Raw genomic sequence first — 115,343 nt, 5'->3', positions numbered from 1 at the left:
TTCTGGTGGTTCAGAAGATGGTAAACTTTCGGGAGCCACTTTGTTTGAGCCTAAATATAATTTATCTTTACTTTCGGCTCCCTTGTTTTGAGGTAACTCTTGACTAGTGTGGGCTAAAAGCCTAGTCCGCCGGGGATTGTTATATTTGCGCTTGAGCGATCGCAAGTCTTTTTTCAGTCTTTTGAGTAGTTCTTGGCGATCGCTAAGTAATCTTTGCAATACAGCGATTTCTCCGCTGAGTTCCTCAAACTCTTGCTGCAAATTAGAGCGTTCTAAACTCGTGAGGCGGCGTAATGGCATAGACAGAATAGCATCTCCTTGCTCCTCACTCAAATCCAGACGGCTACAAAGGTTGATTTTAGCAGTACTACCATCAGCAGCTTGGCGTAAAATTTCAATTAATTGATCCAGTTGAGATAGTGCTTTGAGCAACCCTGACACCAGATGCAGCCTACTTTGTGCCTTACCCAACTCATAACTATAGCGACGGTTGAGGGTTTGTTCCCGGAATTTCAAAAACTCCTGCAAAATCTGGCGTAAACTTAACTGGCGCGGTTGTCCATCCACCAATGCTAAGAGAATCGCCCCAAAATTACTTTGCAAGGCGGTTTGGTGATACAAGTTTTGCAGGACTTCTTGGGGGTTGATATCACGTTTGAGTTCAATCACTACCCGCATCCCTTCGCGATCGCTTTCGTCCCGCAGATCAGAAATTCCTTGTAGGCGACCGTGATTAACTAAATCTGCTACTTTCTCAATCCAGCCAGCCTTATTCACTTGATAAGGTAATTCGGTAATAATAATTGCTGTGCGGCGCTTACTACCCCTAGTCGGTGCAATTTCCTCCGTCTTGGCCACTCCTCGCAGTACAATTCCACCCTTACCAGTAGAATATGCGTCTCGAATCCCTGAGTTACCGACTATTTCGCCACCGGTGGGGAAGTCCGGACCAGGAATCACCTCCCATAGTTTTTCATCTGACAAATCCGGCTGGTCAATTAAGGCAATCAAGCCATCAACTAATTCTCCCAAGTTGTGGGGAGGAATATTTGTGGCCATACCCACAGCAATACCAGAACAGCCATTGAGCAACAGAAAAGGCAATTGAGCCGGGAGTACCGTAGGTTCCTGTTGGGAATTATCAAAGTTGCCGATAAATTCCACAGTTTCATCACCAATTTCTGCCAACATCCCCTCATGGCTGATGGGTGCAAGACGCGTTTCTGTGTAGCGCATGGCTGCTGGGGGGTCATTATCGACGCTGCCAAAGTTACCATGTCCTGACAATAGGGGATAGCGGCTGGAAAATTCCTGAACTAACCTGACTAAGGCATCATAAACTGCTTGGTCACCGTGGGGATGGTATTTACCCAGCACATCTCCCACCACACGGGCGCACTTACGATAGGGTCTATCTGGGGTTAGACCTAGTTCATGCATGGCATATAAAATCCGCCTGTGCACTGGTTTTAAGCCATCACGCACGTCCGGTAAAGCCCGCCCTACAATCACACTCATGGCATATTCTAGGTAAGACCGCTGCATCTCTGTATGCAGGGCTGTTGTGATTACCTGTCCCTTTGGGAGAAGGTTTAACTGTTTTGCCATGAGTTTTTTCCCTGAAATTTAATTACACAAACGTCGCTTGGATTCAACACTGCACGCAATAAGCAGCATAACGGATGACATGGGGTTCATAACACAATTTTGATGGTAGTTTATCATAGCGATTAAAATCCTCAGTGCCTTGCTCCCATGTCTCAAGCCAGTGGTGCTCACAAGATAAATCGCAGCAGTATTATCCTTGATGTTGGGGTGGCAATTTGATCAGTCATATCCGTTGATAGTAACTTTTTAGATTGGGGATTTTGGTTCACTTCTGCTGCTTATCGGCAGAATAAATCTCACATCTCCCGTATGCCAAGGTTACACTTAATCTCAAATCCTTTGGCTACTTTCAGCACAATTGTCTAAAATTCTCATGAAAACCGTTTTAATTGTTGAAGACGACCTGATTAATGCTCGCGTTTTTTCCAAAATTTTGACTAAGCGGGGTGGCTTGAATGTCAAACATACAGAAAATGTGGAAGAAGTCATCAAAATTGCCCACTCAGGAGAAGCAGACCTGATTTTAATGGATGTCTCCCTCTCGAGAAGCGTTTATCAAGGTCAGTCTGTTGATGGGATCAAAATTACCCAAATCTTGAAATCTCACCCAAAAACCGCCAACTTACCGGTAATTTTGGTAACAGCCCATGCCATGGAAGGCGATCGCGAAAATTTTCTGCACCAGAGCGGTGCTGATGGCTACATCTCTAAGCCAGTTGTGGATCATCAACAGTTTGTTGAACAAATTATGGCACTTCTCCCTACGGATATCCACTAATAAATGTTGATTCTATCAAAACATAGTGGGAACGTGAGAACCCCTACGCTTTAGCGTAGGGATGAAACGCAACTCAACAGGATTTATCCTGTGGTATCCTTAACAAAAAGGTTTTAACAGGTATTAACAAAGTATTTTTGTGCAGTTAAAATAAAAAAAGCATCCACAAACATGGTGAAAAACCCGTTCATATGCTCCCATTAAGTAGCCACACAGCTAAGTATGACATTAGACCCAGGTGAGTAGGGGAGCTTTGACACTTCCAAGACGAGTTGATTTATTTAAGTGATTAAGTAAATCATATCGTAAACTTTGGGTAGTAAGGCTTGGGCTGGGGTAGGAACATCAGTTTAGAATCCCCTGTGTTTCAACCAGGGGAGATGTCAATCTTAATCACGAATCAGCTACTAGGTAGTTAGTTTTCTTGTGGCTGTAGAGCGGTTTGAATGGGTGGTAATGCTAAGAATTTTTCAGCATCAGATAGTAATCTCTCACCCCAGAGATTTTTCTTGAGGAAATCTAAATCACCATAGCGCTGATCGATGCGGAGTGCTGCTTCTCCCATGGACAGGGCTGGTTCGCGTTGTCCTTGATTATACAGCGCCACTGCTAATGCTAATTGGGGTTCTGCCGCTTGTTTGTCTATTTTAACTGAAGCTCGCCATTGCTGTATCGCAGTTTCAATCTCCCCCTGTTCGTATTTGATTAAGCCAATATTATTAATCGCCGGCCAGAATTTTTGATTTTTAGATAGGGATTTATTGTACTGGTCGATCGCTTCTGGTAATCGACCTAACATATAGTAAGCATTCCCCAAATCAAACCATCCTTCTGCGCTTTCGGGTTTCAACTGCAAACCCTTTTGGTAATGTGTCGCTGCTGCTTGGTAATTTTGCTGTTGGAAATTAACCGAACCCAAAGCAAACAGAATGTCAGGATTTCGGGGATTAAGAGATTGGGCTTTTTCCAATGCTGCGATGGCCGGTTCAAAATTTCTCGATTGTAAATGTAAACTACCTAACAGAACCCAAACCTTATCATTATTAGCAGCCAGTTGAGTAGCCAATCTCGCCCGTGGTAAAGCCAAGTCAAACTGCCCAAACTGTCCGAGTTGAACTGCTTCTTGTGCTAAAGCCAACCCTTGTTGTTCTAATTTTTCCGCATCTAGCTGCAATGCATGAGGTATCAGTGCCTGTGCGTGAGCTGCCCTAGGCATACTCCACAAACTACAGATCACCAGAAGGGAAATTAACCGAATATGTTTAGGCACACTAACGCCTCCTAGCCGTAAATCAAGGAATCTTTCAGCTAGCTTAAACGATCTATGCTTGATCAGAAAGACAAACCGGACTTTCACAAGATATTATAGCGGATTTCAGTTAACATTCCCCGGCAGCGGGAGTGTTAATAGACCAGATCATCAACAGCCACAAAATTACTTACTTCAGCCGAAGACATAAACAAAGACTAAAATGTAATATAAAGAAAGATTAAGCAAATATCAGGGTAAATCCTAGTTGGGTTGTTTACCTGAGGGATAAATGTTGACAATTGTCTCAAGATATGATTGGAATTTTGGCAATTAATCAGGTGATTAAGACTAAGTGATATTAGTAGGCTATTCTTATTTATGGTTACGCAAGTAGAAGTTCCCTTCCTGGGCAAAAAAGTTAAACATCCATTCCGCTGGGCAATTGGGTTAATAGCAGTGGGTTCTTTAGCAGTGGGTACAACTATTACCTATAATCTGATCAATCGAACTACTGAACAAGACATTACTCAATTAACTGTCCCTGTAGAAGCACAAAATGTGACTTTGCGAATTGCAGCCAGTGGTAAGGTAGTGCCAGTTCAAACTGTGAATATTAGTCCCAAAAACCCCGGTGTGCTGGCGCAATTATATGTAGAACAAGGCGATCGCGTGGAACAAGGGCAAATTCTGGCGCGGATGGATGTGGGTGATATCCCGGCGCAAATCCTGCAATACCGCGCTAATTTAGCCCAAGCACAGGCACAGTTAGATCAAGCCCGTGCGGGGAGTCGTTCTCAGGAAATTGCCCAAGCCCAAGCCCGTTTAGCCCAAGCCCAGGCGCAGTTAAATCAAGCCCGTGCGGGGAATCGTTCTCAGGAAATTGCCCAAGCTCAAGCCCAGGTAGATTCCGCCCAAGCTCTGGTAAATCTTACACAATCACGGGTAACCAGATACGGCGAATTACTGAAGCAAGGGGCAATTGCTCAAGACCAATTAGAACAATATGTTACTGACCACCAAAGGGCAAAAGCAGCTTTAGCAGAAGCACAAAAACGCTTGTCACTCTTAGAAAGTGGTAGCCGCAATGAAGAAATTGCGGTCAGGGAAGCCGCAGTCACCGAGGCCAAAGCCGCATTGGTTCTACTAGAAAAGGGTAGTCGTCCGGAGGAAATTGCTCAACGTCAAGCCGCAGTCAAAGCAGCTGAAGCTCAAGTTAAGGCGGGAGAAGTGCGCTTACAAGATAGTGTGATCCGTGCGCCGTTCTCCGGTATTGTCACTCAGAAATACGCCAACGTCGGCGCTTTTGTTACTCCCACAACTTCGGCTTCTACTAGTGCATCGGCGACTTCTAGTTCTATTGTGGCGGTTGCACGGGGTTTAGAAGTACTCGCTCAAATCCCAGAGGTGGATCTTGGCAGAATTGAACAGGGACAGCAAGTAGAAATTGTGGCTGATGCTTATCCAGATAAAGTTTTCCAAGGTCATGTGCGCTTAATCGCTCCCGAAGCTGTGGTAGAACAAGGTGTAACATCTTTTCAGGTGCGGGTGGCGCTGGATACGGGTACAGAAAAACTGCGCTCTGGTTTAAATGTCGATTTGACTTTCTTGGGCGATCGCATTAGTGATGCTTTAGTCTTACCAACAGTAGCAATTGTTACCGAAAATGGTCAAACAGGGGTATTAGTAGCAGATGAGAAAAATCAACCCAGTTTCACCGAAGTGACCATCGGGGCGCAAATCGCTGACCAAACTCAAATTTTACAGGGAGTAAAACAAGGCGATCGCGTGTTTGTCAACCCACCACCAGACTACAACAAGAGGGGGAATAACCGATGAATTTCCTAGAAAGTATCCAAATGGCGGGTAAAACCCTACTGTCTAATAAGTTGCGTAGCGCCCTAACTATGCTGGGGATTGTCATCGGGAATGCTTCGGTAATTACCATGATGGGAATCGGGGAAGGTGGACAAAGGTTTATTAACCAAGGATTAGAATCTTTAGGACCTAATGTATTATTTGTAATTCCAGGTAATCGCGCCACTCAGCGCATATCTAGGGATGTCCCCAAAACTTTAGTTTATGAAGATGCAAAGGCGATCGCCAATCAAGTACCAACAGTAGCAGCAGTTACTGGGGAGTTGAATAGTCGGGAGGTAGTCACATACCGTAACCAAAACACTAACGTCAATATCATTGGTACAACTCCCTCGTTTTTGACGGTTCGTGACTTTGAAACTGCGATGGGGCGATTTTTTACAGACCTAGATATGAGACGCAATAACCAAGTTGTGGTTCTAGGTGCGGAGTTAGCAGAAAGACTATTTGGGAATAGGAACCCCGTTGGTGAGCAGTTGCGGATTAAAAATGCCAGTTTTCAAGTCATTGGGGTACTGGAAGGTAAAGGCTCAAATCTAGGTGTGAATTACGACGAAGCCGCGGTAATCCCACTGATGACCATGGCTAACAGAATTGTGGGGCGCACTTCTCCCTATGGATTAGAGTTAACTTATCTTGTGGTTTCGGCTAAAAATGCCGAGAGTGTGGATGCAGCTAAGTTTCAAATTACTAATTTACTGCGTTTGCGGCACAAAATTACTGGGGAGGATGATTTCACTATCAATACCCAAAAGGATGCTTTACAAATTGTCGGTCAAATTACCGGCGCATTAACTATTATGCTGGCTGCGATCGCTAGTATATCTTTATTTGTGGGTGGTATTGGCATTATGAATATTATGCTAGTTTCCGTCACCGAACGCACCCAAGAAATCGGACTGAGAAAGGCTATCGGTGCTACCCAACAAGATATTTTAGTTCAGTTTATGATTGAGTCTGTAATTGTTTCGGTTATGGGTGGTGTGGTTGGGACTGCAATCGGTGTCAGCGGTATTCTACTAGTAGCAGCAGTCACCCCCTTAGAAGCAGCAATTTCTCCGGGTGCAATTGCGACGGTTGTTCTTGTCTCCGGTGGTGTTGGTTTATTTTTTGGTGTAGTTCCGGCCCGTCGTGCGGCTCAACTTGACCCCATTGTGGCTTTAAGAAGTGCTTAATGTCTGTGATACCTTCCCTATTCCCTTCCTATACCCTGTTCCCTTCCTATAACCTATAACCTATTCCCTTCCTATACCCTATTCCCTTCCTATAACCTATTCCCTTCCTATACCCTATTCCCTTCCTATAACCTATTCCCTGTTCCCTATTCCCTTCCTATAACCTATACCCTATAACCTATAACCTATACCCTGTTCCCTGTTCCCTGTTCCCTGTTCCCTGTTCCCTTCCTATGAAAAATACCATCGCAATTATTCGCCTAGAAAATATCTTTAAAATTTACGGGAGTGGAGAAACGGAAGTTAGAGCACTCAATCATGTGAATTTGACCATCAATGAGGGGGAATATTGCTCAATTATGGGTCCGTCTGGTTCTGGTAAATCCACAGCTATGAATATTATTGGCTGTTTGGATCGCCCTACTACGGGACATTATTATTTAGATGGCCTGGATGTAGCAACCATGAATGATGGTGAGTTGGCAAAAATTCGGAATATCAAACTGGGGTTTGTGTTCCAACAGTTCCATTTATTACCCCAACTCACAGCATTAGAAAACGTCATGTTACCAATGGCATATGCTGGTGTCAACCCCAGGGAAAGAGGCGATCGCGCTAGGGAAGCATTAATCAAGGTTGGTTTAGAAAAACGCTTGAATAACAAACCCACTCAATTATCAGGGGGACAGCAGCAACGGGTGGCGATCGCCCGTGCTATTGTCAATCGTCCCGTTGTCTTGCTAGCTGATGAACCCACCGGTGCGCTGGATTCTCAAACTACCCAGGAAGTTTTAGATATTTTCACCGAATTGAATCGTAGTGGAATCACGGTGATTATGGTCACCCATGAGTCTGAGGTGGCGCGTCAAACCCAGCGGATTATTTGGTTTCGTGATGGCGCTGTGGTTCATAACCATTTGACCCCAGAGGATTTAACCGCAGTAACTATGTCTTAGAGGCTGTTTGTCAAGTCATGATTTTTGATTGTTTTTTTTGTGTTCACCGTCAACCGTCAACCTTATCCATTAAGTCTGCTGCTTCTGCTAAAAGTTGTTGTTGTTCTGCTTGAATGACTTCTAAACGTTTAGAGATTTGAGCTAATCGCTGATGTTTATGGTTATCGAGAGTTTCAGAGTTTATAGGTAAATTTTTTACCGTATTATCTAATTTAGAATCTCTCACTGATTGAAGAGCAAAACCTGTAAATTTAGTCAAAGAAACAAAGCTAACTTTAATCACAGACAAAATTAATTTAACTGGAATTTGCAGTAAAGACCAACTAGCTGTTTCAATCAGGCGGACAATGACTTTAACAATGCTCCCAATCAAGGCGATCGCAAACAGCAAAATCACTATAGTGACAATCGGGTGACTACCAACCCAGCCCAACACATGAAGGAACCGCAAAAATCCAGGGTGTTGAGTCAGCCAATTATTTACAGAATCAGTCACAACAGTTTGCAATGCTGATGATGTAGTATTTTTGATTTGTTCAGCACTTTGCAAAGTTTCGTCTACAGAGTCCTTAACCTTTTGGAAAGTATTAATAACTGTATCAACTACTTCACCTGTCTGTTTACTTGCTGTTGCTTTTAAAGACTCACTGAACTGCTGTTTTGAGTTAGCTATTGAGTCAACACCTTGGTTAAGCACATTTTTAGTTGCTTTCCAACGTTCTGTAATTTCTGGAGATAAATTTATTAGGTATTGGCGCGATCGCACCCGGACGATTTCCCCCGCTGCAAGGTCAGTCACTGGCTTTCCGTAGCCTCCACGTGCTGTTATACAAAAAAAGCGAGAAAATTCTCGCTATAACCAACAGAAGAATATTATACCTCTTTTGGTAAGTCTTATGTTCTCCCCGACTAAGTATTTTATACAGACACTAAAAGAGACGGGAATATAACCTTAGATGGTCAATGCGATCGCGCCATAGATTCACAATCAGGTCAACTACATCAAGGAATAAACTCACCATCAAGTCAACCAGTCCGGGGAATGAATTCCCCGTCTGAAAGCGAAAATCCTCTGAAGAGGATTAATGAAGATGTTGAGACAATTTCTCATCGGTTTCAACCGATTTCCGCTATTAGCCCGGAAATTGATTTCCGGGCCGTGGGGATGCATTGATCAAAAAGGTTGAAGTAATCCAGGATTGTTTAGTATTTTCTGAATCCACAAATACAGCCATTTTGATTGAACCGTCAACAGTCAACAGTCAACGGTATGGCTAACGCCACGCTATCGCTATCGACTCCGCTCACCGACCACCGTCAACCGTCAACCCTTCAAAGTAAATCTGAGAAAAACTCAGTTCCCAACCCTTCCAGAGTAGATACCACCAGAGCGCGATCTAAAAAGTGATTACCACGCTCACAGGATGTTTCCGCAATCAGCAAGCAACCATGACAAGCGGAACCATGTAAAAAACGCTCCTCTTGTTCATCATCAGGACGATGTTGGGCGCATACTGGGTCATTAGAACATAATCGCCCTTGCTCTAGTGCAACTTCTAAATGGTGTTCAATGCGTTTACCAACTTCTACCAGTCCCCCTAAAGTTCCTTCGGAGCCGGAGGAACCAGTATATAAAAGAATACCATAACCCCCTTCATTAGCATAGATGCGTTCACGGATAGAACTAGCAGCATAACCGCATTCTAGGGAGACAGACATAATTAATAGATGTGATAATGAATGCAGCATAATATAGGGTAAACCCGGAAACTTCACCTTGTCTTTTTCCTGGTCTATACCTTTGTTAGCGCACCAGATGTCAAACCCCCTAGACAGTTCACGTCCCCGTTTTTTCACTGATTCCCGTTGTAACCAAGCTTCTATAGCTTCTGTCCGCAAGGCAATAAATACACCCTCCCCTTTGTTCTCAATGGCTGGAACCCAACTAGGTTCAGTATCCAAGGCCGCACGCCTAACATTAATATCTAGTTCACCATCAATATCTGGCATTTCAGCCTCAAACCGTGTAAACCCTACCTGGGCGATTACTTCCCGTAAGCGATGTACTAAAACAATTTGTGCAATCAGGGGAGAAAAAGCAGGTGTTAAATCATCCAAACTGCGCGCAGTTGCATAAAAATTACCATCTGGTTTATCTTCCCCCACAACAGGACTAGAAAGTAGGGTTTCAATTTCTGCTTGTTTAATACTTTTATAGAGTTTTTCCACTCCACTTTGTCGCCTCTGGACCTCTTCCCATACGGCTTCATCGCTAAATTGTTCGATCGCCGTCTTTACTTTTTTCTTTTTGCGTTCCCTCTGAATATCGTTGAGACTTTCTGCAGATTCTAAAAAATCTTCATAAACTTTGTTAACAGCGTTTTGTAAAGGTGCGTCCCGCTCAGGAAGGGAAATCACGCTTAGGACTTGGGAGAAATAGGCATTACTCGCCGACCTGACTAATAAACGATTGTATTCTGGTTGACCCGTAGATTCACGAATACAAGAAAGTTCTTGAGCAGAGGGGCCAATCCAGGGGCGGTGTCCCTGACATTTCCCCAATACTTTGCCATTGGGAATAGTAGCATTAGCCAGGGGGCGGCGTTTTTTACAAGCTTCGCAGCGTACATAAATTTCGGCAAAGTCGTTACCAGAACCGGCTTCATCTAACCATAGTTGACCGCGACATTTTTTATCAGAGCCATCATGGACAAAACCAGACCAATCAATATCACTGATATGTCCTTTAACGCAAGCTTGTACAAAGCGAACGGGGACAACTGGTACTTTCTTTTTTTGAGCATCGAGATATTTACCACCGGTTAAATCAGTCCAACGTAATAAAGGGCGGGTACGATAAATTTTTTTACCCTTGGTGTTATTTCTGGGGTCTTCCCAAGTTTCCTTAACTTGAGCTAAACACCAAGCAGGGAAAATAAAAGCCTTAACTCCTGTACGGATATCCCAGGGGTTTTGTGCGTCTATTGGTGGTGCATAGAGTTGAATACTATTGACACCCAAAATTTCAGCAACTCTACTTGCTAATCGCGGCTCATAGATCAGTTTTTTGTCACCACGCCAATGATTTAACCCAGCGATGATTACAGAATGGTTGGGTAAATCTACCATGGAACCGGGGCCAAAGCTGGAAAGCATTTGACTTTGGCGTATTTCTCCTTCTGGGGGTCTTTTGTTGTCAGATTTACTCATGATTTTTATTCCTCTATTTTTTCAGGATTGATTACCCAGATGTTGACTGTTGGTTCAACATCGCGCAAACTCCGCTGGGCTTTAAATTTCTGAGCTGCTGAACTTTGTTTGTCTAGTTCGGGGTCGAGGGTGTCAAACAGCAGGGGGGGTGCTGCGCCTACTTCCCGTTGATATTGCAAGGTGGTTTTGTTATTGGCGATGGTTTCCCAACTATCGAGTAGGTCTTTAACTCGGCTTTCGACTTTTTCACCTTGTGCTTGTGCTTGACTAGGTTCGGTCTCTTGCATTTGTGCGCGTTGGGCTATGGTGTCAATGACGAACTGTAATTGATCACGATGTTGAGCAATGTCAAAAGCGCCCATGGGTGGGGTCATTTTGGGATGTCCCAAACGTGCTAAAGCGACGGTAATGGCTGCAATCCCTCGGTCAATGGCGCGGGGGGAAAAGGGGGTAACGCTGGTGGCTTCTACGGCTCGGTAAAATGTAGAATGCCAAGCACCAAAACGTTCATAATGGGAGCGATCGCGGGGACGATGAATATTGAGTAAAGTTACTACTAACCCTGGTCGCTCCTCATCCCTTCCCACTCGACTGGTAGCTTGGATATATTCCGCAGCGGTTTTGGGTTGACCCAGAACTACCATTAAACCTAAGCGCGTAATATCTAACCCTACGGAAATCATATTAGTAGCTAAGACAACATCAACTTTATCTGCTTGGGTAAAGGTTGATTCCAGGTGTCGTTTAGTCTCTGCAACTTGGCTAGTATTGACGCGAGAAGTTAATTCTTCAATTTCATCAGCAATTTTACGGTCAGCAAATAAGCCAGTAGTTTCATTAATTCTCAACCGTTGACTGTAAGTCAACAGACGAGATTTAACTTCATCTTCGATAATCCGGCGACTTCCTCCCAACTCCCGCACAGAATTAAAGTAACCTAACAGGGTCATGTAGGGGTCGGCGGGGTTATGGGGGTTTTTCTTCCCTCCCAAGGCTAACCAGTGCTTCTGGGCTGCGCCTAATAATGCTAGGTAGGTACGTAATAATACTACCTTTAAACTGCGTCCTTGGGCTGCAATACCTACATATATCCGGGGGTTTTTTACAGTTGGTGAAACAGTTTTAGCAAAAAATGAATCTCGTCTGTCTGGGCCTGGAGGGGGGAAGATATCAACCTCACTGCGACCAAATAAAGCTTGAATTTGTTGATGTGCGCGGCGGACTGTAGCGGTGGAAGCGACAATTTTAGGGCGAATCTTTTTACCGTTGATTTCTTGGGTACACAAAGCATCAATAGCGGTTTCATATAGTCCTACCATTGTTCCCAAAGGACCGGAAATTAAATGTAATTCGTCTTGGATAATTAAATCTGGGGGTGGTAAATTACCACCTAGGGTTTTACCGCCCTTTGGTTGTGTCGGTCCATAAAATCCATCATCATCATAGCGGTCTACTTTCCCAAATAACGCTCCTGTTTCTCCCACCCAAGGTAAACTGGCGAATTTATCCACAGTGGAAATGATAAAACAAGGTAAGCGGCGATAGATTGGTTCATCCACAGCGACTATTGGTAAAGCTTGATTTCTGGAAAAGTGACAGCGCCGATTGGCACAAGATACGCGCAGATTTGTAGGATGATCAGGGTTGGGGTATAATTGAAAGGAATTGCGGTTAAATTTAGTCCCACACCAAGGACAACTTTCTAAGGGAATTGGTGATGGTTTGGCATCGTCTTTTTGGAAATCAAGGGTTCTTTTTCTGGCACTATAATCATCAGTCTCGCCTTTTTTACCCATGCGGTTAGGGGTAGACCCCTGTCCTACCCAAAGTCCGATTTCAAAAGGCCAGGTTCCTAACTGTTGGGGGTTGTTTTGACGTTCTATTTCTAGGGCGCAAATCATCGCCGCAGCGCGTCCCAGTTGGTCAAGGGTTAAAAGCCGCAGGGTGTAACGCATGAGGACACTTAACCCAGCGGATTTGATACCGGGGTAACGTAGTCGCCTAAGAACGAGGGTAAAAGCTGCAAGTCCTAAGTAAGCTTCGGTTTTACCGCCACCGGTGGGGAAGAATAATAAATCAACTAATTCCCGATCGCCTGTTTCCGGGTCAGCTATTCCTGTTAGGTTCATCAATAAAAACCCTAGCTGGAAAGGTCGCCACTTAGGGGCTTCTACGGACTCCGGTGTAATATCTTTGCCGTGGGTGACCCGTTGACGGATGTATCTGGCAATGGTACGATTAGCAATAGAAAAAGCGGTAAATATTTCCGGGTCTTGTAAAGCTGTGATTCCAGCTTTAATGCGTTGATTAGCGACTTCTGCCCGGTCAAGTAATTTCTGGGCGACAGTTAAACGTTTTAGTTGAGTGGGACATTGATGGCGTTGGTTTTCAATCCACCCAGCGTAAGCATCGCTCATGGGAGTGAGCATATTTTGCAGTGCTTCCGGTGTAGATGCCTTAGCTAAGGCTTCCATCCCCAATTCTACCTTGGCCACAGGGCTGGCTATCACCTTTTCTACATCTGCGGTGGGTATCCAAGCGGTTTGAATATTATGACAATCCCCATCAGAATTAGTCAAGGAAATGGCAGAAACGTTATGACCCACAGCATACTCATAATCATCACGGTATTGCAAGTCTGCCACATTTTCATCCCAATCGTTGTCATCTCTTCCCCGTAAATTGGGACGGGGTACTAATGGCTCTGGGGTATTTATAATTAAGGTTGTTTGAAAGGTATAACTAATATCCCGTTGTTTATCTACAGTCACCAGACGATTATTGACTAAAAATACTGAGACTGAATAGGTTCCCTCTGGTATTAATTCTTGGTAACCTACATTGCGGATAGAAATAACCAGCTTTAAACCGTCACTGTCAGGTACGGAGTAAGTTATTTTGTCTTGGTCTTGGGGATGGTCTGGGAGTGGAACAGTCAGATGGGTTTGTTTGGGTATACGTTTCCAGCATCCCGATAAATTTTGAGTAGATTTGTCTGGGGGGGTCTGATCTATCTTATCTGGGGGTGAGAGAATATCTAGCTGGGTATATGAAGTTTCAACCTCTGGGTGATGGTGATCTTTAATGGGGAAGTAATCACCCCATTGTACTGTAATATTCAGTTGGCTGGCATTTTGAGGAACTAAGAAACTTAAACCCATGGATGATGGGAAAAAAGCTTTTTGAGCAAAGGGTTTTTCTGGTACGTTTTCATCTTCAGCGGTGCTACCACCTTCCATGAGGTCTAAATTCTCATTTACTGTATCATCTATCCGTTGTTCTAAGGGCGCACCACTGGGAACTAAAAAACCTGAAAGATACCATTTTGATGGTGCTTGATCAAGAATTTCTTCCTGGTGGTCTATATCTTCAGGAGTCGGACCAATAAGGTCAAGTTGTAAAGCGGTGATCAGCTGTGATCTAACTTGGTGAGATGTTGTATTATTTTCCATGTATTTTGTTTAATATTTGGTATCAATCCGACTATGGGTGAATCCCCATTTTTGGTTTTAATCAACCAGGGATTATAAACCAATAAACCAGGGGTTATAAACCCCTGTCTAATAGCTGAAGTTTTCATCAACCAGGGGTTATAAACCCCTGTCTAATAGCTGAAGTCGGATGAATCCGACTATTGGTGAATCCACATTTTTAGTCCTCTTTGAGAGGACTTGAGCTATCAGACGGGGAATTTTATTCCCCGGATGAATCCGACTATGGGTGAATCCCCATTTTTGTTTCTTTAGTCCTCTTTCAGAGGACTTTGGCTATCAGACGGGGAATTTTATTCCCCGGATAAACCCCTGTCTAATAGCTGAATCCGACTATGGGTAAATCCCCATTTTTGTTTCTTTAGTCCTCTTTGAGAGGACTTGAGCTATTAGACGGGTAATTTCATTTCCCGGATGAATCTATGGATGAATCCCGATTTTTGGTTTTAATCAACCAGGGATTATAAACCAATAAACCAGGGGTTATAAACCCCTGTCTAATAGCTGAAGTCGGATGAATCCGACTATGGGTGAATCCCCATTTTTATTCCTCTTTGAGAGGACTTGAGCTATCAGACGGGGAATTTTATTCCCCGGATGAATCTTTATTAATTGATATCTACTTTTTCTAAATAAGGATTAGTCGTTTTTTCTAAATGGTGTATTTTTTGATTTTTGACATAATTAACAGCTTGTTCAATTTGCTTACTCCCTAGTGAAAAAATACCATATCCTTCTTGCCAATAAAATTTGTTTGATGTCAGAGAATAATGGTTGTTTAGGTAATAAGAGCTACTACCCTTGATTTTTTTCATAAAATCAGCAATTGCTATTGTAGGAGGAATAGAAACAACTACATGAATATGATCTTCCATGCCGCCTATACCATGCACTATACAATTAAGAGAATCGGATTTACCAATAATATAATTATACAGTTCAGCTTCTTGATTGGGGAGAATTAGAGGTAAGCGTTCTTTGGTTGCCCACACGATATGATAATACAGTTTCCATAAAGACATATTTTATCAAATTACCATTTACATAATTTTACTAATAAATGGTTTTTTTGACAAGAATTAAGATATTCTATGCTATTTTTTATTTGTCCGTAACCAGGGGTTATAAACCCCTGTCTAATAGCTGAAGTTTTCATCAACCAGGGGTTATAAACCCCTGTCTAATAGCTGAAGTTTTCATCAACCAGGGGTTATAAACCCCTGTCTAATAGCTGAAGTCGGATGAATCCGACTATTGGTGAATCCACATTTTTAGTCCTCTTCTAGAGGACTTGAGCTATCAGACGGGGAATTTCATTCCCCGGATAAATCCTTGAGCTATCAGACGGGGAATTCCATTCCCCGGATGAATCCGACTATTGGTGAATCCACATTTTTAGTCCTCTTCTAGAGGAATTGAGCTATCAGACGGGGAATTTCATTCCCCGGATAAATCCTTGAGCTATCAGACGGGGAATTCCATTCCCCGGATGAATCCGACTATTGGTGAATCCACATTTTTAGTCCTCTTCTAGAGGACTTGAGCTATCAGACGGGGAATTTCATTCCCCGGATAAATCCTTGAGCTATCAGACGGGGAATTCCATTCCCCGGATAAATCCTTGAGCTATCAGACGGGGAATTTTATTCCCCGGATGAACTATGGGTAAATGCGAATATGGGTGAATCCCCATTTTTGGGTTTTTAGGATGAATCTATGAGATGGGGAGTTTTATTCCCCGGATAAATTATTTTCATCAGGGAACAAGCTTAATGTTTCTGCAACGGGTTGGGTTTTTTTTTAGCAGTCTTTTTAGTCTTTCCTTGGGGTTTGGGTTTATCTACACCTTTACCCCCTAAGATTTCTAACTCATATTGATCGCCATTCAACCGTATTAACCTGACCAATACCTCATCCCGCAAGTCATCAGGATAACGATAACGCCACGGCTTTTTACGCTTACTAGAATCCTCCTCATCCTCATAGTCTAGAATAAACTCATACTGGGGCTTTAATTCAAACCACCCATAAGCTGCTATAACCGCCTTATCCATCGCCATGTGTAACTCCCTAAGCTTAATAATCTCAGGGTCAAAATTATTCGGGTCATGGAACCGGTTGTAAGTCTTAGTTAACCCCTCGTTGTTGCGTACCATTAAATCAGCACGATACTGGTAATATTCAGCCCCTACAGATTCTAAGTTGGGGTCATGTTCCCAGTTCTCAGGGAAAGGAAATGTTTCAAAACAATCGGAGGGATTATAGCGTAAATCATTCTTCATTGATGAACTAAAAAATCTCGCCCATATCTCATGGATGTGAGATTGGAGGACGGTAAAAGTTGAATATGTTTCATAGGGAAAGACATTTAAACTATTTGCAAAAACAACTTTAGTTTGGTAAAAAATAAATAATAGATGATTTGATGCTTGAGCGTTAGTTACTAACACGCGGTTAAGAGGTGCGATCGCATCATTTAAACCAGGTCTTTTTTCTGCATATTGCCACCATCTTATACGTAGAGCATCCCTATTTTGTTTCTCCCGATCAGGCTTAACCTTGGTCTCCACGATCGCCATTAAATCAGGATAACCTCTAGCTTCTTCTTCACTCATATCACCAAAATTAATGACATAACGGTGATAAGCATGGGTAGGACTAGAATTAACCTCTTCACCTCCAATATAAGGGAAAATACACTCTTGATTTTTAGGGTTAGACTCAATTAACCGGTGCATCTCATCAATAGGTGTTGCACTGGGGTTGGGTTCGTCAAAGGTAAAACCCATACCCAGAACAATAGACCCCTGAAAACTTTTACCCGCATTAGCTAACAGCGTCTTAGGGCTATTATTACCCGGTGCTTTAAACAGGAAAGCTGAGATATGGTTAACGGGTTGACCATCTAAATTCTGCTCACACCCAGCCCCATATTTACCCTTAATCACATGAACAATGCTAACAACCACCGCCGCAACACCAGGCCATTTTAACCGCTTAGTAGCATTGTAAATCGTCCCGGCGTTTTCACAGATGTATCTTAAACCTGTATAGCGGGTGTCACCTTGGGAGATGGTGTTAGTGGCGATTAATCCAAATGTGCCGTTTTTTCTCAGGAGGGTAAAAGCACGTCGGAAAAAGTGAGCAGCTAGATCTGAGTTTCCGTGGGATTCCGGGTGAACTACTTTTAACCAATCTAAGTACCCTTCTGGATTAGCATTAATCGTTGTATTTTTACCCGAAAAGGGAGGATTACCCACGATCGCATCAAAACCAGGGTTAGGACGGTTGAATACTTCTGGGAACTCTAGCTCCCAGTTGAAGGGGATTACAGGTTTCTCTTGAGAGCGTAAACTTTGGCTAATTTCCATTACTTCCATATTGTTTTCCGGGTTTTGTCGCCACCGGAAATACTTTTGGAATAACTCATCTGTTTTTTCCTTCCTAGCTTTAGGTTTATTAGCACCAAAGAAAGCCGCGATCGCCATATCAGCTTTAATCCGACTATCGGTCAATAACTCCTCTGATGCTTGGTAACATTGCTGTTTAGACTGGTAATCCTCATCTCTTAGTCTGTGTATCTCATCTCGGTTAAACCTGGACTTGGATAATTGTTGACTTAACAGCGACAAATCCGGGTCATCATAGGTGCGATCGCTCTCCCAAGTAAACCGTTTAATCTGGTCTTGAGTTAAACCAACCAAAGAATCACCGGACTTAAGGCAGTGGTCTAAAAAAGTTAGGGGATAATTATCGGCAAAGGTCACCAACCATATAGATATTTTGCCCAAAGTTACCGCAAAAGGATTTTTATCAACCCCATACAAACACCGTTCTGCAATTAATCGTCGAGCGCAAACTAAAGGTTCTTCATTAGAAGATACTGTGGTTGAACCAGGGTTTTTGTCCCAAGCTTCCACTAGCTTTTCTGCTAATTGGCGACAAGCTTCTACCAAAAAAGCACCGGAACCCATAGCAGGGTCACATACCTTTAAGTCCAATATTTGCTCAGGAGTGGGGTTAGCTCCCATGGATTCTAAAACCGGTCTAAGAGTTTCTTTAACTATTGATTCTGTGAGCGATCGCGGTGTGTAGTGGGAACCACTATTCCGCCGTTCTTCCCCCGGTTGCAAATATAGGGAACCAGGAGGTAATAAGCTAGGGGTTTGGGGAGATATTTTTTGACCTAGAGATGTAATTACATCTTCTGGTGTTTGAGCTTGTGTTAACTCAGTTAATGATTTACCGGAAACCTCACACCCAGCAACCTCCTGTAAATACTTTTTCCGGTTGTTAGCTGGGGTGTGTAAAATCTCTTCAACGCTCACCACCACGGTTACAGAATGTTTTGCGCCGTTGGGTTTACTCCACACACCAATTGAACGGGAGGTTGCTTGTTCAACTTCATAACCCATGACCCCTTCATAAACTGAGCCGATTTGTTCCACATCCAGAGCGCGATAGGATAGGCGATCGCCATCTAGTACTAGTAACTTATCTAGGATTCGATACACTACCCCATCAGACACCCGCGGCGGTTCAATCTGCGATGGTAAGTTAGAATTTAATAAGTGAGAATTTAATAAACTGCGACCTTCCAGGAATGGGTACTCATCGGGGTCAAACAGTTGTCCCGCTCGTGGTGGTAAATATAAATCCCCATGACTACCCCCATTGTGAACCAGGCGAAATAAACTCAGTAACCACGCCCAAGCACCATAACGCTGATCCATTGTATCAGGGTAATTACCCGCATCTGTGCGCAAGCGTTCATATAGTCCTGTAACTGAATAATTGCTGATATAAATCCTATCTTGGGGCATTAATCCCTCATCTTCTGCATATAACAGAAACACCAACCGCAGCAAGACTGTAATTATTCCTCCGTAAATATGCTGAGAATTATTTTTAGCAATGTCATCAAATAACCTGCCATTAGCAGCTACATTCGCAGATTGGAACCCCCGCAACAAATCCCATAGAGCATCAAGTACCTGTGCCGATAACTTAGTAGAAACCTCATTTTGATACTTGCGGCTATTTTCCAACAAGGCTAGTAACCGGCGTTCGGTCGGTCCATTGAACACTCGCTGTTCTTCTAATAACATATGCATCGCACCTAAGATCAACCGTCCCGACACTTCGCACATAGCCTGTACAGGAAAGGTCAGGTATCCCGAAGATTCTCCCCTAGGCGCATAGACCAAGCGTAAATGACTACCATTACATAATATACCCGCAGGTATCTCTTTTTCTCGTAACAGTCGCTCAAACTTAGCTTGGGGGGTGGCTCGCCACCCTGTAGATGTGGTATCTTCCCTCACTGCATCTACATCTATACCAGGGGAAATTACCTGTACTAACATCAGCCAACCCCCATGATCCGGGTCAGGGACACCATAGGTAGGTTTTAAAATTTCCCCATATTCCGGGAGGGATACCACCAAATCATCAGGACTGGGAACTAAATCTGTAGGTTGCCAACCTAAAATTTCTTGGGTAAAGTTAGGAAAGTCAGCAATAAGCGGTGTAACTATGCTATTTAAACGCTGCTGTAACTCCACAACATTACGATTTACCGAAACTTGTAAATTATTTAATGCGATGGGGGAGACCACTAACCCCACTGGTTGTAAAAAGCCCAACCATTCTTTATGTTGTTGAATTTCTCTATCTTTCATCAAAGTTTACACCCCTCAACCGGAAACCGGCCATAAATAAATTAATCCCACCGGTTCAATGCGCATCGCTTTGACTTGGTAAGAAGCTTCAATACGTCCGGGTTCAGAATTAATTTCTTCAGCAAGTCCCTGGAGTCGTTTTTCCCAGTAGCGAAGGTCTGCTTCTAATTGCTGTTTTTCCTGCGCGGGAAATTCTGCATAGGGAATACTTAACTGAATAGCTTTTTTCTCTGCGATTTCTTGTTGATGTTCTTGAATGCGCTGCTGTTGTGCTTCTAAAATTTTCTTCATTTGCGCTGCTTCTGCTTGACCCCGTGCGGTTAACTTCTTCTGCGCTCTTTGGGCTAAATCTTCCCCCCGTCGTTCTAAATGGGGAATTAATTCGGCGATGTCTTGGGCGGCATTTTTTTGTAATATCTGTTTAACTGTTTCTGGTACTTTTTGCAAATGCGGCGCTACTAAGGAGGTTTCTAATAACCCCAATACGTTATCTTTTTCTGCTAGTTTGATGGGTTGTAATTTCTTCCTTCCCCTGGTTACCGGGTCAGACCATTCGGCCGCGACTGTAATTACTTCATCATGTAACCGTGATGCTCCCTCTCCATAAATTGATAAGCGTCCCAGAGCGATGATTTTAGTCATGGGGTCATCTGTGAGACACACACAAGCACGAGTTAATTCATCATGTAAAAATCCTTGGGATAAAAATCTACCTAACAATCGCTGAACTAGGCGATGTTCTAGGTGGAGGTGTACAACTTCCCCATCTAAAGAACCAGGGTCGCGAAATACTACGGGACGGATGGGGGACTCCTTTCGCCATTCCCATGGTTTCTGTGCTTTTTGGCGTGGGGTTCTTAAGGTGTCTAAGGTATTAACCCATGTGGGGTCAGTGCTTTGGTCAAGTTCTAGGAGCTTCCAGCGTGCGGTTGCGGAGTCTTGAATTACTTCTGCTGGGTCTACAGCTGTGAGAGCTGTTGTACCTAGCATTTCTAATGAAGCAGAAATCGCCTGGCGGAAATGTTCGTCACTTAGTCCTAACCAATCCCGGGATTTTTTCAGCATCTGTTGTAGTTGGGATAATTGCTGGGTTAACTGTTCCCTACGCTGTCGATTTGCTTCTAGTTCGGTGTTAGTTATTTGTAGGTTAGGTAAATCAGCTTTTTCTATAGCAGCAGTAATATTATTGAGTTGATGGTGGCGAATACCAGTTTCTAGTAACTGGGATAGGTTTTTCTGTAGTACCGGTGAAAGGGTTCCTAGTTCTTGGTGAATGGTTTGGGTTTTTTTCACCAATACTTTTAATACTTGGTCTTCTGGGCGTTGAGCTAACACAAAGTAGTAACAGTTAACTACAGGCGCTCTCTGTAATTTTCTGTCAATGCGTCCGTTGCGCTGTTCCATTCTCGAAGGGTTCCAAGGTATATCAAAATGGAACAGATCCGCACAGTTGTTTTGCAAGTTTACCCCTTCCCGCGCTGCGTCGGTAGCAATGAGAATCCGCAGGGGATGATGGGCGGGGTCGGCGTTGAAGGCATTTTTGATTACATCCCGGCGATCTTCCCCAATAATCCCACCATGAAATACATCTAGCCGTTGTGTGTCTCTATGGGAGCCAAGAATGGCTGCTTCTAGTTGTTGTTTTAGGTAGTTTTTGGTGTCTATATATTCAGTAAATATAATGACTCTTCTATTTAGCCAAGGGGCGTTAGGTTGACCTAAGTTGGGGCACAGATGTTCTTTAATCCAAGCCTCTAATTTTTTTACCCGTGGGTCTGGTTCATATCTGGCTTGGTTGGCGATGTCGGTCATCTGCTCTAAAATTTCCCATTCCCGACTGCTTAACCCTATATTCACAGCGTTGGCGGTAGCTAATGTTACTTGGCTATCTTCCTCTGCTTGAATTTCTTCCTCTGGTAATTCCGCCCGTTCATCGTCTGCGCCGGGGGTTTCCCGCAGCAAGGGTAAGTTATCTATTTGACTTACATGGTGAGTAATTTTCTTTTCCATGGTTGGTGAGCGGAGTCGAACCACAGCCGCCCGATGGACTTTTAAAGTCCGTGCAAATGCTTCTATGGAAGATAGCAACCGCTTTTGTAGGGAAGTAATTACCAGCATGGCGGCATTTTGACTAGATTTAGATGCTGTTTTTAGTCTTTCTTCCCGCAGGTGGCGATATTCTTGCAGTAAGCGTGAGAGTTGCAATTCTGGGGCGTTTTCTGGGAGGTGATCAATAATAATAGGTATTACTCGCCGTTCGGGAAATTCTTCGCCAATTTCTCGCAGGTCTTGTTTTAATCTTCTGACCATGACTGTATCTAACAGTTGGCGATCGCGCACTGGTACACCGCGACAAAATCTTTGAGGGTCAAGAATTTCTAACAATGCTGCAAAGCTGTTAGAATGTCCATTGTGGGGTGTAGCTGAGAGAAACAGTTTATGTTCAAATCTGGGGGCGATATCCCGGAGGGTTCTGGTTAGTTGGGAGTCTACAGCATATCTCGACCCACTCGCAGGGGCGGCGTTATGGGCTTCATCCAGAATCAACATTGACCCACCGCTGAAATCTCCTAACCAATCTCGCAAAGGTGCAGCATAGGTTTCATCTCGTAATAAAGCATGGGAAATAATAAAGCGGTTGTGAGTTGTCCAAGGGTTAATCCCATAGCCGCGTTCTTGACGACGACTAGCCATAAATTCCCGATCAAAAATTATCAAGGTTAACCCAAAGCGGCTTTCCATTTCTTGTTGCCATTGTCGCACCACTGAGGGCGGACAGGAAATCACCACCCGGCGGACTTTTTGCCGCATCAACATTTCCCGCAGAATTAACCCGGCTTCTATGGTTTTACCTAAACCCACATCATCCGCAATAAATAAACCCACTCTCGGCATTAATAAGGCTTTGCGCAGGGGTTCGAGTTGGTAGGCTTTGACTTCAATACCCGCTCTATATGGTGCTTGAAAGAGTTTTGGATCTGTGGAGGTGACGCAATTCCAGCGCAGAGTATGGAGATAGGCAGAAAATCGCCCGGGACTATCAAAGCCCCGATGGGCTATAATTTCCCAGGAGGTTTTACCTATGAGTTTGGCATCAATTTCTTTCTCCCACAGTACCTCTAGTTTTTCCCCTAGTGCATCATCTTCTAAACATGACAGGGAAACTAAGGTATTTTCTGTGGGTGTGGATGGAAATACAACATCCTCAATTAGGTATTGGCGCGATCGCACCCGGACGATTTCCCCCGCTGCAAGTTCAGTCACTGGCTTTCCGTAGCCTCCACGTACTGTTATACAAAAAAAGCGAGAAAGTTCTCGCTATAACCAACAGAAGAATATTATACCTCTTTTGGTAAGTCTTATGTTCTCCCAGACTAAGTATTTTATACGGACACTAAAAGGGACGGGAATATAACTTTAGATGGTCAATGCGATCGGGTAACTTAATTCACATTTAGGTTATCTATATTAAGGAATAGTTCAGGATTAGGTCAACTAATGTGGGGGGGGGAATGAATTGATTATCGGGTTAACCAGTCCGGGGAATAAATTAAGCGTCTGAAAGCAAAAATCCTCCCAAGAGGATTGATGAAAATATTCAGACAATTTCTAATCGGTTTCAACCGATTTCCGCTATTAGCCCGGAAATTGATTTCTGGGTGGGTGGGGATGCACTTGATAAATACGCTGTTAGAAATCTATCTTTAGGCAATAGAATATGCTTTCATTTTTACCATTAAGTAGATGGACAGCCTTATCTTAATCAGTGTACCTCATTAGACTGGAAAACGCTATATATTGTTGTTTTCACTCATCTTTATTCCCTGTCGCTTGTTTAGCCTTAATATAAGGATTGATAATGTTGAATTCAATCAAACTTACAGGAAACATAATTCCTGGCTTCTTGTTAACAGGATTTAGTGTATTAAATACACTGTCAAAAAAACCTTGAATGCCATAATTTCCCTTAAACCCAGTGTGATGAAGATCATGAAAATCTGAGGGAATAAAAAACATTGATAAAGAACTATGACCTTCTAGATTATAAATATTACCTATCAAAATCCATGCACAAAGTTGAGTGATGTCATATCCAAAGATAAAGATAGGTAAAACATCTGTGATGGTAACAATAATATATTCCATAAAGCTTTTATGTCCAGATACAAAACTTGATGTATCTTGAAATTCATGATGTTTGAGATGAATTTTGAGAAATGATTTTGTATGAAATAATCTATGAACCACATAAAAGCAGAAATCAGCCGCAACTATTCTCATCAGAAACCATCCCAAATTTAGCAGTAAACTATTACCTCTATGAACTTCTTGAGCTAAATATAGTATGATTAATGCTGATATAAGAGCTTTTATTTCTCCTGTAATAATACCTTTGATGGTGAAATTAGGAAACTCTTGCTTTTTTACTTTCTTAACTCTTGCAGTGAATTTTTCAATTAAATTATCTTTACTTTTGATGAATTTTTCAATGAAAAAACCAATACCATAAAATGAGATAGAACCAATCAGCCAGTATAGTAATACCTGGGTGATAAAATTCTGTTCTATATTATTGAACAGAAAATAAAATACTTGCTGAACTATTGTACAACTAATAGCAACTTTAAAATAAAATTCTAACTCAAAACAGCAATTCAAGAACTTTTGCATTTTTGTAACGCCTAATTTACCTGTACAAATATTTGATTAAGTTTCCATTCAATTAGCGTGCCCAGCAAGTGGGAATCCTTACATTTTAAACACATACCCAGTAAGAAGTCTAGAGGCAGTTTCCGATAGCGATACCGTGGCGTTAGAGGATGTTTGTCAAGTCATGATTAGTGTATCAACTATTGCTTGACTCCACCCCCTTCCTTACAAGGGTAGGTTTTTAATATGATCTGTGAAAGGCAAGACTACCGAAGACAAGGAAGGAAAGTGGACAAGGAAGATTTTATACGGACAATGGTCTTTTAATGGGCTATTTTTCTTACTAAGAATACAGACTTTGTACTGTTTTTCTCCGGTGGTCACCTTGTCCACCTTGTCCACCTTGTCTTGTCCTTGTAAGGGGAGGGGACTGGATTTTATTGTTCCGGTGTTCCCCATTCCCTAAGATAAAAATTACCAATTGAAAACTTATCAAACATCCTCTAAGAACAGTCTAGAACTCCGATAACTTCTAGCAGTTCCTGGGGATGGTTAATTAAAATATATGGTTCTTGTTTAGCTAAAGCTTCTGGAGAATTAAAACCCCAAGTCACCGCAATAACTTTAATATTGGCTTTTTTTGAAGCTTCTATATCCCTGGTTTCGTCCCCCACATAAATTACTGTTGTAGGGTTGAGTTGTTTCTGTTTTAATACATTATTAATTATAGTTGTCTTGCCAAAGATTGTCACCCCTGAATAAATAAATTCAAACAAGTGATTTAATTGGTTGTTGCTCAGAAATGCTGTGACGTTTTCTGGGGAATTAGATGTAATGATTCCCAGTCTATAACCTTGACTATGCAGTGCTAATAGAACTTCAGAAATACCCGGTATAGGTTTTAATTCGGGGATTTTTGCTTTTAATTCCCCCTTAACTTTTTTGAGAAGGAAGGGAATTTTCAACATAGAGACACCAGAGTATTTAATAATTTCCCTAGAGGTAAAATTTCTCAGCAGGGCTAAATCCTCTGGAGTAATTTGGATATAACCAAACTCTCCAGCTAAACGATTGGCAATAGTCACCAGAGCGTCTACTGTATCCGCAATCGTACCATCAAAATCAAAAATAATTACTTTGTGGGTCATTCTTTAGGTGGGGATGCATCAAGATTAGCACGAGCATTTCTCCTGAACATTTCTGGCTTAATTCGCCGCAAGGCTGAAGCAGGAAAGCGTTTTTCCCACTCTTGGTGGGATATATTGGCTAATTCTACCAGAAGGGGGGCAACATTCCCAGAATAAGGCTGAAAATCAGCTACATCTGTTGTCTGCGCAAACCGCTGATTCCACGGACACACATCTTGGCAAATATCGCAACCTGCAACCCAGCCCTGTAAATTGGCTGATATGGTTTCTGGTAATGTTTCAGAGCGATTTTCAATGGTATGATAGGCTATGCACCGATTGGCATCCACTACAAAGGGTTGGGTAATTGCACCTGTGGGACAGGCTTCTAAGCAACGAGTACAGGTACCACAGTGTTCTGTGTGGGGGCGATCGCTCTCTAGTTCTAGATTGGTCAATATCTCCCCTAAAAATACCCAAGATCCATATTCCCTAGTGATGACATTACCATTTTTACCAATCCAACCGATCCCCGCTCGTTGCGCCCAGAGTTTATCTTGTACAGGTCCTGTGTCTGCATAATATCTGGCTTGAATAGTTGTGTCTAGTGATTGCAACCAAGTAGTCAAAGCTTTGAGCTTTTTATGCATCACCCGGTGATAGTCTCTACCCCAGCCATAACGAGATATTTTAGCATATTCTTCACCTCCAGGACGTTGATCTGGTGTGTAGTAGTTGAGAGCGACACATACAAGCGATCGCACTTCTGGCATAACTAAGGTAATATCTTGACGCTTGGGGTTATTCATCCATTCCATATCGGCGTGATAACCCAGATTTACCCATGTTTGTAACCTCTGGACGTTTGTATCATCTACCCCATTGACAGCAGTAATCCCCACTTTGTGAAATCCCAACTCTCTAGCTTTAGCTTTAACTACACTGCTGCTAGTTACAGAATATTGATCCATTTTCCTTTGTTCAACATTTCTTAATATACCTATATGTAAAAATTATTTGATTTTTGTTAAGAAATCGTGCAATATGTCAATTAAGGTGTATTTTAAGCCTCCAGCTTACCACCTGTGTACTTCCATTAACCAACTGTGGTAATATCATGACATTCACTTCTGATTCAGCTTCAACCAGTTTATCTAATGCTTTAAATCAGAGTAATCAGTCCGCTGATGCTGTTAACTCCACCACGGCTGTATTCCAAAGTCTGACCGCAGATGACCAGCTAGCAGTGCTATGGTATGTTTATACAGAAATGGGACGTTCCATTACACCTGCAGCCACTGGTGTAGCCCGTTTACAGTTAGCTGAGGGTCTGTTAAGTCAAATCAAGCAGATGTCTTATGCAGAGCAGTTAGATGTCATGCGTGACTTAGTTGCTCATAAAAATACCCCCATTTGCCGCTCCTACGGTATCCTCAGCAATAATACAAAGTTGGCTTTTTGGTACGAATTATCAGAATTAATGGTAAAACACTTGGTTGTACCCATGCCAGTTGGTTATCAATTATCCCGTGATGGTTTACAGGTACTTGAAGCAATCAAGGTATTAGATTTTGGTCAGCAAATATCTGTTTTGCGCAAGGTAGTAGCTGAGATGGGCGTTGACCCCTTCGCAGAATAATTTTACCTGATAATATTTGCTGATTTAAGGTAGAATATGGCAGCAGGTGAATGTAAGGTCGCCCTTACCAGAAAATGGGAATTTCTTGATGGCATCACTGAACCCACCATACTGGGTTATTTTGCCACTCTCAACGCCGGGGAATTTGACACAACCGCAGACCTATTCGCCGATGATGGCGTGATGTATCCGTCCCCAGAGCCTATTTTTTCGTAGCGGCGGTTTGTGCCAAGGAGCGCAGTAACAATCTCCGACCCAAATCAATATCTGACGGCGCACATTGCCAATCTGGGTGTGCCGTCATCAATAAACTATCTAAAGTTTCGTGATCAAACAGATGCCAAATAGGAGCGCCATTAATTTCACCTTCCACAGCATAACAGTTAGGACTAACACAGTGAATTGTCGAAGCACTGGCAATTCTATTTACTGTCATCTGTTCCCCTGGCTGTAAAGAGCGAAACTGATGGATAGCCGGCTTCAACTCACTTATTGAAGAAACTACCAACCCAGGTATAGCTATTGTTACATTCTTGTCCCCATTCACTGACAGCCAATAATGACGACTAGGGTCGATACCTTGTAGCCAAGGCGATTCATCATCAAGGCGATACCGTGGGGACAAACAAAATAAAGCTGCCATAGATTTCGTCATAACTTGGTTTACTAGTGGTGATTTTCTGCCCACTTGACAATCCTGGGGGTTGTAGGGCTATGCCATAAGGTTTAGGCTTGCTACTGTATTCAGTATTTAGGAATTGGTAGTAATAAATCAAATAAAATTAGCAAAAATTATTAACTAACTTAATATTTATTTATATATAGCAATCCTAAAGATTCATGAACAATTTCTGTTCCCTGTTCCCTGATCCGGTGTTCCCTTTCCTCACTCATAATTTCTCAAGTCAAATAGGATGACTATATAGTGCATGATGACGGACGGGAAATAGTCACAAAACCCACCCCATTACCTAGCTTCTTCTTCATGAGCGGAAACTGTTAACCCAGCAATCCATGGCGCAAAGCATTTACTGCGGCTTGGGTGCGGTCATCAGCACCTAGCTTACTCAAAATACTTCTGATATGACTTTTCACCGTCCCAATGCTAATATAGAGTCGTTGTGCAATGATAGGATTAGTACAACCCTCAACCATTAAGCGTAATACTTGTACTTCCCTGGTTGACAGGTTATAAGCTGGGGTATTCTTCTTCTCACCCTGAGAATCTGCAGGAGAAAAAATATTCTGCGCATCTGTGAGTAATTGGGTATTTGCTTGTGCTGCTCGTAAGACAATCCTGGCGATCGCCGGATCAATCCAACAATTGCCCTGATAAGTGTTCCGTAGCGCTACCAGTAAAGTATCAAAACTAATATTCTTCATACAGTAAGAGTCAGCACCCGCAGCAAAAGCAGCCAGTACAGATTCTTGATGCTCATGAAGGGTGAGAATTAACACTTTTGTAGGTGAATATTTTGCAGGAGAGAGCGCTTTCAACTCTCGTGTCAGTTGAATACCATCCTTGTCTGGTAAACCAATATCGATAATTGCAATATCTGGTTGTACCTTTTTTAACATTTCCAGACCTGTCACCGCATTTGCAGCTTCTCCTACAACTTCAATTTCCGCCCTTTGTTCTAAAAGTCTCCTAATCCCCAGACGAGTCAGTTGATGATCTTCAATGATAGCAATCCGAATTTTATTCATAGTCTTAGAGGATGTTTGTCAAGTATTAAACAGGTAATTTTTATCTTAGGGAACAGGGAACAGGGAACAGGGAACAGGGAACAGGGGGCAGGGGCAGGGAATGGGGACAGGGAATGAGGAACCGAAACAATCAAATCCAATCCCCTCCCCTTAAAAGGACAAGACAAGGTGGACAAGGTGGACAAGGTGACCACCGGAGAAAAACAGTACAAACTCTGTATTCTTAGTAAGAAAAATAGCCCCTTAAAAGACCATTGTCCGTATAAAATCTTCCTTGTCCACTTTCCTTCCTTGTCTTCGGTAGTCTTGCCTTCACAGATCATATTAAAAACCTACCCTTGTAAGGAAGGGGGTGGGGTCAAACAATAGTTGATACACTAATCATGACTTATCAAACATCCTCTTAGGCAGCATAATATATTAATTTAACTTCAAAATAGATTTGACCGTAAAAGTTCCCCAAGTAACTAATTTTGATCTTCTTATGGTGTTTTTTGCTCAATGAAAAAAAATTTGATAGACTAACGGTCGAAATCATCCCCTGTAATTCCTATTGAAAATTAGGCTATGTTGCAACCGCCTCAAGTGTTTTCGGTACTGGGAATACCAGTTCATATTGTGAGCAATTATCCGGGCTGGTTGCTGGAATCCCTACGACAGAGCAGAGGTGCTCATGTGGTCACCCTGAATGCAGAAATGACTATGCAAGCACGAAAGAATCGGACCCTGGCCCAAGCCGTTAAAAATGCCGACCTAGTAATTCCAGATGGTGCGGGGGTAGTGCTGTATTTGCGGTGGCTTTTGTGGCAAAAAGTGCAACGTTTTCCGGGGATTGAACTAGCAGAAAACCTGCTGCAAGAACTGGGACAACAGCAAACAGATACAAAAATTTTTTTCTATGGTGGCGCTCCCCAAGTAGTTGTCAAAGCCAAGGAATTTTGGCAGCTAAAAATCCCCAGCTTAAACTTAGTAGGTACTCATTCTGGCTACCATACCTTAGAAGAAGAACAGCAATTAAAACAAACCCTCAGACAATTGCAGCCACAAGTAATTTTTGTAGGTTTGGGAGTCCCACGTCAAGAGTTATGGATTGCCCAAAATCGTGATTTGTGTCCCCAAGCAATTTGGATTGGTGTTGGTGGTAGCTTCGATATTTGGTCGGGGGGTAAAACTCGCGCTCCTGCTTGGTTGGCAAATAATAACTTAGAATGGCTATATCGCCTATATCAAGAACCTTGGCGTTGGCGGCGGATGTTGGCTTTGCCGGAATTTGCCCTGAAAGCTTTGATTTATCGAGTAACTGCAAGGGGTGGAATATAGGATTAAGCTAATTTTCCAGAGGAAGAAACGGTAACCTGAGACTTGCTAGATAGAGGGCGCAAAGGTTTCACTGGACTGGATGCTAGAGCTTGTAAACCATCTAAAGCCTGTAAACTATCTAAAACCGCATCTTTGATCACTGTTTCTTGCTCCTGACTGAGTAATAGCTGTAAGCACTGAATGACTTCTTGCTGTACCTTGCGATCAATTCCGTGATCAGAGCTAATTTTAGTTATTTGCCGTATGGTAATTAAACGCTGCAATGGGTCTTCTGCTGTTAAATTAACTAACAACTGATCAAGGTTGTTTTGCTGTTGTGTTCCATGGAAACTGAGGATTTGCCACATCAATAAAATTAAAGTTAATAAGGTTGCTAAACCTTGGACAATGGCACCGGTCGCAATCCAAGAACTTTTAGAGTCAACCCAGATAGCAGCGGCCATGTATGTGCTAAAAGTGGCAATACCTCCACTACCTACCGCTAAGGCAAAACGAGAATTGGGACTATTTAATGACCGCCACAGCTGGGATAAGTGTAATTGCCAGTCCCATTTCTGCATTGAGTAAACTAATAACATTACCCCAACCCCAACTACAAGGGCTAAGAGCAGTTTCCAGTTCCACAACAGCATGGCCAGAACAATTGTCAGAAAGCCCAGAATACCCCCCGGACGGAAAATACCTGGAAACTTAGTTGCTTGTAGCTGCTTGTTTTCAACTCTCCAGGTAAGCATTGCAGTATCTGTGTAATTACTTTAATAAAAAATGAAGCCTTTGCCATAGTCTTGATCTAGTGTATAAAAAATTGTCTAATATTAAGACGGCTATCAAAAAAATAGCACAGGACGCATAAAAATCATTTATGACGGTGGCCAGAGGTTTAAATTTACTGGCTGAGTGATCATTAAAATTGTAGTCTGTCTCGGTTCAATAGGCCAGCGATCCGATTATTACATAACTCTAATCAATACTTATGTTTCAACCACAGGGATTTGAGCAACGCTCCATAATGACCTCACTGGGTAAGATGGTTTATTATACTGCCACTAGCTCACCTTGGCAGAATGGAACTGTAACAGATGAGCAGGAAACTTTAGTTTTCTTACATGGCTTTGGTGGTGGTTCTTCTGCTTATGAGTGGTCAAAGGTTTATCCGGCTTTTGCGGCTGAGTATCGCATTCTAGCACCGGATTTAATCGGTTGGGGTAGGTCTGAGCATCCAGCCCGAAACTATATGATTGATGATTATCTGACGACGATTCGGGAGTTTTTACAGCAAACTTGTACAGGACCTGTGAGGGTGATCGCTTCTTCCCTGACTGCGGCTTTCACAATTCGAGTGGCGATCGCCCATCCCGATTTATTTCGGTCTTTAATTCTAGTGACACCGGCGGGACTCTCAGATTTTGGTCAAGACTACTCTCGCAGTATTTTTGCCCAGGTAGTTAGTGTTCCCATGATTGATCGCTTACTTTATAGCACTGGAATTGCTACAAGTGCGGGTATTCGCAACTTTTTAGAACAAAGGCAATTTGCCCAGTCTCATCGCATTTACGAGGAAATTGTCGAGGCTTATCTGGAATCTGCCCAACAACCAAATGCTGAATATGCAGCCTTGTCTTTTGTCCGTGGTGACTTATGTTTTGATTTGTCCCTTTATATTCAACAGTTGACGACTCCTACTGGGATTATTTGGGGGCAAAAATCCCAATTCACCGGACCGGAAATTGGTCGTCGTCTGGCGCATAAGAATCCCCAAGCTATCAGAGTATTTCAGCCCTTAGAAAATGTGGGATTAACGCCCCAGTTAGAAGTACCCGCGGTGACTATTGGATTAATTCGGCGGTTTTTCACTTTGTTGAATTAGTTCCTACAGCACCTAGCACCGAATCTGAAGTACAGATTGAATGATACAACTTTTGTGGGGTGGGCATCTTGCCCGCTTTTGTACCTACTCAGATGAAATGTGCTGTATTATCTCCCGCTAAAGCGGGAGATGTTCCCATTAATCTTTGACTCTGACATCGATCACTGTAGAATTAAAGTTATAGTTAAAACCTTCCAATTCAAAGGTTGTACCTATTTTAACTTTGCTATTACCTAATACTGGCCCAGTATCAGTAATTTGGGCTTTACCTTCTAGGGTTAAAAGCATATCTGTACTAAAGTTATTAGTTCTAGGATCTGGTAATTCTTTCACAGATCCATCTGGTTGGGAAACTGTCACGGTTCTCGGTAGTAGTTGCACGGATTTGATGCTAATCTGACCGTAGGGTTGATTCCGAATAATGACGTTAGTTTTACCCCCTTTGGTGAATCCGGCCTCAAATAAACGTTGAGGGTCGCGTACATTTAAACCGCGAACGGCTAAGTCAACTTCAATGGGTACGGTTTTGGTACCGATTTGGGCAACAGAACCCGTGGTTCCAGGAAAAATAAATATACCAACTATGACTAGTATTATTACTAGTGCAGCCCCTAAATCAAGTAAGTTGATTTTACCAAACAATCTTCCTTTGGAATCTAAAATAGTCATCAGAACTTTTCCTATGAGATCATTTATCAGGAGAATACTGAGAATTATACTAGCTACTAACCCTAGCTTTGTTTATAGGCTCAGGTGCAACTTATAGAGGGATAAGTTCGTCCTGTTATTTATTGCATTACAGTTAATGATCATGAATTGTCAAGCTTTTTTTGCTCACCATGGGTGGCTGCGTCGCTGGTTTTATCCCTTGATTGCCGTGGTTGTTGCCCTGAGTGTGTGCCTAAGTACACCCCTGCCGGGAAGGGCGTTTGATATCCGCTCTCTTCTGTTCCGGGGAATACAGGTAATTCAGATATCTAATATGTCTGATGCTCAGGAAGTGGATCTGGGTCGGCAGATGAATCAGCAGTTACGCAGTAGTAATATTCGCTTTAGCCGCAATTCTCAAATTAATCAATATGTGGAACAAATTGGCCGGCGTTTGGTAGCTAATAGCGATCGACCTCAGCTTCCCTTCACCTTTCAAGTAGTTGAGGATAACACCATCAATGCCTTTGCTACTTTGGGTGGGTTTGTATATATCCATACAGGTTTAATCAAAGCCGCAGATAATGAAGGGCAATTAGCCAGTGTAATTGCTCATGAAATTGGTCACATTGGCGGTAGGCACTTAGTCAAACAGATGCGCCAAAGCACCATCGCTAGTGGTCTAGTTTCAGCCGCAGGTTTAGATCGTAATACCGCCGTGGGAATTGGTATAGAACTGGCACTCAACCGTCCCCGCAGTCGTCAAGATGAATTTGATGCCGATAACCGAGGTTTACAAGCTCTGACAGCGGCTGGTTATGCCCCCTCGGCTATGGTTTCCTTTATGGAAAAGCTGATGCAAAGTGGCGGGTCTGTACCGACATTTTTAAGTACTCATCCCGGTACAGGCGATCGCATTAATGCCCTCCAAAGTTCTATTAATGCCCAACCTAGCAATCAGGGTGACGGATTAAATCATGCTGCTTATCGCGCCCAAATCCGCAGCATACTTTAGTAAAAATGTCAATGATCAACTAGGCTCGCTGCTTATGGCGGCGAGTGGCTATTTTAGCAGGTTCAACCATGACCACCCCTTCTGCTAAGGGTAGGCTGCGCAGAGAATTATTAAAAATGTTGACTTGATAAATTATGTTATTTGTAGCGTCTAATCCAGTCAACCAGCCACTACGGGGATGATAAGCACCAGTATCTATATTGAGCCATCCCTGACCTTGTGCCAGTTGACCAGGGGCAACTCCTGGTAAAGTGAAGGTGATGGTATGACCGATGATAATCAGTTTATCAGTAAAGTAGGGCTGTTCAATGCTGTGAAATTGGTCGCGTATCCAGCAAAACTGCTCGGCTGTTTGTGCGGCTAAAGGTAGCTCCGGGTCAACCCCAGCATGAGTGAGCCAAATGTCCCCCAAATCCAGGTACAGGGGTAAAGATTCCAACCATTCCAAATGTTGTTTAGGAATACTACCTTTTTCGTAACTGGCTATAGTTGCTTGACCTCCACCATACAGCCATGCTTGCATTGCTGATGTAGAAATGTGATCACCGGTGACAATCTTGAAAAACATCTGTTCATGATTTCCCAGTAGACAACCATAATTATTTTCCTTGACAAAATTAACCACATGTGAGCTTTTTGGACCGCGGTCAACTAAGTCTCCTAGAAAATAAACTTGATCTTCTGATGTGGGGGCGATGAACTCGATTAATTTGATCAACCCATCGTAGTGTCCATGCACATCCCCAATAACAATTCGACGTTGGCTAGTTTCGATCATCGGCTCTGAATCTCTCAAGAGTTTGACTGAGTTGTCTGGTTTCCGCAAAGACTAATAAATAACATTTAATCAAGTATAGTTTAATCTTAGTTGAATTGCCGGCTTTGAAGTTAAAATGACTTATGGATAAACGCATCATTGGCTTGACTGGGGGTATTGCTACAGGTAAAACCATTGTTGCCAATTATTTGGCTACGGCTAAGAATATACCTATTTTTGATGCAGATATTTATGCTAGGGATGCTGTAGCTATAGGTTCGGCCATTCTCCGGGCGATCGCCGGACGTTATGGCCAAGAAATTTTACTCCCAGATGGTAGCCTGAATCGAGAACAACTGGGTGCAATTATCTTTACCCAGTCAGATGAACGCCAGTGGGTAGAAAGTTTGATACATCCTTATGTAGTCCATCGCTTTCAGGAAGCCATGGACAAATCACCATCACCAACATTGGTGTTAGTTATCCCTTTGTTATTTGAAGCTCAGATGACTGATTTAGTCACAGAAATCTGGGTTGTGCGGTGTTCGGAATCACAGCAACTGCAAAGACTAATGCAGAGAAATAATTTAACTCCAGAACAAGCCCAAACCCGCATTAATAGCCAGTTATCTCTAGAAGAAAAAGCAGCGCGTGCAAATGTGGTGTTAGATAACTCTTCCACCCCAGCATCTGTGTGCAAACAGGTGGATATTGCTTTGGCTATGACTACCACAAATAAGCTATAATGTGGAACTGGAAAAATGACAATAATTTTAAACTTTTGTACTGGATATAAGAAACTACAATTGGGATGAGTTAATTATAGTCAGGAATGTGAAGTATGTATCAGAAAATCTTGGTAGCTGTCGATCAATCAGAAACGAGTCAATATGTCTTTGAACAAGGTGTATTTTTAGCAAAAGCCTCTGATGCCGAACTCATGTTGTTACACGTACTATCCCCATTAGAAGACCCCTATCTCAGCCCTGTATTTACACAACCAGATACCATATATCCATCTGTGCAAACCGCACCTATTGAGAGTTATATGCGAGAGTGGGAAGAACTAAAAAAACAGAGACTAGACTGGTTGCGATCGCTGAGTGATACAGCAACTAATGCCGGTGTAAAAGCAGGGTTTACCCAAAATCTCGGTGATGCTGGGAGGATAATTTGTGAAGTGGCTCGTAATTTGCCTGCTGACTTAATCATAGTTGGTCGTCGCGGTCGTACTGGCATCAGTGAGTTCTTGCTAGGGAGTGTCAGTAATTATGCACTACATCATGCTCCTTGCTCAATGTTGATTGTACAGGGACGTATTCCTAGTAACACAAAAATGCCAGAGACGGTATAGATACTGGCAAAAAGTTTCATGTCTTTTGCGTCTTGGCTTCAGACTGAAAAATGTGGTTGATTTACCTGACAATAGCTGTAAGTAAAGTCATTAGGGCTGCTGAGTTTGAATATAAAAGCCAAAATTACCAACCATGATCCATAACTCAGCAACCGCCAAAATTCCAGATTTTTTACGGACCGTTAGCTAAGACTTCTTCAAACCTCCACGGACATCAGTACAATTCCTGAAAGCTATACAGTCACTTTTCATCCACCAAGCATAAATAGGTATGTCACGCTCTGGTAAACTGCCAAAAGTATTTGGCTGGGAAATATTGATACTGATACCATTTAGCAAATCCACAACATAACCAAGGTGGGTTCCTAAATACATAACCTGATTCAGCCGTCCTGGAAAACAGTTAGTTAATATACTCGGCCGATAAAGGGAAAGTTGGATTTTTTCGGGACGGACGCTCACCACTACGGTTTGTGATAATTCAGTTGGTGTTTTTTCTGTGCGGTCAACCGTAATTTTCAGTCCCGTTGTGGTCTCAACTTGTATTGATGAGGAATCTACATAAATGATTTTACCAGTAAATAAATTATTATCCCCAATAAAATCAGCAACAAAGGGGGTTTGGGGATGTTCGTAAATTTCTTGTGGAGTACCAACTTGCTCAATTTTACCTTGATTCATGACGGCGATGCGATCGCTCAAAGACATAGCCTGTTGCCGATCTTGTGTCACCATGATCATGGTTAGTCCTAAATGTTTATGTAAATTCCACAGTTCCAACTGCATTTCCTGACGTAGCTTCAAGTCTAAAGCTCTCAAAGGTTCATCTAGCAGTAAAACAGTGGGGCGATTGACTATAGCTCTGGCTAAAGCTACCCGTTGCTGTTGAGCAGTAGAGAGTTGACAGGGAAAGCGCGATCGCAAATCTGCGATTTTGACCAGCATTAAAGCCTCTTGAACCCTGGTGGCGATTTCTGATTTGGGGAGTTTTTTGTGAACACGCAATCCAAAAGCGACATTATCCCATACATTCATATGGTGAAACAAAGCATAGCTTTGAAAAACAGTATTTACGGGTCGGCGAGCAGCAGGGACATTAGTCATCTGGTGTCCCTGAATGAACACCTTACCAGCATCAGTCATCTCCAACCCAGCTATCAAGCGTAGTATAGTTGTCTTACCACAACCAGAAGCACCGATAATAGTTAAGAATTCTCCCCGTTTAATATCCAAATCGACCCCATTAACTGCTGGTTCCTGGTTAAAAAACTTGAACACATAACGCAGTTCAACGTCCAACGGCTGAGATTTTGTAATTTGATCATGATTGTGGGTGAGAGTTTGAGTCATAATCCCTGGTAGAATGCGCTGATTTGAGATTCCCGATGCCTTTAGGGCTGGGTTATCTGACAAGATGCTATGAAAAATAGCACTTATGTTATCTTTGCACTGATTGTTGTTACACCCAAGACAGAGACTTAAAAGCGGGTAGAAATAGAAAATGATAGTTTGACTCTCCGACTATTGTATAACCGTGGGGAGTGTCAAAGAACGGCATAGTTGAGGTGGTGTCTTGAGACTGGAGAGTGTTAATGTGTCAGTTAATGTAGACTATTGAAACTGGGTGTTATGACTTTATTGCAGCCATCCCGACTACCCCTAAAAAATAATACACGTACGGTTGGACGAGATTTTCAGCCCATATTTTTAATTGCATTCACCCTCTTAATGACAAGTATAATAGGTGTGCGGTTAGCACACTTGCAAATTGTTGAAGGAACAAACCATCGAACTAGAGCAGAAGCTAACCGGGTGCGGATCATTCCCAAACAACCAGTAAGGGGTAATATTTTTGACCGAAATGGCAAGGTTTTGGCTAGTACTCGTTATCCTCGTTCTGTATACTTGTGGCCAATGGCCCACAGAAAATCTGGTTGGTCTGTTGTGGGTTCACGTTTAGAGAAAATTCTGAATATCCCCCAGGAAGAAATAGAAAAAAAATTACAAGAGGCTGGACCAACTCTTCTTCACTAATTCCCATTGCTCGTGACCTGAATGAAGCCCAACTAACTGCCCTCAAAGAGTATCACAGGGAACTCAAAGGCGTAGAAATACATACGGAAGCGGTTCGGTACTACCCCCATGGTCAGGAATTAGCCCATGTCCTGGGCTATACACGAGAATTAACTGCCGAACAGCTACAACGGAAGCGGGAGTTAGGCTATCGATTAGGAGATGTCATTGGTCAGATGGGGACTGAAAAGGTTTACGAAAATACTCTGCGGGGTGAATGGGGCGGTCAGCAAGTAGAAGTAGACCGGGCTGGTCGTCCGGTTCGAGTGTTGGGAGAAAAAGCAGCAAAGTCGGGTAGTGATTTAAATTTAACTATAGATTTAAATCTGCAAATAGCGGCAAACAAAGCTTTAGGCAAGTATAATGGTGCAGTTGTAGCACTTGATCCCAACAATGGCGAGGTGTTAGCCATGGTGTCTCGCCCCACCTTTGACCCCAATATCTTCTCTAAACAAAAACTTTCGCAAAAAGACTGGGAATCTGTCCAAGGTGCCAACCATCCTTTAGTGAATCGCGCTCTGAGTGCTTTTCCTCCCGCCAGTACCTTCAAAATTGTCACTACAGCCGCAGGATTGGAATCGGGGAAATTTTCTCCCAAAACCATACTCCAAACCTACGGTTCTTTAACTATTGGTGGGATCACATTTGGTGAATGGAACCACGCCGGATTCGGCCCTTTAGGTTTTGTGGGTGCAATGCAATGGAGTAGTGATACTTTCTTTTACCAAATTGCTCAAGCAGTGGGTGGACCCACTTTAATTGAATGGACTCGTAAATTTGGATTTGGTGAAAAAACTGGCTTTGATTTTGCTGCCGAAGAAACCAGGGGTTTAGTCCCAGATGACGACTGGAAACGCAAGCATCGAAATATGCCTTGGACTGTGGGGGATACGGTGAATATGTCAATCGGCCAAGGTGCTTTATTAAGTAGTCCTTTACAAGTTGCGGTCATGTTTGCAGTTCCGGCTAATGGTGGTTACCGAGTCCAGTCCCATTTACTCAAAGATAATCAACCAGCTGCAAACTGGCGAAAACTTATCAAAATGAAGCCGACAACCATTAAAATTCTCCATGATGGATTAAGGAAGGTGATTACTCACGGTACTGGTCAAGTTTTAAACAAGCCTACACTCCCTCCCGTCGCTGGTAAAACCGGTACAGCTGAAGCATGGCAAAATCGGGTGAAAAAAAATCACGCTTGGTTTGGTGCTTACGCTCCCGTAGATCAACCGGAAATCGTTATCGTTGCTTTTACTGAACATTCTGGCGGTGGTGGTGGTAGTCTTGCAGGTCCGATGGTTTTAGAAATTCTAGAAGACTACTTTAAACGCAAGTATCCTGATAAGTATTAAAACTGGGGGACTAAATAATCTTGGCTCGTAGTCAAGACTTGAGTCTTGACTACAATTTAATGAATTTATAGTCATTTATGTACATTTGTAGTATAATATTATTATGAATGTACGATCATTAAATGAATGAAACTATCTGATTATGCAAAAAAGGTAGGGATAAGTTATAGAACTGCGTGGCGTTGGTACAAATCCGGCGTAATCACAGGTTATCAACAACCTACAGGAACCATAATTATTAATCTACCTGAAACTAACCAAAACCCTAACAAAGTTGTAGCTATCTAAAGATTCTTCTTAATAAACTAGGTAAAGAGTTGGAAATTGTTAATCAAGCTACGGAAGGTAGAGATGAACTAATGCAAGATTTAGTATCGATAATATACTCGTTTAGTGCAAGGATGTATGGGTTAAGAAGAGCAAAGACAAAAACAGAACGTATCACTCAGGAGTTACAAAATGAAGCTGATTGAGCGTCATGTTATTAAACCAAGTCACCCAGCATACAAAGAAATAGATGAACTTTGCTTTAAATCGAAGAACCTATACAATGCTGTTAACTTCATAGTTAGACAGGAATACATTCATAACAACAAGCATATTAATTATGCGGGAGCCTATCACCTAATCAAAGAATCTGTTGATTATAAAGCTTTGCCAGCAAAGGTAAGTTGTCAAATCATTAAATTAGTTGATAGATGCTGGCTTTCATATTTTGCAGCTATTAGTTATTTTACGACAAATCCTGATAAGTTCAAAGGTCGGCCTAGACTACCTGGATATAAACATAAAACCAAAGGTCGTTGTGTGGTCATTTACCCGGCACAGGGTATTAGCAAAAAAGGGGTAAAAAAAGGGTTATTACAACCTTCAGGTACAAATATATCTATTTCAACTGCTATTCAAAGTAAAGTTAAAGAACTTAGATTAGTACCTAGAAGTGGATTCTATGTAGTAGAGGCTGTTTATGAAAAGAATGAAGTAGTCACAGTTAGGAATCAATATATTGCAGCTATCGATTTGGGGCTTAATAACCTGGCCACCATAGCTTCAAACAAAAAAGGCTTTCAGCCGTTGATTATTAATGGTCGCCCATTAAAGTCAACCAATCAATTCTTTAATAAACAAAAAGCCCAACTCCAATCGAAGCTTCAAACTCAAGACCCGAATAGATACACCTCCAACAAAATATCCAATCTTCTCACCAAAAGAGATAGTAAAGTTGATACCTATCTACACCAAGCTAGTAGAACCATTATTAATTACCTTCGACAAAATCAGATTGATACTTTGGTGATTGGTAACAACAAACAGTGGAAGCAAGATATTAATATTGGTAAGCGTAACAATCAAAATTTTGTTCAGATACCGCACTATAAATTTATCCAGCAGTTGGTTTATAAAGCTAACTTAGCTGGCGTTAAAGTTATTATCAACGAAGAAAGTTATACCTCTAAGGCTAGTTTTCTTGACCTTGATAATATCCCGGAGTACCAAAAAGGGGCAGAACGTGTATTTAGTGGTAGAAGAGTAGCTCGTGGGTTGTATAAAGCTTCCAATGGAAGGTTAATAAACGCTGATTTAAATGGGGCGTACAATATATTAAGAAAAGCAGTCCTGAACGCTTTTGCAGACGGGATAGAGGGGTTAGGAGTAACTCCAATCAGGTTTACCCCTGGTAAAGTGACTTTGTAGATTTGTCTATAATTTCACAAACTCTTGACTACAATACTCCTGACGCTATAGGGGCTACAGCCATTACTCAGAGGATGTTTGGAAAGTATTAAACAGGTAATTTTTATCTTACGGAACAGGGAACACCGGAACAGGGAACAGGGAACACCGGAAGGATTGGGGAACACACCGAACACCGGAAGGATTGGGGAATGGGGAACCGAAACAATCAAATCCAATCCCCTCCCCTTACAAGGGCAGGGTTAGGGTGGGGTAAAACAATATTTGATACACTAATCATGACTTATCAAACATCCTCTCAGAGCTTTAACACCACTTTAAGCCAAACATTAGATAACTTAGCACCCTATTTTAATATAGCAATCCTAAATGATTCATGAACAATTTCTGTTCCCTGTTCCCTGTTCCCTTTCCTCACTGATAATTTCTCAACTCAAATAGGATTGCTATATTCATTTATTGTTAGTAGATAAGTTTGAGGCGCTGCAAGAACTGAGTAATGGTCAAAATGATTACGGGTGTACCGATTTCACCACTCCCCTAAGTGGCGTAATTAATCCAGTGTCTCCTGATGAATATTTCTTTTGGGATGACATTCATCCGATCCACTAAAGCTCATCAAGTAATTGCTGAAACCTTGATAAATCAAGTCCATGAGGGTATCTTTGCTGGTTTAACTGGCGATGGGGCGACATGAGAAAATGCTGACCCGTCATGGTTTGGGGTTTAAATTTCTGGCTTTGTAGAATAATTCTAGACTATGGCGATCGCCCACAAAACGCCAGTGCCAAGGTTCATAACTGACACCTTGGGGGTTATTTTCTCCAAAGGACAGTTCAAAACCAAAACGGGCTGCATTTGCTTCTAACCAGCGAAAAGCCCTGGTATTTTCAAAATTGCTTTGGAGATTAGTAGCTGGTGCTGCGCCATCACCTATATCCACAGCATAGCCTGTATGATGTTCACTATGTCCAGGGGGCGCACTCAAAGCCGCCCTTTGGGCCGGGGTTTGATTACGCCTAGCACCAATAGCAAAAAATAACTGTTCCTGTTCTTCCACGGAGCGGAACCCAGAAATTGGCACTAAAATTACACCCTCACGTCGCGCCGCTTGAGCCATAGCCAGATACCTTTGAGCCGCTGCTGTGCGCAACCTAATGCGCCCATCGGCAGTAATTGCTAACAGTTCTGACTGCGGCGCTTCTGGGTATCTCAAATGACCTAAGAGGGCATCGACATTATTATCTTGACTATTGACAGAATCCCCAGGTTGTGCATCTACATTCTGAGGTGAGGAGGAATCAACATCAGCCCTAGGTGAGATCACAAAGAACCACAAACCAGCAATTAAACCCACTAGAATAAACCCTGCGAGTCCCCCATCACCAAAACTAGATTCTGCACAGGCTGTTGGGCTCTACTCTCAGGGACATCCCGTAAAGCCACGGGAATATCTTCACTAGGGTCGCCTGATAACTGATGGGCTTGTTTAGAAAACCGGGCTTTACTCAAGAGACATCTCCTGTTTTTGTGCAATATTTATCAAAAATTGTAGACTGGGGAGATAAACATCTTCAGTACCATTCATATCTATATATTCCAGGGCGCAATTTTGGCTAACCTCCTAGAACTATACTTTAAACTGGTGGGATTAGTCCTAGTAGGTTTTATCCTGGGACGCAAACTACCTCCTACGGTTCCTACTCGTGTCGGTCAAGGGCTATTTTGGGTAGGAGTCCCCATAAGTATTATTGCTTTTCTCCGCAAAGCCGACCTATCAGGACAGATTTGGATTGCTCCGGTTATCGCCCACTTAGCCATTTTTTTAGGGGCATTTTTGGCTTGGTGGGCGATGAAAGGTCAAGCCTATTTGACCAAAAACATCCACCACAAATCAACACAAGGTAGTTTACTCCTAGCTGCGATGGTTGGTAACACAGGTTACCTGGGTTTCCCCATCACTCTTGCATTATTAGGTCAGGAATACTTTGCCTGGGCTTTATTTTACGATATGTTGGGATCACTTTTTGGGGCCTATGGCTTTGGTATAGTATTAGCATCTCATTTTGGCGGTAATATCAGGAATTACGGGCAAATTACCCAGTCAATTGTCGTGAATCCTGCTCTGTGGAGTTTCGCCTTGGGCTTGCTATTTCGCCAAGTTACCCTCCCGGTCATTTTTGAATATAGCCTAGAAATATTAGGTTGGATTGTAGTTAGTTTAACTTTAGTGTTAATTGGCATGAGGCTGTCTAGCCTAAATTCTTGGCACAGGCTACCGGATGCGGGTATCAGCTTAACTATTAAAATGTTAATTGTTCCCTTATTCATTGGTAGCACCTTGCCACTCTGGGGGGTGACTGGTAAAGCCGCACAAGTAATTTTACTACAAATGGCTATGCCTCCAGCATTTGCCACATTAATAATTGCGGAAACTTTTAATCTTGACCGTGATCTGGCGGTGACTTCTTTAGCACTGGGGTGTATACTACTACTAGTTACTCTCCCCATTTGGCTGTGGCTGTTTTGATTGATATCTGCTCCTACTGATTAACCAGACATGAATCAAGAAAGTAATCATAAATCTATAGACTCACAGCCTAGGTTATCGGCTCGGTTGCTCGAACTAGCTCAATTATTTCTCAAGCTGGGTTTGACTGGCTTTGGTCGGCCCCAAGCTCATATTGCCATGATTCATGATGAGTCTGTGGTGCAGCGGGGTTGGTTTACCGAGGAGGAATTTTTAGCCGGGGTCGCGGTTTGTGAAATGTTACCAGGTCCGGCTTCTACCCAGATGGGAATTTATACCGGATACCTGCGGGGGGGAATTTTGGGGGCTTTGGTGGCGGGGGTTTGTTTTATTTTCCCCGCTTTTGTGATTGTCCTAACTCTGTCTTGGGCTTATTTTCGGTTTCAGGGTATACCACAGATTGAAAATTTGTTTCTGGGAATTACCCCGGTAGTAATTGCGATTATTTTCGGCTTTTGCTGGAAGTTAGCCAAACGAGCTATTACTGATTATCCAGGTATTGCGATCGCCATCACGGTTTTTGTGGTTACTTTACTATTTCCCATCAATGTATTGTGGCAATTCTTGTTCGCGGGGATGGTAGGCTTAGTTATTTACCCCCCCGCTTCCACTATTTGGCTAGTTCCCCTTGTACCCCTGATGCAGATGTTACCCCACACCATGGCAATGGTAACTAGTAAGACCCTAACATTATCCAGCTTTTGGGGACTAGAACGGATTCAAGAGTATTATTTAACCCTAACAATATTCTTCTTGAAGGTGGGTAGTTTTATCTTTGGCGGTGGGTTAGTAATTATCCCCCTCCTGGAGTTAGAAGTAGTTAATCAATTTCATTGGTTAACCCCCAGGGAATTTATCGACGGTGTTGCTATTGGCGAATTTACTCCCGGTCCTGTAGTCATTACCGCCGCATTCATTGGTTATAAGGTGGCTGGGGCTTTGGGGGCTTTAATCTCTTGTGTGGCAATTTTTACGCCATCCTTCCTATTCATTATGGGGGCTGCACCCCTGTTAGTACGCATTCGTCAAAACCCCTGGATTAGGAGCTTTTTGCGGGGGGTAACCCCTGCGGTTCTAGGAGCGATCGCAGCGGCAGCCATTCCCCTGGCAAGGACGGCTATAATTCAAGATACCCCGATTAGCTCCGTGTTCGCGTTGATAGTCGCCATTTTAGCTTTAATTGCCCTAGTCCGCTTCCGCCGTCCCACATGGCAATTAGTCCCTACTGGGGCTGTCCTGGGCTTGATGGCTGGGGCTATAATTTAATATTACCGGCAGTTTGAGTAATTTTACTGTTTATTTCTGCCGGTGTGATATGTTCATAATGTTCAAATGGTTGATGAATCCAGGGGTTATCGGGCAGATAATCAACGTAATAATCAGGTTGGAAACCAGAACAGGCTTTATACCAAATTACAGCCGTGCGAATTTCCACAACATTAAAATTACTAGTTTCCTTCAGCCAAGGTATAGTTTCCTCAAGGGTGATTCCCGAATCTACCAAGTCATCAACTAGGAGAATCTGGGAACCTAATTTTTCCGTAGTCATCGTTATATGACGAGCCAGAGTTAAATTACCCCTTTCTTGCTTCCCAGAACCACTGTAAGATGATGTAGCTAAAATTGCCAAAGGCTGCTGATATATCCGGGAAATAATATCCCCCACTCGTAGTCCCCCCTAGCAAGACAAACAATCTGGTTAAATTCCCAACCTGATTGATAAATTTGGGCCGCTAGGCGCTCAATTTTTTGGTAATAATCTGACCAAGAAATGTAAAGGTCTGACATAAAGGCGGTGATGTTTAGGTGATACTGAAGCAAGTATAAATCAAGTATAAATTTTATATTTTAGTATGAGCATGAATGATTCTGTTGATGAATACCCCCCAATTAACCCCGAAAATCAAAAGCTGGATCTAAAAACTAAGCTAGCTTATGGCGCTGGAGATTTAGGGACAGCAGTTACTGGTAATATTTCTATATTTTTTCTCCTGGTTTTTTTTACCAATGTTGCGGGGATTCCCGCCGGGTTAGCTGGTAGTATTTTGATGATTGGTAAAGTTTGGGATGCCATCAACGATCCCATGATCGGCGTGTTATCCGACAGAACTAAATCCCGTCGCTGGGGTCGTCGTCTCCCTTGGTTAGTCTATGGGGCTATTCCCTTTGGGATGATTTTTTTATTACAGTGGATTGTACCACGTTTTACTACAGACCCCACTACTAATATTTGGCCTTTATTTTGGTATTATGTTGTAATTGGGTTAATCTCCCAAGTATTTTTTACCGTTGTTGGTTTGCCCTATGCGGCAATGACCCCGGAACTGACTCAAGATTATGATGAACGTACTACCTTGAATAGCTTTCGCTTCGGGTTCTCTATTGGTGGTAGTATTTTGTCTTTGCTCCTAGCACAAATTATTTTTTCTACTATTAGCGATCGCCAACAACAATACTTAATTTTAGCCGCGGTTTGTGCGGTAATTTCCGTTTCCGGTTTATATATATGTGCTTTTGGAGTCCGTCACCGCGTCTTAGCTTTTGAAAATCAACGCCACCAAGGACAACAACCCGTATCTATACCCTTCTTAGCACAACTAAAAATCGTCTTTAATAATCGACCCTATCTGTTTGTGATTGGGATTTATCTTTGTTCTTGGCTAGCAGTGCAAATCACAGCCACCACTATACCTTATTTCGTCGTCAACTATATGGGTCTGAAAGACTCAGATATTCCCACCACCATGATCGCAGTCCAGGGAACAGCTTTACTGATGTTATTTGTGTGGGGTGGTTTGAGTAAAAAAATCGGCAGAAAAGTAGTTTATTTTCTGGGTATGAGTTTATGGATATTAGCCGCAGGGGGTTTATTCTTTTTACAACCCGGACAGGTAGGTTTAATGTATTTTATGGCCGTCATGGCTGGTTGTGGGGTATCCACAGCTTATCTGATTCCCTGGTCACTAATTCCAGATGTGATTGAGTTAGATGAACTGCAAACAGGACAACGCAGAGAAGGTATTTTTTATGGCTTTATGGTGTTACTGCAAAAATTAGGTTTAGCTCTGGGAATATTTTTAGTGGGTAACGCCTTAGAAACATCTGGTTTTCAAGCAGCTATACCGGGAGAAACCACCCTACCTATACAACCAGACTCAGCATTATTAGCCATTCGCTTCGCTGTGGGTCCACTACCAACAATTTTCTTGATTTCTGGCTTGTTTCTGATCTATTTTTACCCAATCAATCGGGAGATTTACGCACAGATGATGATGAATTTGCAAGCACGTCGGGAAAAGAGCAACAGTTAAATTGATTAGGGTTGGTAAAGAACAAAAAATCAACTATTATAGCTGGATATTGCTATATTTAGATTTTAAATGACTTTCAATATTCTATGACCAAAGTTACATCCCAAGAAATTGCCCTGTTTCGTTCTCAGTTAGCTGATGATTCCAGCGCGATGGAAGCCCTAGACTTGATTGAAGATTGTGATGGAGACTTAGAAGATGCAGCGATGAGCTTGGCTATCCGAGCAGGACAAGAACCAGGAATCACTAACTCTGAGTGGTTAGATGCTATGGCCAGAAAATGGCGATCGCTAATTTGTCAACAGGAATACCGCGAAGATTTGTTAAGTAGCTCTGTGGTCAGGATCATGGAACGTCTCAAAAAAATGCCCAGTTTTCCTGAGAGTTTGGCTACACCAGTTCTGATATATGTTCTCAAGCAAGGTGTCACAGATTTTTGCGCCCCTATGGATACACCAACCCCGCCACAATGGAATAATGGTAATATGTCCTGAATCTCTCAACTTAGGAGCTTAATTGTGGCAGCACTGATACTCTATAATTAGGAACATAAGAACTTTTATCAAACCATTATTATTGCTTCCATGAATTACCTTATTGCTGTATTACCAGACCGCATTCAAGCCGAAGCCGCTTACTTAGCTCTAGAAGCAGAAGGTATACAAAGCACTATTCTGGGTAGGGGTTATAAAACCGCTGATGAGTTTGGCTTGGTTGACCCCAAAGAGCAAGCGCAAAAGCAAGCTAGGCTGATGTCATACTGGTTAATACCATTTGGTTTTTTTGCAGGTTTTACCTTTAGTTTAATTACAGGTTTAGATACTTTCCCTTGGGCCGGGGAAATTGGTAACCACGTCCTTGGGGGACTGTTAGGCGCTGTGGGTGGCGCTATGGGTAGCGTGTTTGTCGGTGGTGGTGTTGGGTTACTCCTCAGTGGTGATGCTTTACCCTACCGCAATCGTTTAGATATGGGTAAATACATAGTTGTGGCTCAGGTGTCTGAGGCTATTAGCCGCCAAGCAACCAGGATTTTACGGAAATTTGACCCGGAAAATATCCAGGGGTATGCTGATACATCTGGCACTTAGAAATTAACTATGCAAAATTTTCAAACAAAAAGATTTGAAACCTTACCATAAATTTTACCATTCACATCATGTTACCCAGAGAAGAACTGTTAAAGGGTGTAGAAAATCGTGATACTATCGCCCGTGTGATTGATCAGGCTGAACAAGCTATTAAAACTTGGGAAGTGGTTTTAACTGATTTTTTGTCACCCCCAGAATTAGCAGAAATTAACCGCGTATTTAGTCGGTTAACAGATGTACAATTAGTAGGGTGGGGAGGTTATCCCCAAGCAGAACGCCAAAGAATGGCGATCGCTCGCTCAGAACTTCCTTTAGATCAATCTCAAGTTGACCTTGTAGCTTTAGAAATTGCTGGTAATTTTCTGTTTGATACCGCTACTCACCGGGACTTTTTAGGCGCAATGTTGGGAACCGGTATAGTCCGGGAAAAAACCGGGGATATTATTGTACTCGGAGAACGGGGAGCCCAAGCAATTGTTATACCGGAGTTGGCAGAATTTTTACAAATGAATCTGCAACAGGTGCGCTCGGTTCCGGTGAAAACTCAAGTGATTGATCTCACGGAGTTAAAAGTTAGGGAACCTAAAAAGAAAGAACTAACTAGCGTCGAAGCTTCCCTGCGATTAGATGCGATCGCCTCCGCTGGTTTTGGAATGTCCCGCAGTAAAATGGTGACTTTTATTGAGAGTGGTGATGTCCGCGTTAATTGGAAAGACGTTAATCAAGCTAGTTCTCAGGTGAAATCAGGGGACTTAATCGCTATTCGCGGTAAGGGACGTTTAGAAGTAGGGGAAATTGCTGTAACCAAAAAAGAGCGTTATCGAGTCCAATTAACCAGATATATGTAACAGATCCCCGACTTCTTCCATAACCTAGGGAGTTATTGAATATTACAGATCCCCGACTTCTTCCATAACCTAGGGACTTACTGAATATTTGGGACAGAAGTCGGGGATCTTGCACCCCTCACAGCTCCCCGACTTCTTCCATAACCTAGGGACTTATTAAATATTTGCGAGAGAAGTCGGGGATCTTGCACCCCTCACAGCTCCCCGACTTCTTCCATAACCTAGGGACTTATTGAATATTTGCGAGAGAAGTCGGGGATCTTGCACCCCCCCAGATCCCCAACTTCTTCCATAACCTAGGGACTTATTGAATATTTGGGACAGAAGTCGGGGATCTTGCACCCCTCCCAGATCCCGTCAGAGCGATCGCCTTTAACATCGCCTCCCACTAGCGATCGCCTTACCATCCCCTCCCACAGACACACAGATCCCCGACTTCTAGCTAAATTATCCTAGACTATCTGTGATGATGTGAGAAGTCGGGGATCTTGCACCCCCCCACAGATCCCCGACTTCTTCCATAACCTAGGGACTTATTAAATATTTGGGACAGAAGTCGGGAATCTTGCACCCCCTCCCACAGACACACAGATCCCCGACTTCTTCCATAACCTAGGGACTTACTGAATATTTGGGACAGAAGTCGGGGATCTTGCACCCCTCCCAGATCCCGTCAGAGCGATCGCCTTTAACATCGCCTCCCACTAGCGATCGCCTTACCATCCCCTCCCACAGACACACAGATCCCCGACTTCTAGCTAAATCATCCTAGATTATCTGTGATGATGTGAGAAGTCGGGGATCTTGCACCCCCTCACACAATCACACAGATCCCCGACTTCTTCCATAACCTAGGGACTTATTAAATATTTGGGACAGAAGTCGGGGATCTTGCACCCCCTCCCACAGACACACAGATCCCCGACTTCTTCCATAACCTAGAGACTTATTAAATATTTGGGACAGAAGTCGGGACTCTGCACCCCTCCCAGATCCCGTCAGAGCGATCGCCTTTAACATCGCCTCCCACTAGCGATCGCCTTACCATCCCCTCCCACAGACACACAGATCCCCGACTTCTAGCTAAATCATCCTAGATTATCTGTGATGATGTGAGAAGTCGGGGATCTTGCACCCCCTCCCACAGACACACAGATCCCCAACTTCTTCCATAACCTAGGGACTTATTAAATATTTGGGACAGAAGTCGGGGATCTTGCACCCCTCCCAGATCCCGTCAGAGCGATCGCCTTTAACATCGCCTCCCACTAGCGATCGCCTTACCATCCCCTCCCACAGACACACAGATCCCCGACTTCTAGCTAAATCATCCTAGATTATCTGTGATGATGTGAGAAGTCGGGGATCTTGCACCCCCTCACACAATCACACAGATCCCCAACTTCTTCCATAACCTAGGGACTTATTAAATATTTGGGACAGAAGTTGGGGATCTGCACCCCTCCCAGATCCCGTCAGAGCGATCGCCTTTAACATCGCCTCCCACTAGCGATCGCCTTACCATCCCCTCCCACAGACACACAGATCCCCGACTTCTAGCTAAATCATCCTAGATTATCTGTGATGATGTGAGAAGTCGGGGATCTTGCACCCCCTCCCACAGACACACAGATCCCCGACTTCTTCCATAACCTAGGGACTTATTGAATATTTGGGACAGAAGTTGGGGATCTTACACCCCCTCCCACAGTCACCCAGATCCCCGACTTCTAGCTAAATTATCCTAGACTATCTGTGATGATGTGAGAAGTCGGGGATCTTGCAGCTACAGTGAGTTTAAAAGCCTAATTGCTAGTTCATAATCAGCGGTACGACCTTGAGTGAGGAATAATTCCGCTGCTCTTTGGAGGTCTTCCCTGGCTTTGTTGATGTCTCCTAGGTTACGGTAAACAACACCGCGATTACCGTAAGCATCAGCATAATTAGGATTAATCCCAATAGCTTGGGTGTAATCAGCCAAAGCTAAATCCCATTTCTGCTGGTTACGGTAAACAATACCGCGATTGTTGTAAGCTTGAGCTAAATTAGGATTAATCCCAATAGCTTGGGTGTAATCAGCCAAAGCTAAATCCCATTTCTGCTGGTTACGGTAAACATTACCGCGATTGTAGTAAAAAGCAGCACGGGGACTGAGTTCAATCGCCTCATCTATCGCCAACTCAGCCTCTGCATACCTGTTTAAATCAGACAACACCCCATACTTCTGATTATACAAATTAGGATTACCAGGCTCCAGCTTAATCGCCTGATTGATAGCATCCAGCGCCCTATCCAGTTGCTGTAATCCGCTATAAACTGAACTCAGATTATACCAAGCTGGGACAAAATCACCTCTAGCCTTTACCGCCAATTCTAACGCTGCTGCAGCTTCCTTTAATTTCCCACCCCACCCTAAAGCCAAACCCTGACCATAATAAGCCAAATGAATCAACTCTGGTTTTTGGGCGATCGCCTGCTCAAAAGCCTGTACCGCTTCATCATGGCGACGTAACCGCCACAATTGATTCCCCCGTTCAATCCACAATCTAGCATCAGCATTCCCCTGGGGAACTGGAATTGAGAGAATGGTATTTTGAATAGATTCCACCTCCCCCCCACTTAACTCCTGTGGTGGTGTATCTTCCACCCGTTGCGGTGTGGTATTCCATCCCCGTGCTAAAGCTAAAAAAGTACCAATGGGAATCCCTAAACTATTACCTATCTGTATCCGACCCGAATCACCCTCCGCTAACCCATGAATCCCAATTACTCGTCCCTGGGTATCCAACACCGACCCCCACTCATCCCACCCAGGGTAATACTGCTGTAAACTAACTCATATCCCCCCGTTAAAGCTCCCGCAGCTTGACTCACTGCTTGTGACCCACCCTCCTTATTAGTTCGGGAACTTGACAGGGTAGTTCCGACTAACCCCTGTTCCCTACTCCAAGTTTGTCCCAATGTCAACCGCCAGGGTGAACTTGTCCCCAGTCTGGGATACCCCGCTGTTAACATATATTGATCATCTTGGGTCGGATATTTAGCTAAGGTAGCAACTGTATAAGTTTGGTTACTCCTAAACTTAACTACTGCTAAATCCACCCCTTCATTATATTGAATACTACCAGGTTCTACCGCATGTGTTTGACTATCAGCGGTGACAATGGTGTAAGTATAGGGGTGACATTTCCCCCCTCCCTGTCTTTCTATCCTCTCACACACCACATGGGCTGCAGTCAGAACCGTGTAACTATTTCCTTCTTTAGCAATAATTACACCTGAACCATTACTTTGACTAGTACTATCAATCCTGACAGTAATTTGTTTAGCTTGCTCCTCTAACTTCCCTAACCACCCTGTTAATGGTACTTCCGGGACAACATAACCCGTGCGGGGTTGGGGTAAACCATAAGCAGTTAACACCTCTGGTTTTACCTGAGCTAACACCCCACTCACAGGGATTCCCCAGCTATACTTACGCCATTCCTGAATTTCTGCTGCTGTGGGTTCTTGTCCATTAGCACGGACATAACCCAGATTTAATATAGGGTATTTGCTCATACCATTAATCCCTAGTAAATACCCCTTGTCGCTGAGGATAGCACCCCCGCTCATTCCCTGCTCAATGTCGCTGTCGTAGCCAATTTCATAACCCTGTTGTAAACTTGGTTGGGAGACAATTTTTTTAACTGTTCCTGGTCTAAATACTATATTATTTTCTGCCGTGGGGTATCCCCCCGCCATGACTGGGGTATCTATATAAATATCAGAGTTAGTAATTCCTCGTGGTAAGCAATATTGCTGATTTGAGGTAAATTCTAAGATGGCTAGGTCTAATTGACCAAGGTTTGTATCTAGTAGTTTAGCTGGATGAGTTTTACCGTCTGGTGTTTGAATATTCAGGCTTTTGGGGTTAATTCTCCTGACTACATGGGAGTTAGTTACCACTAAGTAAGAGTTACCTGTTTTAGCTAAAATTGTCCCCGATGCTACGTCACGTTCTCCCCTGACTTTGACTGTGATTTGTCTAACAAGCTGTTGTAGTTGTCTGTCGGAATATTCTCCGCTTTCTGGGTTTTCTTCTGCTGTCAGTTGACATTTATCTGCTATGGGGGGTTTTGAGGTTTTGCTGTGGGTGATTTCCCCTAGGACGGGAAGGGGTAGGAGTAATATACAGGTAATAATCGCGAGGTGGCGTTTCATGGATGCTGGGGATTCGGGTGTATTTATTATATCTGTTGTTAAACGCAAAGGGGCGCAAAGTTACGCAACAGATACCCGACTTCTGAAACTAAATTATCCCAGACTACCTCTAATGATCTAAGAAGTCGGGATCTTGCACCCCCTCCCACAGCTCCCCGACTTCTAGCTCAAGATAATCAAACACATGATTTTCTAGTCAGATTTATCTGACTTTAGCTTTCAGACGGGGGTTTCTAACCCCCGGTTCCTCTGGGTGGCGATCTGCTTGCAGCAGCGCTTCGCTATCGCCCCACAGCTCCCCGACTTCTAGCTCAAGATAATCAAACACATGATTTTCTAGTCAGATTTATCTGACTTTAGCTTTCAGACGGGGGTTTCTAACCCCCGGTTCCTTTAGCTTTCAGACGGGGGTTTCTAACCCCCGGTTCTTCTGGGTGGCGATCTGCTTGCAGCAGCGCTTCGCTATCGCCCCACAGATCCCCGACTTCTAGCTAAATTATCCTAGATTACCTGTGATAATGTGAGAAGTCGGGAATCTTAACCATTAATATAAATTCCACTAATTGCAAGTGTGTCTCTAGAATGGGGAAATTTTTAGCCGCAAAGGCTTGTAGGTCTGGATCTTCACCTAGTTGGATCTGACGGGTATGCATAACTAAATTTTCCATGTGTCCATTAATGCCAGCTTCATTGATGTATGCTTGGTCGAAGTTGACACCAGACAGTTTTGATAGTTGCGTTTTTAAGGCTTGATATTTGGGACTAATATTAGTGGGTGGATTCATTCCCTTTTGTTGAGCTAATTGCATTAATTCCTGATTCAAACGTGTATGGTCTTGAATCATTTGTTGAGCATATTGTTTGATATTTTCGTTTTTTGATGTTTCCAAAGCTAGGTTTGCTAGTTCCAGTTCTCCGATTCCTGCTTGAAATGCTTCTTGCACATACATCATGTCCATTTGACTGATCTGTGCAGTTTGAGCCTCTAGTATAGTATATTGACTAAATGTTGTGTGGGCGATCGCTTCTTGATGAATCTGATCATATCCGGTGATCGCGATCGCACTAGTAAACCCCATAGTTGCGATGAGATGAGTAATTTTTTTCCCTGAGTTGTCGGGTAATAAATTCATATTATTAAGTTGATAAATATACTTAATTGCTAAGGAAAGTTCAGAGGAATTAACTAAGAAGTGCACAGCAATTTATTCCCTGTTACCCGTTCCCTATTCCCTAAAACCAAAAAGCTGTTTACCTCACGAGGGAGCATGGGAAATGCTATATATACCCCAATTTTTAATACCTTGATTTTGTAAAATGGTTTCAGCACTATGAATCTGTTTATCTGTGCCATTGAGGATGAGTAAATAATCACTCTGCTGCAGGCGATCGCTATAAACTCTGGCTTGGTTTTCGGGTATACCTAAATCAGTCAAGGCCTGAACTAAATTTTGATTTGCGACTGCTCCCACGGCTACACCCGCCATACTAGCAATTAAGGCTACACCGACGGAACCAGCGGCTAATAACACTCCTAAACTGGGAATAGCCAAACTACTCAAACCAACTAACAGACTACCCCAGGTAGTAGCGGTCAGTGTTTCCCCCACTGGCTTGGTAACATTAACATTTTGCTCACCAATGCGATCGCTGACCTGCGCCTCACCCAAGGGCTTTTCTGATTCTACATCTTTAGCAATGATAGAAATTTGCTCTATGGGGAAGTCGGATGTTTTCAGTTGATTGATTGCTGCTTCTACTTGTTGATGTTTGGTAAATACTCCCACTGCATATTTATGATTTTGATTAACCATATTTTCCTCATTTCTCAGTCTGATAATTAAAGTTATCAAGATTGATTTAATTGCTTTAAGTCAGGTAGATAAATCATTGGACTGCAAAAAGCCACAGAATATATTATAAAACTCAAAAAAAATATATTCTGTGGGTGTAAATCATTTTCTGTTAGTGAGAAACTTCCTAAGTTTGTGGTTCTTGTTCTTGTTGTTGTGGTTCTTGTTGTTGTTGTTGTCTTTCTGTTTCTTGTTGTTCTCGTCTTTCTCGTTCTTGTCTTTCTTCTGGTGTTTCAGTGGTAGTATCATCTGTTGGTGGTTGTACTTGGGAGTGTAAAGTACCAGTTGTAGATGTGTTTAAATTGGTGAATGCAAATGCGGGAACACTCACCAAAGCACTGATACCAGCTACTCCCACAAGGTTAACAAGCATTTTGAAGAAACTTACATTCTTGTTTGCTTTCATTTGGATCTCCTGCGTTTACAGCAGCAAAATTGTTAAATAGCCCGGTAATTCCATGAAATCAATACAAAATCTGGCAGTATTCTCAATTTTTAATTGGCTATGATACCCTCAGTAATACCGCACTGGAATCTTGTATTTACATTCGATAGTAATTCTATACAACTAGTAAAACGTCTCTCTACAGCATCAGATCATATTAAAGACTCAAGTTATGATTCACACTAATTTTTTGTGAAGCTGTCAATTTAGTTTACCCTCTCTAACCCTACCCTGGTAAAGCTTTGGCGGCTTTGGGTTGCAGTTACTCTGCATTCAGATTAAATTCATACTGACAACCGATGACAAATCAGGCCAAAAACTGGTGCAATAAATAGTAATTGGTGTTGCCTATATTGGAGTAATGAAAGATCGCGTTTTGATTTTGGGTGGAAGAGGGCGGATTGGTAGCCATGTGGCTCTAGATATAGCTACCCACACCCGTGCAGAAATTACCATTACTGGGCGTTCACCGGAAACACACAGTAATTCTCAGTTGTCTTTGGGTGAAAATGTTCAGTTTTTGGTGTTAGACTTGGCAGAAGTTGAGAAATTGAGAGAGGCGATCGCTAATTCTAATTTAGTTATCCATTGTGCGGGACCGTTTCACTACCGAGATGCTAATGTTCTCAAAATTTGTATTCAAGAAGGGGTAAACTATATAGATGTCAGTGACCATCGTTCTTATACTACCAAGGCGCTAAATTATCATCAACAAGCTGTTGCAGCGGGTGTGACGGCAATTGTTAATACGGGGATTTTCCCCGGTATCTCTAATAGCATGGTGCGTCAGTGTGCGGAGCAATTTGACCAACCAGAAGAAATACATTTAAGTTACTTAGTATGTGGTTCTGGAGGCGCGGGAATCACAGTCATGCGCACCACATTTTTAGGGTTTCACCTGTAGAAGCAGCACTACCAACAGATTTATTTATGCAGGCTATGGAAAAACGAGGAATTCAGATTAATTCCCATTGGTGTTAAAACAAGTTTCTTAGTGTTTATTGTATAATTATTGATATGGTGTTATGGCCTTTCCGAGGCTAATGAAGTATACACCAAGTTCGGTGTGTTTCGGTGTGTTCGGTGTGTTCAATGCGTAAAAAAGAAAAATTTCCTCACCTAGTGGGTTCTAAGTGGACAGCACAGAGAAAAATAGATGGTTGGCGACACTTCCAGGTCGTTAACCGGAAAAATCAGAGTAAGTGGGTATATGCCGAAATGGTTGCAGCTTGTGACCCCAATGTCCGCTTTTGGTTAAACGCAAAATTGTTACAAGATAACTCTCAGTGGAAAGCTGGCTGGCAATCTTTACAGGAAATTGAAGCACGAGAAACCTAAATATCAGCTAAAACCTAAAATTAATAATTTATTACAAACCAATCACTAAGGGATGAAAAGCATAGTTGAGATATTCTTCCCAGTGTTCTGTATTTGTGAATATACCCCTTGAGGATTGCATAGCTAATCTGTCTATTGAGGTTTCAAACTCAGCCCCCTTCCCAGGGGATCAGTGTGGCTGATGTTAGTTTTCCGCCATAAAAACTATATACAAAAGTACATAGAGTTATTTTTGTCTTTTGTAACTATTTTATAAAAAATGGATAAAAAACAGCAATTTATGACCTTTTAAAGCTAATATAAAGATTTAAATCCCAAAAAATTCATAAATAATCTGTTTTAATGCTGAAAACATCTTATAGATACTTTTTTCATATTTGCACCCCCTTTCTTTTCTGTGGAATATCGTCAATAATCAAAATCACATAGCTCAGACATCCCCCGGCTAGGTAAAGGTAAAAGCTTCCGCCAGGAGTTTGATAAAAAATTATTAGAGGTAAATAACAATGAAACTAGCAGTTTACGGAAAAGGTGGTATTGGTAAATCTACAACTAGCTGTAATATATCCGTCGCCTTAGCCAAACGGGGTAAAAAGGTTCTGCAAATCGGTTGTGACCCCAAACACGACAGCACCTTTACACTCACAGGGTTTTTAATTCCCACAATTATTGATACTCTCCAAGAAAAGGATTACCACTATGAAGATGTTTGGCCAGAAGATGTAATTTATAAAGGCTATGGTGGTGTAGATTGTGTAGAAGCTGGTGGACCGCCTGCTGGTGCTGGATGTGGCGGTTACGTAGTGGGAGAGACAGTAAAATTACTTAAAGAACTCAACGCCTTTGATGAGTACGATGTAATTCTGTTTGATGTCCTGGGTGACGTTGTATGTGGTGGTTTTGCTGCGCCACTCAACTATGCAGATTATTGTATGATTGTGACTGATAATGGCTTTGATGCCCTGTTCGCCGCCAATCGCATTGCAGCCTCAGTGAGGGAAAAAGCCCGCACTCATCCCCTGCGTTTAGCGGGTTTAATTGGTAATCGCACCTCTAAGCGGGACTTAATCGAGAAATATATAGAAGCAGTGCCTATGCCGGTGTTAGAAGTGTTACCTTTAATTGAAGATATTCGTGTTTCTCGTGTTAAGGGTAAAACTTTATTTGAAATGGCGGAAAATGACCCTTCTCTGAGCTACGTTTGCGATTACTACCTGAATATCGCTGACCAGATTCTGGCACGTCCAGAGGGTGTTGTGCCTAAAGATGCTCAAGATCGGGAATTGTTCTCTTTGTTGTCTGATTTTTATCTAAATCCAGCTAAACCACAGGTGACGAATTTGGAAGAAGAACTAGACTTGATGATTGTATAGCATCATCAAGTTCCAGGATGGGGAAAAATATGGCTTTCTTTAATAGCTTTACAGATGAAATCAGACAAAAGTGGTTAGAATTCTTTGAGACAAACCGTGAGTGGATTGTTCTGCATATGATAGCCGAGTCGGTTTCTACTCCAGATGGCGGAAAGCGACCCAGTTCATACCTCATCTTGGGTGTTGTCAATGCTCTAGAACCCCAATTAGCACAGCTAATGATGCCTTTTTCCAAACTCAATCCTGACGCTGATACTCTGATTGAGGTGCTGGAGTTGGATTTTGACCCCGATATTGTTCTGGGTTATCGCCCCAATCCCACAGAACAGATGCGGAATGTGAATCAAAACCGGAAAGATGATGTTCATGTCAATGACGTGAGGGGCGCATCTCAGAAAGGGCAAAATAACTTGAAAACTGTGTCTAAATCATCACCCAGCATGAAAGCTGATGATTTTGGTGGGATTTCCTTTGCAACAACACCTGGATCTCAAGAAATCCTGGATGATTCCCAGACAAAAGACATACTATCAGATGTCTGGGGGGAAGAAAGCGGATTAGAAAAAAGTGGGGAAGAACTCTCAGAGGATGTTTTTGATGAATCAGAGTTTGCGCGTCTGTTCCCTAAACCTTAATTGTTACCGTTTTTGTTGAATATCAAGTACCGAAAATCGACTGATTATAACACAAAATGGGTTACTCAGGGGGAATTATCATCTCCCCATGCCCGCCCTATATTCATCTGCTATTAAATACTAAGGGGAGAAAAATACAAATGACTATCGCTCAACAACCAGACACTTTAAAATTTGAGTGCGAAACTGGCAATTACCACACCTTCTGTCCCATTAGTTGTGTGGCTTGGTTATACCAGAAAATTGAAGATAGCTTCTTTCTGGTGATTGGTACTAAGACTTGTGGGTATTTCTTGCAAAATGCCATGGGGGTGATGATCTTTGCTGAACCTCGCTATGCCATGGCAGAATTAGAAGAGGGGGATATTTCCGCACAGCTGAATGATTATGAGGAGTTAAAGCGGTTGTGTTTGCAAATTAAGCGCGATCGCAATCCTAGTGTAATTGTCTGGATTGGTACTTGCACTACGGAAATTATTAAAACAGATTTAGAAGGTTTAGCACCCAAGTTAGAATCAGAAATTGGTATTCCTATTGTTGTCGCCCGTGCTAATGGTTTAGATTATGCCTTTACCCAAGGGGAAGATACCGTATTAGCATCTATGGCTAATCGTTGTCCCACTCAAGCACCACCAGCAGCAACTGATAAAAATGAAGGTAATGCGATTCAAAAGCTGCTCAACTTTGGCAAAAAGAAAGAAGAAGTCGCTCAAGAAGAATCCGAGTATGTAGATCATCCTCCCCTGGTGCTGTTCGGTTCTCTACCTGATCCTGTGGTCACCCAGTTAACCTTGGAACTCAAGAAACAAGGGATAAAAGTTTCTGGTTGGTTACCTGCAAAGCGGTTTACTGAATTACCGGTGATTGAAGAAGGGTATTATGTGGCTGGTGTCAACCCCTTCCTCAGTCGCACCGCCACTACCTTAATGCGTCGCCGCAAGTGTAAACTTATTGGCGCACCTTTCCCCATTGGCCCTGATGGTACTCGCGCTTGGGTTGAGAAAATCTGCTCTGTGTTTGGTATTACTCCCAAGGGTTTAGATGAGCGGGAAGCGCAAATTTGGGAAAGTTTGGCAGATTATGTGAAAATTATTCAGGGTAAGTCTGTCTTCTTTATGGGTGATAACTTACTAGAAATCTCCCAAGCTCGGTTTTTAGTACGTTGTGGAATGACCGTACATGAAATCGGTATCCCCTATATGGATAAGCGTTATCAAGCTGCTGAGTTGGCGCTATTAGAAAAAACTTGTCACGAAATGGGTGTACCTCTGCCCAAGATTATCGAGAAACCAGATAATTACAATCAGGTGCAGCGTATTTATGAATTAAAACCAGATTTGGTAATTACTGGTATGGCTCACGCTAATCCTTTAGAAGCCCGTGGTATTAATACTAAGTGGTCAGTAGAGTTCACCTTTGCGCAAATTCACGGTTTTACTAACGCCCGTGACCTTCTGGAGTTGGTGACCCGTCCCCTGCGCCGCAATAATAATCTTAAAGATTTGGGTTGGGATAAGTTAGTCAAGGAAGAGGCAAAAATTTAAGTGTTTGGCTGAGTTATAGCAGATCATGTTGGGGCGAACTTTGTTCGCCTTTTTTCCTTTGGGATGCTCTCATTGCTGATTATAGCGGGCAAGATGCCCGCACTATGTCAATGATTTCTTAATTAAGTTTAATTTCTGCGGCGGATATTCTGAGCTATTCCAGGCCAATTTCTATTGGCTCTTTGAATATGTCCCGGGATATCTCTTTCCCAGCGTCTGTGAATCCTCTGGTCAGCATTTAAGTATAGCTTCCCTTCTACAATTCTCCATGCATTGGGGTCAATGGGTGCAGTATATCCCTGGCTGACAGCCCAAGCACAAAAACCACCATATTGAGGGGCGTATTTTTCGGGATTTTTAGCAAATAAATCTCGATTTCCCGCAGTCGAAAATCGCCAATTCACATTTGCCCATTTATGGGTAAAGTTAGAACTACCTGCAATTGGTTTTCCTTGTTGAAAATAAGCAACGGGGTCATACCCTTTCAAGGCGATCGCATTTTCCGCATCAAATACCCAGGCGACATTCTGAGCATTAGCTGGAGATTCAAGGTTAGGAATAACCGTTTCAACATTTGCACTGGGGCTAAAACACCCCCCCAATCCCACTATCAACAGTGAAGATGTGATGAATATATTAAAATTTTGGTGATTCATAGTTTTAAAGCTCTATAGTGGGAATATACAGCACATTACCTCTGAGTAGGTACAAGGGCGGGCAAGATGCCCACACCACAACAGTTTTATCAGTCAATCTTTAAGAAATTCTCGGCCAATTCCCTATCCATTCTCCCCCACGAAACCGCCACCGGGGAAACAACAATCGCATCACCACCCAAGAGGATAAATAAACCCCTAACCAAACTAAACCATAATGTTGAATAAATGTGATTAGATCAAATTCAGTCCTGGGAATATAAGGTAAACCGATATTGGCAATAATTACAGCCAAAACCAACCCCTCTACAACTCCTGCATAAAATTGGAATACTCCAGGCCAGTCATGATCCCACATATATTTTTGCAGAAAATCATACAATACATCCCAACCTATGCCCAATAAGCCCACATAAAATACCACCCAAAAGTAAACATTAGACTCATGGCCGAAATATCCCCAATGGAAAGGGAGGGAAATTAAAATTCCCACCGTTGCTAACAGAAAGATTCGCGTTTGCCAGCGACCGAATAAAGTTGGAGTCATGATATTTTAAGGATAGATTAAGGTTTGTTATTCAAAGCCCATTTCAACCATTGCCAGAGAGAATAAATCCCCTCTATATAGCGCACCCCCGGAGCTTTAGCCGCTGCTAAGGCTTCCACAGAACGATGGGCGCAATATTGTAAGCCTAAAAATGTGTCTACAGGTGCGTAGGGACCACCTAGGGTGATAATCCCCGCTGCATATATACGAGAACTCTGATTTCTCAAGTTTTTGATTTCAAAGTTATTTTCCACATGGAACCGTTTTTGGGGGTTCAACTCTAGTTGATAATGAGTAATTAAATCCTGCAAAAAAGGACTTTGTAAGGGGTCTGAAACTAACCCTGTACAATCAATGACAAAATCAGCACTAACCTTTTTTAGACCTTCGTTACTGACTAAATGGGTCATAACCCCACCGCGAGGATTACGTTCTAGTTGTGTGACTAAACCATAGGTAATTGTATACCATCCTTGTTTTTTTCCTTCTTTAATAATCTGTCGCCATTGCTTACGGCTAGCTGTTGTTGTTCCACCCCAGTCTTGTAATAACTCCCGTCTTCCCAAAGGGTCAGCTGCTTCTAACATTCTGCGCAGATCACCGCCCCAAGTCCCTTTGGGCCAGTTGTAAGGTTGAAATTCCCAATCATTTTCTACATACCGTTGCGCGCGATCAAATTCATTGCCTTTGCGGGGTTCTCGGTTTAAATGGATCACTTTAATATTAGCGTTGACTTGACGGGCTTTATACAACCGATCTAATACTTGTGAGGCTACAATTCCCGAACCGCGCAGGACAATAGTACCGCCTTGTTTCTCTAATTTCTCATAAATATGATCATGGGGTTCATAGCCTTGAACTACGGTTCTAGCATCTCCTATTTCTTCCGGGTAGTCTTGACGATATTTTTCTAAATCTGGTAGTAGTTTAATCCCTGGGTAACCTGTGCAGAGATGGACATATTGAGCGATGACAAATCGGGGATGTCTCTTATTTTGCGGGTCATCACAATAAGCAATACAATAACGACCATCTTCGGTTTGACGCAGACTGAGAATACTACCGGGTTCGAGCATTTTCTTCCAACCTATGCGTTGGGCTTCTCGGTCCATGGACTCAAACACATCTTTAGCACGGGGGGTATAGGTATCTGCGTGAATGGGTTCTGCAAATACCTGCCATAAAAATCCTAACGCTGCGCCAACCTGTCCAGAAAATAAGGCTCTCCAAGCATCTCGTAGAGCATATCCTGGCCATCCCCAAATATTATCGGGACAAGAATCTGACCCTGAACGAATGCGTTTATACTTGGTAATTTGACAGTTGCGCAGTAAGGTTTCATAGCGGTGATAAGGTTTGTTTTGAATGCTCAAAACCTGAATATTTTCGGTTCTAACTCCCGCAATTCTCAACATATCCACCCAAGCAAAACTGCCCATTCCTCCCCCACAGGCCACATATTCTGTTTCCCTGACGGTAAAACGACTTCTATCAATGGCTTCTAAAGAAATCCGTTTTCCGTGCCAAAAATCCAGATTATGGGGAAACTCTGATAAAGGAGTTGATGTCGTCGGAGTGAGTTGCTGTTCTAAAATCCCCGTATTGGGGTTAAAAATAATCGATGATTGGGAACTTTCAACAATTGATGTTGATGTTGTGGTCACCTCAGATTGGGGATTAAGAAAAATTGTAGATGTGCTTTCAGCTACGACTGTAGGCTCAGTAGAACCATCGGGAATCAGAAGAACGGTAATCGTATAGTTACCGATTGTTACTCTATCGCCATTGTTTAAAGGGCGACGTTCTCCCCTTAGTTTTTCGTCGTTGAGTTTAGTACCATTAGCACTCTTCTTATCTTGTAGGTAAACTTGATTGTTGTCTGAGGTAATCTCAGCATGGAACCGGGAAACTTGCTTACTTGAGTCTAATAAAACTACAGGAGACATACCCTGGGGTAGTTGGCTGATATCTCGCCCTATAGCTACTGGAAGATCAAAAATCTGCTCTTCCTGCTCCTCTGTCAACTGATTTTGGGAAATAAGTTTGATTTGCATTGATTTGATACTCTTATCTACAGGATGCCGTACTACCAGATACTTAGTTATGACATAGGCTGAAATTTTCTGATCTCTGAATAATTAACTATGGGCAACTGTCAAAGACAGATAGATTATATACTATAAATATAATAGAGTTTAGTATAGTATTCTTCCCTGTGTTGCCAATCTTGTGTCACTGCAACAATGGGAAAATATCCGTAAATCCTGAAAATACCAGCTTATACGCGGAATCCGAGCCTCACCTTTAAGCATACTTGCAGGAGTTTTTTGTATAAAAAAAACCATATATTTTTGTAAAGTTGACACAATAATTACCAGGCGATCGCCTGGGGAACATCTTTTTAAATTCTGCTCTCCAGGTTTCATAGTAATATGTGACTTATGTATGCTGATATACATTTTTCTTGTACTGCCTGGTAATGTATGACAAGTCACCTAGATTTTATGAGAGAATTGAAGGGCGATCGCTCCTTGGCTATATAGTGGCTACATATTTGATATGCTCACACATAAATACTGACAAATAAACTCTCACCCATAAATGATTACAGATGAAAATACATTGTACCAGACCGGGCTGCCTCAACCCTGAAAACGATGTGACAGACATCAACACCCCAGAACTGGTTTGTCAAACCTGCGGGATGCCATTAATTTTACCAAACAACTATCTACCTGTAGAACCTTTAGGAACCGGTGGATTTGGCTCCACCTTTAAAGCTATTTATTTACCGTTACACAATCAAGGTGTGACAACCTATCGTGTCATTAAGCGGTTAAACATTCAAACTGATGACGATAAAGAAGTTGAAGGAATCCAACTAGCCTTTAAACGGGAAGCTCAAATACTCAATCAATTAGGTCTACATTCTCCTCGCATTCCCGTATTATATGATTATTTCTCCTTCACTGCTCCTGACTTTAAATCCCAGGGTAAGTTATATCCTCAACAAGAATTACAGTATTTAGCCCAACAATATATTGCAGGACAGGATTTGAGTCGAGAACTTCAGAGACAGGGGCGCTTTTCTGAAGAGCAGATTAAAGATGTGTTAAATCAAATTCTACCAGTTTTACAATTCATTCATGAAAATAATGCTATTCATCGGGATATTAAACCCAGCAACATAATTCGCGAGGGAACAAACCTATTTTTAATCGACTTTGGCGCTGTTAAGCAAGTAGTGGAAGGAAAAACAGATCTAAAAAAAACTTCCCTTGTTTTTGGTTCACCAGCATATGCGCCCCCAGAACAAATAGCACGGAGAGAAGTTGATCCATCCAGTGATTTATATGCACTGAGCAGCCTCTTGTATTCAATTACTGACAAGAGACTCTTTGCAGCATATCCGTAACAATGATAACCGCTGGAATTGGAGAACAAAATATCCAGGGATTGTGAGTAACCATCTAGCTGATATTTTAGATAGGATGCTCGAACCTGATCCTCATAGGATGCTCGAACCTGATCCTCAAAGGCGAAGGCGATATCAGTCAGCAGAGGATGTGATTAAAGCTTTGAGAAAACCTTGGTGGGAGCAACTTATCGAGTACATAATTAAAGGTAGTAAACGACCAAAACCTTTAATTCTACTCATAACTGTAATTTCTTTGATAGGACTGGCAAGAAGGCATATATGGCATGAGGTAGAGCAACCGAATGTAGAACCGGGACAGGTAAAGCAACTAGTCAGCGTCGGAGACACAGACCTTAAGGGTAGCCCCCAACTCGATACCATATATCAAGATCTGAAAAACAAAGGCATTGAAGCCTTTAAAAATGAAAAATATGACGTGGCGCTAAACAAATTTGCCCAAATTCGTCGCTGGGCTAAACAGGAGCGTGAGGACTCTGCCCGTGATCCCCAAAGTCTCCCTAATAAACAAGCGATTGCCGCATTACAAGACCCATCGGTACTAATCTACAAAAACAATGCCGAAGTCAGACGGCGACACAAGTCCGGGGAACCCATCTACACCATTGCTGCTGCTGTTCCCCTCACCAATAGTAACTGGCAACAATTCAATATTGGTCAACAAATGCTCTTTGGTATTGCTCAAGCTCAAGACAAGGCTGTGAATGACCCCAAACAGCCGATTAATTTAGAGGTGGTGATTGCCAATGATCGCAATTATCCTGAAGGAGCTAAAGTCGTCGCCAAGGCTATCTCTGATCTTACTATCTCTGAACTTAATGGGAATGGGCGCAAGATTCTGGCTGTGGTTGGTCATTATCTGAGCCATAGCACCTGCGAAGCTCTCAAATCTGCTTATAATCAGGCTGAGTTGGTAGTCATTTCCCCCGTAAGTAACCAGGCATATCTGCGCGGAGTGTGCGGAGGATCGTCTTTCTTCTTTAGAACGACTGCATCCACCAAGGTCGAAGTCAAAACCCTGGTCAATCACTTGCAGCAGTTAGGGCTGGGGAATCCTGGTTCAACTGTGGCAATTTTTTACCGGCCAAAAGACCCGTTCAGTCTGGATTTATTCAAGCGATTTAAGCAAACTTTGAAGGCAAAAACAATACTTGTGCAAGAATTTGATTTAGATGCTGATGATTTCGACGCCGGACAAGCTTTAAAAAAAGTTGCCAATGCCACGGCTTTAATTGTGATTCCTGATGGTAGAAATAAAGATAGGAAAGCTTTTGATCGCTCTCTAGAAGTGATTAAATCTAATGCAGGTAAAAAAATAGTTTTAGGTTCCAATCCCCTCTACGACCAGTCAATTATCAGCCCCTCTGGCGGTTTGCCAAATCTCAATAATAAACTGTTTCTGGCTGTTGACTGGCACCCACAATGTGCAGCACAAAGCTTTATTGCTGAGACTAAGGATTACTGGTTGGGGAGTGTCAATCGCACCGCTGTTTTATCCTATGAAGCCACTCAAGTTTTAGTATCAGTCTTCCGTCGTCAGCCAACGGTTACTACTTCACTGGAAATTCGGGGATTTCTAGAGGACTTAGACGCTGGTAACGCCCCGGTTAGTGACGTATTTGCTAAGGATAAAACTATTAGCTTCCAACATGATGGCGATCGCAAAGAAATCAACGAACGCATTCTGATTACTGTTGGTGATAATATTAACAATCCCTTTGTTGTGTTTGGTGATTGCCGATAGGTACAGTTAATTTCACTCTCCCTCGGTTAATAGTCAAAGCAATGTATGACAAATCACCTAGATTTTATGAGAGAATTGAAGGGCGATCGCTCCTTGGCTGTATAGTGGCTACATATTTGATATGCTCACACATAAATACTGACAAATAAACTCTCACCCATAAATGATTACAAATGAAAATACATTGTACCAGACCGGGCTGCCTCAAACCCGAAAACCATGTGACAGACACCACCACCCCAGAACTGGTTTGCGAAGCCTGCGGGATGCCATTAATTTTACCAAACAACTATCTACCTGTAGAACCTTTAGGAACCGGAGGATTTGGCTCCACCTTTAAAGCTATTTATTTACCCTTACACAATCAAGGTGTGACAACCTATCGTGTCATCAAGCGGTTAAACATTCAAACTCATGACCCTAAACTAGTTGAAGGAATCAAACAAGCCTTTCAACGGGAAGCCAAAATTCTCCTCACCTTGGGTGAAAATGCTAACATTCCCGTATTATATGATTATTTCTCCTTCACTGCTCCCGCCTTTGAATCCCAGGGTAAGTCATATCCTCAACAAGAGTTACAGTATTTAGCCCAACAATATATTGCAGGCCAGGATTTGAATCAAGAACTTCAGACACAGGGGCGCTTTTCTGAAGAGAAGATTAAAGAGTTGTTATTAAAAATCCTACCGGTTTTACAATTCATTCATCAAAACCATGCTATTCATCGGGATATTAAACCCAGCAACATAATTTGCGAGGGAGAAAAACTGTTTTTAATCGACTTTGGCGCTGTTAAGCAAGTAGTGGAAGGAAAAACCGATCTACAAACTTCCCTTGTTTTTGGTTCACGAGTATATGCGCCCCCAGAACAAATAGCAGGGAAAGAAGTTGATCCATCCAGTGATTTATATGCACTGGCGGCCTCTTGTATTCAATTACTGACAAGAGACTCTTTGCAGCATATCCGTAACAATGATAACCGCTGGAATTGGAGAACAAAATATCCAGGGATTGTCAGTAAGGATCTAGCTGATATTTTAGATAGGATGCTACAACCTAATCCTAAAAGGCGATATCAGTCAGCAGAGGATGTGATTAAAGCTTTGAGTGAACCCCGACGGCCAAACTTTTTCACTCTACTTATTAACTACATAAAAGGTAGTGAAAGACTAAAACGTTTAATTCTACTCATAACTGTAATTTCTTTGCTGAGTATTGGTGTTGTCAAAGTCTTTTCTCCCTCTCTTTCCATTCGTACCATATCTTTTGAAGATCCCACCTCTAAAATCAAGATTCAATATCCCCAAAATTGGCAACCCCAACCAGCAAATACAACAGATACCATTGTGCGGATTTCCCCTATAAATGTCTCCCAAACTGGCTTACCCCCAGAGTTCATTATTAGTGTAGAACATTTAGCCCCCGATGAAACCTTAGAGGATTATAGGGAATTTGCCATTAAAAACCGCATTCACCAAAATATTCAACCGGAAACTATAAAAGTTGCTGATAGAGATGCGTATCGAGTCCTATATATGCGACAAAATGACAAGAATAACTTTGGATTTAAAGTTATGGAAATTTGGATCATGGGTGATCAAAAAGTCTATGTACTGACTTATAGCGCCGAAGAAAAAGATTATGATAAGTTTCTAAAACCTGTAGAAGAAACTATGATTAATTCTGTGCAATTACCACAAGAGAATCAAGAACTTTGGCGTGTTATCGGGAAATGAGAATCAATAATCAGCTTAGTAATTGGCGTTGACAACAGAAAACCCAATAAAGATATTAATTAATAGCACAGCCAAAGGGCGATCGCCTTACAGATCCCCGACTTCTGAAACTAAATTATCCCAGAAGAAGTCGGGGATCTTACGCCGCTGGGGTTTTTAATCCCTCCCTGGTTGGCGACTATATCTGTTGTTAAACGCAAAGGGGCGCAAAGGTTGGCGCAAAGGTACGCAAAGGTTTATTTTCGATGGCTTTGAGAGGGGGGTTTGTCAGGCCTCCCTGGGTGGCGATCGCATCTTGTCCAGATAATTAAATAGATGATCTTCTAGTCAGATTTATCTGACTTTAGCTATTAGACGGGGGTTTTTAACCCCCGGCTCCTGTGTAGCTAAATGGCATTCTGGTTAAAGTATTATAATAGTGCTATGCCCTCTCGAATCAACCATGACTTACACACCTGATGATGTTTGGCGTTTATTAAGTGAGTTGATTGTAGCTCAAAAGGAAACAGAGCGCCGCTTTCAAGAGACAGAGCGGTTATTAAAAGAACAATCTCAAGAAACTGAGCGGTTATTAAAAGAACGATCTCAAGAAACGGAGCGGTTTCTTAAACAGCAAGCTCAAGCAACTGATAAGCAGATTAAACAGGTAAGTCAACAACTGGGTAAGTTAGGTAATCGTCTAGGGGAGTTTGTAGAATGGCAAGTACGCCCTGCTGCGGTAAGATTGTTTCGAGAACGGGGTATTGATGTCCATGAACTTCACCCAGGGTTATCTACACAGCGCGGGGGCGAAGGTTTGGAAATTGATTTATTAGTGGTAAATGATACCGAAGCTGTGTTAGTTGAGGTGAAGAGTAAACCCAACCAAGCCGATGTAGATAAGCATTTACAGCGGTTAGAAAAGTTTAAGCGCCTGATGCCTCGGTATAGAGATGTACAGGCTATGGGTGCAGTGGCGGGGATGGTGGTTACTAATGAGGTGCGGGATTATGCTTATGGTCAAGGTTTATTTGTCTTGGGTCTGTGCGGTGATGATGTGGTAATTTTAAATGAGCCGGATTTTCAACCGCGTAAGTGGTGATGGGAGCTTGGAGAGGGGGGTTTGTCAGGCCTCCCTGGGTGGCGACTATATCTGTGGTTAAACGCAAAGGGGCGCAAAGGTGGGCGCAAAGGTACGCAAAGGTTTATTTTCTATGGCTTTGTCAGGCCTCCCTGGGTGGCGATCTGCTTGCAGCAGCACTTCGCGATCGCCTTACAGCAGGGTTTCGCGATCGACCCACAGCAGCGCTTCGCTATCGCCCCACAGCAGCGCTTCGCATCTTGTGAAGATAATCAAATAGATGATTTTCTAGTCAGATTTATCTGACTTTAGCTTTGAGACGGGGGTTTCTAACCCCCGGCTCCCCGTGTAGCATCAAACGCAATTTTTCAGCCCCGGGCGATCTGCTTGCAGCAGCGCTTCGCTATCGCATTGACCATCGCCTTTACCATCGCCCCACAGATCCCCGACTTCTAGCTAAATTATCCTAGATTATCTGTGATGATGTGAGAAGTCGGGGATCTTGCAGTTACAGTGAGTTTAAAAGCGTAATTGCTCGTTCATAATTAGCGGTATTACCTTGAGTGAGGAATAATTCCGCTGCTCTTTGGAAGTTTTCCCTAGCTTTGTTGATGTCTCCTAGGTTATAGTAAACAATACCGCGATTGGTGTAAGCTTCAGCTAAATTAGGATTAATCGCAATAGCTTGGGTGTAATCAGCCACTGCTAAATCCCATTTTTGCTGCCTACCGTAAACAACACCGCGATTGTAGTAAGCTTCAGCTAAATTAGGATTAATCGCAATAGCTTGGGTGTAATCAGCCACTGCTAAATCCCATTTTTGCTGGTTATTGTAAACATTACCGCGCCAAATGTAAGCTTCAGCTAAATTAGGATTAATCGCAATAGCTTGGGTGTAATCAGCCACTGCTAAATCCCATTTTTGCTGCCTACCGTAAACAACACCGCGATTGTTGTAAGCTGGAGCATAATTAGGATTAATCGCAATAGCTTGGGTGTAATCAGTCACAGCTAAATCCCATTTTTGCAGGTCAGCGTAAACATTACCGCGATTGTTGTAATCTGGAGCATAATTAGGATTAATCGCAATGGCTTGGTTGAAATCAGCCACAGCTAAATCCCATTTTTGCTGGTTACGGTAAACATTACCGCGATTGTTGTAAGCTTCAGCTAAATTAGGATTAATCGCAATGGCTTGGTTGAAATCAGCCACAGCTAAATCCCATTTTTGCTGGTTAGCGTAAACAACACCGCGATTGGCGTAAACCGGAGCTAAATTAGGATTAATCGCAATAGCTTGGGTGTAATCAGCCAATGCTAAAACCCATTTTTGCAGGTCAGCGTAAACAAGACCGCGATTGTTGTAAGCTAGAGCATAATTAGGATTAATCGCAATAGCTTGGGTGTAATCAGTCACAGCTAAATCCCATTTTTGCAGGTCAGCGTAAACATTACCGCGATTGTAGTAAAAAGCAGGACGGGGACTGAGTTTAATCGCCTGATTGATCGCCAACTCAGCCTCTGCATACTTCTTCAAATCAGACAACACCACAGACTTCTGATTATACAAATTAGGATTACCATCCTCCAGCTTAATCGCCTGATTGATAGCAGTCAGCGCCCTATCCAGTTGCTGTAATTCCCTATAAACTGCACTCAGATAATACCAAGCTGGGACAAAATCAGGTCTAGCCTTTACCGCCAATTCCCACGCTGCTGCTGCTTCCTGGAATTGTCCATCCGACCATAAAGCCAAACCCTGACCATAATAAGCCAAATCAATAAACGCTGGTTTTTGGGCGATCGCCCGCTCAAAAGCCTCTACCGCTTCACCATAGCGACCTAACCGCCACAATTGATTCCCCCGTTCAATCCACGAACGAGGATCAGCATTCTCCTGGGGAACCGGAGTAAAGAGAATCGCGGCCTGTATCGATAACTCATCCCCCCTTGTTAACTCCCGTGGTCGTGTATCTTCCACCCGTTGCGGTCGAGTATTCCATCCCGGTGCTAAAGCTAAAAAGGTACTAATGGGAATCCCTAAACTATTACCTATCTGGATATTATTACCGACAACACCCTCCGCTTCCCCATGAATCCCAATTACTCGTCCTTGGGTATCCAGCACCGGACCCCCACTCATCCCACCAGAGGTAATACTGGTGTAAACTAACTCATATCCACCCCTTAAAGCTCCCGCAGGTTGACCCACAGCTTGTAATAATTGCGCTCCGGGGTCGTTGTTAGTTCGGGAACTTGACAGGGTAGTTCTAACTAACCCCTGTTCCCTACTCCAAGTTTGTCCCAATGTCAACCGCCAGGGTGAACTTTTCCCCAGTATGGGATACCCCGCTGTTAACATATATTGATTATCTTCAGTCGGATATTTAGCTAAGGTAGCAACTGCATAAGTTTGGTTACTCCTGAATTTAACTACTGCTAAATCCACCCCTTCATTAGATTGAATACTATCGGGTTCTACTGGATGTGTTTGACCATCTGCGGTGACAATGGTGTAAGTATGGGGGCGACATTCTCCCCCTCCCTGTATCTTCTCACACACCACATGAGCTGCAGTCAGGACTGTGTAAATATTTCCTTCCTTAGCAATAATCACACCTGAACCATTATTTTCACCACTAATGTCAATCTTGACAGTAATTTGTTTAGCTTTTTCCTCTAATTCCTTTAACCACCCTGTTAATGGTATTTCTGGGACATCATAACCGGTGCGCTGCGTCTGGGTTTGCTGTTGGCGTTGGCGTTGGGGTAACCCATAAGCAGTTAACACCTCTGGTTTCACCGCATCTAACACGCCACTTACGGGGATTCCCCAACTATACCCACGCCATTCCTCAATTTCTGCTGCTGTGGGTTCTTGTCCATCAGCACGGACATAACCTAAATTTAATATAGGGTATTGGCTCATACCATTAATGCCTAGTAAATAACCGTAGGCGCTGAGGATAGCACCGCCGCTCATCCCCTGCTCAATGTCGCTGTCGTAGCCAATTTCATAACCGTCTTTTAAACTCGGTTGGGAGACAATTTTTTTAACTCTTCCTGGTCTAAATACTATATTATTTTCTGCACTGGGGTATCCCCCGGCCATGACTGGGGTATCTATATCAATATCAAAGTTAGTAATTTCTGGTGGTAAGCAATATTGCTGATTTGAGTTAAATTCTAATATAGCTAGGTCTAATTGACCAAGGTTAGTATCAGGAAGCAGTTTAGCTGGATGAGTTTTACCGTCTGGTGTTTGAATATTTAGGTTTTTGGGGTTAATTCTCTTGACTACATGGGAGTTGGTGACTACTAAGTAAGAGTTACCTGCTTGAGCTAAAATTGTCCCTGATGCTGCGTCACGTTCTCCCCTGACTTTGACTGTGATTTGTCTCACAAGCTGTTGTAGTTGTGTTTGGGAATATGTTCCGGTTTCTGGGTTTTCTTCTGGTTCAAGTTGACATTTATCGGGTATGGGGGGTTTTGAGGTTTTGCTGTGGGTGATTTCCCCTAGGACGGGAAGGGGTAGGAGTAATATACAGGTAATAATGGCGAGGTGGGGTTTCATGAATGCTTGGGGGGGTAAGTTGAGGGGATGAGGGTGTATTTACTATATGTGCTGTTAAACGCAAAGGGGCGCAAAGGTACGCAACAGATCCCCGACTTCTAGCTAAGTTATCCTAGATTGTCTGTGATGATCTGAGAAGTCGGGGATCTTGCACCCCCTCCCACAGATCCCCGACTTCTTCCATAACCTAGGGAGTTATTGAATATTTGGGAGAGAAGTCGGGGATCTTGCACCCCCTCACAGATCCCCGACTTCTAGCTAAGTTATCTTAGATTGTCTGTGATGATGTGAGAAGTCGGGGATCTTAACCAAAGTTATCTTAGATTGTCTGTGATGATGTGAGAGGTGGGGGATCTTAATCTGTCACCTATTCGGTTACATCCTCTACTGGAGCACTTTCTAAATAAACACCGAAATTTAAGTACTTCTGGTTATTCACGGTTTCCCACATTCGTGAGTTAGTAGTTTGCGAGACTCCTTCTGTAGTTCTACCGGATGCAAGTTCGATCAGTTGTTCTAAAACTGTTTGGGGGTCGCTTCCGGGTTTGACTGTAAATAATTGATTCCTACTATTGCAGGTTTCAGGGGATTGAGCAGCGCAAATCACTCCTAACCCCTTAATTTGACCCACGGTCATATATCTTAACCGATCTTGATTGTAAAAATCTTGGAATCTTTGACTGATTACTTCACAGCGTTTTTGGGGTGTCCACACAGTATTGGGGAAGGAGTCAGATTCCCAAGCAATGATTGGTTGATACCGTCTCGATTGTGGAATAAACGCCACGGTGGCGGGAACTTTCCGCAGTCCGTCAGTGCGGGGGGTAATTGAGCGACAAATAAAGTTGACTTGCTTGGCTGTAGTTTGACTCGCAGCAGGGGGAGCACTGAGGGTAAATGTCAGTGCTGTTAAGGCTACAGCGCTAGTTAGTTTTGGTAGATGCATGGCTTTAAGTTTGATATAGATGGGGACATGGGGAGATTACTTAAGCATCCAGGTGGAAATACATAAACCTGTGACGTATGTATATTCTACATTGTTCCCAAGGTTTTTGGTTAAATTACTGTTAATTAAGAAAATATCTTTGAGTTTCCCCAGTTATCTTGGGCTGTGTGATGTGTGCGGTTGTGAGTTTTAGATCCCGGACTTCTGAGAGGATGTTTGTCAAGTCATGATTAGTGTATCAACTATTGTTTCACCCCACCCCCTTCCTTACAAGGGTAGGTTTTTAATATGATCTGTGAAAGCAAGACTACCGAAGACAAGGAAGGAAAGTGGACAAGGAAGATTTTATACGGACAATGGTCTTTTAATGGGCTATTTTTCTTACTAAGAATACAGACTTTGTACTGGTTTTCTCCCTGGTCACCTTGTCCACCTTGTCCACCTTGTCTTGTCCTTGTCAGGGGAGGGGACTGGATTTTATTATTTTTTGTGTGTTCGGTGTGTTCCCTGTTCCCTGATCCGGTGTTCCCTAAGATAAAAATTACCTGTTGAAAACTTATCAAACATCCTCTGATGGCGTGGGTCAGATATCACAAATTTCAGGGGCTACAACTAACTTTACTTATAGGCGATAAAGTATGTGTAGATGCACAAATAACTATCTTGAGGAAAAAATATATATGACAAACTACCAAGAAACCGTAATCAGTGATGAACTCAACCCAGAGACGGTGACCATTAACCACATAGAAGTCATTGAAAATGTCATTGAATCTCTAGAACAAGATGATAGCGCTATGGTTAGTCACCCGTCAGGAGGAGGTTATCTGTGGAAATTTAGGTACGGGACTGTGGACGTATTTGTACAATTGAATGGACAAAACGACGATGATACTATCACGGTTTGGTCGGCGGTGCTTAAGTTACCTGCTCGGGATGAGGCTAAGTTAATGCGTCATCTTTTGGAAATGAACTGCTCTAGCACTTTAGAAGCCCGTTTTGGTATTGTTGAAAGTCAGGTAGTGGTGATATCAACACGCACTCTGGAAGATTTATCTCCTGCGGAGGTCTCACGGTTGATTACCATTGTGGCAACTATTGCTGATGAGAATGATGAAGTTTTGCAATCTGAGTATGGTTCTGCCTAGGATTATCTGTTATAGCAGCTTACTTATGTAAGGCGGGTAGTATACCCACTCCACAGGATTTACCCAGGATTTTTTCGGGTTTTGGCTGCGAGTCCTGGGATTTTCGTGATAAATTGTCTTTTTTTGCAACTCTCTAAATATCAGTGTTGAACCCAATTGAAAACTTGCATAGTCCGCAGGTGTGGCGACTAATTCCTTGGTTAGAAGCTGCGGGGGATGTGCAGATGGCTATTGACAGATGGTTGTTAGAACAGCATAAATCTGGAGACCATCCCCCAACTCTGCGATTTTACACCTGGTCGCCACCTGCTATTTCTCTGGGTTATCACCAACGCCAATACCCGGAATTGTGGCAGAATTTGATTTGGCGAGGACAGCAGTTAGACTTGGTGCGCCGTCCTACTGGTGGTAGGGCTGTGTTACATCAAGGTGATTTAACTTATACTGTGGTTACTTCGGGCATTACTGGTAATCGTCTACAGATATATGAGAAAATTTGTGAGTTTTTAATTCAAGGATGGCGATCGCTTGGTGTGGAATTGTCCTATGGTACTGCAGGGCGGGGCTATATCCACAACCCTAACTGTTTTGGTACGGCGACAAGTGCAGATTTACTGTTACCCAATGGTGCTAAACTGATTGGTAGCGCCCAAGTACAAAAAGGTGGGGTAATTCTCCAACATGGTTCAATGCCTTTACACCAGGATGCTCAATTGTTTACTCAGGTGTTTGGTACAGAACCTATCACTACTATAGAACTTCCTGGTAATTTGAGTCTAGATACAATTATCAGCGCCTTGATTACCGCCGCTTGTAATTGTTTTGCTATGGAGATACAAGTACAACCCCTTTCTCTGTGTGAATGGGGGGAAATTACCGCCAAAATTTAAACCCCAAGGCAGAATTTTATTGACTACCAATAAAACTGTGTTTACTATTATAGCATTTACCATGCTCGTGAGGTACAATTTTTTTTAGTTTGAGGGAACACCGGAACACCGGAACAGGGAATAGGGAACAGGGAATAGGGAATTGGTGTGTACTTCATGAGCCTGAAAAAGGCAAGATCATATTTTATCCCGAATCTGCAAGCAATTATTTATCACGAAAATGCCAACTAATATCATCATTCTCGTTGCTGCTGTAATTGTCGCCTTGATTATTTTCCGGGCATTGTTTAAAGTATTAAAAACATTTATTAGTAGTGCGATCGCTGTTTTTGTGATCATCGTGATTTTGAATACCTTTGGTTTTAGTCCCGACGACCTGATACAAGAAATCAACAAGCTTCCAGAACTTCTCAGCAACTTCTTTAATGGGGAAACTTGAAACAATACAGCAGAATTAAGGTAAATCACCTCTAAGAGGATGTTTGCAAAGTCATGATTAGTGTATCTAATATTATTTAACCCCACCCCCTTCCTTACAAGGGTAGGTTTTTAATATGATCTGTGAAGGCAAGACCACCGAAGACAAGGAAGGAAAGTGGACAAGGAAGATTTTATACGGACAATGGTCTTTTAAGGGGCTATTTTTCTTACCAAGAATACAGACTTTGTACTGGTTTTCTCCGGTGGTCACCTTGTCCACCTTGTCCACCAAGTCTTGTCCTTGTCAGGGGAGGGGATTGGATTTGATTGTTTCGGTTCCCCATTCCCCATTCCCCATTCCCCATTCCCTGTTCCCTGTTCCGGTGTTCCCCATTCCCTGTTCCCTAAAATAAAAATTACCTGTTTAATACTTGACAAACAACCTCTAATGTGTAATTGACTTAGCAATTGTTCCTAATTGCAACCCTGGGGGATAGCTACCATCTTCCTTAATACGCTGAACATCCTCATCAGTAAGGCGTAAATTTAATTTTTGCGCCAACTCCCGCACAATATCCCCCCGGTCAATCACACCCGCAACTGTACCAGCTGGCGAAAGCACGGTAATTCGGGGTAAATGCTCATTTTCCAGCTTGTTAATCACCTCAGCGAAAGAAGTCGATTCAGCTACGCAGGGGATTTCTGCTAAGGGATGCACTATAGTTTGTAGAGTGCGGTTTTCCCATTCACCTCTGTCTACCAGGCGTAAATCATCAATACTAACCATACCCTGATAACGCCCATCAGCTACAGCAAAGTAGATATTGGCAGCGTTAGTATCCAATAGGTAAGAATCAGCAAAATTACGTAAACTTTGACCCGCATCAACTACGCGGAAATCACGAGTCATCGCATCCCTGGCTAATAACTTCAGCAAAGTTTCTTGTAAGGTAGTTACACGGTCATAGCTGTTAGCATTACGCACAGCAAACCAACCAATTAAAGCAATCCATAAGCCAGTAATTAACTCGCTAGTCAAAAAGTCTACAACAAATCCCAAGGCGATCGCACTGTAACCTAAAATTTGCCCAGCCCTCGCAGCCCAGTGTACAGCTTGAAAGCGGTCTCCTGTCATTTGCCACACCGCAGCCTTCAAGACTTGTCCGCCATCTAGAGGTAAACCGGGAATGAGGTTAAACAGGGCGACAACTAAATTAATTCTTGCCAAATCTGTAACCATAGCCGACACAGGGCTAGTTGCCGGTGTAATATTAGTAGTTACAGTAAACAGCAAAAATAGGGCGATACTTACCAAAGGCCCAGCGATGGCGACTTGAAACGCCTTAGCGGGGGTTTTTGATTCCTCTTCTATAGCCGCAATACCACCAAAGAGAAATAGAGTAATAGAATTAACTTTAATGCCTTGCGATCGCGCTGCCAAGCTGTGACCCAACTCATGTAATAATACTGAAGTAAACAGCAGTAGCGCCATGACTATCCCCGCACTCCAAGCAATGGTAGTACCCCATTGCTGGTAAGCCATACTAAAGTTAAGGGTAGCTAACCCTAAAACTATAAACCATAGTGGATCTAAAAATAGTGGGATGCCAAATAAAGAGCCAATTTTCCAACTTTGCATGATCTTGTCCTAGTTGAGTGTTCACTGATAACTGTCAACGGCCAGCAGTTAACCGTCAACATATTTGTGTGTGTGATGAGGGACAACCAGATACCTTACTTCTAGGTTGACATATAACTAACCCCCAGTACAAATGACTGAGGGTGGGGATTTCCGTCGTGTGATATCCGATTGACCTAGATTCCCAATACTTGGGGCTAATGTAGACAGAAACAAAATTAAATAATACCCAGATTAGTCAGTCCCAAAACCGCACCCACACCAATGATATGACCAGCACTCATAGCCGCCAAGAAGCAGCCAATACTAGGATTATTGAACAGTCCCGACAAAGGTAAAGGCATTTTATTACCCACCTGTGGGTAACTAATAGTGCGGGGAATAATTAAAAGACATAACAGACAACTGCCAATAATAATAGCAGTAGCAATCCAATTCGATGTAGTACCAGTGTTGGGAACCGTCACTTGAACTGTTAATAAGATTGATGAGATCATAGTTCTTTGTCAGGGATAAACAAGCTAATGTAGCTATACTGCTCCTGAAAAAGTTTCTCCATCCTCCCTCAAAGGTTAGGTTAGTATTTATAGCCTTTTTCAGGCTCATGAAGTACACACCAATTCCCTGTTCCCTGTTCCGGTGTTCCCTGTTCCCTCAAACTAAAAAAATTGTACCTCACGAGCATGGTAAATGCTATATCTTGTAGATAAAATTCATATGCGGGTAAAAATTTGCGGTATTACTCAACCACAACAGTCTGTAGCGATCGCTTCCCTAGGTGCAACCGCACTAGGATTTATATGTGTACCCACATCGCCCCGCTATGTTACCCCAGAGCAAATTCAGGCGGCGGTGGCGCAATTACCAGTAAATATTGACAAAATCGGGGTTTTTGCCAAGGCTAGCATTCCTGAAATTATCCAGATAGTCAAGAGTGCTGGATTGACTGGTGTACAGTTACACGCAGACGAAACCCCAGAATTTTGCTGTATTTTACGTCAAAGTCTGCCCAATATCGAAATCATCAAAGCCTTTAGAATTCGCAGTTTAGAGAACCTCATGGCAACAGCCAACTATACAGACCATATAGACACAATACTACTAGATGCCTATCATCCCCAACAATTAGGAGGTACTGGACAAACTTTAGACTGGGAAATGTTAGAGAAATTTAGACCTAATTGTCCTTGGTTGTTAGCTGGGGGACTAACCCCAGATAATATAGTAGCTGCATTAAGTCAAGTCAAACCCGATGGGATAGATTTATCTAGCGGTGTAGAAATTAAACCAGGAGATAAAGATTTAAACAAAGTAGCGCTGCTGTTTGAGATATTAGGGAGACCATTTTGATCACCCACCTGGGTTAAATAAATACCCAGTACTCAAGATTTTAGACTTTAAAGAGCGCCAGCACTGGGCATGAGGGTTAATTCATCAATGACAGCTTGCTGTGGTAGTAAGGCTGTGTAGAGAATTGACTGAGCAACGATTTCTGGCGTTAACATTTTTGAACGGTCAAAATCCGACTGTACGGTGTCTGTATCCCACAATTCCGTATTCACAGCACCAGGGCAAATTGCAGTGACCCGAATCCCATGGCTGCGTTCTTCTTGTGCTAGGGTTTGACTCAAGGCCAGTAAGCCCGCTTTACTGACGCTATAAGCTCCCCAACCAGGAAAAGCTTGCTTTCCGGCAATGGAGGCGACGTTAATAATCATACCTTGTTTTGCTTGTCTCATTCCCGGCAAGATAGCCATACAGCATTCAAATACACTGGTGAGGTTCAAGTTAATGACTTGCTGCCAATCTTTTAGGGGGGTTTCACTTAAGTTTGCTGTGTATGCTATACCCGCATTGTTGACTAAGATATCTATGCCGCCAAAATCAAGGGCGATGTCTTGAATTGCTGCTTTTACTTGAGACACATGAGCCAAATCCACAGAGTAAGCCTTGGCTGCTACTCCTGTATCCCTAGCTGCTGCGGCTACTATCTCCAACTTGTCTAAAGAACGGCTGACTAAAGCGACATCAATTCCCGCTTTGGCAAAGGCTAATGCCGTTGCTTTGCCAATTCCACTACTAGCCCCAGTAATTAGGGCGCGTCGTTTTTCCCAACTCATGCTTTCTCCAAATTTTTGCGCAACTAATTATGGAAATTTTGGGGCTTGTTAAAGTAATTTTCAGCAAGCAATTTTTAGTAAATGATCAGTGATTACTAAAGAACAGACAAACCACCCGCTAAATCCAGTTGATTTGCTAAAAATACAAAAAACCTATGGCTGTTGAAATTTTTAACCATCTTTGGGTAGCCATAGGTATTATAGCATTGCCGATGAGCAATGGGGTGATTTTCTGGTGGTATCAGTGGATAGATTCAGTAAAAACACCAATTTTGCGAAATTTTTCATAGCGCAGTTGCCGGCGCTCTTGAGATGTTAAGCGGTTGAGTTCTTCCAAGTTGTCTAATAAGCTTTGCTTAAGAGTTCTGGCCGCTTCTAGGGGATCGGAATGAGCGCCACCAATGGGTTCAGGTAATATCTCGTCAATGATACCCAAGTTTTTTAGGTCGTGGGAAATGATTTTTAAAGCCACAGCTGCTTGGGGGGATTTGCTGGCATCTTTCCACAAAATCGCCGCGCAGGCTTCCGGGGTGGCAACGGTATAAACGGCGTGTTCAAACATCATCAGGCGATCGCCCACACCAATACCTAAAGCGCCACCAGATCCACCTTCGCCGATGACTGTGCAGATAATGGGCACATCAAAACAAAACATTTCCCGTAAATTATAGGCGATGGCTTCTCCTTGACCTTGATGTTCAGCTTCTATACCCGCCCAAGCCCCTGGGGTGTCGATGAAAGTTATAATCGGCATCCCAAACTTGTGAGCGTGTTCCATCAAGCGCAGGGCTTTCCGGTAACCACCGGGGGAAGCCATACCGAAATTCCGGGCGACATTATCCTTGGTGTCGCGGCCTTTTTGATGACCTAACATCACCACTGGCTGCCCGCCCAAACGACCTACACCACCAACTAAAGCCGGATCGTCGCCACCGCAGCGATCGCCGTGTAACTCCATCCACTCATCACTGATGGACTGGATATAGTCAAGTGTACTAGGGCGACGAGGATGACGAGCAACTTGCAGACGTTGGGAAGGCGATAAATTACTAAAAATTTCTTCCCGTAGTTGCATAGCCCGTGTTTCTAATTTGCGAATTTCACCAGAAACATCAACGCCATTTTCTGCTGCCAGTTGCCGAATCTGATCAATTCGGTTTGCCAGTTCTGCTAGTGGCTTTTCAAAATCTAACAGTAGTGGTTTGCGCTCGGTAGTTGGCATCTTACAAATTCAGAGTTTTGAGTGTTAATTTTCCCCGTCCTTCAGGGCGGGGCATAGGGTGGGGATGTTGGGGCTGACTATAGGCATTTCCAGTCACTAGTTAAGGACTAATGACTCAACTAGCAGTGGTCTAAACCCGTGTTTTATAGATGCTTGACCAATCTGCTCCATTTTGTCTACGGTAATCTGATTGCGCCCCCAAGAAAAGTTCGTGTACAACTTCTCAAATTCAAGCAGCATTGATTCAGCAAAGCAAGCGAACAACTGGCGTGTGGGAACATCCATATTGACTATTTTCATAATTTTCCAGTCAATATCGAGAGAATGTTCCACGATGCCACCGTTTAGCACATGAACCCCACTCTGCTGAATTTTAGTAGCTAAATTTTTCGGATAGCCACCGTCAATCAGCAAACAAGGCTGCTTCAAGACTTGAAAATCAATTTCCAGACCTTTGGGCATACTGGCGACCCAAACGACGATATCAGCTTGGGGGAGTGCTTCATCTAAACCCATAATTTTCCCCCTTCCCAATTCGGCTTGTAACTCTGTTAGACGTTCATGGTTACGGGCGATGAGCAAAAGTTCTTTGACATCTGTTCTGATATTAAGCCAGCGTGTCACTGCACTGCCAATATCTCCAGTAGCGCCACATATAGCAACAGTCGCTTTCGACAAATCAATTCCTATTTGTTTTGACGCTTGTTCCACCTGGCGACAAATGACGTAGGCTGTGTGAGTATTCCCGGTGGTGAAGCGTTCAAACTCTAGTTTGATGTTGCGGACTTGCCTAAATTGCTCCAATTTAAAGTTTTCAAAAATAATTGAGGAAAATCCCCCCAAGGCCGTAATATTTATGCCATGCTTTTGAGCATGAGCCATGGCGTTGAGAATTTTGCGTGTTGCTGCCTTTATGCGCCGATTGGCTAGCATTTCCGGCAAAAAACAAGATTCTACATACCGTCCTTGGATTGTCTGCCCAGTTACACTGGTAACCGTGATTTCATCGACAATTTGGGGCGGGGCGCTGCACCAAAAATCTAACCCTTGATCGGCATATTCTGGGTAACCCAATTCTTGGGCTACCGCTTGGGCGTGTTCTAAACTAGTCAAATGTCCAATTAGACCAAACATGTATTGATGTATTAGGCGTATGCTTTGTCGAAAGCGTTGAATAAGTGGGGAAGAACTAAATACCAAGCAATTAGTAATATTGCCTTTTTCTTTTTTGCTTCGGAAACCCTAGGCCAACGGAAATACCGGGGAAAAGTAATTCTTCATTAAGAAAATCTTAATGTATTCTGGTTTCTTGATATCACTTTCACAAGGATGACACAAAGCGTAAGATGCATCACGGAGAAAACTAGGCAGTGCTAAATTCCGGTAAGTATTTTAAATTCCGTATTTTGCCTGCCCCTAGGCACTTATTAAGCGGCTGTGAGTCCATAGGCAGACATCCGCATAATGTCCCTCGTCGTGAATCCAATGTTACTCAATGCTTCACCGTATTGAATCATGAAGTCTTCTACTAAAGCTTCTTTTTCCATGGCCAAGACGTGGGCATCATCTTCTACCTGGTTGAGCATTTTCCAAACAATGGGTAGGTTTTGGCGGTTGGCTGCTTCTAATTCAGCTTTCGATTCTGTAAAGTTTTCTTTCAACCACACCTCTCCAAAGTTGAGGTGACTATACTCATCTTTGACTACTCCCTCAGTGATTTTACGGGCAAAATCATCGGCAACGGGAATGTAAATGTTATATGCTGCGATCGCAAAGCATTCAATAATCAAAGACTGAATCAGCAAGCAAGTCACCACTTTACCCTCAGCTGCGGCTGTTTGGAAATTGGCGTGGAGTTGAGCGAAGAACTCCTGAGCAAACTCCATATTTGGTGTAACTTTTAGATTACGCCCACAAGCCTCAAAACCCTTTTTGTGGCGATTTTCCATTTTAGATAAACGAATGAGTTCATCTTTACAGTCTGGGAGCATTTGAGCCAATGTGATGTAATTTTCATAAGCTTCTTGTTCCCCCTCAATGACAATAGCATTGATGCGACTGTAAGCATCTTTGTATTCTTCACTGTGGAAATCAATTTCTAACTCGGCTGTAAGTTGTTGCATGGTGTGTTTACTCCGGTAAACTTGAATCATTTGATACAAAAATTTGATTGTCCCTGATAGATTTAGGGTAATCATCACTATGGTTTAATTTAACTTAACAAGTCACTATGTTATAGATTAACTCTTGCTGGGGACGATGCTCTAGTAGTAGAAAACAAAGCTTGGATGCACAACTCATGCCTAAACCTTGGAATCTAAAATCTGGCAATTTTTTGCGACTAGGAGTGCTGCTATTGGGGGCATTGATTGTCCTATTCCCCTTGCTAGTGGTCTTCCTCACCTCTTTTGCACCTCCGGGAGCTACTGTAGAAATTTCAGCCAAAACTAACTGGTCTTTAGCTAATTACCGCGATGCCTGGCAGCGGGGTCAATTTTTACTAGCGTTTGCTAATTCTACCTTAGTGGCGATCGCTGTGACAGCCTTTCAAATGGTCACTTCTGCCTTAGCGGGTTACGCCTTGGCCAGATTGAAATTTCGTGGTAAACAAGCGCTGTTAGTGGTTGTTTTGGCCACTTTAGTAATTCCCTTCCAATTACTGGTGATTCCCATCTTCTTAGTTTTAAAGTGGGGACACCTGATTAATACTTATGGGGCGCTGATTTTACCAACTGCTGTCAATGGCTTTGGGATTTTCCTATTACGTCAGTATTTCCAAACAATTCCCGTAGAGTTGGAAGAAGCAGCAAGCATAGACGGAGCGAACCGACTGCAAATTTTATGGCGAGTCATGTTACCTTTAGCCCGTCCAGCCTTAGTCACACTGTTTCTGTTTACCTTTATTGCCGAATGGAACGATTTGTTTAAACCGTTGGTATTTACAACCAGACCGGAATTGAGAACAGTGCAATTAGCCTTAGCAGAGTTTCAAGAACAATTCACAAATAATTGGCCTTTGATGATGGCGGCGGTGACTATAGCCACCGTACCGGTAATAGTCTTATTCCTCATCGGCCAGCGTCAGTTTATTCGTGGTATTGCCGCCACAGGGATTAAGAATTGAGTATGGGCTAATTCGTTTCCTGGATTTGTACGCGGATGGTGTGTTGAGTAGCACCACTGAGCTGTAGTTCCATGACTTCACCACCCAGAGGTTCGATGCAAGTCAGGAGCGATCGCAACTGGGGTGTACTAGCACCAGTATCTACATAGAGCCGGTCTGCTAAGTTAGCGATGCGCTTCCAATTCATGTACAACTTGGCAATTGTTTGTTCTATTTGTGATGCTTGATTAACCAAGTCCGCGGCTAGACTCAAACAGCCGATTCTTTGGGCTTCTTCCAGGGCGGTTTCAATGTCAATATCTGCCTGGGTAAGTGCTTGGACTTGGGCGGCTCCCTTGAGATATTTAGCTAGGTGACGGGCTTCTGAAGTTACCTGCTTGAGAGTATCGACATCTGGATTAGTTGCAATTTCTGCTTGAATAACCCGTTGGTGTGATTCTGGTAGTTTTTCCATTTCCTTCACCAGGGGGGCAATGTAGCGCGCGGGAAGGGAGTTTTCCGCGGCTTTTACCTTCACTGGTTCTGGTAGTAATTCTGAAGACATGGCGGTCGATTCATCGGTGAGTTGGCGCACTTCTCGCCTGGTGATCTGGTCACCTTTTTGCGCCGCTTCACTTACCATCTGCTGAACTTCTGGGACAGCCTTAGAGGTTTCGATAAATGCCCTTTTGCTAAAGTTATTCACTGATTTAGGGTCTAATTTTCCTTCTTCGAGGAGAGTATCAGCACTGTTAGCCAGCTGAATCCAGGTGTATGCTTGACTTTTGCTAATTTCCCGTTCTTTGAGCCATTTGAGAAATCCCGTACCCCGTCCGTCGCCTCCTCTTTTCTCTCGATCGCGGATAGCCCTTAAAATTCGCCCCCGCCAGATTTCTGTTTGCAGGTCAAAGCGATCGCATACCTGCCAAGCTACATCTAGCTGTTGTTGAAATTCTGAGTCTAATATTTCTTCATCTTCTGGGTCTGGTAGTTCAAAGCTGAGGTCGGTTGGTTGTTGCAAAGCCGCTGCTAGGTCGTCGATATATTCGGTATTTTGCACAGTTGATAGGTAACTAGTGGATGCGATAGCGAAGCGCTGCTGCAAGCATATCGGCTTAATTATTACACACTTTTTGAAACTCCCCACAATACCTTGAATACACAAGGGCACTGAGGAAGTTTACCCACGCTACTCACTCAGGACGGGGAGGAGCGGGGAACAATGTTCATTCAAACTAGACTTGATTACCAGATTTAGCGGTAATTTTCTGCAATAGATGACTAATTTTTGCAGCCCTTTGGGGTTGACGCTGTTTTTGTAATAAGGCTTGTGCTTGTTGTAAATTGATTGTTGCTGACTCTAGCTGATTTGCATCCATGAAAACATTTGCTAAACGCAAATAGGCATCTGGATTTTTAGGACTGCGGCGAATCACTTCTTGATATAATTCTGTTGCTTGTTTGACATTGCCTTGCTCCTTAAAAATATCTCCCAAGAGTAAGCGCACGACATCATTAGTGGAGTTGAGAGAAATTACCCGCACAAAAGCTGCTTTTGCTCCCTCATAGTCTTTTTGTTGATAAAGATTTACCCCTTTTTGGAAAGCGTTGGAGGTAATTAAGGTTTTCCAAGAGAAATAACCCAGAATGAGGATAGCGACAATAACTGAGGTTACGGGCCAGAATATTAGGTATTTTTAAAGTTTCTAGCATAATTTTACCCTAAAAGACAGGCAAGAGGGAACATGATATATTCGAGGTAAAAAAGTTTCCAGATAAATTGGTAGAATTGCGCGATCGCAGTTTTGTCTTGTAAGTCTACGGCTAAACTTCGCATCCACATCCCCGCCAGGACTACTAGATGACTAACCACCAAAAATACTGGGTTAATGGCGGTAAAACCCATTACACCAACTAGAGTGACACCCAAATAGCAAAAAGTTAGCACCCATAGGGCCCAAATTAAATACTGCTTGTGGGCCGAGTGCGATGGTGAAAGTATTGATATTGTAAAGGCGATCGCCTTCTATATCAGGGATATCTTTAAAGATAGCGATGGCAAAGGTAAACACCAAGATAAAGATTGTCAGCACCCAAACCGCCAAGGGAATTCCTGGTTTTTGTTCTAATGCTGCATTAAAATGCAAAAATAGCCCCAAATTCACAATAGTTCCCCGCACTGAAAAAATACACAGTGCAGCCCAGAAGGGAAATCGCTTTAGGCGAATGGGTGGTAAAGAATAAGCCGTACCAATTACCAAACTCACAGCCACCATCCCCAAGAGAAAAGGCCCAGTTAGCCCAGCTACAACTAGGGCTAAAATACCCATAACTATGACAATTAACTGACCTTGCTGGCGAGAAAATTCCCCGGATGCTAGGGGTAAATGAGGTTTATTAATCTTGTCAATTTCCACATCTTGGAGTTGATTCAAACCCACAATATAAACATTGCCACATAAACAGGCAATCCACGCACCCAGAACAGAAATGAGTTGCACAAGGGAAAAACCCACAGAGGAGATAGCAACCGCAATCAAATACAAGCCCCACACACTCAAACTTGTACCAATAATTGTGTGTGGGCGGGAAAACTTCCAAAAGGCATAAGCCCAGTTCTTGGAAAAATTAGCAGCATTGGGAGAAATTTGACTCATGAAAGTTATAGATAAAGGAATGGTAAATTACAATTCTTCCCTTACTTATTACCGGATAACAACCCAAAGCGAATCAGGCCACGCTGATAACCATCACGCATTAATCCCAGTGATAATGCGCCTTGAATAGTTGTCCAACCAGAAGTAAGTAAGCCAAAAATCGCCTGGGGGGTGAAGGCCGAATCAATGACAATATTCCAAAATGGAGCCACGGCGGTTGACCAATCAGCAGTGCGAAGATGGTTTAATGGTAGTTGACGGGCGATCGCCTCATATTCCGGTAAGGAAATCACGTAAGGTAGACAATAGACGCGATAAATATCTTGTAAATGCTTTTGTTCATCTGCTGTCAATGGTGCATTCTGGGTGGGACGATGACACCAGGTGACTAGAATCAGCTTACCACCTGGTTTCAAGACTCGATAGCACTCTTGCAAAAACTTAGTTTTATCCGGCATATGTTCGCCACTTTCTAGTGACCATACTAAGTCAAAGGAATCATCAGGAAAAGGCATTGCTTGCGCGTCTGCGACTTGAAATTGAGTCCTACCACTCAAACCGGCATCTTGGGCGCGTTCCTTGGCTCTAGCGGCTTGTACGGGACTCAAAGTAATTCCTGTGGCTTGGGCATTAAACTTACCTGCCAAGTAAAGAGAACTACCGCCAATACCACAACCCACATCGAGAATATTTTCTGCGGTCTGCACCCCAGACCAGTTGAGGACTTCTTCGATTAAATCAATTTGAGCCTGTCGGCGGTTTTTCTGTTGTTCCTGACCATCTACACCGTAGTAGCCATGGTGCATATGTTCGCCCCAAATCTGCTCCCACAAACCAGAGGAAGCATCATAAAATTGCTGTATTTTTTGGTAAAGAGTTTCACTCATGATGAAAGCAGTGTTAAAACAATGCCGAATTTAAATAAACATACTCGTAGGCTACCATGTGTGTTTTTATTTGAATAATAGTGTTTTTTCTTCCAGGGCTGTTAACAGAGTCTATGGTTTCTAGAAGAATTTGTAAGTATTTATCTGTTTATGACCGTTTCTCGCACAGTTTGCTTGGGATTTTTAGCTGTCATCACCGTGGGGACTATCCTGCTGATGATGCCTTTTTCTACTAGCAGTGGTAGTTGGAATGACCCGATTGTGGCGCTATTTACTGCCACTTCCGCCGTTTGCGTCACTGGCTTGGCTGTAGTTGATACTGGTACAGATTTTTCTTTTTGGGGTCAGTTGTGTATTCTGCTGTTGGCTCAAATTGGTGGGTTGGGGTATATGACAACCACCACCTTTCTAATTATGCTGGTGGGGCGGAAATTTAACCTGCGGCAAAAAATCGCCATCCAACGAACTTTAGACCGACCGGGAATGAGTGGTAGCGCCCAAGTTATCCGGTCAATTATTGCCACAACTATGATTTTTGAAATTACAGGTATTTTCTTACTTGTACCGGCGTTTGTTCCTGATTATGGCTGGAGTACAGGAATTTGGCTGGCTATTTTTCATAGTATTTCGGCTTGGAATAATGCCGGGTTTAGTTTATTCCCAGACAGCTTAATGGGATATCAGTCATCTTTCTTGGTAGTGTTTACAATTACAATGTTGATAATTTTTGGCGGTATTGGTTATCAGGTCATCTTAGAAATGTATCTTTGGTTACGCGATCGCCTGCTGAGGAAACCGCAAAGTCTAGTATTTTCTCTAGATTTTAAAGTAGCAGCTAGTACAACAATATTATTGCTATGTCTAGGAACAATGGCGTTTTTTGCCATAGAAATAAAAAATACAGCAACATTAGGTTCAGTTAATTTACCGGCGCAGTTACTATCAGCTTGGTTTCAATCTGTCACTACCAGAACTGCTGGTTTTAATACCATTGATATCGGTAAAATGACATCGGCTGGTCTGTTTATTACCATTGCCTTTATGTTTATTGGTGCTAGTCCTGGTGGGACGGGAGGAGGTATTAAAACTACAACTTTAAGGGTTCTAACCAGCTGTACTAAATCAATTCTTCAAGGCAAGGAAGAGGTTTTATTATATGAACGTAAAATAGCAATATCTTTAATTTTAAAAGCTGTTGGTGTTTTAGTTGGTTCTGTAGGTATGCTAGTGTTATCCACCACGTTAATTTCTCTGACAGATCCAACATTGAGTTTTATTGAACTTTTGTTTGAGGTTGTATCAGCCTTTGCTACTGTGGGTCTGTCTACGGGTATCACTAGTAGCGTCTCAGTACCAGCCAAGCTGATTTTAATCGTCACAATGTATGTGGGACGAGTGGGTGTTTTACTGCTGATGGCTGCTATGTTGGGAGACCCCAGCCCCAGTAGGGTACACTATCCTGAAGAAAATTTACTGGTAGGATAAGGGGAAGCGATGGCAGCAACTTCACCTGATAAAATATGAATGAGTAGGCAAAAAAGTAAAACTTTTCACTAATTTTACTGTGCCTATTCTTACCCTGTTGTCGGGGCGTAAAAATAAGGATAACAAATGTGAATCTGTCATCTATAGGCTTTTTTCGCAGTTTGCGTCGAGATAACCACCAATTTGCTGTAATTGGGTTAGGTCGTTTTGGTAGGTCTGTATGTTCAACATTACATAAGTTGGGTTACCAAGTACTAGCAACAGATGTTGACGAAAAGCTAGTATCAGAAGCATTACATGAGGAGATAGTTGGTCATGCTTTACAGCTAGACTCAACGGAACCCGCAGCACTCAAAGAGGCGGGGATGTTTGAGTTTGACACGGTAATCATAGCTATTGGTAACTACATTCAAGAAAGTATTATTACTACCTTGAATGTCAAAGAGGGAGGTGTTCCTCATGTGGTGGCTAAAGCTTCTAGTGAAGTTCACCGTAAGCTGTTACAACGAGTGGGTGCTGATCATGTAGTTTTCCCGGAATATGAAGCTGGTTGCGCCCTAGCACGCTCACTAACTAAACCATCTATTCTAGACCGATTTGACCTTGACCCAGAGAATAGTATTGTGGAGATGATTGTCCCTGATGAATTTCATGGTAAAACTATCTCTGATCTGCAACTGCGTAACCGTTATGGCTTGAATTTATTAGCCGTGAGTCAGGATGGCAAATTTAAAATCAATCCCGAACCTACTAAGCGATTAGAGCGTGGTACAGCAATGGTAGTAATTGGTCATAACAAAGATATTAATCGCTTGCCAATTTAAATCAGATAAGTTGAACTTGACATCTCCCCTGGTTGAAACACAGGGGATTCTAAACTGATGTTGCTACGCAGGCCTAAGCCATGCTACGCAACGTTTACGATATGATTTACTTAATCTATTAAATAAATCACATTGTTTTGGGAGTGTCAAAGCTCCCCTACCCACCTTGGCTAAGGTTATATTTAGCTGTGTGGCTACTTAGGCAGATCATCTTTTGGGTTTTTCACCATATTTATGGATGATTTCTTATTATAACTGAACAGAAATGCTTTGTCAAAGCTTTTTGTGTTAAGGATACGATAGGATAAATCCTTTTGAGTCACGTTTCATCCCCTCTGTAAAGAGTAGGGGTTCTCCGGCTCCCACTATGTTTTGATAGGAATTACACTTAATATGGGTGTAAAAACCTGTAGATAGAAGTTTGCCTTTTTAGAATGGTTATGGATTTAATACTTGAAGATTTAGCGGCAATTGATAATAAACTTTCCCAACGTTACATTGAGCTTGACCCTAGCGGATATTTCATTATCTATTTAGATCGATCCGCGGGGTTAATTTACGCCAAGCATTTCACAAATGTGATTAATGACCAAGGTTTAGCCGTCGATCCTGAAACCGGGAAGGTCATTCCTGCTAAGGGAAAAGTGGAACGAACTCATACAACGGTTTTTAGTGGGCGGACGGCTAAGGAACTTTGTGTAAATATTTTTGAAGCAACTCACCCCTGTCCAGTGACTAAGTTAGACCATGCGTCTTATTTAGGTCGGGAATTTCTCCGGGCTGAGGTAGCTTTGGTAACAGGGAAAGAGTATCTTCAGGATTAAAGTTAGCCTCCCGATGATGGTTGGTTGACTTGGTAAACAAAGTAAGTAGCCATAGGGATAATGGTAGCAGCAATTAAAAGTCCTACTACCCAAGCAGTGGCGTTACCTTGATCAGTATCTTCGGCTTTGGTAAAGGTACTTTCTACCTGTACGGTTTCCATAACTTGCGGTGGACCGGGATCTGGTTGACCAGAGAGGACGGTAACTAGGCGATCGCTCGCATCTACAAATGCCTGGTTGTATTTGTTACCGTCTCTTAATGGTATAGCTAAAGTTTCTGTAACTACACTTTCGGCAATAGCATCAGTCAATAAAGACTTAACGGACTCACCTGTGAGAATAGCGGTACCATTGGTAACGGTATCTAGTACCAATAATATTTGATTAGCCTGTTCTGCTGGAGTGGGAAACCACTTTTCAAAGAGTGCTTGAGTAAAACTTTCTGGTGTTTCCCCATAATCCAGGCGACGAATGGTGACAAATCGGACTTGGTTACCGGTTTTTTTAGCCAAATCCTCAAAGGCGTTGCTGATTTTACCTTCACTGATGCGACTAATAATCTCACCTTGATCTAAAACCCAGCTATTGGCGGTGAGGTTGGGAATTTGATATACACCTGTAGCCAATACCGGGGTTGCAAATACAGAAGAACCCAGCACGAGCATCAACAAGACGACAATTAGGGGAGCTATATATTTTTTAAGGCTAAATATGGGGTTAAGGAGCTGTTTCATTGGATCCTCTGTTAATGTGTTTAAATACGAAAAGATAGCATTACAGAAGGCTAAAGTCTTTAAATGCGGATTTCATCCCGCCTTCGTGATAACTAATCATGTGGACAATGGTAAACCGGTCAATGTACCAGAACCATTGATCACCTCACCAATTACCACAGCGGATACATCCTGTGATTGAAAGAAATTAATTGTCTGTTCTGCTTGATGGGGTGGTACTAACAGCACAAAACCAATGCCCATGTTAAAAGTATTGTACATTGCCTCGGCACTAACTGAGCCGACCTGAGCCAGCCATTGGAATATAGGGGGAATAGTCCAACTATCAGATTGAATATGAATACTTTGATTTTTACCTAAACATCTGGGTAAATTCTCTGGTAAGCCTCCACCGGTAATATGGGCCATACCATGAATTTCTAACTCAGCTTTCAGCGCTCCCAGAACAGGCTTAACGTAAATTTGTGTAGGTTTGAGGAAAGCTTCCCCTATGGTTTGGCCACCTAATAACTGTGGGCGTTCATCCCAATCTAAAGGGGTGGTGTCAACAATTTTGCGGACTAAACTTAAGCCATTACTGTGTACACCAGTACTAGGAAGTGCGATCGCCACATCCCCAACTTTTACTTGGGAACCATCCAACATCTGGCTTTTTTCCACAATTCCCACACAGAACCCCGCCAAGTCGTACTCACCGACTTGGTAAAAACCAGGCATTTCTGCGGTTTCGCCCCCTAATAAAGCGCAACCCGCCAGTTTACACCCAGCGGCGATACCTGCTACCACTTCCGTGAGCTGCTGGGGTTCTAACTTACCTGTAGCCACATAATCCAAAAAAAACAGTGGTTCTGCACCTGATGTCAACACGTCGTTAACACACATAGCCACTAAATCAATGCCCACTGTATCATGGCGGTTGAGAACTTGGGCGATTTTCAACTTTGTACCCACACCATCAGTCCCGGAAACCAAAACTGGTTCTTTAAAACCGCTTGGTAGTTGGAAGCAACCGCCAAAACCACCTAAACCGCCGATTACTTCCGGTCTAAAAGTGCTGTGAACTAAATTGCGAATTTGATCTACAAAGGCTCTACCCGCTTCAACATCAACCCCAGCATCCCGGTAATCCATACTCATTAGTCATTAGTCATTAGTCATTAGTCATTAGTCCATAGTTCATAGTCCATAGTCAACTATATTTGAGATTAATGTGCAGCGGACCAAGCCAAACACAAATTACGAAAATCCTCACCCCGTACTTCAAAATTGGGGTATTGGTCAAAACTCGCACAAGCGGGAGATAACAGCACCACGGAGGTTTGATATTGTTTGGCTAATTCTGCTGACCGCGGAACCGCCTTATCCATGGTCTCCACAATTTCGTAATTAGTATAACCCACCCCTTGGAGACGTTGAGCAAATGCTGATGCTGCATTCCCAATTAATAAAACCGCCGCAGCTTTGGCTTGAATTTGATTTAACCAAGCGGTATCATCCCCTGGTTTAGCTTCCCCACCTGCAATTAAAATTGCTGGACTGTTGACAGAAACCAACCCAACTTCAGATGCATCATAATTAGTGGCTTTACTATCATTAATAAAGTCAATACCTTCCCAAGTACAAATATGTTCTAACCGATGGGGAACCCCGGAGAATTGGCTAATTGCAGTATCAATAGTATGGGGTTCAATTCCCGCTAACCTAGCTGCTGCTACCGCCATTAACAGATTTTGGCGGTTATGTTCTCCCACCATTCGCAAAGCAGAGGCTAAGATAACTTTTTTGGGTGTGGGGTTAGGCTCTAATTTTTCCACTACCCAACCATCTTGAATATAAAAGCCTTGTTTTCCCAGTAAAAAGTCTTCACCTTTGACACTTGTCCAATAGGCATCAGGCCAATGGCTAATACCCATTTTATTTAAATAGGGGTCGTCACCATTAAATACTTGAAAATGAGAATTAAGTAATAACTTAGCTTTAATATTGTAGTAATTTTCTAAAGTTTTGTGGCGTGCCAGATGGTCTGGTGTAAAAGTCGTCCAAATACCTATGCGGGGTGCTAGGGTAAGTGAAGACTCTATTTGATAACTACTAATTTCTGCAATTACCCAGTCAGGCTGTTTTTCTGATAAAGCTACTTCAGAGGCAGCATAGCCAATATTACCACAGGCGGGGGCATTTAGTCCAGCGGTTTGAAATATTGCCGCAATCAAAGCTGTAGTGGTGGTTTTGCCATTAGTACCGGTAATGCCTACCCAGGGGGAAGATTGCAAATGTCGCCAAGCGAGTTCCATTTCACCGATGGTTTCAATACCTAATGCTCGCGCTTCGACTAATACGGGAATATCCCAAGGTACACCGGGACTGACAACAATTAAATCAGATAAATCCGGACTATTTAAATCAAGGGAATACCCCAATTTTACGGTAATTCCCTCGGCTGCAAGTTGTTGTTGTTGTTGGAGGAGGTTGGTAGAGGTGTGACTATCAGTTAACACTACCTCCCAACCTTCCCGTTTTAATAATCTAGCGGTAGCAATACCGGACTTTCCCAACCCAATCACTGAGGCTTTAGGCATAGACTGTAGCGTATTTCCCTGGTTAAGCATTAATTATGGTAACGCTTCTTGGCAACAATTAAACTAATTTTTTGTTGCTTCCGGGGATAGGTTTTGTTAAATTTCTCAGCCTAAATGGGGAAATTTACGCGGCTAAAGATTTTTCACTATGGCACCAAAGTCAGCGAGTACCCGCGCATGGTTCCGCAGTAGTCCTAGGAGGTATAGGCGATTGCGTTTGATGTCGGGATTTGGGTCCATGACTAAAACACTATCTTCACCATCAAAGAATCTGGCCACGGTAGGAGCAATTTTTGCTAGTCCTGTTATTAACAATTGGTAATTGCGGGTTTCCTTTGCCTTTTGAGTTGATGGTACTAATTCTACTAGGGCGTTATGGAATGATTCCTCTGATGACTTTTGGAATAGTTGCGTTTGAATTAAGTTGGTGGGTTCTAACTGCTGTTGGTCTAAGTCCCCTTGGGCTGCTAGTCTGGTGGAACGGTTAACGGTTTCGTATATTTTATCGAGTGTACCATCATTGCGGATTTGTTGCAAATATAAGGCGCGATCGCGCACATCTAGTAAATCCTCTAACGCTCGTTGTGTATATTCTGGGTCATTTTCTCCCAGGACGGCGTTAACTAGGTCATAGTCTATTTGCTTTTCGTCTTGTAGTAAGGTGCGAATGCGTTGTAAGAAAAATTCTGCTAAAGCTGCGGTTAATGTCTGCGGGTCTTTATGGTATTTGGCGGCAAAGTCTGCTGTAATTTGGGTTAATAAATTTGCTAAATTGATGGGCAAATTAGCAAACCAAGTAATATTAATTACTGCATTCGCCGCCCGACGTAAAGCAAATGGGTCTGAGGAACCGGTGGGAATTAAACCTAACCCAAAGATACTGACTAAGGTATCTAGTCTATCTGCTAAACCGACAATTTGGGAGGTGAGGGTTGTGGGTAAACTGTCCCTGCGCCTGTGGGTAGGTAATGTTGGACAATGGCGTTAGCTACTTCCACATCTTCACCACTAGCTAAGGCGTATTTTTCCCCCATAATTCCTTGGAGTTCTGGGAATTCATAGACCATTTGACTAACTAGGTCAGCTTTACATAATAAAGCGGCCCGTTGGATTTTTTGGGTTTGCTGTGCTTCTAGTTGTAATTGGCTGCTGATGTAATTAGCAATTGTGACTATTCTATCTATTTTGGTCCGAACTGAACCTAGTTCTTCCTGAAAAGTGACTGTTTCTAACTGAGGTAAATAGCTTTCTAAGGGTTTTGCTAAATCAGCTTGGTAGAAAAACTTGCCATCTGCTAGCCTAGCACGAATTACCCTCTCATTGCCCACGGCGATCATATCTGATTTATGGGGGTCGCCATTGGCAACGGTGATAAAGTTGGGTAATAGTTCTTTACTTTGAGTATCTGTAAATACGGGGAAGTAACGCTGGTGTGTGACCATAACCTCTGTAATTACCTCTGTGGGTAACTGCAAAAATTCTGGTTCAAACTTACCCACTACGGCGGTTGGGTATTCTACTAGGTTGGTGACTTCTGCTAACAAGTCCGGGTAAAATACGGTAGACCCACCGGCTTTGTGGGCTGCTGCTTCTACTTCGCTGTAAATTATCTTGGCTCGTTCTGTGGGGTCAACAATGACAGCAGCATGGCGTAGGGTGTTGACGTAATCTGTCGCTTGGGGAATGCTTACAGGTTGGGGATGTAAAACACGATGACCCCGGGAAATGCGATCGCTGGTAATTGTCTGGTGACCATTAACCAACTCTATCGGTAAAACTACATCATCTAACAGCGCCACTAGCCAACGAATGGGGCGAGAAAACCGCATATCCCCATCACCCCAGCGCATTAACCGCTTACCTTCTAAACCAGAAATCCACTGGGGAACTAGTTCCGTCAAGATTTCCGCCACGGGACGACCAGCAATGCTTTTCTTAACAAAGACAAAATCCCCCTTGTCTGTGGGGCGAATAGAGAAGGCGGCTATATCTACACCTTGCTTTTTGGCAAATCCAGTTGCTGCTGGTGTGGGTTTACCATCCTTAAAAGCAGCTTGGGCGGTGCTTTGATTTCTTCTTCTCGGTCTGGTTGTTGGGACGGTAGACCTGTAATTAGCACCGCCAACCGCCGGGGAGTACCGTAAACTTCTACAGTGGCGCTGGTGAGACCATAAGCTTCTAAACTTTGGGGAATGCGCGATCGCCATTGTAATATGGCATCACCTAGAAAACTGGCGGGTAATTCTTCTGTACCAACTTCCAATAAAAATACAGCCATAGGAAAATCTTCTAACTGGTGTCAATTCTCCCAGTTTACCCGTGAGCAGCATAATTTTGCTCACCCAGCAAACACAAAGCCACCAATTCAAGGAACCGGGGCTTAAAAACCCCCGTCTCAAAGCTAAAGTCAGATAAATCTGACTAGAAAATCATGTATCCGATAATAGTCTAGACAAACCTTTGCGTACCTTTGCGTACCTTTGCGCCCCTTTGCGTTTAACAACAGATATAATAAATACACCCTATACCCCCAGCAACCATGAAACCCCACCTCGCCATTATTACCTGTATATTACTCCTACCCCTTCCCGTCCTAGGGGAAATCACCCACAGCAAAACCTCAAAACCCCCCATACCCGATAAATGTCAACTTAAACCAGAAGAAGACCCAGAAACCGGAACATATTCCCAAACACAACTACAACAGCTTGTCAGTCAAATCACCGTTAAAGTCAGGGGAGAACGTGACGCAGCATCGGGGACAATTTTAGCTCAAGCAGGTAACTCTTACTTAGTAGTCACCAACTCCCATGTAGTCAAGAGAATTAACCCCAAAAACCTAAATATTCAAACACCAGACGGTAAAACTCATCCAGCTAAACTGCTTCCTGATACAAACCTTGGTCAATTAGACCTAGCTATATTAGAATTTAACTCAAATCAGCAATATTGCTTACCACCAGAAATTACTAACTTTAATATTGATATAGATACCCCAGTCATGGCCGGGGGATACCCCAGTGCAGAAAATAATATAGTATTTAGACCAGGAAGAGTTAAAAAAATTGTCTCCCAACCGAGTTTAAAAGACGGTTATGAAATTGGCTACGACAGCGACATTGAGCAGGGGATGAGCGGCGGTGCTATCCTCAGCGCCTACGGTTATTTACTAGGCATTAATGGTATGAGCCAATACCCTATATTAAATTTAGGTTATGTCCGTGCTGATGGACAAGAACCCACAGCAGCAGAAATTGAGGAATGGCGTGGGTATAGTTGGGGAATCCCTGTGAGTGGGGTGTTAGAAGCGGTCAAACCAGAGGTGTTAACTGCTTATGGGTTACCCCAACGCCAACGCCAACAGCAAACCCAGACGCAGCGCACCGGTTATGATGTCCCGGAAGTACCATTAACAGGGTGGTTAAAGGAATTAGAGGAAAAAGCTAAACAAATTACTGTCAAGATTGACATTAGTGGTAAAAATAATGGTTCAGGTGTAATTATTGCTAAAGAAGAAAATATTTACACAGTCCTAACTGCAGCTCATGTGGTGTGTGAGAAGATACAGGGAGGGGGAGAATGTCGCCCCCATACTTACACCATTGTCACCGCAGATGGTCAAACACATCCAGTAGAACCCGGTAGTATTCAATCTAATGAAGGGGTGGATTTAGCAGTAGTTAAGTTTAGGAGTAACCAAACTTATGCAGTTGCTACCTTAGCTAAATATGCGACTGAAGATAATCAATATATGTTAACAGCGGGGTATCCCAGACTGGGGACAAGTTCACCCTGGCGGTTGACATTGGGACGAACTTGGAGTAGGGAAACGGGGTTAATCAGAACTACCCTGTCAAGTTCCCGAACTAACAACGACCCCGGAGCGCAATTATTACAAGCTGTGGGTCAACCTGCGGGAGCTTTAACGGGGGGATATGAGTTAGTTTACAGCAGTATTACCTCTGGTGGGATGAGTGGGGGTCCGGTGTTGGATACCCAAGGACGAGTAATTGGGATTCATGGGTTAGCGGAGGGTGATAGGAATATTGTTCGGGGTGATATCCAGATAGGTAATAGTTTAGGGATTCCCATTAGTACTTTTTTAGCTTTAGCACCGGGATGGAATACTCGACCGCAACGGGTGGAAGATACACGACCACGGGAGTTAACAAGGGGGGATGAGTTATCGATACAGGCCGCGATTCTCTTTACTCCGGTTCCCCAGGAGAATGCTGATCCTCGTTCGTGGATTGAACGGGGGAATCAATTGTGGCGGTTACGTCGCCATGGTGAAGCGGTAGAGGCTTTTGAACAGGCGATCGCCCAAAAACCAGCGTTTATTGATTTGGCTTATTATGGTCAGGGTTTGGCTTTATGGTCGAGTGGACAATTCCAGGAAGCAGCAGCAGCGTTAGAATTGGCGGTAAAGGCTAGACCTGATTTTGTCCCGGTTTGGTATGATCTGAGTGCAGTTTATAGGGAATTACAGCAACTGGATAGGGCGCTGGATGCTATCAATCAGGCGATTAAGCTGGAGCCTGGTAATCCTAATTTGTATAATCAGAAGTATGTGGTGTTGTCTGGTTTAAAGAAGTATGCAGAGGCTGAGTTGGCGATAAATCAGGCGATTGAACTCAGTCCCCGTGCTGCTTTTTACAACAATCGCGGTAATGTTTACGCTGACCAGCAGAAATGGGATTTAGCTCTGGCTGATTATAACAAAGCTATTGGGATTAATCCTAATTATGCTCTAGCTTACTACAATCGCGGTGTTGTTTACTATGACCAGCAGAAATGGGATTTAGCATTGGCTGATTACACCCAAGCTATTGGGATTAATCCTAATTATGCTCTAGCTTACTACAATCGCGGTGTTGTTTACTATGACCAGCAGAAATGGGATTTAGCATTGGCTGATTACACCCAAGCTATTGGGATTAATCCTAATTATGCTCTAGCTTACTACAATCGCGGTGTTGTTTACGCTGACCAGCAGAAATGGGATTTAGCATTGGCTGATTACACCCAAGCTATTGCGATTAATCCTAATTTAGCTCTAGCTTACAACAATCGCGGTGATGTTTACTATAACCAGCAGAAATGGGATTTAGCTCTGGCTGATTTCACCCAAGCTATTGCGATTAATCCTAATTTAGCTCAAGCTTACATCTGGCGCGGTATTGTTTACGCTGACCAGCAGAAATGGGATTTAGCATTGGCTGATTACACCCAAGCTATTGGGATTAATCCTAATTTAGCTCTAGCTTACTACAATCGCGGTAATGTTTACCTTAACCAGCAGAAATGGGATTTAGCATTGGCTGATTACACCCAAGCTATTGGGATTAATCCTAATGATGCTGATGCTTACAACAATCGCGGTGTTGTTTACCTTAACCAGCAGAAATGGGATTTAGCTTTGGCTGATTACACCCAAGCTATTGGGATTAATCCTAATTTAGCTCAAGCTTACTACAATCGCGGTAATGTTTACGCTGACCAGCAGAAATGGGATTTAGCATTGGCTGATTACACCCAAGCTATTGGGATTAATCCTAATTATGCTGATGCTTACTACAATCGCGGTCTTGTTTACGTTAACCAGCAGAAATGGGATTTAGCTCTGGCTGATTTTAACCAAGCTATTGCGATTAATCCTAATCATGCTCTAGCTTACAACAATCGCGGTGTTGTTTACCTTAACCAGCAGAAATGGGATTTAGCATTGGCTGATTACACCCAAGCTATTGCAATTAATCCTAATTTAGCTCAAGCTTACTACAATCGTGGTAATATCTACCTTAAACTAGGAAACATCAACAAAGCCAGGGAAGACCTCCAAAGAGCAGCACAATTATACCTCACTCAAGGTAATACCGCTTATTATCAATATGCAATTAGGCTTTTAAATTCACTGTAGGTGCAAGATCCCCGACTTCTCACATCATCACAGATAATCTAGGATAACTTAGCTAGAAGTCGGGGATCTGTGTGTCTGTGGGAGGGGATGGTAAGGCGATGTTAAAGGCGATCGCGAAGCGCTCCTGTAAGGCGATCGCCACCAAGGGAAGCGTTACAAACCCCCCTCTCAAAGCCATAGAAAATAAACCTTTGCGTACCTTTGCGTACCTTTGCGCCCCTTTGCCTTTAACAACAGATATAGTCGCCACCTAAAAGGGGTTAAAATTTACGTTGGATGCTACACGGGGAGCCAGGGGTTAAAAACCCCCGTCTCAAAGCTAAAGTCAGATAAATCTGACTAGAAAATCATCTATTTGATTATCTTGACAAGAGGCGATAGCGAAGCGCTGCTACAAGGCGATCGCCCCACAGATCCAAGCTCCCATCACCACTTACGGGGTTGAAAATCCGGCTCATTTAAAATTACCACATCATCACCGCACAGACCCAAGACAAATAAACCTTGACCATAAGCATAATCCCGCACCTCATTAGTAACCACCATCCCCGCCACTGCACCCATAGCCTGTACATCTCTATACCTAGGCATCAGGCGCTTAAACTTTTCTAAACGCTGCAAATGCTTATCCACATCGGCTTGATTGGGTTTACTCTTCACCTCAATTAACACCGCTTCTGTATCATTTACCACTAATAAATCAATTTCCAACCCCTCACCCCCGCGCTGTGTAGATAACCCTGGGTGAAGTTCATGGACATCAATACCCCGTTCTCGAAACAATCTTACCGCAGCAGGGCGTACTTGCCATTCTACAAACTCCCCTAGACGATTACCTAACTTACCCAGTTGTTGACTTACCTGTTTAATCTGCTTATCAGTTGCTTGAGATCGTTCTTTTAATAACCGCTCAGTTTCTTGAAACCGGTGTTCTGTCTCTTGAGATTGTTCTTTTAATAACCGCTCAGTTTCTTGAAAGCGGTGTTCTGTTTCTTGAGATCGTTCTTTTAATAACCGCTCAGTTTCTTGAAAGCGGTGTTCTGTTTCTTGAGCTTGTTGTTTAAGAAACCGCTCCGTTTCTTGAAAACTACGCTCAGTTTCTTGAAAGCGGCGCTCTGTTTCCTTTTGAGCTACAATCAACTCACCTAATAAGCGCCAAACATCATCAGGTGTGTAAGTCATGGTTGATTTCATAGGGTATGGTGTCATTATAACACCTTAACCAAATCGCCACTTAGGAAGGGGTTAAAATTTACGTTTGATGCTACACAGGAACTCAGATGAAATGGGCTGTAAATCTATGCTTTAACTGATTCTTCAGCAGCATTGATTAAGATTTCATCCATCCAAGCATTAATACTCTTACCTGCTTTTGTTGCTGCAATAAAAATTTTACGATGATGTTCTGGAGTGGTGCGAAATGGCAATTTACCAGAAAAAGGTTTATCTGCTTCTTCTCCTAGTTCTTCACAAAAAGCTAAATAACCATCAATAGAAGTTTGAAATTCTTGACGTGCTTCTTCAACAGTTTTAGCTTTAAATGTAATCACATCATTAATATCAAGAACCCTTCCAAAAAGTATTCCTGCTTCTACATCTACTTCAATTGATGCTGTATACCCTTTGTAAGTCAACATACTTTTAATTATCCTCCCTCATTTTGGTTGTGATTAATGTCAATAACTATTTATGGTTTGATTCCTGCTTTGATCAAAAATTCTCTCACTGATTTAACTGCTCCTTTATCGGTTTCTTTTTCTGGATGTGGTTCATTATTAGTCTAACTCCCTCCAGTTGGTGTAAATTCTTCTGGCTGGTTTTCCCATTGCCGCCTTATACCATATTTATGGTAAAATGTCAATTTATGGAGATATTGTAAACTGCATGGGGAAAACTCAGAGAATATCCTGGTAGTTTCATGTGGCGATCTGTGTCTATTTAACAGGCGATCGCTTTGTTAAAATCCAACATATTTAAAACATCTTATGACAAAATTATTTTTAACAAAGGTTGGGCTAAATGGTAAATGACAGGAATAGAAACAGCATTACCTAATTGATGCTTGGCTGTAGTTTCATTATCTGCAATTTGGAAATTATCTGGAAATCCTTGTAATCTTGCATAATCTTGGGCGGTTAAAGGTTTATACTGATTCTTGAGATAAACTTGCTGGATAAAGTTTTGCTTATATAATTCTGGTTCCTGACATTGTATAGATATTATAGATATATAGTCTCTTGTTCCAGTAGCCGTTAAAGTTCCAATTGCATCACCATGAGGTAAATATATTTTAGAAATACCATTAATCCCTGAAGAGATTTTAGAATTTACAAACTCATAGCCTTTACCTTCAACAACACGGAGGATACCCTTATCTACTAAAGTATTAATTTCTTCTATATATAAATTAGAAATCAAAGATTGTAATACTTCAAATCCTAAAGGGTTACCGTCTTTAGTCCATAAATTTTTTTTCTTCTATTTCTCAATAGAGTTTTACAAATTAATTTTTCTCTTGTAGTGGTTGGTATGATATCCCAAGAATGAATTGTACTATGTCCGTCTCTAATATCGGCAAAGGTAAAAAAATCATTCAACTCATCTATCTTTTGAAATCTTCCTCTAGAAGCTGGGATTTTACCATCTGGAAATAGAACTTCTGGGGGAAATTTCCTCTTAGTAAATTGAGTACGTTCAAGGCCAGGGACAATATCATAAATCTTGGGGTGTTGATTCAAAGGTTGAGGAAATGTAAAACCCCAGGAGTTATGGATATTATTGTTAATACCAACAATAAATACCCTATCCCTATCTTGTGGTAAACCAAAATCATAGGAATTAAGGACTTGATATTTGACTACATAACCTGATCCAGACAAATTATCAATGATATATTCTAAACTTTTTCTATTTCTAGGCTCCGTTAAACCCTTAACATTTTCAAATATAAATGCTTTAGGCTGGTTAATTTGGACAATTTTAAAAACATCAAGCCATAATTTACCTCTTGGGTCTTCTAGTCCTTGTAATTTACCTGCTATAGACCACGGTTGACAAGGGACACCACCAACCATGATATCTATATCCCAGGGTAGCTTGTTTAAATTAGTAATATCTCCTAAATATTTTTCAGCCTTATTAGTTTCATGAATAAAATTATTTTTATAAACTCTAATAGCTTGTTTATCAATTTCTGAATATCCTAAACAAAAACCGCCCAACTCTTCGAGAGGGATTCTAAAGCCACCTATACCAGAAAAAAGGTCTAAAAATGTAAATTTTGTTTGATGTTTAATAATTTTTAGAGGTTGCAATAATTGAAATAATTCAAGTTGAGCATAAGCCTGATTTTTCATATAGCAATTCTAAATGATTCATGAACAATTTCTGTTCCCTGTTCGGTGTGTTCCCTGTTCCCTTTCCTCACTGATAATTTATCAAGTCAAATAGGATGACTATAGATATTCTGTATAATTGTCTCATCAAAGCAGACTGAAAACCTGATGGGATATCGTCCTTGAGAATGAGTAGAGACGCCCTCAAGAGCGCCTCTATCCTCAAGGTTATTCTATTCCTTCGATGCGGTCTTCGACTTCTTGGTACAACTCGCGGAGGCGGTCTAAATTCTCCTCGCTAGTTTCCCAATAACCCCGACCATTCACCTCCAACAAGGTTGAGACAATCTTGCGGAAAGAATGGGGGTTGAGATTCATCAACCGTTTTTGCATTTCTTCATCTTTGATGAAGGTTTCGTTGGTATCTTCATAAATCCAGTTATCCACAGCGCCAGCGGTCGCACTCCAACCGGTGGTATTTACCAACCGCTTAGAGAGTTCGCGCACACCTTCGTAACCGTGGGATAACATCCCCTCATACCATTTGGGGTTTAACAACTTAGTCCGCGCATCTAAACGTACAGTTTCCGATAATGTCCGCACCTGTGCATTAGCTGTGGTGGTATCTGCAATGTAAGATGCTGGCTTTTTACCATCACTACGCAGACTGGCGACTAACTTTGTGGGATCGGAATCAAAGTAGTGGGAAACATCAGTTAAGCTAATTTCGGAAGAGTCGAGATTTTGGAAAGTTGCATCAGCGGTTTTTAAAGTGGTTTCAAAAATCTGCCGGGATTCATCCATCACACCGGGGTTATCGGAGTTGAAAGAGAATGATTTCCGTCTCAAGTACATTTCCTGCAACTCGGCCTCACTATCCCAAGTGCTGTTTTCTACCGCCAAGTTAATATTTGAGGAGTAGGAACCAGAAGCGTTGGAGAATACGCGGGTTGCTGCTTGTCTGAGGTTAATTCCCATTTCCTCAGCTTGTTGTAAAGCGTGTTTGCGGACAAAGTTCATTTCTAAAGGTTCGTCAGCTTCCGCAGCCATTTTTACTCCTTGGTCTAGGAGGTTCATTTGGTTAATGAACAAGTCGCGGAATACGCCGGAACAGTTGATGACTACATCAATTCTGGGTCGTCCCAACTCTTCTAAAGGTATTAATTCTAATTTATTCACCCGACCTAAAGCATCGGGAACCGGACGCACACCAATCATCCACATAATCTGTGCTAGGGATTCACCGTAAGTTTTAATGTTATCGGTTCCCCAAAGGACACAGGCGATGGTTTCTGGCCATTTACCCTCATTTTCTGCCTTATTACGTATCAACAGCCTATCTACAACGATTTTGGCTGATTGCACAGCGGCGGTGGTGGGGATAGATTGGGGGTCTAGGGCGTGGATATTTTTACCTGTGGGTAGTACATCCGGGTTGCGGATGGGGTCACCACCGGGGCCAGGTAGGATATACTCACCTTCTAAACCTTGGAGTAATGCGCCGAGTTCGTTATCTGCACAAACTTGTTGTAAGCAGAATTCCAAATACTCAAATAGTGGTTTTAAAGCAGCAGCGTCAACTTGGGGATAACCTGCTTGATGTAATGCTTCTACCCAAGGTTGTTTTTTACCCATGTTGAAGAAGTTCAACCGGGAAACTAGGGAAACTCGCCCTTCCGCGTCGGTTTGTGCTTTGACGAGTGCGCCCACAGCGCCCCGGGTAGCTAGGGTGATGTCTTGCAGTAGTTGCACATCTTCTAAAACTCCTAGGTCGCTGTTTTGGTAAATATCGTCGATGTTCCGCCCGATGCTGTTAGCAATGATGCGGGGTAAGCTGAGAATTTCTTCTTCTTGACGGTCTAAACTGGCGATGTTTACCAGGGTAGCTACTGCTTCTTCGGCGGTGGGTGGTTTACCAATGATGTGTAAACCACAAGGTAACAACCTAGATTCAATTTCCATTAACTTGCGGTAGACGCTACCAACGATTTGATCTCGCTCATCGGCGGTCATATCTTTAGCGTCGGTTTCTGGTAAGTTAATGTCTTTATCCAGGTTGACGATGCGGCATTTATCCATGATGGTGTTGACAATGGGAATACCGCGACCACTGTCTTTTAAGGTTTGGTAGGAAGCTATTAACTCGCTGAGTTCTTTCAAACCTTTGTATAAACCGGCGTTTTCGGCGGGTGGTGTGAGGTAAGAAATTGTTTCAGCGTAACTACGCCGCTTGGCGATGGTGGCTTCACTGGGGTTATTAGCTGCGTAATAATACAGGTTAGGAATTGTGCCAATTAAGTTATCTGGGTAACAGTCTCCAGACATCCCCATTTGCTTACCCGGCATGAATTCCAAGGAGCCGTGAGTACCAAAGTGCAGTACTGCATCTGCGCCCCAAATCCGTTCTAGGTAGGTGTAATAAGCAGCAAAGCCATGGTGTGGGCTGGCGGAACGGGAGAACAATAGGCGCATGGGGTCACCTTCGTAACCAAAGGTGGGTTGTACGCCGATGAAGACGTTACCAAATTGTTTACCGTAAATTAGCAGGTTCTGCCCATCGCTGTTGAGGTTTCCGGGGGGTGGTCCCCAGTTTTCTTCTAGGCGTTGGGAGTAGGGGGTAAGTGCTTCATATTCTGCTACTGACATCTTGTAGGCGATGTTCAGTTCTGGGCTTGCATACTGGGCTTGAGCATCGTGGATGACTTCTTCCATCAATGCTTGGGCGCTTTCGGGGATGTTTTGCACATCGTAGCCGTTGTTTCTTAGCCCTTTTAATGCTTCGTAGATGGAGCCGAATACATCTAGGTAGGCGGCGGTACCGACGTTACCTTTATCTGGGGGGAAGCTGAAAACGGTGATGGCAACTTTTTTTTCTAGTTTGGGCTTGCGGCGCAGGTTAGCCCATTTTAATGCCCGTTGTGCTACTGCTTCTACTCTGTCTTGCAGGGCGATCGCTTTACCTGTAGCTCCATCTCTACCTGAGAGAATGATTGGCTCAATGGCTCCATCTAATTCGGGGATGGCAATTTGTAAGGCTACTTGTATGGGATGTAAGCCTAAATCACTATCTAACCATTCTTCGGTAGTTTGGAATACTAAGGGCAATGCCACCATGTAAGGACGATTGAGGCGTTTTAGGGCTTCAATGGCCTTGGGATGGTCTTGTCTGGCGGGGCCACCTACCAAAGCAAAACCAGTCAGAGAGACGACTGCATCTACTAAGGCGTTTTTGGTAGTTGGTTCGTAGAAGTAAGCATCTACGGGTTTAGAGAAGTCCAACCCACCAGCAAACACAGGAATGACTTTGGCACCGAGTGATTCTAATTCCTGGACTATGGCTACATAATGAGCATCATCACCAGTAACTAGGTGGGTACGTTGTAATACTAATCCCACACAAGGGGCTAAGGGATCTTTGAGATCGCCGGAAATGTCCTGGCGGGCTGTATACCAATTTAGGTATTCTTTGACATCCTCAAACATAGTTGTGGCCAGAGGATGCCAAATACCCATATCCGGGTAGACAACTGGCGCTTCATATGTAGGAGATGCAAAGTTTTTTTTGTCTACATCTTTTAATACATATTTATCAGCTAGCATCAGCAAGAAGTTTTCCAGGTTTTCTGGTGAACCTCCCAGCCAATACTGAAAACTGAGCATGAAGTTTCGCGCATCCTGTGCCTTTTCCATTGGCAAGAATTTTAATACTTGGGGTAAGGTCCGCAACAGCTTTAACATTCCGTCTTGGAAACCCGCCCCTGATTTCTCCTTGCGTTTGCGCATGAATTGAGCGATCGCACTCTTGGATTGTCCCAACTGTGCTAAAGAAAAGCTGCCCATTTTATTCAGGCGCATTACTTCTGGCATTGATGGGAACACTACCGCTACATCCAGGCGATCGCGGTATGGTTCAACGGCGGCAATTACTTTTTGTGCTAAGTCTTCTATGAAAATAAGTGAAGCGATAAAGATATTAGCAGTTTCCATATCCCGTTTGAACTCTTCATAGTTCTCTGGGTCTCGGAGTTCCTCGATCAAATACCCGCTCACCTCAATGGCTAGGTTGGGGTTGTTCGAGTTAATCGTGCTAACAGCTTGCGACAATGCACTTTGATACTGGGACTCAAGCACGACATAGACCACCTTGATTAAATTACGTCCGCGTAAGTTATCAGGCGCAATATGTCTAATGGTGGACTTGACGTGGGTGAACATGCAGATAGGCTCCTTGTGATGCGTGTTCTCTAACTGAAGTTCTCAGCGACATCTGCCGCCAGAGTTACTTCTTGTTTTCGGCAATATTAATTTTTTATCAGAAAAACCTTGACCTTTGAGCATTTTTTGGGCTTTATGACACAAATCGATATAAAAAAATAAATATTTATTTATAAATCTTGACAAATCACAAAAGTGTTTACTCACATTTTTGTAACGAAATCGTAATATTTACCAATTGGCGACTCAGAACTAGAATGACTAGAGACCAGTCACCAATCACCAATGACTAAACCAGTTGATATATTAGTTCTCTCCAATGGACCGGGGGAGGTAACAACATGGGTGCGTCCATTTGTCAAGTCTTTGCGGCAAAAATTAGGTAATGATTCTTGTGTGGTGAGGATTTCTGTCGTTTTGTCACCTTGTCCAAATGCTAGCGGTAAAGAAGCAGCGATCGCCCTTTCCTATCCAGAAGTGGATAGAGTACAAGCAGCAAAACATTTTTGGCCGTTCTTGCTGTGGGGAAAAACTGCCGAAAATTGGGACTGGGGCGATCGGGGTGTGGTAGTTTTCCTAGGTGGCGATCAAATTTTTCCCCTGGTCATTGGCAAAAAACTGGGATATCGCACAGTGGTGTATGCTGAATGGGATGCACGTTGGTATCATTGGATTGACCGGTTTGGAGTCATGCAAGCAAAAGTTGCCCAAAAAGTCCCCCCAAAATACGCCCATAAATTTACAGTTGTGGGAGACTTAATGGTAGAAGCGCAGAGACTGGAGCAAGTTTTAACTCCCAACTCCTCCCCAAACACAGAAATAATTGGTTTACTCCCCGGTTCCAAAAGCGCAAAATTAGCTCAAGGTGTCCCATTATGCTTGGCTATTGCTGAATATATTCACGCCCGAAGACCCCAAACCAGATTTATAATTCCCCTAGCGCCACATTGGATTTACAAACTTTAGCAAGTTTTGCTGATACACAAAAAAATCATTTTGTCAAGGTATTTGCTAGTTCCCCCGCTGTTTTAGTGGAATCAGAGCATCCCACCCTCAAAACAGAGAAAGGTTTATCTGTGGAACTGTGCAGAGAAAATCCCGCCTATGAATTATTATCCCACTGCAGCATCTGCTTAACCACCGTAGGGGCAAACACAGCCGAACTGGGGGCTTTAGCTGTACCGATGATTGTTTTGATACCAACACAACAACTTGATGCTATGCGTTCCTGGGATGGTTTACCGGGATTATTAGCTAATTTACCAGGGTTGGGTTCCACCTTTGCTAAGGTGATTAACTGGTCTGGTATTGAGTCGTAAAGGTTTATTAGCATGGCCCAATATCTGGGCACAAGAAGAAATAGTACCAGAACTAGTGGGCAAAATCCAGCCCCCAGAAATAGGAGAAATGGTTTTAGATTTTTTGACTCATCCAGAAAAATTAGCAGCAATTCGGGATAAACTACGTAATGTTAGGGGAGAAAGTGGTGCTGCGGATAAACTAGCACAAATTGTCACAGATAGCATAGGGTGGCGTAAGCCATAGAGATATAAAATTCATATATATAACTCAAATATAGCCTTTTTCAGGCTAATGAAGTACACATCAATTGCCTATTCCCTATTCCCTATTCCCTATTCCCTATTCCCTATTCCCTATTCCCTGTTCCCTGTTCCCTGTTCCCTGAAACTAAACAAATTTGTACCTCACGAGCATGGGAAATGCTATAACACTACCTATTAACACTAAACATGAATGTCCCTATAAGTATTATTCGACTGGTTGAGCATTTTCACCAGCAAATAGATTTATATAAAGCAGGTGGGTTAAACGAAACACAAACTCGGATTCAATTTATTGATCCATTTTTTGCGTCCTTGGGATGGGACATGAGCAATGAACAACAAACAGCTGATATTTACCAAGATGTTGTTCATGAAGATAGTTTAAAAATTAGTCATACTCAAAAAGCCAAAGCACCAGATTATAGTTTTCGGGTGGGGGGAGTAAGAAAGTTTTTTGTAGAAGCGAAAAAACCTGCTGTAAATGTAGGGACAAATATTAGTGCTGCATTTCAACTCAGGCGTTATGGATGGTCAGCTAAATTACCCCTAAGCATTCTCACAGATTTTGAGGAATTTTCCGTTTATGATTGTCGCCTGATGCCCAATAAAAATGATTCAGCATCTCAAGGCAGAGTTAAACATTTTCATTATACAGAATATGTAGAAAAATGGGCAGAAATTTATCAACTATTTTCTAAAGAAGCTGTCTTAAATGGTGCTTTAGAAAAATTTGCTGAAACTCAAGTAAAAGCCGGTATCACTGTTGATAAGGCTTTTTTACAGGAAATTGAAACTTGGCGAGAAAATTTAGGCGCTAATATTGCTTGGCGCAACCCAGAAATTGAGCAACGAGAGTTAAACTTTGCTGTCCAAATCACCATTAATAGAATTGTCTTTCTGCGGATTTGCGAAGATAGGGAAATAGAAAATTATCAGCAGTTATTTAACTTATTAAAATTTAATAATATTTATCAAGAGTTAGGGCGTTTATTTATTAGTGCTGACTATCGTTATAATTCTGGGTTATTTCACTTTCAACAGGAGAAAGGAAGGGAAGCACCCGATGATTTTACGCTCAATTTGGTAATAGAAGATTATCCATTGAGGGCTATTATTAAAAAACTCTACCCCCCAGAAAGTCCATATGAATTTTCTGTAATTCCTGTAGAAATTTTAGGACAAGTTTATGAGCAGTTTCTAGGTAAAGTGATTACTTTATCTGCAAGTCGTCAAGTAGTAATAGAAGATAAACCAGAAGTTAGAAAAGCCGGGGGTGTTTATTATACTCCTAGTTATATTGTGGATTATATTGTTAAACATACCATTGGTAAGGTATTAGAGGATAAGAAACCGGAAAAAGTTCAGGATATGACAATTATTGACCCTGCTTGTGGGTCTGGTTCTTTTTTAATTGTCGCTTATCAATTTTTATTAGATTGGTATTTACAGCAATATCTGCAAAACCCCAAGAAATACAAAAGTAAAATTTATCAAGTTAGCGGTAATACTTGGCGGTTAACTGCGACTGAGAGAAAACGCATTTTATTAACTCACGTTTATGGTGTAGATATTGACCAACAAGCAGTGGAAACAACTAAGTTATCTTTGTTGTTAAAGGTCTTAGAAGGTGAGTCAGGTGAAACTATTACCAAACAGTTAGAATTTTTAAACCAAAGGGACTTTACCAGATTTAGATAATAACATTCAGTGCGGTAATTCTTTAATAGATGGAAAATTTTATCACAATAATCAGCTTAATTTACTAGATGAAGATACAGCTTATCGAGTTAATGTGTTTGATTGGGAAACAGCTTTCCCGGTAATTATGAACCGAGGGGGGTTTGATGTCGTTATTGGTAACCCTCCCTATATTCGCATTCAAGCTTTAAAGGAATGGGCTACTTTGGAAGTAGAATTTTATAAGGAAGAATATGTTTCTGCAAGTAAGGGAAATTATGATATTTATGTTGTTTTTGTCGAAAAAGGATTAAATCTATTAAGAAAGGATGGGCGTTTGGGTTTTATCTTACCCCATAAGTTTTTTAATGCTCAATATGGAGAATCTTTGAGAAAATTAATTGCTAAAGGTCAATACCTGGAAAAAATAGTTTACTTTGGTGATCAACAAGTTTTTCCTAAAGTATCAACTTATACTTGTTTGCTTTTCTTATCTAAGACAAATAAATCAGAAGTTACTTTTATTCAAGTACAGGATTTATTAGAGTGGGTTACTGATGACAGTATTGAAAAAATCAGCCTTATTCAACAATCTTTTATTAGTAAAACCTGGAACTTTAGCAAATTTAATAACGCCTTATTCTTTGAGAAGTTCAATGATCATAGATTCGTCAGTTTAGGGAAAATAAAAAATAATATTTCCCAAGGTATTAGAACCAGTGCGAATGAAGTATATGTTGTAGATTTTATTTCTCAAAAGAGAGATAACTTACTAGATGTGTATTCTAAATCTTTAGATAAAGTAATTACAATTGAATCAAGTTTAACTTGTCCTTTTCTACAGGGGAAGGAAATTAAAGCCTATCAGCTTTTATATTCCAATAAGTTATTGATTATTCCTTATGAACTAGTGAACGGACAAGTTAATCTGCTCAATGAAAATAAACTCTGTAATAATTATCCGCTAACTCTTGATTATCTCATGCAAAATCAAATCAAATTAGAAAACCGAGAAAAAGGTAAGATGCTGGGATCAAGTTGGTATGGTTATACAAGAAATCAAAATATAGAGTTGATGAGATATCCTAAAATACTAGTACCTGATATTGCCATTAAAGCATCTTTTGCCTTAGACGAAAGAGGAGAGTATGCTTTTACTAGTGGTTATGGAATTACACTGAAAAATGATGTCAATGAGTCTATTAAATATATTTTAGGATTACTCAATAGTAAGTTATTAGATTTTTACTTCAAGAATATTAGCACCACAATTCGTGGTGGTTTTTTCCGTTATTTTACTCAGTTTGTTGAACAGCTACCAATCCGCAGGATTAATTTCGAGAATTTCTCAGAAACAAATCTTCACAATCAAATGGTTAGACTGGTTGAACAAATGTTGTTTTTGCATGAACAGCTAAATCAAGCTCAAACACCACCAGCTAAAAGAAGAATTAAACAACAACTTAATGCTACAGATAGACAGATTAATCAGTTGGTGTATGAACTCTATGAATTAACTGATGAGGAAATAGCTATTGTGGAAGGGTCATTCGTCTAATTCCCCACTTTGGCGAGCTAGTTCATAAATAGCAGAAATAATACAAGCCATTATACCTATGCTGATGCCCCAGCTACGTCCTAAGCTAATTTCTAGAAACCAGTTGGATAAACCCCCAATTACTAGAAAGGGAATGATGCTAAATAGTGAAGCGTAAAAGGCGTTTTGAGATTCTCTGGCTTGGCGTGTTTTTTCAAATTCTTGTTGACTGATGTAAAGCGATCGCTCGGCGAAGTTAAACCATTTACTTAGCAGTTCTATTATTGTATCACGCAGTGGGGAAAATATCAAGTATAGCGCCAATGACCACAGACAGGTTCCGGCGATGGCGATTTTGTCTATCTGAAAATGGAAAGGAAAAATTTCATTAATCATAGCTGGGGATGTCCTGCGGGTGGCAAAGTTAACTATAAGTTGACCTTTTAAGCAATTTTAAGCCTAAAACCCCGCAGAATTTTTTTTATTGCCAAAAATCAATGGACTGCTCTTTCTTTAAGCCTTGGGGAAGTCTCTTGGGGGGATGGGGGGCTTGCCACTGCAATCGTCTCTGCCAAAAGAGAATTACAATTTTGATGATCTATCCCTGTGGCTAGGGATTAATCTGGCGATCGCTTTATACGAATATACGGAACTGCGATCGCTTCCCTAATTAATCTTCTTTGTGGTTGGGTTGTGATGGTGATTTACTCAACAGAAACCACCATAGCTCTAACGCAATTAAAGCGACACCACCAATAGTTACACCAACTTTCAAGGACAAAGGTTGCGACCTAGGGTGAAAATCATTAGTTTCCCCTGATGAATGAGTTGGTATTGTTGCTGATGCTGTTCCTAGGGATAGACCCAAAGCCGCCAGACTAGCCCAAAGTATATTTTTATTGAACATAGTTGAAATTATTGTACACCTCCAGAGATGATTTTTGGTTTAAATTTCCGCAATCTCAAGGCATTGGTGACCACAGAGACGGAAGATAAAGCCATTGCAGCGCCTGCAAGAATCGGATTTAGCAACCACCCAAAGAAGGGAAAGAGAATTCCCGCAGCGACCGGGATACCTATGATGTTGTAAATAAAGGCAAAGAAGAGATTTTGGCGGATATTGCCAATTGTAGCCCGGCTAAGTTGAATTGCCGTCACAATTCCTTGTAAATCTCCAGAAATCAGAGTAATATCACTCGCTGCGATCGCCACATCTGTTCCTGTACCAATCGCAATACCCACATCTGCTTGTGCGAGTGCAGGTGCATCATTAATACCATCACCTACCATCGCCACAATTTTAGATTTACCATCGCTTTGGAGGGATTGAATTATGGCGGCTTTTTGATCTGGGCGTACCTCTGCAAAAACTCTCTGGATACCGACTTCTTGGGCGATCGCCTCCGCAGTTTTACTGTTATCTCCAGTCAGCATTACCACTTCTAATCTAAGTTTATGTAGTATTTTAACTGCTGCTGCTGAGGAAGGTTTCAGAGCATCAGCAATACCCATCACTCCTTCTAGAACACCATCTACAGCTATTAAAATCACAGTTTTACCCCCAGCTTCCCAGACTTGTTTATATTCCTGGAGGGAGTGATTATTAATTCCCAGTTCTGTCAACCAGCGTTCTGTACCAATTTGTACTAAGCGGTCTGACACCACACCTTGAACGCCACTACCAGGGACAGCTGCAAAGTCATTACACTCAATTAAACTGGCCTCTTGGGATTGGGCATATTTTACCACTGCATCAGCCAAGGGATGCTCGGAATTTCGCTCTACAGCAGCAGCTAACTGTAAAAGCTGTAGTTCATTGTGGTTAGCAGTACCCTTCACACAGACAAAATCGGTAACTGTGGGATTCCCTTGAGTTAAAGTTCCGGTTTTATCCAAAACAATCGTGGTGATTTTGTGTGCTAGCTCTAGGCTTTGGGCATCTTTAATTAAAATACCATTTTCCGCACCTTTACCAGTGCCCACCATAATTGAAGTGGGAGTCGCTAAACCCAAAGCGCAGGGACAAGCTATAATCAGTACACCCACTGTGGTCATGATTGCTAGGGTGAAGTTACCCATGAAGTTAAACCACATCACAAAAGTGGCGATCGCGATCGCAATTACAGCAGGTACAAACCATCCTGTAACCTGATCTGCTAATCTTTGAATTGGCGCTTTAGAACCCTGTGCTTGCTGCACAAGTTTGACTATTTGCGCCAAAAAAGTATCCTTTCCCACTCGTGTTGCTCGAAACTGAAAACTACCAGTTTTGTTAATAGTCGCCCCAATTACCTCATCACCCGGTTGCTTTTGCACTGGTAAGCTTTCACCAGTAACCATGGACTCATCCACCGTAGAAATACCAGTAATCACCTCACCATCTACAGGAATCTTTTCCCCTGGACGCACCACAATCACATCATTAATTTCCACCTCGGTAATAGAAATATCCATTTCTACACCAC

General features: G+C 42.6%; 87 protein-coding genes and 11 pseudogenes (2 of these 98 cut by a window edge). 44 read left to right on the top strand and 54 right to left on the bottom strand.

What is annotated here, in order from left to right:
* Window positions 1-1,608, bottom strand: the 5' portion of a protein-coding gene (gene gyrA, locus AC6IZ0_RS03530) for a DNA gyrase subunit A (RefSeq protein ID WP_497725127.1). It extends 912 nt beyond the left edge of the window; the window shows 1,608 of its 2,520 coding nt (coding positions 1-1,608); it begins with the start codon at window positions 1,606-1,608; its stop codon lies off the left edge, out of view.
* A 373-nt stretch (window positions 1,609-1,981) separates the two neighbouring features.
* On the opposite strand from gyrA, the gene AC6IZ0_RS03525 reads away from it, so the two are divergent.
* The gene (locus AC6IZ0_RS03525) at window positions 1,982-2,386 is read left to right on the top strand and encodes a response regulator (RefSeq protein ID WP_271731800.1); all 405 of its coding nucleotides are present in this window, start codon (window positions 1,982-1,984) and stop codon (window positions 2,384-2,386) included.
* Window positions 2,387-2,801: 415 nt separating this feature from the next.
* Here AC6IZ0_RS03525 and AC6IZ0_RS03520 read toward each other — a convergent pair whose 3' ends face one another.
* On the bottom strand, window positions 2,802-3,656 hold the full coding sequence (locus AC6IZ0_RS03520; RefSeq protein WP_497725126.1) for a tetratricopeptide repeat protein: 855 nt from the start codon (window positions 3,654-3,656) through the stop codon (window positions 2,802-2,804).
* A 360-nt stretch (window positions 3,657-4,016) separates the two neighbouring features.
* Here AC6IZ0_RS03520 and AC6IZ0_RS03515 point away from each other — a divergent pair, with 360 nt between their 5' ends.
* The 3 genes from AC6IZ0_RS03515 to AC6IZ0_RS03505 all read left to right on the top strand — a co-directional run bounded on the left by AC6IZ0_RS03515 (window position 4,017) and on the right by AC6IZ0_RS03505 (window position 7,644).
* The gene (locus tag AC6IZ0_RS03515) at window positions 4,017-5,474 is read left to right on the top strand and encodes an efflux RND transporter periplasmic adaptor subunit (RefSeq protein WP_497725125.1); all 1,458 of its coding nucleotides are present in this window, start codon (window positions 4,017-4,019) and stop codon (window positions 5,472-5,474) included.
* Window positions 5,471-6,688, top strand: coding sequence for an ABC transporter permease (locus AC6IZ0_RS03510; RefSeq protein ID WP_497725124.1), 1,218 nt, complete (start codon window positions 5,471-5,473; stop codon window positions 6,686-6,688). Before AC6IZ0_RS03515 ends, AC6IZ0_RS03510 begins: the two co-directional genes overlap by 4 nt.
* Window positions 6,689-6,921: 233 nt before the next feature.
* Complete coding sequence (locus AC6IZ0_RS03505) at window positions 6,922-7,644, top strand: ABC transporter ATP-binding protein (protein ID WP_497725123.1); 723 nt, start codon at window positions 6,922-6,924, stop codon at window positions 7,642-7,644.
* A gap of 49 nt (window positions 7,645-7,693) precedes the next feature.
* On the opposite strand, the gene AC6IZ0_RS03500 is transcribed toward AC6IZ0_RS03505, so the two are convergent.
* Window positions 7,694-8,443 carry a hypothetical protein gene (locus tag AC6IZ0_RS03500; protein ID WP_497725122.1) on the bottom strand — a complete coding sequence of 250 codons (750 nt, stop codon included), beginning with the start codon at window positions 8,441-8,443 and terminating at the stop codon, window positions 7,694-7,696.
* Window positions 8,444-8,686: 243 nt separating this feature from the next.
* Here AC6IZ0_RS03500 and AC6IZ0_RS03495 point away from each other — a divergent pair, with 243 nt between their 5' ends.
* On the top strand, window positions 8,687-8,818 hold the full coding sequence (locus AC6IZ0_RS03495; protein WP_497725121.1) for a hypothetical protein: 132 nt from the start codon (window positions 8,687-8,689) through the stop codon (window positions 8,816-8,818).
* 158 nt (window positions 8,819-8,976) lie between these two features.
* Here AC6IZ0_RS03495 and drmB read toward each other — a convergent pair whose 3' ends face one another.
* The 8 genes and pseudogenes from drmB to queG form a co-directional block, all read right to left on the bottom strand.
* Window positions 8,977-10,854 carry a DrmB family protein gene (gene drmB / locus AC6IZ0_RS03490; RefSeq protein WP_497725120.1) on the bottom strand — a complete coding sequence of 626 codons (1,878 nt, stop codon included), beginning with the start codon at window positions 10,852-10,854 and terminating at the stop codon, window positions 8,977-8,979.
* Between the two features lie 5 nt (window positions 10,855-10,859).
* A complete protein-coding gene (gene drmA, locus AC6IZ0_RS03485; RefSeq protein WP_497725119.1) occupies window positions 10,860-14,306 on the bottom strand; it encodes a DISARM system helicase DrmA in 3,447 nt (1,148 codons plus the stop codon).
* A gap of 647 nt (window positions 14,307-14,953) precedes the next feature.
* On the bottom strand, window positions 14,954-15,367 hold the full coding sequence (gene tnpA, locus AC6IZ0_RS03480; protein WP_497725118.1) for an IS200/IS605 family transposase: 414 nt from the start codon (window positions 15,365-15,367) through the stop codon (window positions 14,954-14,956).
* A gap of 747 nt (window positions 15,368-16,114) precedes the next feature.
* Window positions 16,115-20,026: an Eco57I restriction-modification methylase domain-containing protein gene (locus AC6IZ0_RS03475; RefSeq protein WP_497725117.1), complete on the bottom strand. Its 3,912-nt coding sequence runs from the start codon at window positions 20,024-20,026 to the stop codon at window positions 16,115-16,117.
* A 15-nt stretch (window positions 20,027-20,041) separates the two neighbouring features.
* Entirely contained in the window at window positions 20,042-23,290 is a 3,249-nt protein-coding gene (gene drmD, locus AC6IZ0_RS03470) for a DISARM system SNF2-like helicase DrmD (RefSeq protein ID WP_497725116.1), read from the bottom strand.
* A gap of 543 nt (window positions 23,291-23,833) precedes the next feature.
* The gene (locus AC6IZ0_RS03465; protein WP_497725115.1) at window positions 23,834-24,697 is read right to left on the bottom strand and encodes a sterol desaturase family protein; all 864 of its coding nucleotides are present in this window, start codon (window positions 24,695-24,697) and stop codon (window positions 23,834-23,836) included.
* Window positions 24,698-25,179: 482 nt separating this feature from the next.
* Window positions 25,180-25,824: an HAD-IA family hydrolase gene (locus tag AC6IZ0_RS03460; protein ID WP_497725114.1), complete on the bottom strand. Its 645-nt coding sequence runs from the start codon at window positions 25,822-25,824 to the stop codon at window positions 25,180-25,182.
* Window positions 25,799-26,774: pseudogene (gene queG, locus AC6IZ0_RS03455) on the bottom strand (tRNA epoxyqueuosine(34) reductase QueG). The gene AC6IZ0_RS03460 and the pseudogene queG overlap by 26 nt, the downstream one beginning before the upstream one ends.
* Window positions 26,775-26,920: 146 nt before the next feature.
* Here queG and AC6IZ0_RS03450 point away from each other — a divergent pair.
* Both AC6IZ0_RS03450 and AC6IZ0_RS03445 read left to right on the top strand, forming a co-directional pair.
* Window positions 26,921-27,442 (top strand): orange carotenoid protein N-terminal domain-containing protein, encoded by a 522-nt coding sequence (locus AC6IZ0_RS03450; protein ID WP_271731791.1) that lies wholly within the window; start codon window positions 26,921-26,923, stop codon window positions 27,440-27,442.
* Between the two features lie 36 nt (window positions 27,443-27,478).
* Window positions 27,479-27,634: pseudogene (locus AC6IZ0_RS03445) on the top strand (nuclear transport factor 2 family protein); the annotation flags it as partial.
* 10 nt (window positions 27,635-27,644) lie between these two features.
* On the opposite strand, the gene AC6IZ0_RS03440 reads toward AC6IZ0_RS03445, so the two are convergent.
* Both AC6IZ0_RS03440 and AC6IZ0_RS03435 read right to left on the bottom strand, forming a co-directional pair.
* Window positions 27,645-28,085, bottom strand: a complete 441-nt coding sequence (locus AC6IZ0_RS03440) for a hypothetical protein (protein ID WP_497725989.1) — start codon at window positions 28,083-28,085, stop codon at window positions 27,645-27,647.
* Between the two features lie 356 nt (window positions 28,086-28,441).
* A complete protein-coding gene (locus tag AC6IZ0_RS03435; protein ID WP_497725113.1) occupies window positions 28,442-29,149 on the bottom strand; it encodes a response regulator transcription factor in 708 nt (235 codons plus the stop codon).
* 567 nt (window positions 29,150-29,716) lie between these two features.
* On the opposite strand from AC6IZ0_RS03435, the gene AC6IZ0_RS03430 reads away from it, so the two are divergent.
* Window positions 29,717-30,469 carry a WecB/TagA/CpsF family glycosyltransferase gene (locus AC6IZ0_RS03430; protein WP_497725111.1) on the top strand — a complete coding sequence of 251 codons (753 nt, stop codon included), beginning with the start codon at window positions 29,717-29,719 and terminating at the stop codon, window positions 30,467-30,469.
* A 2-nt stretch (window positions 30,470-30,471) separates the two neighbouring features.
* Here AC6IZ0_RS03430 and AC6IZ0_RS03425 read toward each other — a convergent pair whose 3' ends face one another.
* Complete coding sequence (locus AC6IZ0_RS03425; RefSeq protein WP_497725109.1) at window positions 30,472-31,203, bottom strand: armadillo-type fold-containing protein; 732 nt, start codon at window positions 31,201-31,203, stop codon at window positions 30,472-30,474.
* 239 nt (window positions 31,204-31,442) lie between these two features.
* Here AC6IZ0_RS03425 and AC6IZ0_RS03420 point away from each other — a divergent pair, with 239 nt between their 5' ends.
* Complete coding sequence (locus AC6IZ0_RS03420) at window positions 31,443-32,336, top strand: alpha/beta fold hydrolase (protein ID WP_497725107.1); 894 nt, start codon at window positions 31,443-31,445, stop codon at window positions 32,334-32,336.
* 138 nt (window positions 32,337-32,474) lie between these two features.
* Here AC6IZ0_RS03420 and AC6IZ0_RS03415 read toward each other — a convergent pair whose 3' ends face one another.
* A complete protein-coding gene (locus AC6IZ0_RS03415) occupies window positions 32,475-33,005 on the bottom strand; it encodes a DUF4330 domain-containing protein (protein ID WP_271731785.1) in 531 nt (176 codons plus the stop codon).
* A 142-nt stretch (window positions 33,006-33,147) separates the two neighbouring features.
* On the opposite strand from AC6IZ0_RS03415, the gene AC6IZ0_RS03410 reads away from it, so the two are divergent.
* A complete protein-coding gene (locus tag AC6IZ0_RS03410; RefSeq protein WP_497725105.1) occupies window positions 33,148-33,999 on the top strand; it encodes a M48 family metallopeptidase in 852 nt (283 codons plus the stop codon).
* A 19-nt stretch (window positions 34,000-34,018) separates the two neighbouring features.
* Here AC6IZ0_RS03410 and AC6IZ0_RS03405 read toward each other — a convergent pair whose 3' ends face one another.
* The gene (locus AC6IZ0_RS03405; protein ID WP_497725104.1) at window positions 34,019-34,777 is read right to left on the bottom strand and encodes a metallophosphoesterase family protein; all 759 of its coding nucleotides are present in this window, start codon (window positions 34,775-34,777) and stop codon (window positions 34,019-34,021) included.
* Window positions 34,778-34,899: 122 nt separating this feature from the next.
* Between AC6IZ0_RS03405 and coaE the strand changes: the two genes are divergently transcribed.
* Both coaE and AC6IZ0_RS03395 read left to right on the top strand, forming a co-directional pair.
* Window positions 34,900-35,502, top strand: coding sequence for a dephospho-CoA kinase (coaE, locus tag AC6IZ0_RS03400; RefSeq protein ID WP_497725102.1), 603 nt, complete (start codon window positions 34,900-34,902; stop codon window positions 35,500-35,502).
* 95 nt (window positions 35,503-35,597) lie between these two features.
* Window positions 35,598-36,110, top strand: a complete 513-nt coding sequence (locus AC6IZ0_RS03395) for a universal stress protein (RefSeq protein WP_271731781.1) — start codon at window positions 35,598-35,600, stop codon at window positions 36,108-36,110.
* 186 nt (window positions 36,111-36,296) lie between these two features.
* On the opposite strand, the gene AC6IZ0_RS03390 is transcribed toward AC6IZ0_RS03395, so the two are convergent.
* A complete protein-coding gene (locus AC6IZ0_RS03390) occupies window positions 36,297-37,460 on the bottom strand; it encodes an ABC transporter ATP-binding protein (RefSeq protein ID WP_497725100.1) in 1,164 nt (387 codons plus the stop codon).
* Between the two features lie 279 nt (window positions 37,461-37,739).
* Between AC6IZ0_RS03390 and mrdA the strand changes: the two are divergent.
* The 4 genes and pseudogenes from mrdA to AC6IZ0_RS03370 all read left to right on the top strand — a co-directional run bounded on the left by mrdA (window position 37,740) and on the right by AC6IZ0_RS03370 (window position 41,927).
* Window positions 37,740-39,535, top strand: a pseudogene (gene mrdA / locus AC6IZ0_RS03385) (penicillin-binding protein 2).
* 126 nt (window positions 39,536-39,661) lie between these two features.
* On the top strand, window positions 39,662-39,823 hold the full coding sequence (locus AC6IZ0_RS03380; RefSeq protein WP_497724396.1) for a hypothetical protein: 162 nt from the start codon (window positions 39,662-39,664) through the stop codon (window positions 39,821-39,823).
* Between the two features lie 171 nt (window positions 39,824-39,994).
* Entirely contained in the window at window positions 39,995-41,230 is a 1,236-nt protein-coding gene (locus AC6IZ0_RS03375; RefSeq protein WP_497725099.1) for an RNA-guided endonuclease InsQ/TnpB family protein, read from the top strand.
* A gap of 571 nt (window positions 41,231-41,801) precedes the next feature.
* On the top strand, window positions 41,802-41,927 hold the full coding sequence (locus AC6IZ0_RS03370) for a hypothetical protein (protein WP_497725098.1): 126 nt from the start codon (window positions 41,802-41,804) through the stop codon (window positions 41,925-41,927).
* Window positions 41,928-41,942: 15 nt separating this feature from the next.
* Here the strand turns inward: AC6IZ0_RS03370 and AC6IZ0_RS03365 are convergent.
* A pseudogene (locus AC6IZ0_RS03365) lies at window positions 41,943-42,742 on the bottom strand (M15 family metallopeptidase).
* 100 nt (window positions 42,743-42,842) lie between these two features.
* Here AC6IZ0_RS03365 and AC6IZ0_RS03360 point away from each other — a divergent pair.
* Complete coding sequence (locus AC6IZ0_RS03360) at window positions 42,843-43,760, top strand: AEC family transporter (RefSeq protein ID WP_497725096.1); 918 nt, start codon at window positions 42,843-42,845, stop codon at window positions 43,758-43,760.
* Between the two features lie 30 nt (window positions 43,761-43,790).
* The gene (gene chrA, locus AC6IZ0_RS03355; RefSeq protein WP_497725094.1) at window positions 43,791-45,026 is read left to right on the top strand and encodes a chromate efflux transporter; all 1,236 of its coding nucleotides are present in this window, start codon (window positions 43,791-43,793) and stop codon (window positions 45,024-45,026) included.
* Here chrA and AC6IZ0_RS03350 read toward each other — a convergent pair.
* Window positions 45,016-45,548: pseudogene (locus AC6IZ0_RS03350) on the bottom strand (phosphoribosyltransferase). The gene chrA and the pseudogene AC6IZ0_RS03350 overlap by 11 nt on opposite strands.
* Before the next feature lie 71 nt (window positions 45,549-45,619).
* On the opposite strand from AC6IZ0_RS03350, the gene AC6IZ0_RS03345 reads away from it, so the two are divergent.
* The 4 genes from AC6IZ0_RS03345 (at window position 45,620) to AC6IZ0_RS03330 (ending at window position 49,007) form a co-directional block, all read left to right on the top strand.
* A complete protein-coding gene (locus AC6IZ0_RS03345) occupies window positions 45,620-47,071 on the top strand; it encodes an MFS transporter (RefSeq protein ID WP_497725093.1) in 1,452 nt (483 codons plus the stop codon).
* Window positions 47,072-47,157: 86 nt separating this feature from the next.
* Window positions 47,158-47,565 carry a hypothetical protein gene (locus AC6IZ0_RS03340; protein WP_271732872.1) on the top strand — a complete coding sequence of 136 codons (408 nt, stop codon included), beginning with the start codon at window positions 47,158-47,160 and terminating at the stop codon, window positions 47,563-47,565.
* 90 nt (window positions 47,566-47,655) lie between these two features.
* Complete coding sequence (locus AC6IZ0_RS03335; RefSeq protein ID WP_271732870.1) at window positions 47,656-48,159, top strand: hypothetical protein; 504 nt, start codon at window positions 47,656-47,658, stop codon at window positions 48,157-48,159.
* 68 nt (window positions 48,160-48,227) lie between these two features.
* A complete protein-coding gene (locus tag AC6IZ0_RS03330) occupies window positions 48,228-49,007 on the top strand; it encodes a photosystem II electron transport protein, Sll1252 family (protein WP_271732869.1) in 780 nt (259 codons plus the stop codon).
* Between the two features lie 1,786 nt (window positions 49,008-50,793).
* On the opposite strand, the gene AC6IZ0_RS03325 is transcribed toward AC6IZ0_RS03330, so the two are convergent.
* The 6 genes from AC6IZ0_RS03325 to AC6IZ0_RS03300 form a co-directional block, all read right to left on the bottom strand.
* On the bottom strand, window positions 50,794-51,798 hold the full coding sequence (locus tag AC6IZ0_RS03325) for a tetratricopeptide repeat protein (RefSeq protein ID WP_497725092.1): 1,005 nt from the start codon (window positions 51,796-51,798) through the stop codon (window positions 50,794-50,796).
* Window positions 51,774-53,210 carry a S1 family peptidase gene (locus tag AC6IZ0_RS03320; protein WP_497725091.1) on the bottom strand — a complete coding sequence of 479 codons (1,437 nt, stop codon included), beginning with the start codon at window positions 53,208-53,210 and terminating at the stop codon, window positions 51,774-51,776. Before AC6IZ0_RS03320 ends, AC6IZ0_RS03325 begins: the two co-directional genes overlap by 25 nt.
* Before the next feature lie 202 nt (window positions 53,211-53,412).
* Complete coding sequence (locus AC6IZ0_RS03315; protein WP_497725089.1) at window positions 53,413-53,538, bottom strand: hypothetical protein; 126 nt, start codon at window positions 53,536-53,538, stop codon at window positions 53,413-53,415.
* 178 nt (window positions 53,539-53,716) lie between these two features.
* Window positions 53,717-54,409, bottom strand: a complete 693-nt coding sequence (locus AC6IZ0_RS03310; protein WP_497725088.1) for a DUF4142 domain-containing protein — start codon at window positions 54,407-54,409, stop codon at window positions 53,717-53,719.
* Between the two features lie 57 nt (window positions 54,410-54,466).
* The gene (locus AC6IZ0_RS03305; RefSeq protein WP_280801386.1) at window positions 54,467-55,024 is read right to left on the bottom strand and encodes a general stress protein; all 558 of its coding nucleotides are present in this window, start codon (window positions 55,022-55,024) and stop codon (window positions 54,467-54,469) included.
* Window positions 55,025-55,190: 166 nt separating this feature from the next.
* Entirely contained in the window at window positions 55,191-55,469 is a 279-nt protein-coding gene (locus AC6IZ0_RS03300; protein WP_497725087.1) for a hypothetical protein, read from the bottom strand.
* A 400-nt stretch (window positions 55,470-55,869) separates the two neighbouring features.
* Here AC6IZ0_RS03300 and AC6IZ0_RS03295 point away from each other — a divergent pair.
* The 5 genes and pseudogenes from AC6IZ0_RS03295 to AC6IZ0_RS03275 form a co-directional block, all read left to right on the top strand.
* Window positions 55,870-56,400 (top strand): annotated as a pseudogene (locus AC6IZ0_RS03295) (saccharopine dehydrogenase family protein); the annotation flags it as partial.
* A 200-nt stretch (window positions 56,401-56,600) separates the two neighbouring features.
* Window positions 56,601-56,846, top strand: a complete 246-nt coding sequence (locus tag AC6IZ0_RS03290) for a TIGR02450 family Trp-rich protein (protein WP_497725085.1) — start codon at window positions 56,601-56,603, stop codon at window positions 56,844-56,846.
* 506 nt (window positions 56,847-57,352) lie between these two features.
* Window positions 57,353-58,219 (top strand): ferredoxin:protochlorophyllide reductase (ATP-dependent) iron-sulfur ATP-binding protein, encoded by an 867-nt coding sequence (bchL, locus tag AC6IZ0_RS03285; RefSeq protein ID WP_271733256.1) that lies wholly within the window; start codon window positions 57,353-57,355, stop codon window positions 58,217-58,219.
* Window positions 58,220-58,248: 29 nt separating this feature from the next.
* Window positions 58,249-58,854, top strand: a complete 606-nt coding sequence (locus AC6IZ0_RS03280) for a DUF5331 domain-containing protein (RefSeq protein WP_497725083.1) — start codon at window positions 58,249-58,251, stop codon at window positions 58,852-58,854.
* Between the two features lie 140 nt (window positions 58,855-58,994).
* Window positions 58,995-60,398, top strand: coding sequence for a ferredoxin:protochlorophyllide reductase (ATP-dependent) subunit N (locus tag AC6IZ0_RS03275; RefSeq protein ID WP_271733259.1), 1,404 nt, complete (start codon window positions 58,995-58,997; stop codon window positions 60,396-60,398).
* A gap of 128 nt (window positions 60,399-60,526) precedes the next feature.
* On the opposite strand, the gene AC6IZ0_RS03270 is transcribed toward AC6IZ0_RS03275, so the two are convergent.
* From AC6IZ0_RS03270 to AC6IZ0_RS03260, 3 genes are all read right to left on the bottom strand, one after another.
* Window positions 60,527-61,054 carry a YHS domain-containing (seleno)protein gene (locus tag AC6IZ0_RS03270; RefSeq protein WP_497725081.1) on the bottom strand — a complete coding sequence of 176 codons (528 nt, stop codon included), beginning with the start codon at window positions 61,052-61,054 and terminating at the stop codon, window positions 60,527-60,529.
* Window positions 61,055-61,154: 100 nt separating this feature from the next.
* A complete protein-coding gene (locus AC6IZ0_RS03265; RefSeq protein WP_271733261.1) occupies window positions 61,155-61,601 on the bottom strand; it encodes a hypothetical protein in 447 nt (148 codons plus the stop codon).
* 17 nt (window positions 61,602-61,618) lie between these two features.
* Complete coding sequence (locus AC6IZ0_RS03260; RefSeq protein WP_497725080.1) at window positions 61,619-63,655, bottom strand: FHA domain-containing protein; 2,037 nt, start codon at window positions 63,653-63,655, stop codon at window positions 61,619-61,621.
* Window positions 63,656-64,212: 557 nt separating this feature from the next.
* On the opposite strand from AC6IZ0_RS03260, the gene AC6IZ0_RS03255 reads away from it, so the two are divergent.
* The 5 genes from AC6IZ0_RS03255 to AC6IZ0_RS03235 all read left to right on the top strand — a co-directional run bounded on the left by AC6IZ0_RS03255 (window position 64,213) and on the right by AC6IZ0_RS03235 (window position 69,843).
* A complete protein-coding gene (locus AC6IZ0_RS03255; protein WP_497725078.1) occupies window positions 64,213-65,016 on the top strand; it encodes a protein kinase domain-containing protein in 804 nt (267 codons plus the stop codon).
* A gap of 43 nt (window positions 65,017-65,059) precedes the next feature.
* On the top strand, window positions 65,060-66,781 hold the full coding sequence (locus tag AC6IZ0_RS03250; RefSeq protein WP_497725076.1) for an ABC transporter substrate-binding protein: 1,722 nt from the start codon (window positions 65,060-65,062) through the stop codon (window positions 66,779-66,781).
* Window positions 66,782-66,954: 173 nt separating this feature from the next.
* Window positions 66,955-68,517 carry a protein kinase domain-containing protein gene (locus tag AC6IZ0_RS03245; RefSeq protein ID WP_497725075.1) on the top strand — a complete coding sequence of 521 codons (1,563 nt, stop codon included), beginning with the start codon at window positions 66,955-66,957 and terminating at the stop codon, window positions 68,515-68,517.
* A gap of 442 nt (window positions 68,518-68,959) precedes the next feature.
* On the top strand, window positions 68,960-69,598 hold the full coding sequence (locus AC6IZ0_RS03240; RefSeq protein ID WP_497725074.1) for a hypothetical protein: 639 nt from the start codon (window positions 68,960-68,962) through the stop codon (window positions 69,596-69,598).
* Entirely contained in the window at window positions 69,598-69,843 is a 246-nt protein-coding gene (locus AC6IZ0_RS03235) for a hypothetical protein (protein WP_497725072.1), read from the top strand. Before AC6IZ0_RS03240 ends, AC6IZ0_RS03235 begins: the two co-directional genes overlap by 1 nt.
* Window positions 69,844-70,085: 242 nt before the next feature.
* On the opposite strand, the gene AC6IZ0_RS03230 is transcribed toward AC6IZ0_RS03235, so the two are convergent.
* Both AC6IZ0_RS03230 and AC6IZ0_RS03225 read right to left on the bottom strand, forming a co-directional pair.
* Window positions 70,086-73,151: a tetratricopeptide repeat protein gene (locus AC6IZ0_RS03230; protein WP_497725071.1), complete on the bottom strand. Its 3,066-nt coding sequence runs from the start codon at window positions 73,149-73,151 to the stop codon at window positions 70,086-70,088.
* Between the two features lie 367 nt (window positions 73,152-73,518).
* Window positions 73,519-74,097, bottom strand: a complete 579-nt coding sequence (locus tag AC6IZ0_RS03225; protein ID WP_497725070.1) for a COP23 domain-containing protein — start codon at window positions 74,095-74,097, stop codon at window positions 73,519-73,521.
* Between the two features lie 680 nt (window positions 74,098-74,777).
* Between AC6IZ0_RS03225 and AC6IZ0_RS03220 the strand changes: the two genes are divergently transcribed.
* From AC6IZ0_RS03220 to AC6IZ0_RS03210, 3 genes are all read left to right on the top strand, one after another.
* A complete protein-coding gene (locus tag AC6IZ0_RS03220; protein WP_271761203.1) occupies window positions 74,778-75,245 on the top strand; it encodes a YbjN domain-containing protein in 468 nt (155 codons plus the stop codon).
* Window positions 75,246-75,409: 164 nt separating this feature from the next.
* Window positions 75,410-76,135: a lipoate--protein ligase family protein gene (locus tag AC6IZ0_RS03215; protein WP_497725988.1), complete on the top strand. Its 726-nt coding sequence runs from the start codon at window positions 75,410-75,412 to the stop codon at window positions 76,133-76,135.
* 220 nt (window positions 76,136-76,355) lie between these two features.
* Window positions 76,356-76,574, top strand: a complete 219-nt coding sequence (locus tag AC6IZ0_RS03210; protein WP_271731540.1) for a hypothetical protein — start codon at window positions 76,356-76,358, stop codon at window positions 76,572-76,574.
* Window positions 76,575-77,000: 426 nt separating this feature from the next.
* Here AC6IZ0_RS03210 and AC6IZ0_RS03205 read toward each other — a convergent pair whose 3' ends face one another.
* Both AC6IZ0_RS03205 and psaK read right to left on the bottom strand, forming a co-directional pair.
* Entirely contained in the window at window positions 77,001-78,194 is a 1,194-nt protein-coding gene (locus AC6IZ0_RS03205) for a site-2 protease family protein (RefSeq protein ID WP_497725068.1), read from the bottom strand.
* A gap of 218 nt (window positions 78,195-78,412) precedes the next feature.
* Window positions 78,413-78,691, bottom strand: coding sequence for a photosystem I reaction center subunit PsaK (gene psaK, locus AC6IZ0_RS03200; protein ID WP_271731539.1), 279 nt, complete (start codon window positions 78,689-78,691; stop codon window positions 78,413-78,415).
* A 220-nt stretch (window positions 78,692-78,911) separates the two neighbouring features.
* Between psaK and AC6IZ0_RS03195 the strand changes: the two genes are divergently transcribed.
* Window positions 78,912-79,544 (top strand): phosphoribosylanthranilate isomerase, encoded by a 633-nt coding sequence (locus AC6IZ0_RS03195; protein WP_497725987.1) that lies wholly within the window; start codon window positions 78,912-78,914, stop codon window positions 79,542-79,544.
* A 47-nt stretch (window positions 79,545-79,591) separates the two neighbouring features.
* On the opposite strand, the gene AC6IZ0_RS03190 is transcribed toward AC6IZ0_RS03195, so the two are convergent.
* From AC6IZ0_RS03190 to AC6IZ0_RS03175, 4 genes are all read right to left on the bottom strand, one after another.
* Window positions 79,592-80,314: an SDR family oxidoreductase gene (locus tag AC6IZ0_RS03190; protein WP_497725067.1), complete on the bottom strand. Its 723-nt coding sequence runs from the start codon at window positions 80,312-80,314 to the stop codon at window positions 79,592-79,594.
* Between the two features lie 241 nt (window positions 80,315-80,555).
* The gene (locus AC6IZ0_RS03185) at window positions 80,556-81,536 is read right to left on the bottom strand and encodes an acetyl-CoA carboxylase carboxyltransferase subunit alpha (protein ID WP_271731537.1); all 981 of its coding nucleotides are present in this window, start codon (window positions 81,534-81,536) and stop codon (window positions 80,556-80,558) included.
* 96 nt (window positions 81,537-81,632) lie between these two features.
* The gene (locus AC6IZ0_RS03180) at window positions 81,633-82,670 is read right to left on the bottom strand and encodes a long-chain acyl-[acyl-carrier-protein] reductase (RefSeq protein WP_271731535.1); all 1,038 of its coding nucleotides are present in this window, start codon (window positions 82,668-82,670) and stop codon (window positions 81,633-81,635) included.
* Window positions 82,671-82,963: 293 nt separating this feature from the next.
* Window positions 82,964-83,659, bottom strand: coding sequence for an aldehyde oxygenase (deformylating) (locus tag AC6IZ0_RS03175; protein WP_271731533.1), 696 nt, complete (start codon window positions 83,657-83,659; stop codon window positions 82,964-82,966).
* Between the two features lie 176 nt (window positions 83,660-83,835).
* Here AC6IZ0_RS03175 and AC6IZ0_RS03170 point away from each other — a divergent pair, with 176 nt between their 5' ends.
* Entirely contained in the window at window positions 83,836-84,660 is an 825-nt protein-coding gene (locus AC6IZ0_RS03170; RefSeq protein ID WP_497725065.1) for a carbohydrate ABC transporter permease, read from the top strand.
* 7 nt (window positions 84,661-84,667) lie between these two features.
* Here AC6IZ0_RS03170 and AC6IZ0_RS03165 read toward each other — a convergent pair whose 3' ends face one another.
* The 4 genes and pseudogenes from AC6IZ0_RS03165 to AC6IZ0_RS03150 form a co-directional block, all read right to left on the bottom strand.
* Window positions 84,668-85,699, bottom strand: coding sequence for a hypothetical protein (locus tag AC6IZ0_RS03165; RefSeq protein ID WP_497725063.1), 1,032 nt, complete (start codon window positions 85,697-85,699; stop codon window positions 84,668-84,670).
* Window positions 85,700-85,874: 175 nt separating this feature from the next.
* Window positions 85,875-86,352, bottom strand: a pseudogene (locus AC6IZ0_RS03160) (tetratricopeptide repeat protein).
* 4 nt (window positions 86,353-86,356) lie between these two features.
* Window positions 86,357-87,296, bottom strand: a pseudogene (locus AC6IZ0_RS03155) (homogentisate phytyltransferase).
* Window positions 87,297-87,337: 41 nt separating this feature from the next.
* Window positions 87,338-88,183, bottom strand: coding sequence for a methyltransferase domain-containing protein (locus AC6IZ0_RS03150; protein ID WP_271731526.1), 846 nt, complete (start codon window positions 88,181-88,183; stop codon window positions 87,338-87,340).
* A 150-nt stretch (window positions 88,184-88,333) separates the two neighbouring features.
* Here AC6IZ0_RS03150 and AC6IZ0_RS03145 point away from each other — a divergent pair, with 150 nt between their 5' ends.
* The 3 genes from AC6IZ0_RS03145 (at window position 88,334) to AC6IZ0_RS03135 (ending at window position 91,316) form a co-directional block, all read left to right on the top strand.
* The gene (locus AC6IZ0_RS03145; RefSeq protein ID WP_497725061.1) at window positions 88,334-89,668 is read left to right on the top strand and encodes a TrkH family potassium uptake protein; all 1,335 of its coding nucleotides are present in this window, start codon (window positions 88,334-88,336) and stop codon (window positions 89,666-89,668) included.
* Between the two features lie 128 nt (window positions 89,669-89,796).
* The gene (locus tag AC6IZ0_RS03140) at window positions 89,797-90,492 is read left to right on the top strand and encodes a potassium channel family protein (RefSeq protein WP_497725060.1); all 696 of its coding nucleotides are present in this window, start codon (window positions 89,797-89,799) and stop codon (window positions 90,490-90,492) included.
* Between the two features lie 440 nt (window positions 90,493-90,932).
* Window positions 90,933-91,316: a DUF4346 domain-containing protein gene (locus AC6IZ0_RS03135; protein WP_271731523.1), complete on the top strand. Its 384-nt coding sequence runs from the start codon at window positions 90,933-90,935 to the stop codon at window positions 91,314-91,316.
* Window positions 91,317-91,318: 2 nt separating this feature from the next.
* Here the strand turns inward: AC6IZ0_RS03135 and psb32 are convergent, their stop codons facing one another.
* The 4 genes and pseudogenes from psb32 to glyS form a co-directional block, all read right to left on the bottom strand.
* Complete coding sequence (psb32, locus tag AC6IZ0_RS03130) at window positions 91,319-92,050, bottom strand: photosystem II repair protein Psb32 (RefSeq protein WP_497725058.1); 732 nt, start codon at window positions 92,048-92,050, stop codon at window positions 91,319-91,321.
* 96 nt (window positions 92,051-92,146) lie between these two features.
* A complete protein-coding gene (purM, locus tag AC6IZ0_RS03125) occupies window positions 92,147-93,181 on the bottom strand; it encodes a phosphoribosylformylglycinamidine cyclo-ligase (RefSeq protein WP_497725986.1) in 1,035 nt (344 codons plus the stop codon).
* Between the two features lie 74 nt (window positions 93,182-93,255).
* On the bottom strand, window positions 93,256-94,629 hold the full coding sequence (gene murD / locus AC6IZ0_RS03120) for a UDP-N-acetylmuramoyl-L-alanine--D-glutamate ligase (RefSeq protein WP_497725056.1): 1,374 nt from the start codon (window positions 94,627-94,629) through the stop codon (window positions 93,256-93,258).
* A gap of 132 nt (window positions 94,630-94,761) precedes the next feature.
* A pseudogene (glyS, locus tag AC6IZ0_RS03115) lies at window positions 94,762-96,907 on the bottom strand (glycine--tRNA ligase subunit beta).
* A 261-nt stretch (window positions 96,908-97,168) separates the two neighbouring features.
* Between glyS and AC6IZ0_RS03110 the strand changes: the two are divergent.
* Window positions 97,169-100,549, top strand: coding sequence for a tetratricopeptide repeat-containing S1 family peptidase (locus AC6IZ0_RS03110; protein WP_497725055.1), 3,381 nt, complete (start codon window positions 97,169-97,171; stop codon window positions 100,547-100,549).
* Between the two features lie 52 nt (window positions 100,550-100,601).
* Here AC6IZ0_RS03110 and AC6IZ0_RS03105 read toward each other — a convergent pair whose 3' ends face one another.
* From AC6IZ0_RS03105 to AC6IZ0_RS03075, 7 genes and pseudogenes are all read right to left on the bottom strand, one after another.
* Window positions 100,602-100,799 (bottom strand): hypothetical protein, encoded by a 198-nt coding sequence (locus AC6IZ0_RS03105; protein WP_497725053.1) that lies wholly within the window; start codon window positions 100,797-100,799, stop codon window positions 100,602-100,604.
* A gap of 176 nt (window positions 100,800-100,975) precedes the next feature.
* A complete protein-coding gene (locus tag AC6IZ0_RS03100; RefSeq protein WP_497725051.1) occupies window positions 100,976-101,731 on the bottom strand; it encodes a hypothetical protein in 756 nt (251 codons plus the stop codon).
* Between the two features lie 116 nt (window positions 101,732-101,847).
* Window positions 101,848-102,186 carry a type II toxin-antitoxin system HicB family antitoxin gene (locus AC6IZ0_RS03095; protein ID WP_497725050.1) on the bottom strand — a complete coding sequence of 113 codons (339 nt, stop codon included), beginning with the start codon at window positions 102,184-102,186 and terminating at the stop codon, window positions 101,848-101,850.
* A 50-nt stretch (window positions 102,187-102,236) separates the two neighbouring features.
* Window positions 102,237-102,323, bottom strand: a pseudogene (locus AC6IZ0_RS03090) (type II toxin-antitoxin system HicA family toxin); the annotation flags it as partial.
* A 209-nt stretch (window positions 102,324-102,532) separates the two neighbouring features.
* Window positions 102,533-102,967, bottom strand: coding sequence for a DNA cytosine methyltransferase (locus AC6IZ0_RS03085; RefSeq protein ID WP_497725048.1), 435 nt, complete (start codon window positions 102,965-102,967; stop codon window positions 102,533-102,535).
* A 20-nt stretch (window positions 102,968-102,987) separates the two neighbouring features.
* Window positions 102,988-103,905, bottom strand: a complete 918-nt coding sequence (locus AC6IZ0_RS03080) for a DNA cytosine methyltransferase (protein WP_497725046.1) — start codon at window positions 103,903-103,905, stop codon at window positions 102,988-102,990.
* A 207-nt stretch (window positions 103,906-104,112) separates the two neighbouring features.
* Window positions 104,113-108,099 carry a magnesium chelatase subunit H gene (locus AC6IZ0_RS03075; RefSeq protein ID WP_497725045.1) on the bottom strand — a complete coding sequence of 1,329 codons (3,987 nt, stop codon included), beginning with the start codon at window positions 108,097-108,099 and terminating at the stop codon, window positions 104,113-104,115.
* 285 nt (window positions 108,100-108,384) lie between these two features.
* On the opposite strand from AC6IZ0_RS03075, the pseudogene AC6IZ0_RS03070 reads away from it, so the two are divergent.
* The 3 genes and pseudogenes from AC6IZ0_RS03070 (at window position 108,385) to AC6IZ0_RS03060 (ending at window position 112,899) form a co-directional block, all read left to right on the top strand.
* Window positions 108,385-109,644, top strand: a pseudogene (locus tag AC6IZ0_RS03070) (glycosyltransferase family protein).
* Window positions 109,645-109,850: 206 nt separating this feature from the next.
* Window positions 109,851-111,362, top strand: a complete 1,512-nt coding sequence (locus tag AC6IZ0_RS03065; RefSeq protein ID WP_497725044.1) for a DNA methyltransferase — start codon at window positions 109,851-109,853, stop codon at window positions 111,360-111,362.
* Window positions 111,363-111,366: 4 nt separating this feature from the next.
* A complete protein-coding gene (locus AC6IZ0_RS03060) occupies window positions 111,367-112,899 on the top strand; it encodes an Eco57I restriction-modification methylase domain-containing protein (protein WP_497725985.1) in 1,533 nt (510 codons plus the stop codon).
* On the opposite strand, the gene AC6IZ0_RS03055 is transcribed toward AC6IZ0_RS03060, so the two are convergent.
* The 3 genes from AC6IZ0_RS03055 to AC6IZ0_RS03045 form a co-directional block, all read right to left on the bottom strand.
* Window positions 112,888-113,274, bottom strand: a complete 387-nt coding sequence (locus tag AC6IZ0_RS03055) for a hypothetical protein (RefSeq protein WP_271732135.1) — start codon at window positions 113,272-113,274, stop codon at window positions 112,888-112,890. The genes AC6IZ0_RS03060 and AC6IZ0_RS03055 overlap by 12 nt on opposite strands.
* A gap of 274 nt (window positions 113,275-113,548) precedes the next feature.
* Window positions 113,549-113,785: a hypothetical protein gene (locus AC6IZ0_RS03050; protein ID WP_497725042.1), complete on the bottom strand. Its 237-nt coding sequence runs from the start codon at window positions 113,783-113,785 to the stop codon at window positions 113,549-113,551.
* Between the two features lie 8 nt (window positions 113,786-113,793).
* Window positions 113,794-115,343, bottom strand: partial view of a heavy metal translocating P-type ATPase gene (locus tag AC6IZ0_RS03045; RefSeq protein ID WP_497725041.1) — the 3' portion only. 727 nt of this gene lie beyond the right edge of the window; only the last 1,550 of its 2,277 coding nucleotides appear in the window; its start codon lies off the right edge, out of view; its stop codon occupies window positions 113,794-113,796.

This window comes from Anabaenopsis sp. NIES-4685 (assembly GCF_059725405.1).
The sequence above is the reverse complement of the archived record's forward strand: the minus strand, read 5'-3'. Positions and strand labels throughout refer to the sequence as shown.

Bases quoted from the DNA above. Each gene is read 5' to 3' on its own strand.
- AC6IZ0_RS03525 (WP_271731800.1), top strand. From the start codon at position 1,982: ATGAAAACCGTTTTAATTGTTGAAGACGACCTGATTAATGCTCGCGTT.
- AC6IZ0_RS03515 (WP_497725125.1), top strand. From the start codon at position 4,017: ATGGTTACGCAAGTAGAAGTTCCCTTCCTGGGCAAAAAAGTTAAACAT.
- AC6IZ0_RS03510 (WP_497725124.1), top strand. From the start codon at position 5,471: ATGAATTTCCTAGAAAGTATCCAAATGGCGGGTAAAACCCTACTGTCT.
- AC6IZ0_RS03505 (WP_497725123.1), top strand. From the start codon at position 6,922: ATGAAAAATACCATCGCAATTATTCGCCTAGAAAATATCTTTAAAATT.
- AC6IZ0_RS03495 (WP_497725121.1), top strand. From the start codon at position 8,687: ATGAATTCCCCGTCTGAAAGCGAAAATCCTCTGAAGAGGATTAATGAA.
- drmB (WP_497725120.1), bottom strand. From the start codon at position 10,854: ATGAGTAAATCTGACAACAAAAGACCCCCAGAAGGAGAAATACGCCAA.
- drmA (WP_497725119.1), bottom strand. From the start codon at position 14,306: ATGGAAAATAATACAACATCTCACCAAGTTAGATCACAGCTGATCACC.
- tnpA (WP_497725118.1), bottom strand. From the start codon at position 15,367: ATGTCTTTATGGAAACTGTATTATCATATCGTGTGGGCAACCAAAGAA.
- AC6IZ0_RS03475 (WP_497725117.1), bottom strand. From the start codon at position 20,026: ATGAAAGATAGAGAAATTCAACAACATAAAGAATGGTTGGGCTTTTTA.
- AC6IZ0_RS03465 (WP_497725115.1), bottom strand. From the start codon at position 24,697: ATGCAAAAGTTCTTGAATTGCTGTTTTGAGTTAGAATTTTATTTTAAA.
- AC6IZ0_RS03460 (WP_497725114.1), bottom strand. From the start codon at position 25,824: ATGACCCACAAAGTAATTATTTTTGATTTTGATGGTACGATTGCGGAT.
- AC6IZ0_RS03450 (WP_271731791.1), top strand. From the start codon at position 26,921: ATGACATTCACTTCTGATTCAGCTTCAACCAGTTTATCTAATGCTTTA.
- AC6IZ0_RS03440 (WP_497725989.1), bottom strand. From the start codon at position 28,085: ATGGCAGCTTTATTTTGTTTGTCCCCACGGTATCGCCTTGATGATGAA.
- AC6IZ0_RS03435 (WP_497725113.1), bottom strand. From the start codon at position 29,149: ATGAATAAAATTCGGATTGCTATCATTGAAGATCATCAACTGACTCGT.
- AC6IZ0_RS03430 (WP_497725111.1), top strand. From the start codon at position 29,717: ATGTTGCAACCGCCTCAAGTGTTTTCGGTACTGGGAATACCAGTTCAT.
- AC6IZ0_RS03425 (WP_497725109.1), bottom strand. From the start codon at position 31,203: ATGCTTACCTGGAGAGTTGAAAACAAGCAGCTACAAGCAACTAAGTTT.
- AC6IZ0_RS03420 (WP_497725107.1), top strand. From the start codon at position 31,443: ATGTTTCAACCACAGGGATTTGAGCAACGCTCCATAATGACCTCACTG.
- AC6IZ0_RS03415 (WP_271731785.1), bottom strand. From the start codon at position 33,005: ATGACTATTTTAGATTCCAAAGGAAGATTGTTTGGTAAAATCAACTTA.
- AC6IZ0_RS03410 (WP_497725105.1), top strand. From the start codon at position 33,148: ATGAATTGTCAAGCTTTTTTTGCTCACCATGGGTGGCTGCGTCGCTGG.
- AC6IZ0_RS03405 (WP_497725104.1), bottom strand. From the start codon at position 34,777: ATGATCGAAACTAGCCAACGTCGAATTGTTATTGGGGATGTGCATGGA.
- coaE (WP_497725102.1), top strand. From the start codon at position 34,900: ATGGATAAACGCATCATTGGCTTGACTGGGGGTATTGCTACAGGTAAA.
- AC6IZ0_RS03395 (WP_271731781.1), top strand. From the start codon at position 35,598: ATGTATCAGAAAATCTTGGTAGCTGTCGATCAATCAGAAACGAGTCAA.
- AC6IZ0_RS03390 (WP_497725100.1), bottom strand. From the start codon at position 37,460: ATGACTCAAACTCTCACCCACAATCATGATCAAATTACAAAATCTCAG.
- AC6IZ0_RS03380 (WP_497724396.1), top strand. From the start codon at position 39,662: ATGAAACTATCTGATTATGCAAAAAAGGTAGGGATAAGTTATAGAACT.
- AC6IZ0_RS03375 (WP_497725099.1), top strand. From the start codon at position 39,995: ATGAAGCTGATTGAGCGTCATGTTATTAAACCAAGTCACCCAGCATAC.
- AC6IZ0_RS03370 (WP_497725098.1), top strand. From the start codon at position 41,802: ATGAATATTTCTTTTGGGATGACATTCATCCGATCCACTAAAGCTCAT.
- chrA (WP_497725094.1), top strand. From the start codon at position 43,791: ATGAATCAAGAAAGTAATCATAAATCTATAGACTCACAGCCTAGGTTA.
- AC6IZ0_RS03345 (WP_497725093.1), top strand. From the start codon at position 45,620: ATGAATGATTCTGTTGATGAATACCCCCCAATTAACCCCGAAAATCAA.
- AC6IZ0_RS03340 (WP_271732872.1), top strand. From the start codon at position 47,158: ATGACCAAAGTTACATCCCAAGAAATTGCCCTGTTTCGTTCTCAGTTA.
- AC6IZ0_RS03335 (WP_271732870.1), top strand. From the start codon at position 47,656: ATGAATTACCTTATTGCTGTATTACCAGACCGCATTCAAGCCGAAGCC.
- AC6IZ0_RS03330 (WP_271732869.1), top strand. From the start codon at position 48,228: ATGTTACCCAGAGAAGAACTGTTAAAGGGTGTAGAAAATCGTGATACT.
- AC6IZ0_RS03320 (WP_497725091.1), bottom strand. From the start codon at position 53,210: ATGAAACGCCACCTCGCGATTATTACCTGTATATTACTCCTACCCCTT.
- AC6IZ0_RS03305 (WP_280801386.1), bottom strand. From the start codon at position 55,024: ATGGTTAATCAAAATCATAAATATGCAGTGGGAGTATTTACCAAACAT.
- AC6IZ0_RS03300 (WP_497725087.1), bottom strand. From the start codon at position 55,469: ATGAAAGCAAACAAGAATGTAAGTTTCTTCAAAATGCTTGTTAACCTT.
- AC6IZ0_RS03290 (WP_497725085.1), top strand. From the start codon at position 56,601: ATGCGTAAAAAAGAAAAATTTCCTCACCTAGTGGGTTCTAAGTGGACA.
- bchL (WP_271733256.1), top strand. From the start codon at position 57,353: ATGAAACTAGCAGTTTACGGAAAAGGTGGTATTGGTAAATCTACAACT.
- AC6IZ0_RS03280 (WP_497725083.1), top strand. From the start codon at position 58,249: ATGGCTTTCTTTAATAGCTTTACAGATGAAATCAGACAAAAGTGGTTA.
- AC6IZ0_RS03275 (WP_271733259.1), top strand. From the start codon at position 58,995: ATGACTATCGCTCAACAACCAGACACTTTAAAATTTGAGTGCGAAACT.
- AC6IZ0_RS03270 (WP_497725081.1), bottom strand. From the start codon at position 61,054: ATGAATCACCAAAATTTTAATATATTCATCACATCTTCACTGTTGATA.
- AC6IZ0_RS03265 (WP_271733261.1), bottom strand. From the start codon at position 61,601: ATGACTCCAACTTTATTCGGTCGCTGGCAAACGCGAATCTTTCTGTTA.
- AC6IZ0_RS03260 (WP_497725080.1), bottom strand. From the start codon at position 63,655: ATGCAAATCAAACTTATTTCCCAAAATCAGTTGACAGAGGAGCAGGAA.
- AC6IZ0_RS03255 (WP_497725078.1), top strand. From the start codon at position 64,213: ATGAAAATACATTGTACCAGACCGGGCTGCCTCAACCCTGAAAACGAT.
- AC6IZ0_RS03245 (WP_497725075.1), top strand. From the start codon at position 66,955: ATGAAAATACATTGTACCAGACCGGGCTGCCTCAAACCCGAAAACCAT.
- AC6IZ0_RS03240 (WP_497725074.1), top strand. From the start codon at position 68,960: ATGACTTACACACCTGATGATGTTTGGCGTTTATTAAGTGAGTTGATT.
- AC6IZ0_RS03235 (WP_497725072.1), top strand. From the start codon at position 69,598: ATGGGAGCTTGGAGAGGGGGGTTTGTCAGGCCTCCCTGGGTGGCGACT.
- AC6IZ0_RS03230 (WP_497725071.1), bottom strand. From the start codon at position 73,151: ATGAAACCCCACCTCGCCATTATTACCTGTATATTACTCCTACCCCTT.
- AC6IZ0_RS03225 (WP_497725070.1), bottom strand. From the start codon at position 74,097: ATGCATCTACCAAAACTAACTAGCGCTGTAGCCTTAACAGCACTGACA.
- AC6IZ0_RS03220 (WP_271761203.1), top strand. From the start codon at position 74,778: ATGACAAACTACCAAGAAACCGTAATCAGTGATGAACTCAACCCAGAG.
- AC6IZ0_RS03210 (WP_271731540.1), top strand. From the start codon at position 76,356: ATGCCAACTAATATCATCATTCTCGTTGCTGCTGTAATTGTCGCCTTG.
- AC6IZ0_RS03205 (WP_497725068.1), bottom strand. From the start codon at position 78,194: ATGCAAAGTTGGAAAATTGGCTCTTTATTTGGCATCCCACTATTTTTA.
- psaK (WP_271731539.1), bottom strand. From the start codon at position 78,691: ATGATCTCATCAATCTTATTAACAGTTCAAGTGACGGTTCCCAACACT.
- AC6IZ0_RS03195 (WP_497725987.1), top strand. From the start codon at position 78,912: ATGCGGGTAAAAATTTGCGGTATTACTCAACCACAACAGTCTGTAGCG.
- AC6IZ0_RS03190 (WP_497725067.1), bottom strand. From the start codon at position 80,314: ATGAGTTGGGAAAAACGACGCGCCCTAATTACTGGGGCTAGTAGTGGA.
- AC6IZ0_RS03185 (WP_271731537.1), bottom strand. From the start codon at position 81,536: ATGCCAACTACCGAGCGCAAACCACTACTGTTAGATTTTGAAAAGCCA.
- AC6IZ0_RS03180 (WP_271731535.1), bottom strand. From the start codon at position 82,670: ATGTTTGGTCTAATTGGACATTTGACTAGTTTAGAACACGCCCAAGCG.
- AC6IZ0_RS03175 (WP_271731533.1), bottom strand. From the start codon at position 83,659: ATGCAACAACTTACAGCCGAGTTAGAAATTGATTTCCACAGTGAAGAA.
- AC6IZ0_RS03170 (WP_497725065.1), top strand. From the start codon at position 83,836: ATGCCTAAACCTTGGAATCTAAAATCTGGCAATTTTTTGCGACTAGGA.
- AC6IZ0_RS03150 (WP_271731526.1), bottom strand. From the start codon at position 88,183: ATGAGTGAAACTCTTTACCAAAAAATACAGCAATTTTATGATGCTTCC.
- AC6IZ0_RS03145 (WP_497725061.1), top strand. From the start codon at position 88,334: ATGACCGTTTCTCGCACAGTTTGCTTGGGATTTTTAGCTGTCATCACC.
- AC6IZ0_RS03135 (WP_271731523.1), top strand. From the start codon at position 90,933: ATGGATTTAATACTTGAAGATTTAGCGGCAATTGATAATAAACTTTCC.
- psb32 (WP_497725058.1), bottom strand. From the start codon at position 92,050: ATGAAACAGCTCCTTAACCCCATATTTAGCCTTAAAAAATATATAGCT.
- purM (WP_497725986.1), bottom strand. From the start codon at position 93,181: ATGGATTACCGGGATGCTGGGGTTGATGTTGAAGCGGGTAGAGCCTTT.
- murD (WP_497725056.1), bottom strand. From the start codon at position 94,629: ATGCCTAAAGCCTCAGTGATTGGGTTGGGAAAGTCCGGTATTGCTACC.
- AC6IZ0_RS03110 (WP_497725055.1), top strand. From the start codon at position 97,169: ATGAAACCCCACCTCGCCATTATTACCTGTATATTACTCCTACCCCTT.
- AC6IZ0_RS03100 (WP_497725051.1), bottom strand. From the start codon at position 101,731: ATGACTTACACACCTGATGATGTTTGGCGCTTATTAGGTGAGTTGATT.
- AC6IZ0_RS03095 (WP_497725050.1), bottom strand. From the start codon at position 102,186: ATGTTGACTTACAAAGGGTATACAGCATCAATTGAAGTAGATGTAGAA.
- AC6IZ0_RS03080 (WP_497725046.1), bottom strand. From the start codon at position 103,905: ATGAAAAATCAGGCTTATGCTCAACTTGAATTATTTCAATTATTGCAA.
- AC6IZ0_RS03075 (WP_497725045.1), bottom strand. From the start codon at position 108,099: ATGTTCACCCACGTCAAGTCCACCATTAGACATATTGCGCCTGATAAC.
- AC6IZ0_RS03065 (WP_497725044.1), top strand. From the start codon at position 109,851: ATGAATGTCCCTATAAGTATTATTCGACTGGTTGAGCATTTTCACCAG.
- AC6IZ0_RS03055 (WP_271732135.1), bottom strand. From the start codon at position 113,274: ATGATTAATGAAATTTTTCCTTTCCATTTTCAGATAGACAAAATCGCC.
- AC6IZ0_RS03050 (WP_497725042.1), bottom strand. From the start codon at position 113,785: ATGTTCAATAAAAATATACTTTGGGCTAGTCTGGCGGCTTTGGGTCTA.